At 72.8% G+C, this 112,830-nt stretch carries 98 protein-coding genes, 5 pseudogenes and 1 riboswitch (2 of these 104 only partly in view); of the genes and pseudogenes, 51 read left to right on the forward strand and 52 right to left on the reverse strand.

The window, feature by feature from the left end; genetic code table 11:
* From DQ392_RS34585 to DQ392_RS24850, 3 genes are all read left to right on the forward strand, one after another.
* On the forward strand, positions 1 to 105 hold the final stretch of the coding sequence (locus tag DQ392_RS34585) for a hypothetical protein (RefSeq protein WP_181856584.1). Its footprint begins 420 nt before the window's first position; 105 of the gene's 525 nt are visible here — the last part of the coding sequence; the start codon falls outside the window, past its left edge; the stop codon is at positions 103 to 105.
* 303 nt (positions 106 to 408) lie between these two features.
* A complete protein-coding gene (locus DQ392_RS34590) occupies positions 409 to 1,575 on the forward strand; it encodes a hypothetical protein (protein WP_181856574.1) in 1,167 nt (388 codons plus the stop codon).
* 163 nt (positions 1,576 to 1,738) lie between these two features.
* Positions 1,739 to 2,656 (forward strand): alpha/beta hydrolase, encoded by a 918-nt coding sequence (locus DQ392_RS24850; protein ID WP_114017926.1) that lies wholly within the window; start codon positions 1,739 to 1,741, stop codon positions 2,654 to 2,656.
* A gap of 256 nt (positions 2,657 to 2,912) precedes the next feature.
* Here the strand turns inward: DQ392_RS24850 and DQ392_RS36275 are convergent, their stop codons facing one another.
* The 3 genes from DQ392_RS36275 to DQ392_RS24865 all read right to left on the reverse strand — a co-directional run bounded on the left by DQ392_RS36275 (position 2,913) and on the right by DQ392_RS24865 (position 4,585).
* Complete coding sequence (locus DQ392_RS36275) at positions 2,913 to 3,074, reverse strand: zinc finger domain-containing protein (RefSeq protein WP_425470600.1); 162 nt, start codon at positions 3,072 to 3,074, stop codon at positions 2,913 to 2,915.
* Positions 3,075 to 3,191: 117 nt separating this feature from the next.
* Positions 3,192 to 3,863, reverse strand: a complete 672-nt coding sequence (locus DQ392_RS24860) for a DedA family protein (protein ID WP_114017927.1) — start codon at positions 3,861 to 3,863, stop codon at positions 3,192 to 3,194.
* Complete coding sequence (locus DQ392_RS24865; RefSeq protein WP_114017928.1) at positions 3,860 to 4,585, reverse strand: class I SAM-dependent methyltransferase; 726 nt, start codon at positions 4,583 to 4,585, stop codon at positions 3,860 to 3,862. The genes DQ392_RS24860 and DQ392_RS24865 overlap by 4 nt, the downstream gene beginning before the upstream one ends.
* Positions 4,586 to 4,718: 133 nt before the next feature.
* On the opposite strand from DQ392_RS24865, the gene DQ392_RS24870 reads away from it, so the two are divergent.
* Together DQ392_RS24870 and DQ392_RS24875 are read left to right on the forward strand one after the other, a co-directional pair.
* Complete coding sequence (locus tag DQ392_RS24870; protein WP_245981911.1) at positions 4,719 to 5,864, forward strand: sensor histidine kinase; 1,146 nt, start codon at positions 4,719 to 4,721, stop codon at positions 5,862 to 5,864.
* On the forward strand, positions 5,861 to 6,508 hold the full coding sequence (locus tag DQ392_RS24875; protein WP_114017929.1) for a response regulator: 648 nt from the start codon (positions 5,861 to 5,863) through the stop codon (positions 6,506 to 6,508). Before DQ392_RS24870 ends, DQ392_RS24875 begins: the two co-directional genes overlap by 4 nt.
* Before the next feature lie 21 nt (positions 6,509 to 6,529).
* Here DQ392_RS24875 and DQ392_RS24880 read toward each other — a convergent pair.
* Positions 6,530 to 8,674, reverse strand: a pseudogene (locus tag DQ392_RS24880) (Tn3 family transposase).
* A gap of 196 nt (positions 8,675 to 8,870) precedes the next feature.
* Positions 8,871 to 9,017, reverse strand: a riboswitch (cobalamin riboswitch).
* Positions 9,018 to 9,122: 105 nt separating this feature from the next.
* Positions 9,123 to 9,917, reverse strand: coding sequence for a tyrosine-protein phosphatase (locus tag DQ392_RS24885; RefSeq protein ID WP_114017930.1), 795 nt, complete (start codon positions 9,915 to 9,917; stop codon positions 9,123 to 9,125).
* A gap of 165 nt (positions 9,918 to 10,082) precedes the next feature.
* Here DQ392_RS24885 and DQ392_RS24890 point away from each other — a divergent pair, with 165 nt between their 5' ends.
* The 6 genes and pseudogenes from DQ392_RS24890 (at position 10,083) to DQ392_RS24915 (ending at position 18,426) form a co-directional block, all read left to right on the forward strand.
* Positions 10,083 to 10,748, forward strand: coding sequence for an alpha-ketoglutarate-dependent dioxygenase AlkB family protein (locus DQ392_RS24890; protein WP_114017931.1), 666 nt, complete (start codon positions 10,083 to 10,085; stop codon positions 10,746 to 10,748).
* Positions 10,749 to 11,194: 446 nt separating this feature from the next.
* Positions 11,195 to 13,207: a sensor histidine kinase gene (locus DQ392_RS24895; protein ID WP_181856575.1), complete on the forward strand. Its 2,013-nt coding sequence runs from the start codon at positions 11,195 to 11,197 to the stop codon at positions 13,205 to 13,207.
* Positions 13,197 to 13,649 (forward strand): roadblock/LC7 domain-containing protein, encoded by a 453-nt coding sequence (locus tag DQ392_RS24900; protein WP_114017933.1) that lies wholly within the window; start codon positions 13,197 to 13,199, stop codon positions 13,647 to 13,649. The genes DQ392_RS24895 and DQ392_RS24900 overlap by 11 nt, the downstream gene beginning before the upstream one ends.
* Before the next feature lie 125 nt (positions 13,650 to 13,774).
* Positions 13,775 to 14,183: pseudogene (locus tag DQ392_RS24905) on the forward strand (DUF742 domain-containing protein).
* 69 nt (positions 14,184 to 14,252) lie between these two features.
* Positions 14,253 to 17,438, forward strand: coding sequence for a beta-galactosidase, LacZ type (lacZ, locus tag DQ392_RS24910; RefSeq protein ID WP_114017934.1), 3,186 nt, complete (start codon positions 14,253 to 14,255; stop codon positions 17,436 to 17,438).
* A 52-nt stretch (positions 17,439 to 17,490) separates the two neighbouring features.
* Positions 17,491 to 18,426 (forward strand): alpha/beta hydrolase, encoded by a 936-nt coding sequence (locus DQ392_RS24915; protein ID WP_114018034.1) that lies wholly within the window; start codon positions 17,491 to 17,493, stop codon positions 18,424 to 18,426.
* Positions 18,427 to 18,440: 14 nt separating this feature from the next.
* Here the strand turns inward: DQ392_RS24915 and DQ392_RS24920 are convergent, their stop codons facing one another.
* Together DQ392_RS24920 and DQ392_RS24925 are read right to left on the reverse strand one after the other, a co-directional pair.
* Complete coding sequence (locus tag DQ392_RS24920) at positions 18,441 to 20,618, reverse strand: putative bifunctional diguanylate cyclase/phosphodiesterase (RefSeq protein WP_114017935.1); 2,178 nt, start codon at positions 20,616 to 20,618, stop codon at positions 18,441 to 18,443.
* Positions 20,615 to 21,436 carry an SAM-dependent methyltransferase gene (locus DQ392_RS24925; RefSeq protein ID WP_114017936.1) on the reverse strand — a complete coding sequence of 274 codons (822 nt, stop codon included), beginning with the start codon at positions 21,434 to 21,436 and terminating at the stop codon, positions 20,615 to 20,617. Before DQ392_RS24925 ends, DQ392_RS24920 begins: the two co-directional genes overlap by 4 nt.
* Before the next feature lie 223 nt (positions 21,437 to 21,659).
* On the opposite strand from DQ392_RS24925, the gene DQ392_RS24930 reads away from it, so the two are divergent.
* From DQ392_RS24930 to DQ392_RS24950, 5 genes are all read left to right on the forward strand, one after another.
* Positions 21,660 to 23,255 carry an ABC transporter substrate-binding protein gene (locus DQ392_RS24930; protein ID WP_114017937.1) on the forward strand — a complete coding sequence of 532 codons (1,596 nt, stop codon included), beginning with the start codon at positions 21,660 to 21,662 and terminating at the stop codon, positions 23,253 to 23,255.
* A 23-nt stretch (positions 23,256 to 23,278) separates the two neighbouring features.
* On the forward strand, positions 23,279 to 24,286 hold the full coding sequence (locus tag DQ392_RS24935; protein ID WP_245981945.1) for an ABC transporter permease: 1,008 nt from the start codon (positions 23,279 to 23,281) through the stop codon (positions 24,284 to 24,286).
* Between the two features lie 2 nt (positions 24,287 to 24,288).
* The gene (locus tag DQ392_RS24940) at positions 24,289 to 25,158 is read left to right on the forward strand and encodes an ABC transporter permease (protein ID WP_114018037.1); all 870 of its coding nucleotides are present in this window, start codon (positions 24,289 to 24,291) and stop codon (positions 25,156 to 25,158) included.
* Positions 25,159 to 25,220: 62 nt separating this feature from the next.
* Positions 25,221 to 26,174 carry an ABC transporter ATP-binding protein gene (locus DQ392_RS24945; protein ID WP_114018036.1) on the forward strand — a complete coding sequence of 318 codons (954 nt, stop codon included), beginning with the start codon at positions 25,221 to 25,223 and terminating at the stop codon, positions 26,172 to 26,174.
* Positions 26,171 to 26,923, forward strand: a complete 753-nt coding sequence (locus DQ392_RS24950; protein WP_114017938.1) for an ABC transporter ATP-binding protein — start codon at positions 26,171 to 26,173, stop codon at positions 26,921 to 26,923. Before DQ392_RS24945 ends, DQ392_RS24950 begins: the two co-directional genes overlap by 4 nt.
* Before the next feature lie 110 nt (positions 26,924 to 27,033).
* Here the strand turns inward: DQ392_RS24950 and DQ392_RS24955 are convergent, their stop codons facing one another.
* Complete coding sequence (locus DQ392_RS24955; RefSeq protein WP_114017939.1) at positions 27,034 to 27,744, reverse strand: TetR/AcrR family transcriptional regulator; 711 nt, start codon at positions 27,742 to 27,744, stop codon at positions 27,034 to 27,036.
* A 104-nt stretch (positions 27,745 to 27,848) separates the two neighbouring features.
* Between DQ392_RS24955 and DQ392_RS24960 the strand changes: the two genes are divergently transcribed.
* Positions 27,849 to 29,405 (forward strand): carboxylesterase/lipase family protein, encoded by a 1,557-nt coding sequence (locus DQ392_RS24960; protein ID WP_114017940.1) that lies wholly within the window; start codon positions 27,849 to 27,851, stop codon positions 29,403 to 29,405.
* Positions 29,406 to 29,505: 100 nt separating this feature from the next.
* Here the strand turns inward: DQ392_RS24960 and DQ392_RS24965 are convergent, their stop codons facing one another.
* Both DQ392_RS24965 and DQ392_RS24970 read right to left on the reverse strand, forming a co-directional pair.
* On the reverse strand, positions 29,506 to 30,822 hold the full coding sequence (locus DQ392_RS24965; RefSeq protein ID WP_114017941.1) for a transglycosylase family protein: 1,317 nt from the start codon (positions 30,820 to 30,822) through the stop codon (positions 29,506 to 29,508).
* A 63-nt stretch (positions 30,823 to 30,885) separates the two neighbouring features.
* On the reverse strand, positions 30,886 to 31,656 hold the full coding sequence (locus tag DQ392_RS24970; RefSeq protein WP_114017942.1) for a DUF6227 family protein: 771 nt from the start codon (positions 31,654 to 31,656) through the stop codon (positions 30,886 to 30,888).
* Positions 31,657 to 31,897: 241 nt separating this feature from the next.
* Here DQ392_RS24970 and DQ392_RS24975 point away from each other — a divergent pair, with 241 nt between their 5' ends.
* On the forward strand, positions 31,898 to 33,448 hold the full coding sequence (locus DQ392_RS24975) for an FAD-dependent oxidoreductase (RefSeq protein WP_114017943.1): 1,551 nt from the start codon (positions 31,898 to 31,900) through the stop codon (positions 33,446 to 33,448).
* 85 nt (positions 33,449 to 33,533) lie between these two features.
* On the opposite strand, the gene DQ392_RS24980 is transcribed toward DQ392_RS24975, so the two are convergent.
* The 5 genes from DQ392_RS24980 to DQ392_RS25000 all read right to left on the reverse strand — a co-directional run bounded on the left by DQ392_RS24980 (position 33,534) and on the right by DQ392_RS25000 (position 38,374).
* Positions 33,534 to 35,351 carry an acyl-CoA dehydrogenase gene (locus tag DQ392_RS24980; RefSeq protein ID WP_114017944.1) on the reverse strand — a complete coding sequence of 606 codons (1,818 nt, stop codon included), beginning with the start codon at positions 35,349 to 35,351 and terminating at the stop codon, positions 33,534 to 33,536.
* A 125-nt stretch (positions 35,352 to 35,476) separates the two neighbouring features.
* The gene (locus DQ392_RS24985; RefSeq protein ID WP_281273035.1) at positions 35,477 to 36,301 is read right to left on the reverse strand and encodes an SAM-dependent methyltransferase; all 825 of its coding nucleotides are present in this window, start codon (positions 36,299 to 36,301) and stop codon (positions 35,477 to 35,479) included.
* 49 nt (positions 36,302 to 36,350) lie between these two features.
* Positions 36,351 to 37,175, reverse strand: a complete 825-nt coding sequence (locus DQ392_RS24990) for an SAM-dependent methyltransferase (protein ID WP_114017945.1) — start codon at positions 37,173 to 37,175, stop codon at positions 36,351 to 36,353.
* A gap of 73 nt (positions 37,176 to 37,248) precedes the next feature.
* Complete coding sequence (locus DQ392_RS24995; RefSeq protein WP_114017946.1) at positions 37,249 to 37,512, reverse strand: DUF397 domain-containing protein; 264 nt, start codon at positions 37,510 to 37,512, stop codon at positions 37,249 to 37,251.
* A 4-nt stretch (positions 37,513 to 37,516) separates the two neighbouring features.
* Positions 37,517 to 38,374: a helix-turn-helix domain-containing protein gene (locus DQ392_RS25000; RefSeq protein WP_114017947.1), complete on the reverse strand. Its 858-nt coding sequence runs from the start codon at positions 38,372 to 38,374 to the stop codon at positions 37,517 to 37,519.
* A 327-nt stretch (positions 38,375 to 38,701) separates the two neighbouring features.
* Between DQ392_RS25000 and DQ392_RS25005 the strand changes: the two genes are divergently transcribed.
* Both DQ392_RS25005 and DQ392_RS25010 read left to right on the forward strand, forming a co-directional pair.
* On the forward strand, positions 38,702 to 39,157 hold the full coding sequence (locus DQ392_RS25005; protein WP_114017948.1) for an ATP-binding protein: 456 nt from the start codon (positions 38,702 to 38,704) through the stop codon (positions 39,155 to 39,157).
* Between the two features lie 226 nt (positions 39,158 to 39,383).
* Positions 39,384 to 40,211, forward strand: coding sequence for an SAM-dependent methyltransferase (locus tag DQ392_RS25010; protein WP_114017949.1), 828 nt, complete (start codon positions 39,384 to 39,386; stop codon positions 40,209 to 40,211).
* Positions 40,212 to 40,244: 33 nt separating this feature from the next.
* Here DQ392_RS25010 and DQ392_RS25015 read toward each other — a convergent pair whose 3' ends face one another.
* From DQ392_RS25015 to DQ392_RS25030, 4 genes are all read right to left on the reverse strand, one after another.
* Entirely contained in the window at positions 40,245 to 41,147 is a 903-nt protein-coding gene (locus DQ392_RS25015; RefSeq protein WP_114017950.1) for a helix-turn-helix domain-containing protein, read from the reverse strand.
* 262 nt (positions 41,148 to 41,409) lie between these two features.
* Positions 41,410 to 41,646: a DUF397 domain-containing protein gene (locus tag DQ392_RS25020; protein WP_114017951.1), complete on the reverse strand. Its 237-nt coding sequence runs from the start codon at positions 41,644 to 41,646 to the stop codon at positions 41,410 to 41,412.
* Between the two features lie 374 nt (positions 41,647 to 42,020).
* Positions 42,021 to 44,231, reverse strand: a complete 2,211-nt coding sequence (locus tag DQ392_RS25025; RefSeq protein WP_114017952.1) for a HelD family protein — start codon at positions 44,229 to 44,231, stop codon at positions 42,021 to 42,023.
* A 60-nt stretch (positions 44,232 to 44,291) separates the two neighbouring features.
* Positions 44,292 to 45,026 (reverse strand): TetR/AcrR family transcriptional regulator, encoded by a 735-nt coding sequence (locus tag DQ392_RS25030; protein ID WP_114017953.1) that lies wholly within the window; start codon positions 45,024 to 45,026, stop codon positions 44,292 to 44,294.
* A gap of 434 nt (positions 45,027 to 45,460) precedes the next feature.
* Here DQ392_RS25030 and DQ392_RS25035 point away from each other — a divergent pair, with 434 nt between their 5' ends.
* From DQ392_RS25035 to DQ392_RS25055, 5 genes are all read left to right on the forward strand, one after another.
* Entirely contained in the window at positions 45,461 to 46,495 is a 1,035-nt protein-coding gene (locus DQ392_RS25035; protein ID WP_114017954.1) for an NAD(P)-dependent alcohol dehydrogenase, read from the forward strand.
* 164 nt (positions 46,496 to 46,659) lie between these two features.
* The gene (locus DQ392_RS25040) at positions 46,660 to 47,568 is read left to right on the forward strand and encodes a universal stress protein (RefSeq protein ID WP_114017955.1); all 909 of its coding nucleotides are present in this window, start codon (positions 46,660 to 46,662) and stop codon (positions 47,566 to 47,568) included.
* Between the two features lie 269 nt (positions 47,569 to 47,837).
* On the forward strand, positions 47,838 to 49,352 hold the full coding sequence (locus DQ392_RS25045) for a purine-cytosine permease family protein (RefSeq protein ID WP_114017956.1): 1,515 nt from the start codon (positions 47,838 to 47,840) through the stop codon (positions 49,350 to 49,352).
* Positions 49,353 to 49,842: 490 nt separating this feature from the next.
* Positions 49,843 to 50,628 carry an aldo/keto reductase gene (locus DQ392_RS25050; protein ID WP_114018039.1) on the forward strand — a complete coding sequence of 262 codons (786 nt, stop codon included), beginning with the start codon at positions 49,843 to 49,845 and terminating at the stop codon, positions 50,626 to 50,628.
* Between the two features lie 14 nt (positions 50,629 to 50,642).
* Complete coding sequence (locus tag DQ392_RS25055; RefSeq protein WP_114017957.1) at positions 50,643 to 51,062, forward strand: HIT family protein; 420 nt, start codon at positions 50,643 to 50,645, stop codon at positions 51,060 to 51,062.
* Between the two features lie 66 nt (positions 51,063 to 51,128).
* Here the strand turns inward: DQ392_RS25055 and DQ392_RS25060 are convergent, their stop codons facing one another.
* Positions 51,129 to 52,664: an ATP-dependent DNA ligase gene (locus DQ392_RS25060; protein WP_114017958.1), complete on the reverse strand. Its 1,536-nt coding sequence runs from the start codon at positions 52,662 to 52,664 to the stop codon at positions 51,129 to 51,131.
* A 53-nt stretch (positions 52,665 to 52,717) separates the two neighbouring features.
* On the opposite strand from DQ392_RS25060, the gene DQ392_RS35895 reads away from it, so the two are divergent.
* The 3 genes from DQ392_RS35895 to DQ392_RS25075 all read left to right on the forward strand — a co-directional run bounded on the left by DQ392_RS35895 (position 52,718) and on the right by DQ392_RS25075 (position 54,572).
* Positions 52,718 to 53,119 carry a Scr1 family TA system antitoxin-like transcriptional regulator gene (locus DQ392_RS35895; RefSeq protein ID WP_220182660.1) on the forward strand — a complete coding sequence of 134 codons (402 nt, stop codon included), beginning with the start codon at positions 52,718 to 52,720 and terminating at the stop codon, positions 53,117 to 53,119.
* Positions 53,120 to 53,237: 118 nt separating this feature from the next.
* Positions 53,238 to 53,444 (forward strand): DUF397 domain-containing protein, encoded by a 207-nt coding sequence (locus DQ392_RS25070; protein ID WP_114017960.1) that lies wholly within the window; start codon positions 53,238 to 53,240, stop codon positions 53,442 to 53,444.
* Between the two features lie 51 nt (positions 53,445 to 53,495).
* Positions 53,496 to 54,572, forward strand: a complete 1,077-nt coding sequence (locus tag DQ392_RS25075; protein WP_114017961.1) for an ATP-dependent DNA ligase — start codon at positions 53,496 to 53,498, stop codon at positions 54,570 to 54,572.
* Positions 54,573 to 54,576: 4 nt separating this feature from the next.
* Here the strand turns inward: DQ392_RS25075 and DQ392_RS25080 are convergent, their stop codons facing one another.
* Positions 54,577 to 55,215 (reverse strand): TetR/AcrR family transcriptional regulator, encoded by a 639-nt coding sequence (locus DQ392_RS25080; protein ID WP_114017962.1) that lies wholly within the window; start codon positions 55,213 to 55,215, stop codon positions 54,577 to 54,579.
* A gap of 168 nt (positions 55,216 to 55,383) precedes the next feature.
* Here DQ392_RS25080 and DQ392_RS25085 point away from each other — a divergent pair, with 168 nt between their 5' ends.
* The gene (locus DQ392_RS25085) at positions 55,384 to 56,805 is read left to right on the forward strand and encodes an ABC transporter permease (RefSeq protein ID WP_114017963.1); all 1,422 of its coding nucleotides are present in this window, start codon (positions 55,384 to 55,386) and stop codon (positions 56,803 to 56,805) included.
* A 123-nt stretch (positions 56,806 to 56,928) separates the two neighbouring features.
* Here the strand turns inward: DQ392_RS25085 and trxA are convergent, their stop codons facing one another.
* Positions 56,929 to 57,318 (reverse strand): thioredoxin, encoded by a 390-nt coding sequence (gene trxA, locus DQ392_RS25090; RefSeq protein WP_114017964.1) that lies wholly within the window; start codon positions 57,316 to 57,318, stop codon positions 56,929 to 56,931.
* 207 nt (positions 57,319 to 57,525) lie between these two features.
* Complete coding sequence (locus tag DQ392_RS25095; RefSeq protein WP_114017965.1) at positions 57,526 to 58,707, reverse strand: PP2C family protein-serine/threonine phosphatase; 1,182 nt, start codon at positions 58,705 to 58,707, stop codon at positions 57,526 to 57,528.
* Positions 58,708 to 58,998: 291 nt separating this feature from the next.
* On the opposite strand from DQ392_RS25095, the gene DQ392_RS25100 reads away from it, so the two are divergent.
* Positions 58,999 to 59,484 carry a MarR family winged helix-turn-helix transcriptional regulator gene (locus DQ392_RS25100; RefSeq protein ID WP_245981914.1) on the forward strand — a complete coding sequence of 162 codons (486 nt, stop codon included), beginning with the start codon at positions 58,999 to 59,001 and terminating at the stop codon, positions 59,482 to 59,484.
* Between the two features lie 60 nt (positions 59,485 to 59,544).
* Here the strand turns inward: DQ392_RS25100 and DQ392_RS25105 are convergent, their stop codons facing one another.
* The 6 genes from DQ392_RS25105 to pcaH form a co-directional block, all read right to left on the reverse strand.
* Positions 59,545 to 59,937, reverse strand: coding sequence for a DUF2267 domain-containing protein (locus DQ392_RS25105; protein WP_114018040.1), 393 nt, complete (start codon positions 59,935 to 59,937; stop codon positions 59,545 to 59,547).
* Between the two features lie 130 nt (positions 59,938 to 60,067).
* Positions 60,068 to 61,264: a 4-hydroxybenzoate 3-monooxygenase gene (locus DQ392_RS25110; protein ID WP_114017967.1), complete on the reverse strand. Its 1,197-nt coding sequence runs from the start codon at positions 61,262 to 61,264 to the stop codon at positions 60,068 to 60,070.
* Positions 61,261 to 62,082, reverse strand: coding sequence for an alpha/beta fold hydrolase (locus tag DQ392_RS25115; protein WP_245981916.1), 822 nt, complete (start codon positions 62,080 to 62,082; stop codon positions 61,261 to 61,263). Before DQ392_RS25115 ends, DQ392_RS25110 begins: the two co-directional genes overlap by 4 nt.
* On the reverse strand, positions 62,079 to 63,440 hold the full coding sequence (gene pcaB / locus DQ392_RS25120) for a 3-carboxy-cis,cis-muconate cycloisomerase (RefSeq protein WP_245981948.1): 1,362 nt from the start codon (positions 63,438 to 63,440) through the stop codon (positions 62,079 to 62,081). The genes DQ392_RS25115 and pcaB overlap by 4 nt, the downstream gene beginning before the upstream one ends.
* Before the next feature lie 28 nt (positions 63,441 to 63,468).
* The gene (pcaG, locus tag DQ392_RS25125; protein WP_114017969.1) at positions 63,469 to 64,134 is read right to left on the reverse strand and encodes a protocatechuate 3,4-dioxygenase subunit alpha; all 666 of its coding nucleotides are present in this window, start codon (positions 64,132 to 64,134) and stop codon (positions 63,469 to 63,471) included.
* Entirely contained in the window at positions 64,134 to 65,009 is an 876-nt protein-coding gene (gene pcaH, locus DQ392_RS25130) for a protocatechuate 3,4-dioxygenase subunit beta (protein ID WP_181856576.1), read from the reverse strand. The genes pcaG and pcaH overlap by 1 nt, the downstream gene beginning before the upstream one ends.
* Before the next feature lie 311 nt (positions 65,010 to 65,320).
* On the opposite strand from pcaH, the gene DQ392_RS25135 reads away from it, so the two are divergent.
* On the forward strand, positions 65,321 to 67,102 hold the full coding sequence (locus DQ392_RS25135; RefSeq protein ID WP_114017970.1) for an IclR family transcriptional regulator domain-containing protein: 1,782 nt from the start codon (positions 65,321 to 65,323) through the stop codon (positions 67,100 to 67,102).
* Between the two features lie 59 nt (positions 67,103 to 67,161).
* On the opposite strand, the gene DQ392_RS25140 is transcribed toward DQ392_RS25135, so the two are convergent.
* On the reverse strand, positions 67,162 to 67,623 hold the full coding sequence (locus DQ392_RS25140; protein ID WP_114017971.1) for a nucleotidyltransferase domain-containing protein: 462 nt from the start codon (positions 67,621 to 67,623) through the stop codon (positions 67,162 to 67,164).
* A gap of 320 nt (positions 67,624 to 67,943) precedes the next feature.
* Positions 67,944 to 68,162 carry a hypothetical protein gene (locus DQ392_RS25145; protein WP_114017972.1) on the reverse strand — a complete coding sequence of 73 codons (219 nt, stop codon included), beginning with the start codon at positions 68,160 to 68,162 and terminating at the stop codon, positions 67,944 to 67,946.
* 307 nt (positions 68,163 to 68,469) lie between these two features.
* Here DQ392_RS25145 and DQ392_RS25155 point away from each other — a divergent pair, with 307 nt between their 5' ends.
* Entirely contained in the window at positions 68,470 to 68,706 is a 237-nt protein-coding gene (locus DQ392_RS25155; protein WP_114017973.1) for a chaplin, read from the forward strand.
* Positions 68,707 to 68,978: 272 nt separating this feature from the next.
* Here DQ392_RS25155 and DQ392_RS25160 read toward each other — a convergent pair whose 3' ends face one another.
* The 12 genes and pseudogenes from DQ392_RS25160 to DQ392_RS25215 form a co-directional block, all read right to left on the reverse strand.
* Positions 68,979 to 70,661 carry a hydrogenase maturation protein gene (locus DQ392_RS25160; RefSeq protein WP_114017974.1) on the reverse strand — a complete coding sequence of 561 codons (1,683 nt, stop codon included), beginning with the start codon at positions 70,659 to 70,661 and terminating at the stop codon, positions 68,979 to 68,981.
* A 75-nt stretch (positions 70,662 to 70,736) separates the two neighbouring features.
* Positions 70,737 to 71,834, reverse strand: coding sequence for a hydrogenase expression/formation protein HypE (gene hypE, locus DQ392_RS25165; protein WP_114017975.1), 1,098 nt, complete (start codon positions 71,832 to 71,834; stop codon positions 70,737 to 70,739).
* Positions 71,827 to 72,954 (reverse strand): hydrogenase formation protein HypD, encoded by a 1,128-nt coding sequence (hypD, locus tag DQ392_RS25170; protein ID WP_114017976.1) that lies wholly within the window; start codon positions 72,952 to 72,954, stop codon positions 71,827 to 71,829. Before hypD ends, hypE begins: the two co-directional genes overlap by 8 nt.
* Positions 72,951 to 73,274, reverse strand: a complete 324-nt coding sequence (locus DQ392_RS25175) for a HypC/HybG/HupF family hydrogenase formation chaperone (RefSeq protein WP_114017977.1) — start codon at positions 73,272 to 73,274, stop codon at positions 72,951 to 72,953. Before DQ392_RS25175 ends, hypD begins: the two co-directional genes overlap by 4 nt.
* A gap of 29 nt (positions 73,275 to 73,303) precedes the next feature.
* The gene (gene hypF, locus DQ392_RS25180; protein WP_114017978.1) at positions 73,304 to 75,694 is read right to left on the reverse strand and encodes a carbamoyltransferase HypF; all 2,391 of its coding nucleotides are present in this window, start codon (positions 75,692 to 75,694) and stop codon (positions 73,304 to 73,306) included.
* Complete coding sequence (gene hypB, locus DQ392_RS25185; RefSeq protein WP_114017979.1) at positions 75,681 to 76,541, reverse strand: hydrogenase nickel incorporation protein HypB; 861 nt, start codon at positions 76,539 to 76,541, stop codon at positions 75,681 to 75,683. Before hypB ends, hypF begins: the two co-directional genes overlap by 14 nt.
* Positions 76,542 to 76,545: 4 nt before the next feature.
* A complete protein-coding gene (locus tag DQ392_RS25190) occupies positions 76,546 to 76,926 on the reverse strand; it encodes a hydrogenase maturation nickel metallochaperone HypA/HybF (protein WP_114017980.1) in 381 nt (126 codons plus the stop codon).
* A gap of 144 nt (positions 76,927 to 77,070) precedes the next feature.
* Positions 77,071 to 77,556: a hydrogenase maturation protease gene (locus DQ392_RS25195; protein ID WP_114018044.1), complete on the reverse strand. Its 486-nt coding sequence runs from the start codon at positions 77,554 to 77,556 to the stop codon at positions 77,071 to 77,073.
* 184 nt (positions 77,557 to 77,740) lie between these two features.
* Positions 77,741 to 78,394, reverse strand: a complete 654-nt coding sequence (locus DQ392_RS25200; protein ID WP_181856577.1) for a hypothetical protein — start codon at positions 78,392 to 78,394, stop codon at positions 77,741 to 77,743.
* A gap of 116 nt (positions 78,395 to 78,510) precedes the next feature.
* Positions 78,511 to 79,521, reverse strand: a pseudogene (locus tag DQ392_RS25205) (LacI family DNA-binding transcriptional regulator); the annotation flags it as partial.
* 182 nt (positions 79,522 to 79,703) lie between these two features.
* On the reverse strand, positions 79,704 to 80,639 hold the full coding sequence (locus DQ392_RS25210; RefSeq protein WP_245981918.1) for a helix-turn-helix transcriptional regulator: 936 nt from the start codon (positions 80,637 to 80,639) through the stop codon (positions 79,704 to 79,706).
* 28 nt (positions 80,640 to 80,667) lie between these two features.
* Entirely contained in the window at positions 80,668 to 82,491 is a 1,824-nt protein-coding gene (locus DQ392_RS25215) for an AMP-binding protein (RefSeq protein ID WP_114017982.1), read from the reverse strand.
* 181 nt (positions 82,492 to 82,672) lie between these two features.
* On the opposite strand from DQ392_RS25215, the gene DQ392_RS25220 reads away from it, so the two are divergent.
* The 3 genes from DQ392_RS25220 (at position 82,673) to DQ392_RS25230 (ending at position 85,446) form a co-directional block, all read left to right on the forward strand.
* Positions 82,673 to 83,545 carry an NAD(P)H-binding protein gene (locus DQ392_RS25220; RefSeq protein ID WP_114017983.1) on the forward strand — a complete coding sequence of 291 codons (873 nt, stop codon included), beginning with the start codon at positions 82,673 to 82,675 and terminating at the stop codon, positions 83,543 to 83,545.
* Positions 83,546 to 83,757: 212 nt separating this feature from the next.
* Positions 83,758 to 84,798, forward strand: a complete 1,041-nt coding sequence (locus DQ392_RS25225; RefSeq protein WP_245981920.1) for a PP2C family protein-serine/threonine phosphatase — start codon at positions 83,758 to 83,760, stop codon at positions 84,796 to 84,798.
* A 132-nt stretch (positions 84,799 to 84,930) separates the two neighbouring features.
* Positions 84,931 to 85,446 (forward strand): lytic polysaccharide monooxygenase auxiliary activity family 9 protein, encoded by a 516-nt coding sequence (locus DQ392_RS25230; RefSeq protein WP_114017985.1) that lies wholly within the window; start codon positions 84,931 to 84,933, stop codon positions 85,444 to 85,446.
* A gap of 164 nt (positions 85,447 to 85,610) precedes the next feature.
* On the opposite strand, the gene DQ392_RS25235 is transcribed toward DQ392_RS25230, so the two are convergent.
* Positions 85,611 to 86,771, reverse strand: a complete 1,161-nt coding sequence (locus tag DQ392_RS25235; protein ID WP_114018046.1) for an amidohydrolase family protein — start codon at positions 86,769 to 86,771, stop codon at positions 85,611 to 85,613.
* 54 nt (positions 86,772 to 86,825) lie between these two features.
* Positions 86,826 to 88,316, reverse strand: coding sequence for a type I glutamate--ammonia ligase (locus DQ392_RS25240; RefSeq protein ID WP_114017986.1), 1,491 nt, complete (start codon positions 88,314 to 88,316; stop codon positions 86,826 to 86,828).
* A gap of 246 nt (positions 88,317 to 88,562) precedes the next feature.
* Between DQ392_RS25240 and DQ392_RS25245 the strand changes: the two genes are divergently transcribed.
* The gene (locus tag DQ392_RS25245; protein ID WP_114017987.1) at positions 88,563 to 89,534 is read left to right on the forward strand and encodes a helix-turn-helix domain-containing protein; all 972 of its coding nucleotides are present in this window, start codon (positions 88,563 to 88,565) and stop codon (positions 89,532 to 89,534) included.
* Between the two features lie 161 nt (positions 89,535 to 89,695).
* Positions 89,696 to 90,079 (forward strand): annotated as a pseudogene (locus tag DQ392_RS25250) (transposase); the annotation flags it as partial.
* Between the two features lie 396 nt (positions 90,080 to 90,475).
* Here DQ392_RS25250 and DQ392_RS25255 read toward each other — a convergent pair.
* From DQ392_RS25255 to map, 3 genes and pseudogenes are all read right to left on the reverse strand, one after another.
* Positions 90,476 to 91,015, reverse strand: a complete 540-nt coding sequence (locus DQ392_RS25255) for a hypothetical protein (protein ID WP_114018047.1) — start codon at positions 91,013 to 91,015, stop codon at positions 90,476 to 90,478.
* A 98-nt stretch (positions 91,016 to 91,113) separates the two neighbouring features.
* Positions 91,114 to 91,483, reverse strand: a pseudogene (locus DQ392_RS35430) (transposase family protein); the annotation flags it as partial.
* A 69-nt stretch (positions 91,484 to 91,552) separates the two neighbouring features.
* Complete coding sequence (gene map / locus DQ392_RS25265) at positions 91,553 to 92,335, reverse strand: type I methionyl aminopeptidase (protein WP_114017988.1); 783 nt, start codon at positions 92,333 to 92,335, stop codon at positions 91,553 to 91,555.
* A gap of 66 nt (positions 92,336 to 92,401) precedes the next feature.
* Between map and DQ392_RS25270 the strand changes: the two genes are divergently transcribed.
* On the forward strand, positions 92,402 to 92,707 hold the full coding sequence (locus DQ392_RS25270) for a helix-turn-helix domain-containing protein (protein WP_114017989.1): 306 nt from the start codon (positions 92,402 to 92,404) through the stop codon (positions 92,705 to 92,707).
* Between the two features lie 126 nt (positions 92,708 to 92,833).
* On the opposite strand, the gene DQ392_RS25275 is transcribed toward DQ392_RS25270, so the two are convergent.
* Together DQ392_RS25275 and DQ392_RS25280 are read right to left on the reverse strand one after the other, a co-directional pair.
* A complete protein-coding gene (locus tag DQ392_RS25275) occupies positions 92,834 to 94,051 on the reverse strand; it encodes an acetyl-CoA C-acetyltransferase (protein ID WP_114017990.1) in 1,218 nt (405 codons plus the stop codon).
* A 157-nt stretch (positions 94,052 to 94,208) separates the two neighbouring features.
* Positions 94,209 to 95,162, reverse strand: coding sequence for a LysR family transcriptional regulator (locus DQ392_RS25280; RefSeq protein WP_114017991.1), 954 nt, complete (start codon positions 95,160 to 95,162; stop codon positions 94,209 to 94,211).
* Positions 95,163 to 95,300: 138 nt separating this feature from the next.
* Between DQ392_RS25280 and DQ392_RS25285 the strand changes: the two genes are divergently transcribed.
* Together DQ392_RS25285 and DQ392_RS25290 are read left to right on the forward strand one after the other, a co-directional pair.
* The gene (locus tag DQ392_RS25285) at positions 95,301 to 96,788 is read left to right on the forward strand and encodes a 3-hydroxyacyl-CoA dehydrogenase (RefSeq protein ID WP_114018048.1); all 1,488 of its coding nucleotides are present in this window, start codon (positions 95,301 to 95,303) and stop codon (positions 96,786 to 96,788) included.
* Positions 96,789 to 96,855: 67 nt separating this feature from the next.
* Positions 96,856 to 98,013 carry an acyl-CoA dehydrogenase family protein gene (locus DQ392_RS25290; RefSeq protein WP_114017992.1) on the forward strand — a complete coding sequence of 386 codons (1,158 nt, stop codon included), beginning with the start codon at positions 96,856 to 96,858 and terminating at the stop codon, positions 98,011 to 98,013.
* Positions 98,014 to 98,031: 18 nt separating this feature from the next.
* Here DQ392_RS25290 and DQ392_RS25295 read toward each other — a convergent pair whose 3' ends face one another.
* The gene (locus tag DQ392_RS25295) at positions 98,032 to 99,144 is read right to left on the reverse strand and encodes an isoaspartyl peptidase/L-asparaginase family protein (protein ID WP_114017993.1); all 1,113 of its coding nucleotides are present in this window, start codon (positions 99,142 to 99,144) and stop codon (positions 98,032 to 98,034) included.
* A gap of 440 nt (positions 99,145 to 99,584) precedes the next feature.
* On the opposite strand from DQ392_RS25295, the gene DQ392_RS25300 reads away from it, so the two are divergent.
* Positions 99,585 to 100,295 carry a hypothetical protein gene (locus DQ392_RS25300; protein ID WP_181856578.1) on the forward strand — a complete coding sequence of 237 codons (711 nt, stop codon included), beginning with the start codon at positions 99,585 to 99,587 and terminating at the stop codon, positions 100,293 to 100,295.
* Between the two features lie 11 nt (positions 100,296 to 100,306).
* Here DQ392_RS25300 and DQ392_RS25305 read toward each other — a convergent pair whose 3' ends face one another.
* Positions 100,307 to 101,674, reverse strand: coding sequence for a PucR family transcriptional regulator (locus DQ392_RS25305; RefSeq protein ID WP_114017994.1), 1,368 nt, complete (start codon positions 101,672 to 101,674; stop codon positions 100,307 to 100,309).
* Between the two features lie 587 nt (positions 101,675 to 102,261).
* Between DQ392_RS25305 and DQ392_RS25310 the strand changes: the two genes are divergently transcribed.
* From DQ392_RS25310 to DQ392_RS25355, 10 genes are all read left to right on the forward strand, one after another.
* Positions 102,262 to 102,879 carry a hypothetical protein gene (locus DQ392_RS25310; protein ID WP_114017995.1) on the forward strand — a complete coding sequence of 206 codons (618 nt, stop codon included), beginning with the start codon at positions 102,262 to 102,264 and terminating at the stop codon, positions 102,877 to 102,879.
* A gap of 159 nt (positions 102,880 to 103,038) precedes the next feature.
* Positions 103,039 to 104,547: a DUF6801 domain-containing protein gene (locus DQ392_RS25315; RefSeq protein WP_114017996.1), complete on the forward strand. Its 1,509-nt coding sequence runs from the start codon at positions 103,039 to 103,041 to the stop codon at positions 104,545 to 104,547.
* 37 nt (positions 104,548 to 104,584) lie between these two features.
* Positions 104,585 to 105,694, forward strand: a complete 1,110-nt coding sequence (locus DQ392_RS25320; RefSeq protein ID WP_245981922.1) for an ABC transporter ATP-binding protein — start codon at positions 104,585 to 104,587, stop codon at positions 105,692 to 105,694.
* Positions 105,691 to 106,542: an MlaE family ABC transporter permease gene (locus DQ392_RS25325; protein ID WP_114017997.1), complete on the forward strand. Its 852-nt coding sequence runs from the start codon at positions 105,691 to 105,693 to the stop codon at positions 106,540 to 106,542. Before DQ392_RS25320 ends, DQ392_RS25325 begins: the two co-directional genes overlap by 4 nt.
* A 3-nt stretch (positions 106,543 to 106,545) precedes the next feature.
* The gene (locus tag DQ392_RS25330) at positions 106,546 to 107,370 is read left to right on the forward strand and encodes an MlaE family ABC transporter permease (RefSeq protein ID WP_114017998.1); all 825 of its coding nucleotides are present in this window, start codon (positions 106,546 to 106,548) and stop codon (positions 107,368 to 107,370) included.
* The gene (locus DQ392_RS25335) at positions 107,367 to 108,749 is read left to right on the forward strand and encodes an MCE family protein (protein WP_114017999.1); all 1,383 of its coding nucleotides are present in this window, start codon (positions 107,367 to 107,369) and stop codon (positions 108,747 to 108,749) included. The genes DQ392_RS25330 and DQ392_RS25335 overlap by 4 nt, the downstream gene beginning before the upstream one ends.
* On the forward strand, positions 108,746 to 109,777 hold the full coding sequence (locus tag DQ392_RS25340; protein ID WP_114018000.1) for an MCE family protein: 1,032 nt from the start codon (positions 108,746 to 108,748) through the stop codon (positions 109,775 to 109,777). Before DQ392_RS25335 ends, DQ392_RS25340 begins: the two co-directional genes overlap by 4 nt.
* On the forward strand, positions 109,774 to 110,823 hold the full coding sequence (locus DQ392_RS25345) for an MCE family protein (protein WP_114018001.1): 1,050 nt from the start codon (positions 109,774 to 109,776) through the stop codon (positions 110,821 to 110,823). The genes DQ392_RS25340 and DQ392_RS25345 overlap by 4 nt, the downstream gene beginning before the upstream one ends.
* Positions 110,820 to 111,965, forward strand: coding sequence for an MCE family protein (locus DQ392_RS25350; protein ID WP_114018002.1), 1,146 nt, complete (start codon positions 110,820 to 110,822; stop codon positions 111,963 to 111,965). The genes DQ392_RS25345 and DQ392_RS25350 overlap by 4 nt, the downstream gene beginning before the upstream one ends.
* On the forward strand, positions 111,962 to 112,830 hold the 5' portion of the coding sequence (locus tag DQ392_RS25355) for an MlaD family protein (RefSeq protein WP_114018003.1). 343 nt of this gene lie beyond the right edge of the window; only the first 869 of its 1,212 coding nucleotides appear in the window; its start codon is at positions 111,962 to 111,964; its stop codon lies off the right edge, out of view. The genes DQ392_RS25350 and DQ392_RS25355 overlap by 4 nt, the downstream gene beginning before the upstream one ends.

Genomic DNA, 112,830 nt, shown 5'->3' on the forward strand with positions numbered 1-112,830 from the left:
CTGCACATGTCGTGGCATCCGCTCGTCGTTCAGGCAGCGGGGGCCATGGGGCACCGCAGGGACCTGGAGACTCTCCGTCCCGAACTGGGAACGGTGGGTGAGTGAGTGCGGCCTTCAGCACACCCCTGGTGCCGCGATGCGGCACCGGTGCCCCGCCCCGGTGACGGCACTTTGGTGCCTTGGACTCTGCCGTTGGCCCGGCACCAACTGGACGCCACGGCCTATGTCGTCACCTCAGCTGCCTACTTCCTCACCTCAGCTTTGCGGGATGCGTTCCTCGAAGTTGGCGGAACTGACGAGCGGCTGCCGTCGGCAGGAAGAACGGCCCGGTGGCGGAACTCGCTACCGTTTGGTCTCCCGCCGCATCAAGGGCGAGGCGTTCGGGGGGGGGGGATCGAGGACGCGTGGGTGGTCACCGAAGACGTGCATTGGGCCATCGCCATCGCCGAAGCCCTCACCGGCACCGCCCCGGGTGAGCGGCTGTTCGCCAAGGCATCCAACAACAGCGGTCGCCGATATACGGCCTTGAGTTCGTGGGCGAACGGCGAGTACGGACAGCGGCTCGGGCTGGAGCCCATTCCCGACGGCCCGGTCAATCCCCGCGCCCTGCGGCGCACGCTCGCGATGGCCATCGCCCAGCGTCCGCACGGACTGATGGCCGTGAAACTGCACCTCAAACATGTCAGCGTGGCCACAGCCGAGGGCTATGCCGCCCGCCCCGGTGGACACCAGGCCGCCTTCGCCGCCGAAGTCGCCGCCGAGGAAGAAGCCGAACATCTGCGGCTGACCGTCGCCGCCTACGAGGACTACCAGCGCGGCGTCCTGCCCAGCGGGCAAGGTGCCCGCGACCTCATCGGCGCCTTCAAGACCGTCGACCAGGCCCTGGAGCGGCACGACGCCGGGCCGGTCACCGTCATCGACGACCGGCGCGTCGAGCGTGTCCTTAAAGCGAAGGCGAAGACCCTGCGCCTCGGTGTCGGCAACTCCTGCTGGTTCTTTGATCCTGGCAAGGCTTTGTGCCTGAAACTCGCCGGCACCCCGGACGCCGACGAACCCCTCATGGGGATGTGTGACTCGGCCCGCTGCCCCCACAAGCCACCCACCACCCTCAGCACCGGCAGATCTGGGCCGACCACGCCGACAACACCCAGGCCGTCTTCCTCGGCAACCCCCGACTCTCCAAACCTGAACGGGCCCGAGCCCAGGCCGCGTTCGACCGTGCCACTCGCATCGTCGCCAATATCGACGCTGCTGGCCACCCTGACGAGGAGCCGCGCTCATGATGCACAGCCCCCAAGCGGAACCCGAGGCCAGGATTCGGAACGCGATGCGGCAACTCCTCACTGGCCCCGTTCCCGACGGGCTGAAGTGCGACGTCAAGAGCTTGTGCACCCTCGCAGGAGTACCGCGGGCGACGCTCTACCGCACCTATCCACACCTCAAGGCCGAGTTCGACCGTCAGCGCCAAGCCGCCCAGGAAGCCGGACAGCAGCCCGACCCACGCCTGGCCCAGATCGAACGTCTCAAAGCCGAGGTTGCCACTCTGCGCGAGCGCCTGAGCAGGAAGAACACTGAACTAGACGCTCTGAAGAAGTTGCAGGCCACGGCCCTGTCCCGCCTCGCAGCCCAGCACGATGACATCACCACCCTTCGACGACAGCTTGACGCCACCCCAGCGGCTTCAGTCCGCGCACTTCCTCGATAGCGTGGAGTTGAGACCGAGTGATGAGGAGGGCACGTGCGATTCGCGCTGGACGCACTGTTCGCTGACGTGCCTGCGGAGCAGGTCGATGAAGCTCGTGACTTCTACAAGTCGAGGCCGGCAGGCCGTGGCCCCAGCACACTGGAGGAGCTGAAGGAGGCCCGAGCGAAGAGGTCTGCTCCTCCTGCCGCCGATCCGCCCGCCATCGAAGAGACGATCGAAGCCGCGGAAGCGCGCGTCCCTGTCAGGATCTTCACTCCTATCGACGGTCCGCCGCAGGGCGTCTACCTGGACATACACGGCGGCGGCTTCTACATGGACTCCGCAGCGCGAGGAGACAAACGCAACCGCGAGCTCGCAGACGCCCTGCACCTCGCCGTTGTCAGCGTCGACTACCGGCTGGCCCCTGAGCACCCCTGGCCGGCGGCACCCGACGACTGTGAAGCAGCGGCGCTCTGGCTCGTCGAAGAAGCCGGTGCCCGCTTCGGAACGTCCCGACTTGCGATCGGCGGGAGCTCCGCGGGAGCCACACTCGCCTTGGCGACCCTGCTCCGGCTGAGAGACAAAGGTGCCGTTGGCCGATTCACCGGCGCTGCACTCCAATTCGGCACCTACGACTTGAGCGCACGAACCCCGGCTGGTCGCCGCATCGCGGAGGAATACTTCATCCAGGCGTACGTCGGCCACGTGGAAGACCGCGCTGTTCCCGACATCTCTCCCACCTACGGCGTTCTTAGCGGGCTTCCCCCAACGCTGCTGATCGTCGGAAGCGCAGACGTGTTGCTGGAAGACAACCTGGCGCTGGCAGGTCGGTTGTCAGCGGCCGACAATGACGTCGAGCTCCGGGTCTACCCCGAGTCACCCCACGGCTTCACGGGCCACCCCACGGCAATGGCCAGGACGGCACTCAGCGGCGTCGAGTCCTGGCTGCGCGACCGGATTACCCAATCGTAGGAACTCGCCGCGATCCTCGAAGGATCCCAGTCCTAGAGATCGATTACGTGAGACACGGCCACGCGCACTCCCGCCGACGTGGGCGGCAAACCGTCAGGCGCGCAGTCGACATGGATCGACCGGACACGTCTCATGCCCGGCTATCGGGCGTACCCGATCCTCACCGGCCGCTCGGTGCGGGGCACGGGCACGACGGCGAGCGCCGGGCCCTGCTTCCATGCGCGGCCGGGTTGCCGGTCGGCGGGGACGGGGATCTTCAGTTCCTCGCGGAGTGCGGGGACGAGGACGAAGCGGGGGTGTGGTACTTCGCGGCGGTCTTCCCGCCCCGGGTGCGGCAGGCGCTGCCGGCGGGCGCGTCACAGTTCGGGCAGTCGCGACCTTCTACCGCAATTGCTGCCTGATCGGTCGTGAGATCCATCCGGGCAGTCTCTCAGAAGTGCCTCGCACAACGCGTGGGTTTCGAGAGGACTTTTGCGAATGGCGACCTGCGGAAACGTGATCGCTTCCGGGCCTCTCGCAGAACTCTCACAGATGGTCATTTATGAGAGTGCGCGGGCGCACTGGTCGGGCCCGCAGAACCGGTGTCAGGTCCGAGGGCTCGGATGGCAGGTGCTCGATGGCGGATCTTGGTCCAGATCAGCGCGACTGCGCCGACAACGGCTGCGGTCGCGGCGAGGGCTGGGCCACCGAGGGTGAGGGCGTGCTGGAGGGATGCGGTGGCCGCGTATCCGGTGCCGGCTTCGAGTATGGCCCACAGTGGGGCGGCGGCGAGGCTGTAGGGGGCGATGCGCCGGTAGGGCAGGCGGGTGGCACCGGCGAGGTGGGGGGTGAGGGTGCGGATCACTGGCAGGAAGCGGGCCCAGAAGACGGCCTGTCCGCCGCGGCGGGCCATCAGCGTTTCGGCTCGCTGCCATGCGGCGGCGGGCAGGCGGCGGCTGAGGCGGCCGGTGCGCAGGCGGGTGCCGAGCACGTGCCCGGTGCGGTGGGCGAGGAAGTCGCCCACAACCACCGCGAGTGTGGCGGTCGCGACCAGCAGTGGAAGGCTGAGCTGTCCGGCGCGGGCCAGCGCGCCGGCGGTGAGCAGCAGGGTGAGGGTAGGGATGAAGGCGCCGACGAGAAGGACCGACTCGGCCAGGACTGCCAGCGCCACGATCGCGTACGCGCCGGCCGGAGGTACATGGCCGAGGGCGGTGGTCAGCGTGTTCACCGATGTGCTCCGGCTTCGGCGGGAGCCGGGCTGGAAAGGGTGGGTGCGGGGCGCGTGAGCTGCCAGACCCTGGCGGGAGGAAGGTTGGCCCAGACCGTCCAGCAGCCGGTGGCGTAGCGGCGCTGGTAGTCGGCCAGTACTTCTTCCACGGCCCTGTGGCGGTGGGCCTGGGGCCGGGAGGCGAGCAGGGTGCGGGCGCGGCGGGTGCCGAGGTAGGCGAAGTAGGTCAGGGTCCCACCGGGGTGCAGGAGGTTCAGGTACCGGTCCATGATCGTGTCGACCTGATCGGGGGTGAAGTTGGCGAAGGGCAGGCCGGAGACGATCACGTTGTAGCGTCGGGTGATGTCTAGACCTTCCACGCGTCGGGTGTGGATGTGGACCTGCTGGCCGTGGCCGGCCAGGTGCGGGTGGGTACGGGCGAGGTGGTGCAGCCGGTCGGCGAAGCGAGGGTTGGCCTCGGCGATATCCAGGCGGCTGCCGGGCGACAACCGGGGGATCAGGGTGCGGGTGATGGCTCCGCTGCCCGCGCCGGCCTCCAGGATGTTCAGCGGCCGCCCCGCCTGAGTGCGCACCGGGTCGGTCAGCGCACGGGCCAGGGCCCGGCCGCTGGGGGCGATGGCGCCGGTAGTGCGGATGTCGCGGGCGGCCTCCAGCAGGAACATCCAGCCCTCGGCATGGCGCTGTGCGAGGACACGGTCGTGCGAAGTGCTCCAGTTGTCCATGGATTCGACGCTAGAAACGACGCCTCACCGGTAGATCCGCCGTTGTGCGATGGTGTACCCCCTACGAAAGTCGGGGCCCGGGAGGGAAGATCGTCGGAAGGAGGCGTTCTGACCGCGCTCTAGGCTCTTCGGGGTGAGCGGGAATGAGAGCCCCTGGTGGGCCGTGTATGGGCGGTACGTTCTGGTGCTGCTGCTGACGGCCGCTGCCGTCCAGAATGGTGCCGCGACCGTCGGAGGCCAGTACCTGACGGTCCGCACCGTGGCGGCGGTGCTGTGCGGGGCGGCTCTGGTGGTGCGCCGGCTTCCCTGGTACGCCGCCCCCCTGCTAGCCACCGTGGCGACCGCGCTGTGGGGGTGGCTGATGCTGCCGCTGCTGCTCATCGCCCTGTTCGACCTGGCCGCCCGCCGCCGCACCGCGGTGGCCGCCGCATGCTGCGGCATCGTACTGGCCGCCAGCACCGTGCTGCCGGCCTCAGTCTCCCTGTGGCGGCCCCAGCAGTACGGCGCCAGTCTCTTCCTCCTCCTGGCCGTGGTCGGCGGGCTGTGGATGGGCAACCGCCGCCGCCTGGTCCGAGCACTGAACAGCCAGGTCGAGCACCTACGGATCGAACGGGAACTGCGTGAACAGGCGGCACGGGCCGCGGAGCGCTCCCGCATCGCCGCCGAGATGCACGACGTGCTCGCCCACCGCCTCAGCCTCATCGCCCTGCACACCGGAGTCCTGACCACTCGCGCCGACACCTTGCCCGATGCGGTCATTCAACGGCTCACGCTGCTGCGCACCGCCTCCACCGAGGCCCTGGCCGACCTTCGCGACGTCCTGGGGGCCCTGCACGAGCCCGGGCCCACGAGCGGTGATGCGGCGCCCGCTCCGGCCCTGCGGGACGTGCGCGAGCTTGCCGAGCAGGCACGCCAAGCGGGCCAGCAGGTCGATCTGAACATCGAGGGGCGGCCAGAGCAGGCGCCGGCCGCGCACCGACTGGCGCTCTACCGTCTCGTCCAGGAGGGGCTGACCAACGCCCGCAAGCACGCCGCCGGCGCACTAGTGCGCATCCGCTTGGACTACGGACCGCCCGCCACGGTCGTGGAGATCGTCAACACCTCCGGCCAGCCGGCCGAGCACACCACACCGTCCGGTTTCGGGCTGGTGGGCCTCGCCGAGCGCGTCCATGCCCTGGGCGGGGACCTGAACGCCGGACCGCACGGCGCCGGCTCCTGGCGGCTCGCCGCCCGCATCCCCCACCCCGCAGACCTTGAGCAGAACGGCTCCCGCACATGATCCGCGCCATGATCGTCGACGACGACGCCCTGGTCCGCCTCGGCCTGGCCGACCTCCTCGACGGCGACGACACCATCGACGTCGTCGCTCAGGCGTCCGACGGTCTGCACGCCATCGAGCTGGCCACCGCACGCCGTATCGACGTCGCCCTGGTCGACGTCCGCATGCCCCGCATGGACGGCATCACCGCCGCCGCCCGCCTGCGCGCCCTGCCCCATCCTCCGAAGGTCATCACCCTGACCACCTTCGACCTCGACGAATACGTCTACAACGCCCTGGCCGCCGGCGCCGACGGCTTCCTCCTCAAGGACACCGACCCCGCCGAGATTCTGCGCGCCGTCCACCTCGTCGCCACCGGCTCCGCCATGCTCCACCCCACCGCCGCCCGTCGCCTCATCGACCGCTACCACCACTCCGGCCGGCCCCAGGCCGCCGCCGCCCGCGAACGGATTGATCAGCTCACTCCCCGCGAGCAGGACGTGTTGGGCCTGCTCGCGCAAGGGGACACCAATGCCGAGATCGCCACCGCCCTGGGTATGCGTGAGAGCACCGTCAAAGCCCACGTCAGCCGCATCCTGACCGCCCTGGAGGTCACCAACCGCGTACAGGCCGCACTCCTCGCCCGCGACGCGGGCCTTACCTGACACCCCGATGCCGCAGGGCCGTCACGGCTCAGCTCCATCCTCTTCGTCGTCGTCCAGCTCAGGGGCCTCCGGGTCGCGCAGCGGGCGCAAGGTGCCGCCGGCCGGAACGGAGGCGTTGAAGCCGTAGCGGCCCAGCACATTGAGGTTTTTGTGTTTCAGCGGAGAGAGCCGGGCGACGTCCTCGTCGTGAATCTCGTGACCCTCGGCGCGGAGCTGCGCCACAGCGGCGTCGATGTACTTCGTGGTCCACAGCACGATGGCGTTGAGGACCAGGCCGAGCGCGCCGAGCTGGTCCTCCATCCCGTCCCGGTACGCCTGGTGGATGGTGCCGCGCTTGCCGTGGCACACGTCCCGGGCGAGCTTGTGGCGGGACTCCTGCACGGTGAGCTGCCGGTTCATCTGCCTGCGGTAGGTGTCGTCGACCGGGTCGACCACGGCCGGCAGGTGCAGGGTCTTGGCGATCCGCCCGTACTCGGCGAACGCCTGCCCCAGCGGAGTGGGGCGTCCGTCGCGGCCGAACATCCGCAGCAGGTCGTAGGCACGGACCTGGTTGGTGACCAGGGAGCCGGCCACCCGCAGCATATCCGGCCAGTGCGTGATCGCCTTGTTCAGGTTGACCCGGTTGCGGGCGATGTCCTCCAGCGGCCCGTACGTGCCCGTCTCCACGCCAGGCATGGTGGCCCGCCAGAACCGCTGGTCGTCCAGGTCGCGGAACCGCGGGCTGAAGTTGTAGCCGAGGATCTTGAACAGGCCGAACACCATGTCCGAGTAGGAGGCGTTGTCGGTCGCCACCATCTCCGGCTTCACCCCGCCGTCCAGGTTCAGCAGCGCGTCCAGGATGTGCAGCGAGTCGCGCGGCGTACCCGGCACCACCATCTGCCCGATGCCCGCGCGCCGCCCCCAGCGCGGACGTCTCGCCCAGCAGGGCCGGGAACGGCCGCACCGTCGCGTACCGGTTCGCCAGCGCGGCCCGCATGGCAACCTCGGCGGAGTCCTCGTCCTCCGGCACCAGCAAGACCACCAGCGCCGCCGCGCTCATCACCACCGCCCTGGGGGCGACCTCCTCCATCGCCGCCCACAGCGCCGCCGTGTCCACGTCTGCGCCGTGGGTCTCGACCAGCTCCAGCTCCTCGAACAGCACCTTCGCCGCCCGCGCCAGCGTGCGGGACGCCTTGTCCAGCTGCGGCAGCGTGGACAGCCGTTCCTTGTCCGTGGCCCGCTTCGCCGTGCTGATCAACCGCGTCGCCATCAGCACCTGGAACAGGTCCAGGGCCTCGTCGATCGCCTTGGCCTGCAGGTGCCGCATCACCGCAGTCAGCATCGCCGTGTGCTCCGGCTCCGCCGCCCGCTCCAGCCCGGCCGCCTTCGAGCCGAGCCCGTAGCGGGCCAGCGCCGCCAGCCGGTTCGGTGGGATCTTGTTCAGCCTCACCCGGCCCGGCCGAACGCGCCGATCTCTTCCACCCGCTCCAGCGCGCGGGCGAACGCCGTGCCCGTCGTGCGCGTCGGCGGCCGGCGCCGCTCCAGCTCCGAGTGCCGCTTCCCCTCCGGCGTCACCAGCGTGGCCATCAGATGCTCGGGCAGCTCCCGGTCCGCGCGGGCCGCGGCCCTGGCGACGGTGGCGTGCAGCCGCTTCTCCGCGACCGTGCGGACCTCGGACACCTGCCGGGCCAGCACGCTCACGCCCGGCAGCAGCACCCGGTTCCGGCGCAGCCAGCCCACCGCCTGGTTGAACAGCGTCACCGGCCCCTCAGCGTGCGTCCACGCCCGCCCGTGCAGGAACGTGCGGAACTTCCGGGACCACTCGGGATCGTCGTACGGGTGGTAGCCGTAGGTGTCCCGGATCTCCCACGCATGCTCGTACGCGGTCATCTGCCGCTCGGTGTACCGCTTGATGCACGAGACGTCCTCGGTGCCCCAGCTGCTCGCCCACATGCTCGATCACCGGCCACGGCACCGCGAGGGGGTCCTCCAGGAACAGCCCGATGTACCGGACCGTGCATATCTGCAAGGCGAAGCCGAGACGGCTGTGGTCACCACGGCGCTTCGCGATCAGCTTCCGGTCCTCGTCATCGAGGAAGAAGAAGCGCTCCAGCTCGGGTCTCGTCGGCTCCTCGGCGAACTTCCCGTATGCCTCAGCCTGCTCATCAGTTAAAATTCCACCGGCACCCGACGGACGGTACCGACGCCCCACACACTGCCGACGATCTTCCCCCGAACACCCGCACACCAGCGGATCCCCTGTGATAGCCGCCCAAGATCAAGTGCTTAGCGCTAACGGCTGTACCGATGTTCCCCAAGGCCGTCTCCGACCCGCCCTCGAGGTCTCGGGAGAACCGCACGCGGGTGCGTGCGGGCAGCGGGCAGGTCTCCGGACTCGCGGGCACGCCTGCCGGACTCCCGGCGGGCACCTACCGGCCGTCGCTTCCCGGACCGTTCCATCCAGTGCGTATGACGGCTCTGGTTCCCACTCACCGCTGCGGGGCAGTCCCGGATTCCCACCGGGTTCCCTCTCGCGACGCCTTCCGCCTGGCGGGCGGGGCGAACCAGCTGCGCCGGCCGGCCAAGCGGCTCGGCGCGCGGGTGTCTGCGGGGCCCTGGGGGCCGACGCCGGGGCTCAGGACTCCAGCATCCTGGACCTGAGGCGGGTGCGGGTCCGGTCGGTGAGACCGAGCCCCTTGGCCAGGTAGGTCTCCACGTCGCCCCAGGTCTCGTCGATGGTGGTGAAGGCCGCGTGCAGGTACGCGGCGCGGGCGTCGAACAGGGGCGCCAGCAGCGCCAGCACCTCCGCCGACATCCCGGCCTTCGACTTGGCGCTGCGGTGCACCTTGTACCGCCGGTGCGGGTCGTTGGACAGCAGGTAGTCGGCCTCGATCGCGCCGCGGTCGACGCCGAGTGCCAGCAGCGTGATCGCCACCGACAGCCCCGCGCGGTCCTTGCCCGCGGCGCAGTGCATCAGCGCGGGCACGCTGTCCTCGGCGAGCGCGTGCAGGATCCGGCTGTGCTCGGCCGTCCGGGAGGTGATCATGGTGCGGTACGAGGTCGTCATCCGCTCGGCGCCCAGCCCGTCGCCGAGGATGGTCTGGAGCTGGTCGAGTTCGCCGTCGCGCACCATCTTCCAGAACTCCGCGCCGTCGGCGGGGTCGGAGAGCGGAATGTTGACGTTGCGCACACCCGGCAGCGCCACGTCGGGGCCGTCGAGCTTGCGGTCGGCGTCGTTGCGGAAGTCGAAGACCGTGTGCAGGGCCAGACCGCCGAGGAAGGCGGCGTCCTCCGGCGTCGCGTGGGCCAGATGTCCGCTGCGGAAGAGCACCCCGCGCCGTACCCGCCGCCCGTCCACCGTGGGCAGCCCTCCGACGTCCCGGAAGTTCCGTACTCCGGCCAGCACCTTCTCGGCGGACTCCTGCGTCACGAGTGCGCTCCCTAGCGTGTAAGACGACCGTCCGTTCGACCATACGACATGGATGCCTGAGGCGATCAGTTCCGGCGGGCGTGACCCCCGCGACAGGCCGGCCGGCGGGCTCTCGCGCCGGCGCCCCGTACGCGCGCACCGCGGGTGTCCCCGTACGCTCGCACCGTGAGTGAGGAGCTGTTTCCGCGTCCACCTGCCCAGGTGGCGCCGGGCGCCGTGCACCTGCCGGGGTGGCTGGACGCAGGGGCACAGGAAGAGCTGCTGGCGGCCTGCCGGCGCTGGGCACTGCCGCCCGCCGGGCTGCGGACGGTGCGCATGCCCGGCGGCGGCGAGATGTCGGTGCGCCAGCTGAGCCTGGGGAGGCACTGGTACCCCTACGGTTACGCGGACACCGTCGTGGACGGCGGCGGTGAGCGGGTGAAGACCTTCCCCGCGTGGCTGGGGGAGTGGGCGCAGCGCGCGGTGGACGACGCGGCCGCGGCGGCCGGCGACGGCCCTTTCGGAGCGGGAGCACGCGCCGCCGCGTACGACATCGCGCTCGTCAACTTCTACGGTGCTGACGCGAGGATGGGCATGCACCGGGACAGCGACGAGCGCTCCGACGCGCCCGTCGTCTCCTTCAGCCTCGGCGACGCCTGCGTCTTCCGCTTCGGGAACGCTGAGGGGCGGGGCCGGCCGTGGCGGGACGTACGGCTGCACAGCGGAGACGCCTTCGTCTTCGGCGGGCCCGCGCGCCTGGCCTACCACGGGGTGCCCCGCACCGAACCCGGCTCGGCGCCGCCCGCGTTGGGGCTGCGCGGACGAGTCAACGTCACCGTGCGGGCCTACTGAGGCCACGGTCGTGCGGGCCTGCCGAGGCCGCCGTCGTGCGGGCCTGCCGAGTCACGGTGCGGGTCCCGCCGCCGGTCGTGCCCGGCCCTGAGGGTGAGGCACTGCGCGGCCCTGTCAAGCGAAAGCCGGGTGGGTTCACTCTTTGGGAGGTGGCGGACCCTGGCGAATACCCCGTTCGTGTCAGCCGGGGCCGTGGGTGCGGGCTAGCGTGACCATGGCGTCGTCACCTCCCTCACACCGTCTTGACACCTCAACTTCCCGAGGACCCCATGGTCGAACCTCCGAGCAACGCGGTGCAGGCATCCGCAGGAATAGGAACCTCCACTTCCGCTTCTCTGGTCGCCTCACCCTCCGCGTCCGCGTCCGCCTCCGGAAACAGCGGCAGGCACGGCGCCGCGCGCCGCCGCCACGGCAAGCCCCGTGCCCGAGAGAACACACGAGAGAACGTGGGAGACGCCGCCGTACGCCGGCGGCTGGTACGACTCGCCGTCCTGCCCGCCGGACTCGTCGCCCTCACCGGCGCCGCCGTCGTCGTCTGCGTCCTGCGCGGCCGCGGCTCCGCGCCCCTCGGCGCCCCGGTCTGGGGAGTGCTGGCCGCCGGGGCACTCATCTGCTGCGTCGTGCCGGGCGCCGCCGCCTACCTCGCCGCGGCCGAGGCGCGGGGAACCGCCGAGCGCTGCGCCGCGCTGCGCCGAGCCACCGCCCGCGGCCAGGCCGAACTCAAGTCCATGCTCTGGGCGTTGCGGCACGGCGAACGCCCCGTGCCCCGCACCCGCGCCCCGCAGGGCGAGCCGGTCGGCGACGGACTCGACCTGCTCGTCCACCAGGCCGCGCTCGCCCAGTGCGGCGCCGAGGCCGCCGTCGCGGAGGCGGTCGCCCTCATGGGCAGGGCGCGCGGGGAAGGCGAGGAGAAGATGGAGGTGTTCGTCAACCTCGCCCGCAGGCTCCAGTCCCTCGTCCACCGCGAGATCCGGTTCATCGACGACCTCGAACACGAGGTGGAGGACCCCGACCTGCTGAAGGGCGTCTTCCACGTCGACCACCTCGCCACCCGCATCCGGCGCCACTCCGAGAACCTGGCCGTCCTCGGCGGCGCCGTCGCCCACCGCCAGTGGACCCGTCCCGTCTCCCTCTCCGAGGTGCTGCGCTCCTCCGTCGCGGAGGTGGAGCATTACACAAGGGTGCAGTTGGTCCCACCGATCGAGGGCGCCGTGCGCGGGCACGCCGTCGCGGACGTCGTCCACCTGCTGGCCGAACTCATCGAGAACGCCACCGTGTTCTCCGCACCGGAGACCCGTGTCCTCGTCCGCACGGAACCGGTGACCGCGGGGCTCGCCGTCGAGGTCGAGGACCGGGGGCTCGGCATGAACCCCGAGGAGCAGGACCAGCTCAACGCCGTGCTCGCCGACCCGGAAGGTATCGACGTACCGGCACTGGTGCGCGACGGCCGCATCGGGCTGTACGTCGTGGCGGCCCTCGCCCACCGCCACGGCGTCGTCGTCCAGCTCCAGAACAACATCTACGGCGGGGTGCAGGGCGTGGCCGTTCTGCCCCGGAGCCTGCTGGGCGAGCCGGCAGGACACGGCAAGGCGGCGCTGCCGAACGGCGGACGGTCCGGCGGCGCCGGCGCCGGACCGGCCGCCCCGCCGGGCGGCGCGGCCGCGGCCACCGGTTTTGCGGAAGTCGGCTCCGAGCCGAGGAGCGGCGCTCACCACCCTGCGCTCCCCCCTGAGCAGACCCGCACCGTGGGGGAGGAGCGGGCGGCGGGCGACGCCGACGCGAGCGCGGTCTCTCCGGCGGATCCCCGGCCACGCGCACGGGCGCGGGGCGGGCAGCGCGGTCCCGCCACCCCGGCTCCGCTGGGCGCGTCGGGGCAGACGGAGTCCACGGGCAGCCCCGAGGGCGGGGCACGCGATCGCGACCGGCGTGCGCCCGGCCCTCCGGGACCTGCCGCGAGGGCGCGGAGGGCCGAGGGCCGCGGCCGCCACGTACCGGGCACCTCCTCCGGGCCAGGACAGGCCGCGGCCTCGACGCGGGGACAGGGGCAGGAGCAGCAGCGGCAGGGACAGGCGGCACCCACGGCATGGGGGCAGGACGTCGCTCCGGCGCAGGGGCGGGACGCGGGTGCGGCACAAGGACGGGAAGCCGCTCCGGCGCAGGGACCGAAAGCCGCTCCGGCGGGGGGACGGGGCGCAGCCTCGCCGCAGGGGCGGGGCGCGGTGGGGGGCGAACCGCTGGTCGACCGGCCTCCGTTGCCCCGGCGGCGCCGGCAGACGCATCTGGCACCGGAGCTGCGCGAACCTCTGCCGCCGGTCGGGAGCGCGCGCGACGAGGGCGGGCACGATCCGGGTCTCATGGCTGCTTTCCGCCGGGGCAGCACCCTCGCGCACGGCATCGACCATCCGGTCGGCGGCCCCCCGCCGCCCCACCCAGGAGAAGAGCGCGACCATGGCGAGTGAAACCCGGGCTTCCCATGCCTCCCAGGGCTCCGGCACCACCCCCGGGGCCCAGAACACCGACCTGTCCTGGCTGTTGGCCGGGCTGGTGCAGCGGGTGCCGCACGCGAGCAGCGCGCTGCTGCTGTCGGCCGACGGGCTGGTGAAGGCGGCGCACGGTCTGGAGCCCGACACGGCCGATCACATGGCGGCGCTCTCCTCGGGGCTGTACTCGCTCTCCCGCAGTCTGGGGGTGCGCATGGCGGGCGGGGACGGGGTGCGGCAGGTGGTGGCCGAACTCGACCGGTCGTTGCTCTGTGTGACGCGGGCAGGGCAGGGGGCCTGCCTGGCGGTGCTGGCACGGCGGGAGGCGGACGCGGCGGTGCTGGGGTACGAGATGGCGATGCTCGTGAAACGGGTGCGCTCCTTGCTCTCGACCCCGGCGCGGCAGCCAGGGCCCGCGTGAGCGGACCTCGTGCGCACCCTGTCCCCACCCCCGCCGCCGCGTCCTCCCGCGCGGCCGCTCAACCCGTTGCCGACACCGCCACCTCCCGGGGCGCCGCTGTCGGACGGGGAAACGCCGACGTCCGGGTGTCGCCGCTGGGCAGCGAGGCACCGTCGTCGGGGGGTAGCGCTCCGCAGTTCGACGAGGCGGCGGGGCGGCCGTACACGGCGAGCAGCGGACTTACCAGGCCGGTCTCCGGGTTCGAGCTGACCACGCTCGTGCGGGCGACGGGGGTCAGGCCGCTGCGGTACTGCGGTCCGGAGCACCGGCGGCTGCTCCGGCTGTGCGCGGGCGGCCCGCTCGGTGGCCGAGCTCGCCGCGCAGCTGCGGTTGGCCGTGGTGGTGACGAAGGCCGTGCTCGGCGATCTGCTGGACAGCGGTGCCGTCGCCGTGCGTGCTCCGGCGCGGATGAGCGCCGGTCACGAGCCGCTGGAACGTGAGGTGTTGGAGGCGGTATCGGAGGGGCTTCGCCGGCGACTCCGAACGGGAACGTGACAGGGGCATGGTGAGAGAAGTTGTGCGGAACCGTTGTTATTGCTTTGTCTCTGTGGTGTCTTGTGGGTTATGGAAGCGAAGCCCTGGGCACGACGGAGTTTTCTGGCGGCAAGTGGCGGCGTTCTCGCGGGTTATGCCGCCTTCTCGGAACAGAAGGCGGCCTTCGCGGCCGGACGGAGACCGGCGGCGGCCCGCGCCAAGAGGGAGTGGGACGCCGACCCCACCACTTTCGAGATCAACCGGGAACCGGCGCGCGCGGTCCTGGTCCCCTACGAGGACACCAAGTCCGCGCTGCGCGGCGCGCTGGAGCATTCGCCGTTCCTGAGCTCCCTGAACGGTGACTGGCGCTTTCGCTGGTCCGAGAACCCCGACAAGCGGCCCGAGGGGTTCCACCGCGCCGACTACGACGACGGCGACTGGGACACCCTGCCCGTCCCCTCCAACTGGGAGCTGCACGGCTACCGCGAACCCATCTACCTCAACGTCCGCTACCCCTGGAGCGGTTACGAGGAGCCCGAGCCGCCCGCCGTCCCCAAGGACTTCAACCCGGTCGGCTCCTACCGGCGCACCTTCACCGTGCCGCGCGGCTGGGACGGCAGGCGCACCCTCCTCTCCTTCCAAGGGGTCAAGTCCGCCTTCTTCGTGTGGGTGAACGGCCGGCAGGTGGGCTACAGCGAGGACAGCTACACCCCGGCCGAGTTCGACGTCAGCGAGTATCTGCGGCGCGGCGAGAACACCCTGGCCGTCGAGGTCTACCGCTGGTCGGACGGCAGTTGGCTGGAGGACCAGGACATGATCGACCTGTCCGGGATCTTCCGCGACGTCTACCTGTACTCGGTACCGCGCGTGCACCTGCACGACGTGGAGGTCCGCACCGCGCTCGACGACGCGCTCACCAGCGCGGAGCTGACCGTGCGCACCCGCGTGCGGGACACCACCGGCGGCACGGTCGGCACCCGCACCGTCACCGGCGTCCTCTACGACGCGGACGGGCGCCGGGTGGAGACAGGGCGGCTCAGCGGCACCGTACGCCCGCCAGCCGGCGGTATCGCGGACGTCGACCTGATAGGAACGGTGCGCCGCCCGAAGCTGTGGTCCGCCGAGAGTCCTGCCCTCTACACCCTCGTGCTGACGGTCGAGGGGCCCGGTGGCGCCAGGAGCGAGATCCAGCGGGTGCGGTTCGGGTTCCGCAAGCTGGCCTTCGGCCCCGGCAAGCTGGAGATCAACGGCAAGCCGCTCGTCTTCGCGGGCACCAACCGGCACGAGTCCGACCCGGACCACGGGCAGGCCGTGCCGGAGAAGACGATGGTGCGCGACATCGAACTGATGAAGCGGAACAACATCAACGCCGTCCGCACCTCGCACTACCCCAACGCGACCCGCTGGCTGGAGCTGTGCGACGAACACGGCCTCTACGTCATCGACGAGGCGAACCTGGAGACCCACGGCGTCCGCGACACCGTCCCAGGGTCCCTCCCGGAGTGGACCGAGGCCTGTGTGGGCCGGGCGCGCAGCATGGTCGAGCGCGACAAGAACCACGCCTGCGTGGTGATGTGGTCGCTGGGCAACGAGGCGGGCGACGGCGACAACTTCGCGAAGATGGCCGACTGGATCCACCAGCGCGACGCGAGCCGCCCGGTGCACTACGAGGGCATGAGCTCCGTGGCGGACGTCGAGAGCCGGATGTACGCGCCGCCCTCCGAGGTCGAGAAGTACGGCGAGTCGGGCAACTCCAAGCCGTTCCTGCTGTGCGAGTACGCGCACTCGATGGGCAACAGCACCGGCAACCTCAAGGAGTACTGGGACCTCTTCGAGAAGTACCCCAACCTGCACGGCGGCTTCATCTGGGACTGGGTCGACCAGGCGATCCGCAAGCCCGTTCCCGGCGACGCGTCCCGCACCTACCTCTCCTACGGCGGTGACTGGGTGAAGGACTATCCCACCGACGGCAACTTCTGCTGCAACGGGGTCATCGGCTCCGACCGCCAGGCGGAGCCGGAGCTGGCCGAGGTCAAACACGTCTACCAGCGCATCGCGTTCCGCGGCGAGAAGGCCGCAGAGGGCGAGGTCGAGGTCGTCAACAAGCAGCTGTTCCTCGGGCTCGACGCCTACGAGCTGCGCTGGGAGGTCACCCGCGACGGCGAGCGGCAGCAGCACGGCACGGCGAAGCCGCCCGCCGCAGGTCCCGGCGAGACGGGCACCGTGCGCCTCCCGCTCAGCCGCCCGGGCAAGCCCGCGCCGGGCGCCGAGTACTGGCTCAACCTCTCGCTCGTGCTGCGTCACGGCACCTCCTGGGCCAAGGCCGGGCACGAGGTGGCCACCGGGCAGCTCCAGCTGGAGGACTGGCAGACCCCGGCGCCGCGGGAACCCGGCGACGAGAAGCTGCCTCCCGTCGAGTACGAGGAGAGCGGCGAGCAGGTCACCGTCACCGGGCGGGACTTCACCCTCACGCTGGACAAAACCCACGGCACCCTCTCCGACTTCCGGCACAAGGGCGCAGCCGTGCTCGCGGCGGGCCCCGTGCCCAACTTCTGGCGCGGCCCCACCGACAACGACATCGGCCGCGGCTTCCACGAGACCGCGGCGACCTGGAAGGAGGCGGGCGCCAAGCGGACCACCGACGAGGTGAAGGTGGCCAGGAAGAACCGCGGCGTCGTCACGATCGAGGTCCGCAGCACCCTGCCGACCTCGCCGACGGCCTCGGCGTTCACCACCGTCTTCACCGTGCGCGGGGACGGCGAGGTCCGCGTCGTCCACACGCTGGAGCCCGGCAAGGGCCTGCCCGACCTGCCGATGGTCGGCGCGCTGCTCACCCTGCCAGCGCCCCTGTCCGCCTTCACCTGGTACGGGCGCGGGCCCCAGGAGAACTACTGGGACCGCCGCGCGGGCGCCGCCGTGGGCCGCTACCGCTCGAGTGTCGAAGAGCAGTTCACGCCGTACGTGCGGCCGCAGCAGTGCGGCAACGTCACCGACGTGCGGTGGGGCGAGCTGACCGGCAAGGACGGCACCGGGCTGCGGGTGAGCACGGAGCCCGGCGACCACCTGGAGCTGAGCGCGCTGCGGTACACCCCCGCCGATCTCGACGGGCCGAAGCACCCGTACGAGCTGACGCCGCGCGACGAGACGGTGCTCGGCGTCAACCACCGCCAGATGGGGCTCGGCGGCAACGACTCCTGGGGCGCGGCGCCACTGGAGCAGTACCTCCTTCACGCGGACCGCACCTACCGCTACGGTTACCGCCTGCGCGCGGTGTGACGGCCGGCGCCCAGGTGGCAGGTGAGCACAGGTGAGCGGGAAGGGGCTGGATGTGACGGACCGGCGGGACGACTTCACGACCGTGGCGGACGGGACGCGGGTGGCGACCTACACCTGGCTCCCCGAGGGGGACGTACGCGCCCTCGTGCAGCTCGCACACGGCGCCGCCGAACACGCCCGGCGCTACGACCGCTTCGCCAGCTTCCTGACCCGGAACGGGTACGCCGTCGTCGCCTCCGACAACCGCGGGCACGGAGCGACGGCGCAGTTCACCGGCGGCTTGGGCGCCGTCGGCGCGGAAGGCTGGCGCGCCACGGTCACCGACCTCAAGGAGGTCGGTGACCGGGTGCGTGCCCACCTGCCCTCCGACGCGCCCCGCTTCCTCCTCGGGCACAGCCTGGGCTCCCAGCTCGCCCGCGACTACGCCCAGGAGTACGGCGAGGAGCTGTCGGGGCTCGTGCTCTCCGGCACCTTCCGCTCCCTGCCGGGGACCGAGACCGAGAGCGCCATCCAGCGGCTGGAACGGGAGATCGCCGAGCGCGGCAGGAACGCGCCCTCGGACTTCACCGGCGAGCTGTTCGCCTCGTTCAACGACGCGTTCACCCACCGCACGGGGTACGAATGGCTCTCCCGCGACGAGGCGGAGGTGGACACCTACGCCGAGGACGAGCGCTGCGGGTTCTCCTTCAGCGCGGGCCTGTCCCTGGACTGGGTGTGTGCCAACCGCAAGATCAACGATCCGGAGCAGTTCGCCCGCATCCCCCGCTCACTCCCCGTCCACATCGCCGTGGGCGAGCTGGACCCCTGCAACCAGCGCATGACGCTCGTCTACGAACTGCTGGACGACTTCCGCTACCTGGGCTCGCACGACCTGAGCTGGCGCGCGTACGAGGGCGCCCGGCACGAGATCCTCAACGAGACCAACAGGGACGAGGTCCAGGCGGACCTGCTGGAGTGGTTCGAGAGCCACTTGGACGTCGGTCCGTAACCCCGCGCGGGGCGCTATCCCGCTCGCGCCCAGTCCCTGGCGAACTCGCCGGGCGGAGCCGGACGCGCGTAGTACCAGCCCTGCGCCGTGTCGCAGCCCAGCTGCCGCAGCTGGTCGGCCTGGCTCTCGGTCTCCACACCCTCCACCGTCACGGCCAGGCCGAGCGCGTGCGCGAGCGAGACGATGCCCTCGACGAAGGTCAGATCCACCGGGTCGGCCGGGTGGCGCTGAAGCCCCTGGGTGAAGGAACGATCCAGCTTGAGCGTCGTCGCCGGGAGCCTGCGCAGGTTGGCCAGGTTGGAGTAGCCGGTACCGAAGTCGTCCAGCGCGATGTCCACCCCCAACTCGGCCAGCTGCCACAGCGGCTTGAGCTCGTCCTCGTCGGCGCTGATCAGCGCCGACTCCGTGACCTCCAGACACAGCGACGAGGGCGCCACCCCCGCGGACTCCAGCACCGCGATGGTGTCCGGCACCAGGTCGGGGTGGTGCAGCTGCCTGGGGGAGAGGTTGACGTTGACGCGCAGTGGCTGCCCGCCGGCCCACGTGCAGGCGTGGGAGACGGCCTGTTCCAGCACCCAGCGGCCCAACGGGACGATCAGCCCGGTGTGTTCGGCCAGCGGGATGAAGCGGTCCGGGCCGAGGCGGCCGTGCACGGGGTGTTTCCAGCGGACCAGCGCCTCGGCGCCGTCCACCTGCCCGTCGCTCATCCGGATCAGCGGCTGGTACTCCAGGAAGAACTCGTCGCGCTCCAGCGCCCCCGGCAGGTGGTTGGTGAGGCTGTGCCGGTCGATGGCGCGGGCGTCGGAGTCCGGGTCGGCCAGCGCGTAGCGGTTGCCCCCGGCGTCCTTGGCCCGGTACATCGTGATGTCGGCGCTGCGCAGCACCTCCGCGGGCTCCAGCCGGCCCGAGGCGCCCTCCACGATGCCGATGCTGGCGCGTACGGACAGCTCACGTCCCTCGACGCTGATCGGTGTGGCCAGCGCCGCCAGCAGGGAGCGCGCCAGGCAGGTGACCTCCTCGGTGTCGCGCGGGTCGGACATCAGCACCGCGAACTCGTCCCCGCCGATCCGGGCCACCAGGTGGGCAGGCGCGGTGGTGCAGGATTGCAGGCGCTCGGCCACCGCGATCAGCAGCTGGTCGCCCACCGCGTGTCCGAGGCTGTCGTTGACGGCCTTGAAGCCGTCGATGTCCAGATAGCAGAGCCCGAACCCGCGCACCCCGCCGCCGGTGCTGAGGACCCGTTCGAGGCGCTCGGCGAACAGGGTGCGGTTGGGCAGCCCCGTCAGCTCGTCGTGGGTGGCCTCGTAGCGCAGGCGCAGGTGCAGCAGGCGCCGCTCGGTGACGTCCTCCATCAGGGCGAGCTGGTAGCGCGGTTCGCCCTCGGCGTCCCGCAGCAGGGAGACGGTCAGGTTGGTCCACAGCATGGTGCCGTCGGGGCGCTGGTAGGGCTTCTCCACCCGGAAGTGGTCACGTCGCCCGCGGGCCAGCTCGCGGTGGAGCCGCCACACCTCGGGGGCGTCGTCGGGGTGGACCCAGTCGTTGAGGTTGCGGCGGCGCATCTCCTCCTCGGAGCGCCCGAACATCCGGGCCAGCGCGCCGTTGGCGTCCCGCAGCCTGCCGCTCATGTCCGCGATGCCGATGCCGATGGTGGCGTCCTTGAAGACGGCGCGGAAGCGGGTCTCGGAGGCGTGCAGGGCCTCTTCGACGGCGGTCTGGGCGGCCAGCGCGGCCCGCGAGAGCGCCTCCTGCTCGCCCAGGGTGCGCTCGCGGACGGCGAAGGCGAACCCCGCGGCGAGCGCGTGCTGGAGGCGGGCGCAGCGGGAGCGGATCTCGTCGACGCCGAGCGCGCCCGGGGCGCCGGCGGCGGGCGCGAGCCCGGCCGCGTACAGCACGAGGTAGGACTCGACCACGCCCAGGACGTGCGGCAGCGCGTCGGGGCTGGTGCAGTGGGCCTCGTCCACCAGCGCCCGGCCGACCTCGCGGCCTGCCGAGGGCGTGAACGGGTGGGCGTGCAGCGCCTCGCCGAGACGGACGGCGAGCGGGTGGAGGAATTCCTCCAACTCGGCCCGGCTGAGGGAGGTCTGGGTCGCCGGGTAGATCGTCCGGCTCCAGATCCGCGCGAACCTGCGCAGCCCGTCTTCCCCGTCGTTGCGGTCCTCGCGGTCCTCCCCGCGCTCGTTCTGCGAAGTCACGCGGCGCCTACCGCCTTGACGCCGATTCCGGCGAAGCCGCCACAGGCGCCGCTCTCCTCGTACTCCGGCGGTCCGTCGGGCCGCCACTGCGGCACCGGGACCAGGCCGGGCTCGACCATCTCGAACCCTTCGAAGAACAGCTGGATCTCGTCCTTCGTGCGGATCACCAGTGGGGCGTTCGCCGTGCTGTAGACCTCTTTGAGACCGACCCCGCCGTCGCGTCTCGGGCCCGCCTCGGGGGAGCCGTGGGAGAGCACGAGCAGGCTGCCGGGCGCGAGGTGGCGGGCCAGTTCGGTGAGGTACTTGCCCGGCTCGTCGCGGTCCTCGACGAAGTGCAGCAGCGCGACGAGCATCAGCGCCACCGGCTGCCGCAGGTCGAGCAGGTCCTCCACCTCGGGGGACTCCATGATGTCCTGCGGGGAGCGGAAGTCCGCCGAGACGATGCCCACCCGCCCCTCGCCCTGGAGCACGGCGCGGCTGTGCGCGACCGCGACCGGGTCGTTGTCGACGTAGACGACCCGCGCCGCACGCTCCAGCGCGTGCGCCACCTCGTGCACGTTGCCGAAGGTGGGGATGCCGGAGCCGATGTCGAGGAACTGGGTGACGCCCTCCTGGAGTGCGAAGCGGATGGCGCGGCGCATGAAGGCCCGGTTGTTCTGCATGATCTTCGGCAGCCCGGGCCACGCCTGGATCGCCCGGCGTGCCGCCTCCCTGTCGACCTCGAAGTTGTGCGAGCCGCCGAGGTAGTAGTCGTACATCCGCGACACGCTCGGCACTGTGAGGTCGATGCCGTGGGGGGCCCAGGCGGGACGTTCCATCGAGGGGTCTCCAGCTCGCTGCGTTCACCGGGGAGTTCCGGTCGGGCCCATGAGGCTAACGACCGGGGAGCGGCGCACGGAAGGAAACAGCGTTACTGGGGCTGGATCTTGCCCGGGTGTTGACAGTGCGGGCGGGAGGTATCGGGGCATAGCGCATTCCGGCATGATTTAATTGCGAGCTGTTTGCAAGAACCTCCGATTCCCAACAAGGAGTGTGCCACGGATGACTGCCCGGACGGTACGGACGGCCACCGCGATGGCGACCGCCGCCGTCGTACTCGCCTCAGCAGCGGCATGCTCAGCCCCTGAGGACGGGGGCGGTCCCGGCGGTGGCACGGACGGGCTCACGGTCGGCGTCGCCCAGGAACCCGAGACCCTCAGCCCGCTCCTCGGGTACGGCAAAGAGGGCAACTCGAAGATATTCGACGGCCTGCTGACCCACGACGCGCAGATGAACCTCAAGCCCGCTCTCGCCACCCACCTGCCCAAGGTGAGCGAGGACGGCAGGACCTACACCTACGACCTGCGCAAGGGCGTCACCTTCAGCGACGGGAAACCCTTCACCGCGAAGGACGTCGTCTACACCTACGAGACGATCCTCGACAAGAAGACCAACAACGCCTCCAAGAGCGAACTCGACGCCGTCGACAGCGTCCGCGCCGCGTCCGACCACACCGTCGTCTTCCGGCTGAAATACCCCTACGCCGCCTTCGCCGAGCGCACCGTGCTGCCCATCGCCTCGAAGGCCGTCGCCTCCAAGACAAACGTCAACACCGGCTCCTACAACACCGAGCCCGTCGGCACCGGACCCTACGTCCTCACCAGCTGGCGCAAGGGCGAGAAGCTCAGCTTCAAGGCCAACCCGCGCTACTGGGGCGGCAAGCCGAAGATCAAGCGTCTCACCGTCGCCGTCATCGAGGACGACGACGTGCGCGCCACCCGGCTGCGCTCCGGCGACCTGGACGGCGCCATCCTGCCGCCCAACCTCGCCAAGGCGTACGAGAAGGACGAGGCCAAGCGCACCTTCAGCGCCAAGACCGCCGACTACCGCGCCGTCACCCTGCCCAGCGACAACCCCGTCACCGGCGACAAGGCGATCCGCCGGGCACTCGACCTGGCCGTGGACCGCAAAGCCATGGTGAAGTCGGTCCTCAACGGTGCGGGCAAACCCGCCTACGGGCCCCTGCCCACCGACAGCCCCTGGTTCGCCGACGGCACCGAGCGGCCGCACGACCTGGACGAGGCGAAGAAGATCCTCGACGACGCGGGCTGGAAGCCCGGCAAGGACGGTGTCCGCCGCAAGGACGGTGAGCGCGCCGCCTTCACCCTCTGGTACTTCTCCGGCGACAAGCTGCGCCAGGACCACGCGCTGGCCTACGCCTCCGACGCCAAGAAGGCCGGCATCGACGTCCACGTCCAGGCCGGCAGCCGCGAGGTCATCCGGCCCAAGGTCGAGCACGACGCGATGCTGCTGGGCAACGGCTTCCCCGCCGACCCGGACTTCGACCTCTACCCGACGCTGCACTCCTCGCAGGCGGGCAATGGCTGGAACAACCTGGCCTACTACCACGACAAGACCGTCGACGAGCAGCTGGACGCCGCCCGCCGCAGCCGCGACCCCCAGGTGCGCAAGGCCGCCTACGCCAAGGCGCAGCGCGCCCTGGCCGGCAACCCCGGCTACACCTTCCTGACCACCATCGACCACGTCTACGTCATCGACGACAAGTGGCGCGGGCTGACCACGCAGGTCGAGCCGCACGACCACGGCATCGGCGCCGGACCCTGGTGGAACGTCCAGGACTGGCAGCCCAAGAAGTGACGGAAACGGACATACCCGCGGCCGTGCGGCCGCGCCCCGCCCGGCGCGCCCTGTGGGGCCCCGCGGCACGGCTGGTGGGACGGCGGCTGCTGGCCGCCGTCCCCGTACTGGCCGCCGTGACCTTCGGCGTCTTCGCCGTCGCCGCCGCCTCCCCCTTCGACCCCGTCCAGCAGTACGCGGGCTCCGCCGGGCTCAACGCCTCCCAGGAGACCCTGGAGCAGCTGCGCGCCAACCTGAACGTCGACGGCCCCTTCCCGCAGCGCTGGTGGGACTGGCTCACCAGCGCCGTGAGGGGCGACTTCGGCGACTCCACCTCCCTGCGCCAGCCCGTCGCACAGGTCATCACCGAACGGCTCGGCTGGTCGGTCCTGCTGTGCGCGGCCGGCTTCGCCTTCGCGGTGCTCGCCGGCACCGTGCTCGGACTCGCCGCGGCCCGCCGCAGGGGCGGCCTCCTCGACCGGACGGTCACCTCCCTGTCCTACACGCTGGAGGCGGCACCGCCGTTCTGGCTCGGGCTGCTGGGCATCTGGCTCTTCGCCCTCCAGCTCGACGTACTGCCCGCGGGCGGACTCACCGACAGCGGCAGCGACACCGTCACCGCCTCGGCGCTGCTGCGCCACCTCGCCCTGCCTGCGCTGGTGCTGGGCGTCTCGCAGGTGCCGTGGTTCCTGCTGTACGTCCGCCAGGGCGTCGGCGACGCGCTGGCGGAGGACGCCGTACGCGGCGCGCGCGCCCGCGGCCTGTCCGAGCGGACCGTGCTGCTGGGACACGCGCTGCGCTCCGGACTGCTGCCCGTACTCACCCTGATCGGGTCCCGCGTCCCCGAACTCATCACCGGCGCACTGCTGGTGGAGACCGTCTTCAGCTGGCCGGGCATCGCCTCGGCGACCGTCGAGGCCGCCACCGCGACCGACTTCCCGCTGCTCGCCGCCCTCACCACGCTGGCCACGGTCGCGGTACTGGCCGGAAATCTGCTCTCCGACCTGGGGTACGGACTCGCCGACCCCCGCGTGGCCATGGAGGAGATGTGAGCATCCCCGCGGCGCTCAGGCGCAGGACCCCGCGCGGTAAGCCCACGGCGGGGCGCGGCCTGCGGCTGCCCCTCTCGTCCTGTGCGGTGGCGGCCGTCCTGCTGGCCGTCGTGCTCGTGCCGCTGCTCGTCCCGCTGGACGAGCAGGCCGTCGACCTGACCGACAAGCTCCACGCGCCCTCCCTGGCCCACCCCTTCGGCACCGACGACGTGGGCCGCGACGTGCTGCTGCGCTGCGTCTACGGACTCCGCGTCTCCCTCCTCGTGGGAGTCGTCGCCGCGCTGACCGCCACCGTCATCGGCACCGCGGTCGGCGCCGCGGCCGGCGCGGTCGGCGGCCGCACCGACCGGATGGTGATGCGCGTCGTCGACGTCTTCTCCTCCGTCCCGCACCTGCTGCTGGGCATCTTCATCGTCGCCATGTTCCGCCCCGGAGTATGGCCGGTCGTCATCTCGGTCGGGCTCACGCACTGGCTGTCCACCGCGCGGATCGTGCGGGCCGAGGTGCTGTCCCTGCGCTCCCGCGACTTCGTCGACGCCGCCGTCTCGGGCGGCGCCTCCCGCTGGCGGGTCGGCGTACGGCACCTGCTGCCCGGCGTGCTGCCGCAGGCCGGGCTCGCCGCCGTGCTGATGGTGCCGCACGCCATCTGGCACGAATCGGCGCTCTCCTTCCTCGGGCTCGGCCTGCCCACCCACCGCGCCAGCCTCGGCAACATGATCCAGGACGCGCGGGGCACCCTGCTGGCCGGCGACTGGTGGCCCACCCTCTTCCCCGGCCTGTTCCTCATCGTCCCGACCCTCGCCATCGCCTCTCTTGCCGGGGTGTGGCGGGAGCGGATCAGCCCGCGGCGCCGATCGGAGCTGATGCTGTGAGCCAGGGCACCGGCGCACCCGAGCCCCTGCTGTCCGTCCGCGACCTGTCCGTACGCTTCCGGATGCGCGGCGGGCGCGAGATCGCCGCCGTCACCGACGTCAGCCTCGACGTGGCCCACGGGGAGTGCCTGGCGCTGGTGGGGGAGAGCGGCTGCGGCAAGTCGGTGCTCGCCTCCGCGCTGCTCGGGCTGCTCCCCGGCAACGCGCGGGTCGGCGGGTCGGCGCTGCTGTCCGGTCCAGGGCCGGGCGAGGCGACCGACCTCCTGGCCGCCGACGAGGCCACCTTGGCCCGCACCGTGCGCGGCCGGCGCGTCGGCCTCGTCCCGCAGAGCCCGGCGGCCCACCTGACGCCCGTACGCACGGTCCGCTCCCACCTGGCCGAGACGGTAAGGGAGCTGACCGGAGCGAAGGGCCAGGCGCTGGCCACCGCCACCGTGGCCGCCGCGCGGCGCGCCGCCTTCCCCGCCGACCACCTCGACCGCTACCCCCACCAGCTCTCCGGCGGACTCGCCCAGCGGGCCGCCACCGCGCTCGCGCTGGTGGGCGACGCGCCGCTGCTGCTCGCGGACGAGCCCACCACCGGGCTCGACCGCGACCTGGTCGAGCGCACCGTGGACGAGCTGCGCGGCCACGCCGACGCGGGGCGCGGACTGCTGATCATCACCCACGATCTGGCGGCGGCCGAGCGCATCGCCGACCGGGTGGCGGTCATGTACGCGGGCCGCGTGGTGGAACTCACCGAGGCGCGCGGCTTCTTCGGCGCGCCCGGACCCCGCCACCCCTACGCCCGCGGCCTGCTGGACGCGCTGCCAGAACGCGCGTTCCGCCCCATCCCCGGCATGCCGCCCGAACTGGGCGACCTGCCCGCGGGCTGCGCCTTCGCACCGCGCTGCGCCCGTGCGGACGCCGCGTGCTCGACCGTGCCCGCCCTGAGCGGCACGGCGGCCTGCCACCACCCGGTGACGGCGCCCGAGCCCGCCGGGTGCGGGATACGTTCCGAAGGGAGCCGGACATGACGCGGACCCCTCCCGCGCTGGAGCTGCGCGCGGTCACCGCCGGGTACGACCGCAGCGCACCCGTGGTCCGCGACACGTCCCTGACGGTGGATGAGGGCGAGGCCGTCGGGCTGCTGGGGCCCAGCGGCTGCGGCAAGTCCACCCTGGCCAAGGTCGCGGCGCTGCTGCACCGCCCCTACGGGGGCACCGTCCACCTCGGTGGCGTCCAGGCGCGCGGCTGGCGGCACCGGGCGCCCCGCGCCCAACGGACCGCCGTCGGCGTCGTCTTCCAGCAGCCCCGGCTGGCCGCCGACCCCCGGCTCACCCTCGCCGCGCTGATCGCCGAGCCGCTGCGCGCCACCGGGCGGAAGGCCGAGGCGCTCGCGCGCACCGGGGAGCTGGCCGGCTCCGTCGGCCTGGGCACCGACCTGCTGGGCCGCCGCCCGCACGAGGTCAGCGACGGTCAGCTGCAACGCGCCTGCCTCGCCAGGGCACTGGCTCTGCGCCCCCGGGTGCTCGTCTGCGACGAGATGACCGCGATGCTCGACGCCTCCACCACGGCAGCGCTGGTGACGGTCGTGGAGGAGTACCGCACCTCGACGGGCGCCGCGCTGCTGGCGGTGGGCCACGATCGCACGCTGCTGGAGCGGTGGTGCGACCGCACGGAGGAGATGCCCTGCACGGCCGCCGGGGGGCCGCCGCTCCGGTCCCGGGCCCCGGACCCGGTTTCCGTGCCCGGGTTCGGGCCCGAGGCCCCGTCCGATCATTGATCTTGTCGGTGGCCGAGTGGACGAGGTGCCCCGCCCGCACGGAGCGATCACCCATCGGCCCCGCCGCACCAGCGGGGCGCGGCCTACGGGCTCTCGCGGTGCGCGGTCGGTCACCGCTGTCGCCGCGCGATCTGTGCGGCGAGACCGTCGAGGATGCAGGCGAGTCCGAACTGGAGCGAGTCGGCGCCGACCGTGTGGTGTTCACCGCTGCTCAGGGCGGCCGTCAGGGTGGGGAAGCGGTCGCCGTGCCTGTCGAGGATGCCGCTCATGGTGGCGTTCCATTCGGCGTCGCCCCCTGAGTGGGCGAGTTCCTGGGCGACGTTGCGGACGTGGCCGTTGATGACCAGGAACGCGTCGTGTTTCTCCGGAACCGTCAGTGGTGTACCGGAGAGCGCGTCGAGTGCGGCCTCCAGCCAGGACAGCTCGTGCGGCCCCATGACGCGGTGTTCGGCGGTGGCGGCGCCCAGCAGCCAGGGGTGACGGCGGTAGCGTTCCAGGCCGGCTTGTGCCCAGGTCTCCAGCCGGGCGCGCCAGTCGGCGGACGCGTCGGGTGCCGGCGGTGATTCGAGGGCGATGTCGACCATCAGCTCGACGAGTGCGGCTTTGCCGCCGACGTAGCGGTACAGCGACATCGTGGTGTATTCGAAGCTCGCGGCGACGCGTTGCATGGAGACCGCGGCCAGCCCTTCGGTGTCGGCGATGTCGATGGCGGTGCGGGCGATGCGTGCGGCACTGAGGGTGGGCTTGGGGCCGCGGGTGGGCGTGATGGCCTCGCCCCACAGCAGGGCGACGGTGCGCTGGTTGTCTCCGGCTGCGGTCATGGGCTCGACTCTTCCAGGTGCGCGAGGGCGGGTTGACGCCGGGGAAGAACTGTGTAGTAGATATACTCTACTGTATGCGAGGTACACAGTTAGGGGGAGAGGGCATGAGACGGCTAAGGAGACTTCTGTGGGGCGGCGCCGCCGCGGCGGTGGCCGGCATCACCGTGCTGACGGTCGGGGGCTCGGCGGCCACCGGCACCCAGGCCCCGGAGACCGTCGAGACCGCCGAAGGCCCGGTGCGCGGAACCGTCACCGACGGCCACCGCAGCTTCCAGGGCATCCCGTACGCCGCGCCGCCCGTCGGCGAGAGGCGCTGGAGGCCGCCCCAGCCGGTGAAGACCTGGGAGGAGCCCCGCGACGCCACAAGGCCGCGCGCCTCCTGCCCGCAGCTCGAAGGTGACCAGGCCGGAGTCCCCAGCAAGGACGAGGACTGCCTGTACCTGAACGTCACCGCGCCGGCCGGCGCCGACAAGGAGAACCTGCCGGTGATCGTGTTCGTCCACGGCGGGGGCATCTACGGCGCCGGAAGCCAGTACGACCCTGCCCGGATGGCCGCACGCGGCGACGCCGTCGTCGTGACCGTCAACTACCGGCTGGGCGCCTTCGGCTTCCTCTCACACCCCGGCCTCGACGACGGGGGGACCGCCAACCTCGGCCTGGCCGACCAACAGGCGGCGCTGGCCTGGGCCAAGGACAACGCAGCGGCCTTCGGTGGCGACGCCGGCAACATCACGCTCATGGGCGAGTCCTCCGGAGGATTCAGCGCCTGCGCCAACCTCACCTCACCCGCGGCCAAGGGGCTCTTCGACAAGGCGATCCTGGAAAGCGCTCCCTGCGGCAACATGAAGGGCATCCCGCGCGCCCAGGCCGACAAGCAGGGGCAGAAGCTGGCCGCGAAGCTGGGTTGCGAAGGTCAGCACGTCGCGGCATGCCTCCGTGAGGTGCCGGTCTCCGACGTGCTGGAGGCATACGGGAGACAGCCCACCGCCGAACTGATCACCGATGACCCGCTGCTGCCGACCGCGCCGTCACAGGCCCTGGCCGACGGCGCCTTCCACCGCGTCCCGGTGCTGCACGGCGTCAACCGGGACGAACAGCGCCTGCTCATCGGCGGCGCCGAAGCCCTGGGGGGCGAGCCGATCACCAGGAAGCAGTACCCGGGACTGCTGAAGAAGAGCTTCAAGGAGAACGCCGCCGAGGTGGAGAAGGAGTACCCGCTCAGCGACTACGGCTCGCCGAGCGAGGCGCTGGCCGCGGCCCAGACCGACCACGAGTACGCCACGGGGCTGCTCGACACCTCCGCGGCGTTCAGCCGGCACGTGCCGACCTACACCTTCGAATTCGCCGACCCGAAGGCTCCGTGGTTCGCCGGCTACGACAAGCCCAGCTTCCCCACCGGTGCGTTCCACATGGCCGAACTCAACTACCTGTTCGCGGCGGAGGTGTTCGACGGCAAGGACGCCGCACAGCGCGGACTCGGCGACCAGATGATCGACTACTGGACCACCTTCGCCCGCGACGGTGAACCCACCGGAGGCGGCCTGCCGGGATGGCAGCCGTACAACGGCTCGTACGTCCAGGCGCTGGCACCGGGACACACCGGCCGCACCGACTTCGGTACCGCGCACAAGTACGCGTTCTGGAAGCACCTGGAGGGCTGACGCCCTCCGCGAGAACCGGGTGAGGGCCCCAGATCCCTCACCCGGTTCCCATGCCCGCAATGGGCGTGTCACCTGTCACCGACGGGCCGGGACAGCACACCTACAGCCGCACCCCGTGCTGCCGCAGGTACGCCAGCGGGTCGATGTCGCTGCCGTAGCCGGGGCCTGTGCGGACCTCGAAGTGCAGGTGCGGCCCCGTGGCGTTGCCCGTCGCGCCGGAGCGGCCGATGCGCGTCCCCGCGCCGACCGACTGACCCGCTCGTACGGAGATCGCCGACAGGTGCCCGTACTGGCTGTACCTGCCGTCGCTGTGGCGCAGCACCACCTGGTACCCGTAGGCGTCCTGCCACCCCGCCGAGACCACCGTGCCGCCCAGCACCGCCTTGACGGAGGTGCCGGTGGAGACGGGGAAGTCCACGCCGGTGTGGTGTCCGGACGACCAGCTGCCGCCCGGTGCGCGGTAGGCCGTGCTCGGGCCGACACCGGCCACCGGAGCGGTCGCCGAACCCCCGGAGGCGCGGGGCGCCTTCTTCTCCGGCGCCCTCCCTCGCGGGGCTTGCTGCTGCGGGACATCCTGCCGAGGGGCGCTCTTCTGCGGGGCCTTTTTCTGCGCTGCCTCCTTCTCGGGCGACTGCTTCTGGCGCGCCTTGTGCCCGGAGGCCGGCGGGTGCTCGGCGCGGTCGGGGCCGCTCTGCTTCCGCCCGGTCTTCTGCGGCGGACCCGTCGTCTCCAGGCGCTGTCCCGGCAGGATCAGGTCCGGGTCGCCTCCGATGGCGGAGCGGTTCCAGTCGTAGAGGCGGTGCCAGCCGCCCTCCACGCTGCGCGCTTCGGCGATACCGGAGAGCGTGTCGCCGCTGACCACCTCGTAGGTCGTCTGCTTCTTCAGCCGCTCGGCCCTGGCCCGGTCCGCCTTGTCCTTCGACGCCCGGGCCCGCCCGGCCTCCTGGCCCTGAGACGTCCGCGCCTTCACGCTCTTCGCCTCGTCGGAGCCGGGCTGCTCGGCCTGCGGGCGGGCACCGCCGCCCTGCGCCTCCGCGCCGCCCCGGGCGAGCCCGGCGCGCGGACCGCAGTGCGGCCACGCCCCCGGGCCCTGCCCCGCCAGCACCCTCTCGGCGATTGCGACCTGCTCGCTCGGCGAGGCCAGATCGGCTCGCGGTGCGTACGCGCGGCCGCCGTACGCCGCCCACGTGTCCGCGGTGAACTGGAGTCCGCCGTAGTGGCCGTTGCCGGTGTTGATGTCCCACTTGCCGCTGCTCTCGCAGGCGGCGACCTTCTCCCACACGTCCTGCGGCGCTGCGTACGCGAGCTGGGCGGCGACGAGGGGCAAGGCGATACCCGCGCCACCCGCCGTCACCGTTGCGGAGACGCGCGCGGCGGAGCGGGGCTGGGGTCGGCGGTGGCGCCCACGTGCGGACATCCGGTTCCTCCGGTGCTCGGCGGTCCGCGCGCCCGCGCGGCCGGTGGTGGGGTGACGCGGTGGCTACAGGTCCAGGCCCCGCCCGCGCCCGAGGCGGTGCGCGGCCTGGTCGGCGACGGACTCCTCCAGGTACACCTCGCACACCAGGCGCCCGCCGCCCGTCATGTTGTGCTCCAGCTCGTAGAGGCTGACCTCGTACCCGTCGGCCAGCAGGAAGGCGTGTTCGTAGACCGCGCACCACACCTGGCCCTCGCCGGGGTGCGCGTGCGGTTTGGGGACGTGGGTGATGTGGTGTCCGAGCGCGGTGGCCAGCAGCCGCAGCGTCTCCTCACCAGGACGGTCGGGGTTCTCGGCTCTGCGCAGCAGCCGCCGGGCGTGCTCGGCCGATCCGCGGCGGACGTAGTCCCGGGCGGGGAACCCCTCGGCGCCCGCCCCTGGGGGCGCCGGGTCCCAGGAGGCACGCGTGGCGCCGAACGAGGCGTCCGGTGTATGGGCCTCGCCCATCCTGCGGTGTACCCGGCGCTCGGAGCGCGCCAGGGCCTCCGCGTCGTCGTAGACCTCGTGCAGTTCGCCGACGCCCTGGGGGCCGTCGTAACACAGCTCCCACAGCAGCACGCTGTCCCCGTCGGCCAGCAGGAAGACGTGGCGGAAACTGCTGCACCGCAGCGCGGGAGCCGGGGAGTTGCGATGCCGCCAGCCGTGGAGCTCGACCTGGAACATCACCGCGTCGCGCAGCCGGTGGAGGACCGCGTCGGCGACGTCGAAGGGGTTCTGGGCGCGGGCCAGCAGCTCTTGAAGGTGGTGAGCAGGCGTCAGGTGAGCTTCTTCGCTCATCGCGGACCCTCCCGGCGTGCAACAGACTACCGACCGTCCCCGCGCGGACACACCGTAGCGCTCCGGATGCGGTGAGCGGGAGGAGTTGGCGGAATTCCGCTCGCCTCTGCGCGGTGAGGCAGCGGTTTTTCGGCCGGTTCCGGACGGTGACCCGGCCCGGAACCGGGGGTGAGCGACGCCCGAGGGGGAACGACACTGATGGACACACGGGGGACGGGCCCCGGCTGAAGGGAGCGCGGCGGTGACCACACTGCCCGTCGGATACGAGTCCTACTGGATGCTTTCAGCGGCGGCGACGCCCCACGAGCCGCTGCCGCCCGACAGCAGGGTCGAGGTGGACGTCGCCGTGGTGGGCGGCGGCATAGCGGGGCTGTCGACGGCGTGGGAGCTGGCCCGCGCGGGGCGGAGCGTCGCCGTACTGGAGTCCGACCGGCTGGCCGCCGGCGTCACCGGGCACACCACGGCCAAGCTCTCCGCGCTCCAGGGGCTGTCCTACAGCTGGCTGCGCGCCAACCGCTCGGCCGAGGACGCGCGCCTCTACGCGCTCTCGCAGCAGGGCGCCGTCGAGCACGCGGCCGCCGTCGCCCAGCGGCTGGGCGTCGACTGCGAGTTCGAACGGGTCCCCGCGCACACCTACGTCGAGTCGGCCGGACACGTGGCGGACATACACGACGAGGCCCGCGCGGCGGCCGAGGCCGGGCTGGCCGCCTCGTACGTGACCGCCACCGGGCTGCCCTTCCGGGTGCGCGCCGCCGTACGCGTCGAGGACCAGGCGCAGTTCCACCCGCGCAAGTACCTGCTGGCGCTGGCCGAGGACATCCGACGCAGCGGCGGACTGCTCTACGAGCGCACCCGCGTCGTCGCCCTGGACGAGGGCGAACCGTGCGTGGTGACGGCGGAGAACGGGGGCGAGGTCGCCGCCCGCGACGTGGTGGTGGCCACCCACTACCCCGTCTTCGACCGGGCCTTGATGTTCTCCCGGTTGCAGCCGCGCCGCGAACTGGTCATCTCCGCGCTGCTGCCGCAGGAGGACGATCCGCGCGGCACCTACCTCTCGCCGGAGCGCGGGACGCGCTCGGTGCGCACGGCTCCCTACCCGTTCGGGGACGGCAGGCGGCTGCTGATCGTCACGGGGGAGACCTTCAGCCCCGGCACACCGGGCATCGGTTCGGTCTCCGCCCGCTACGAACGCCTCGCCGCCTGGACCTACGAGCGGTTCCCCCGGGCACGTCTGGCACACCGCTGGGCCACCCAGGACAACGAGACCACCGACCGCGTGCCCTACATCGGCCGCTTCCACGCCGCCACCCAGCACACCTACGTCGCCACCGGGTTCGGCGGCTGGGGCATGAGCTCGGGCGTGCTCGCGGGCCAGCTGCTGGCCGCGCACATCACCGGTGGCGAGCTGCCCGCGTGGGCGGGACTCTACGACCCCGTCAGGCTCCGCCCGAGCGAGGGAGCCGCGCTGCTGCGGCTCCAGTCGACGGTCGCCCGCCGCTTCGTCGGCGACCGGCTGCGCCCCGGCTACGTGGACTCGGTGGAGGAGATCACCCCGGGGACGGGCGCCATCGTGCGCGTGCGGGGCAGGCGCTGCGCGGTCCACCGCACCCCCGAGGGCGAGCTGCGCGCCCTCTCGCCGCGCTGCACCCACCTGGGCTGTCTGGTGCGGTTCAACGACGCGGAGGCGGCCTGGGAGTGCCCCTGCCACGGGTCCCGGTTCGGCACGGACGGTTCGGTGATCCAGGGCCCGGCGACCCGGCCGCTGGAGCCGCGCGACCTGGGCGAGGAGTGACGCCCCCGCGCTCCGCCCCGGTGACCGGTCCCGAGCCGGTCTCCCGTGCCTGGCCAGGTCGCGCGGGCGAGCGGCCCCCGGCCCGCTACAGCCACGCGGGGTCGGTCTCCAGCACGACCGTCTCCCGCGCCGCCAGCAGGTCGAACTGCGGCCTCGTGCGCGGCAGCTCCGCGCGGAAGAAGTACCGCGCCGCCTGCCGCTTGCCCCGCAGGAACGCGTCGTCGGGCCCTGCCTTTAGTGTGGCCAGGAACTGGTCCAGCCAGATCCACGCCACCACGACATGCCCCACAGCCTCCAGGTAGAGGGACGCGTTCGCCAGCGCCACCTGAGGGTCACCGGGCTCCCACACGCGGGCCGTGGTGGACACCGCCCGCTCCCAGTAGGCCCGCAGCGTCGCGGCCAGGCCGGCCGCCTCCTCCCCGGCCGCCGCGGCGCGCTCCAGCGTCTGGCCGATGACGGCGCCCAGCGCCCGCAGCCCCTCGCCGCCGCCCCGCACCACCTTGCGGCCGAGCAGATCGAGCCCCTGGATGCCGTGTGTACCCTCGTGGATGGGGTTGAGGCGGTTGTCGCGGTAGTGCTGTTCCACGTCGTACTCGCGGGTGTAGCCGTAGCCGCCGTGCACCTGGATGGCGAGGTTGTTGGCCTCCAGGCACCACTGCGAGGGCCAGCTCTTGGCGATCGGGGTCAGCACGTCCAGCAGCAGCGCGGCCCGCGCCCGCTCCTCGTGGGAGGCGGCCGAGCGCTCTTCGTCGACGAGCTTCGCGCAGTAGAGCAGGAGTCCGAGGGCGCCCTCCACGTACGACTTCTGTGCCAGCAGCATCCGCCGTACGTCGGTGTGTTCGACGATCGGTACCTGCCCGGCGTCCGCGTCCTTGCCCGCGGCGGTCGGCAACCGTCCCTGCGGGCGCTCACGGGCGTAGGCCAGCGACTTGAGGTAGCCGGTGTAGCCGAGCGCCATCGCCCCCGCGCCGACGCCGATGCGCGCGCCGTTCATCATGTGGAACATGTAGGCCAGCCCGCGGTGCTCCTCGCCGACCAGGTGGCCGACGGCGCCCGCCTCGCCGCCGGGCCGGTGGCGGGCTCCCTCGCCGAAGTTGAGCAGTGCGTTGGTCGTGCCCCGGTAGCCCATCTTGTGGTTGAGTCCCGCGGGCACCACGTCGTTGCGCTCGCCGCGGGTGCCGTCGGCCTCGACCAGGTACTTGGGGACGACGAAGAGGGAGAGCCCCTTGACCCCCGCGGGCCCTCCGGGCGTGCGGGCGAGCACGAGGTGGACGATGTTCTCGGACAGTTCGTGGTCGCCGCCCGAGATCCACATCTTGGTGCCGAACAGCCGGTAGGTGCCGTCCTCGCGCCGTTCGGCCCGGGTCGCCACGTCGGCGAGCGACGAGCCTGCCTGCGGCTCGGACAGGCACATGGTGCCGAAGTAGCGGCCCTCCAGCATCGGCCGCACAAACGTGTCGACCTGCTCGGGCGAGCCGTGGGCACACAACAGCCGGGCGTTGCCGAGCGTGAGGAAGGGATAGGCGGACGTGCCGACGTTGGCGGCCTGGAAGTAGGCGAAGCAGGCGGTGCTGACGGCGTGCGGCAGCCCCATGCCGCCGAACTCCTCGTCCATGGCGGCCGCCAGCAGCCCCGACGCGGCGAACACCGCCAGCGCGTCGCCGACGTCCTCGTGCGTGTGCACCCGCTCGCCGTCGAACCAGGGCTCCTCCCGGTCGTTGCGCTTGTTGTGCGGGGCGAAGTGGTCCGCGGCGATGCGCGCGCTCAGTTCCAGCGCGTCGTCGAAGGTCTCCCGCGAGTGTTCCCGGTAGCGGGGGCGCTCGGTCAGCGCGGTGATCCTCAGCCAGTCGTGGAGCTGGAAGTCGAGGTCGCGGCGTGAGAGCAGGGTGGCGGGTGTGGCCATGACGGTTTTCCGATCCCCGGGAGCGGCGGGCGTGAGCGAGCGCCACGCCGTCGGCGGCGACGGCGCATGTCTAAGCGCTTGCTTATGTTCGCTTCCGCGTCAGGCCCTGTCAACGGCCGACCGGGTCACGGCTTGCGGGCCACCCCCGCGTGCAGCGTCAGCGCCTCCCTCGGCAGGCGCTGGGCCGGATCGCCGTCGGGCCGCCACAGGTGCGCCATCGTGACCCCGGGATCGAGGAGGTCGAGACCGTCGAAGAACCGGGCGACCTGCTCCCGGCTGCGCGGCACGAACGCCGTACCGCCCCGCTGGTAGATCCCGATCACGTCGTCGGCCCGGTCCGAGGTCCCGTCGTCCGGCAGGTCCGCGATGCCGTGGCTCAGGCACAGGAAGCTGCCGGGGGCCAACGGCTGGAGGAGCGCGGCCACGATGCCGTGGGGATCGCGGTCGTCGGGGACGAAGTGGAGGAGCGCGTTGACCGACAGGGCCACGGGCCGGCGCAGATCCAGGGTGTCGCCGAGCTCCGCGGCGCCCAGGATGCTCACGGGATCCGTGACGTCGGCGTGGAGGTAGGCGGTGCGCCCCTCGGGAGTGCTGCGCAGCAGCGCGTGGGCGTACTGGAGGACGATCGGGTCGTTGTCGGTGTAGACGACCCGCGCCCCGGGGAGCACCGACTGGGCGATCTGGTGCAGGTTGGGTTCGGTGGGGATGCCGCTGCCGATGTCGAGGAACTGGTCGACACCGTGGTCGGCCGCCAGCGTGCGGGTCACCCGCGCCATGAAGTCGCGGTTGGCACGGGCCGCCGCCACGATCTCGGGGAGCACGGAGACCACCGCCTCGGCCGCCCGTACGTCCGCCTCGTAGTGGGTCTTGCCTCCGAGGTAGTAGTCGTACATCCGCGCCGCGTGCGGTCTGGTCGTGTCGATCGGTGGCGCGTTGCTGTGCTCGGGCACGTGCTTCCCCCTCCGTCGTCCGTGCGTGCGTCCCCCCGGCCGTGCTCCCTCAGGGCTTGCGGGCCACCGCCGCCAGCATGCTGGGCTGCCCCTCCTTGAGCTCTGTGGTCTGCCCCGGTTCCGGGCGCCAGTAGTGGGCCATCACGAGGCCCGGCTCCACCAACTCCAGGCCGTCGAAGAAGCGAGCGACCTCGGCGCGGTCGCGCAGCCGCAGCGTCGTCCCGACCTTGGCGTACATCTCCTCGACTGTCCGGCCCAACTCGTCCAGCGCCGGATCGCCGACGTCGGCCGCAGCGTGCGTCAGACACAAGAAGCTGCCGGGGGCGAGTGGTTCGAGGAGTGCGGCGACGATCTCGTGGGGGCCTGCCGCGTCGGGGAGGAAGTGGAGGATCGCGTTGATCGACAGGGCCACCGGGCGGTTGAGGTCGAGGGTGTCGCGGACCTCCGGGGAGTTCATGACGGCGGCGGGGTCGGTGATGTCGGCGTGCAGATAGGCGGTGCGGCCCTCGGGGGTGCTGCTCAGCAGCGCGTGGGCGTACTGGAGGACGATGGGGTCGTTGTCGGTGTAGACGACGCGGGCGTCGGGGGCGGCCGACTGGGCGACCTGGTGCAGGTTGGGCTTGGTGGGGATGCCGCTGCCGAGATCGAGGAACTGCCGGATGCCGTACTCGGTGGCCAGGGTGCGGGTGACACGGGCGATGAAGTCGCGGTTGGCTCGCGCTGCCGCGACGATCTCCGGCACCGTTTCGATGACCGCCTCGGCTGCCTGGACGTCCACTTCGTAGTGGGTCTTGCCACCCAGGTAGTAGTCGTACATCCGTGCCGAGTGCGGCTTGGTGGTGTCTATGCCGGGGAGGTTTCCCTCTGCCGTCATGCGGCCTCTCCGTTCTCCGGTCCAGTGCTGGCGGGCGGCTCACCGCTCGGTGGCGCCACCCGGGGTCGTCGCGTCAGTCGGAGGCCAGCAGGAAGTCGGCCACGCCCTGCTTGGCGCCCTGGAGGAAGGTTTCGAACTCGTGGGTGGTGTAGATCAGCGCCGGACCCTCCGGGTCGGTGGACTGGCGCAGGGCGACCCGGCCGTCGCCGAGCTTCATCGCCTCCACGCAGCTGCCCCCGTTGGTGCCGCTCCACGGCTTCTGCCAGCCCTCGGTGCCGAGGTTCTTGGCCGGCATGCCGTTGTATATGTGGGGGCGGGTGTGGCCTGTGTGACCCATGGTTCTAAAACTCCTTGCGGATCTCACCGAGGACGGTCTCGGTGTGTGGTACTGGCGCGGCCTGCGCGCCCATGCGGTCCAGCACCTCCAGGTAGGCGGCGGTGTCCGGACGCTGGTCCAGGTACGTGGCCCCCGTCAGGCTCTCCGTGTAGACGATGTCCGGGAGCTCCGGAATGTCGAAACGGAACAGCTGGAAGGGCCCGAACATGCCGGGATGCGCACCTGAGGTGAACGGGATGATCTGGAGCGTGACGTTCTGCTGCCTGGTCATCTCGGCGAGGTGGTCGATCTGGCCCCGCATGACCTCGGGAGAGCCCACGTGGCGCCGCAGCACCTGCTCGTCGAGCACGGCCCACAGCACCGGAGCCTGCGGGCCCTCCAGGAGCCGCTGGCGCCCCATGCGCAGCTGGACCCGCCGGTCCAGCTCCTCCTCGTCCGCGGCGGGGAACCCGGTGCGCAGCAGCGCACGCGCGTAGTCCTCCGTCTGGAGCAGCCCGGGAACGCAGTGCGGCTCGTACGCCCTGATCAGGCTGGCCTCGCCCTCCAGGCTCACGTAGAGGCTGAACCAGGCGGGGAGCACGTCGCGGAAGCTGTGCCACCAGCCGGGCTGGTTCGCCTCCTCCACCAGGGCGAGGAAGGAGGCGGCCTCGTCGGCGGAGAGGCCGTACATGCGCAGCAGCTTCTCCACGTACGGGGGCTTGAGCCCGACCTCAGCCTTCTCCATGCGGCGCACCGTGGTCGTGTTCACGCTCAGTGCGTGCGCGGCTTCCGCGAAGGAGCAGCCCGCGCGCTCCCGCAGATCACGCAGGCGCAGGCCGAGCACTATCTGCCCCACAGTCGGCGCGGAACGGGCCTCGGCCACTACTGCCTCCTCGACTTGCCTCCCCGGGCGGACCTCGATGCGTGAGCAGTCTGCCATGGCTCTCGTGCAGCAGCCATACTGCCCATTCGATTCTGCGAATTGCAGAACTCCTCTTGCCATCTGTGAATGAGGCTGCGCATAGTGAAGAGCGTGACCCAGCTCATGCAGCTGCGGCACCGGAGCCGCACACCATCGTCCGCATCGCCGGAGGGCCTGCCAGCAACAGCCCCCCGGCTCACTCACGCGTGCGCCAGCGCCTCTGAAGCCCGTGCGGAACACCTGCCGGCAGCCGTCCCCACACCCCACAGGTAGACGGAAGGCGATCCCGTGGCCCCCTCGTATCCCCCTGCACAGCTCTCCTCACCCGCACCGGCCGCCGTGGCCGACGAAGGGTGGCAGGAGGGGTTCGAGCTTCCGGCACACACCTCGTCCGTGGCCCGCGCCCGCGCCCATCTGCGCAGCCATCTGCACCGCTGGGGCTTCCCCGAGGACCTCGGGCACACGGCGCAGCTGGTCATCTCCGAGTTCGTCACCAACGCCGTCCTGCACACCGACACGGGGCGCATAGGGTGCAGCATCCATCTCGACGGCAGAAGGCTGCGTATAGAGGTCACGGACGAGGGCACCCAGACCCGGGCCCCGCAGCCGCGCAGCGCGGGGCCCGACGAGGTCAACGGCCGCGGCCTCCAGCTCGTGGGCGCGCTCGCCCAGCGATGGGGGGTATCGGCCCGGGAAGCCCGGTGCGGCCGCGTCGTCTGGGCGGAGCTGGGCACGACCGGCTGAGCGGTACGGCGACGGCTGAGCCGCGCCACGCGCCAGGGGAGGGGCACGCCTGGGGCGCGTCGCAACCGCCCGGGTACCTCCCGGTATGTTCCGCGCGCCTGCTCGATTTCCCCACGTGACAGGCCGATTGACGTGGTCCAGACCGCTCCGGCGTGTCATGCTTCCCGCAAGGGCAGGCGCACGCGCTGGCAGAGTGCGCGATGCACGGGGAAGACGTGGGGCACCGATGCGGGAAGAGCTGGCCGGGGCGGACGATCTCGGAGTGGACGCGGTCGACGTCACCGTTCCGAGCGTGTCCCGGATGTACGACCACTACCTGGGCGGCAAGGACAACTACGCCGTCGACCGCGAGGCCGTCGCGGCACTGGACCGCAAGGTCCCGGGCACCCGCGCGCTCGCGCTCGACAACCGCAGCTTCCTGCGGCGCGTCGTCCACGTGCTCACCCGGGAGTACGGGGTGCGCCAGTTCATCGACCACGGCTCGGGCCTGCCCACCCAGGACAACGTCCACCAGGTCGCCCAGCGGGTGGACAGCGGCGCCCGCGTCGTCTACGTCGACAACGACCCCATCGTCCTCGCCCACGGCCGCGCCCTGCTGGAGGAGAACGCCCGCACCGCGGTGATGCGCGCTGACATGCGGGACACCGACGCGATATTCGACAGCCCCGAGGTGGGCCGGCTCATCGACCGGGGCGAACCCGTCGCGCTGCTCTTCGTCTCGGTGATGCACTGTCTGCCCGACTCCTGCGACCCGGCGGCCCTCGTACGACGGGTCATGGCACGGGTGCCGTCCGGCAGCTTCATCGCGCTCAACCAACTGGTCAGCCTCGACGCGGAAACCCGGGACTTCGTCACCGACTTCATGGGCCGCAGCACCCAGGGGCAGTGGGGCCGCGTCCGCGAACCCCACGAGGTGGCCGGCTACTTCGCCGGGCTCGACGTGCTCGACCCGGGGCTGGTCGAGATCACGGGCTGGCGCCCGGACTCGGACCTGTGCTGCCGCCACACCGACGACGTCTGGTTCGAGTACGGAGGAGTGGCCCGCAAACGCTGATCCGCCGGGGCCGTGGCGCCCGACGCCGGGCGCTCAGTACTCGCTGAGCAGCTTCTCCAGGAACGTCAGCGTTCTGGCCGGGGGATCGGCCATGGCGCACAGGCGGTCCATCACCACCAGGTAGCCCTCCACCTCGTCCCGCTTCTCCAGGTAGAGGGAGCTGGTGAGTTGCTCCAGGTAGACGATGTCGGGCAGGTCGGGTTCCAGGAAGCGGAGGATGGTGACCGGACCGCCGGCCGCGGCGAGGCCGCCCAGGCTGAACGGAGCGATCTGCAAGGTGACGTTGGGCCGCTGCGCCGCCTCGATCAGATGCTCGATCTGGTCCCGCATCACCTGGCGGGAGCCGAGCGGGCGGCGCAGCGCCGCCTCGTCCATCACGGCCCACAGCCGGGGGGCGTGCGGCTGGTCGAGTATGGCCTGCCGCTCCATGCGCAACTCGATGCGCCGCTCGCTGCGCCGCGCGTCGTCCCTGGGGTGGCCGAGACGGATGACCTCGTGCGCGTACTGACGGGTCTGGAGCAGGCCGGGGACGAACTGCACCTCGTACATGCGGATGATGGAGGCGGCCTCCTCCAGCCCGATGAGCCGGTCGAACCACGGCGACATCACGTCGCTGTACTTCTGCCACCAGCCGGGGGAGCCCGCCTGGCGGGCGAGCGCGAGATACTCCTCCCGCTCCTGGGGGTCCCACACCTCGTACAGCGTCAGCAGGTCGGCGACGTCGCGTTCCTTGCAGCCGACCCGGCCGAGCTCCAAGCGGCTGATCTTGGCGTGCGAGCCGCGGATCGCCTCGCCCGCGTCCTCGCGTGAGATGCCCCGCTCCTCGCGAAGCCGCCGCAACTGGGTGCCCAGGACGATGCGCAGGATCGTCGGACCGCCTCTGGGGTGGTCGAGGATGCGTCCCGGCGACGCCTCGCGCCGCGGCTGTCCTGCCATCGCGCCCGCCTTGCTTCCCTGAGTGACTGTCCGGACGCTCAGTGTCCCATTCTGCTCACCGGGCGTACAGCCATACCGGTGACGTGACCGGATTCAGCGGCTCGTGTGGCAGTACGGCGTTCCTGTGAGGCGAGTGCGGCGGTGTGGCCCCCGGCGCGGGGTGGTGCGCCGGTGCACACGTGAGCCGCCGCCGCACGTCCGTGTCGTGCGGCGGCGGCGCCGTGGGGTCCTGCTGTTCAGCCGGGGGTGTGACGGGTCAGCTCTAGCTCTCCAGCAGGTCGTCGAAGTCGCCGTCCTTGGCGCCCTGGACGAACGCCGCGATCTCGGCGGGGGTGTAGACCAGGGCAGGGCCCGAAGGAAAGCGGGAGTTGCGCACCGCGACCCCCCGGTCGGGAAGGGCGGCCACCTCCACGCAGTTGCCGTTCGGGTTGCTGCGGCGGCTCTTGCGCCACACCGCGCCTTCGATCCGGGTGGCCTCGATGCCGTTTTCGATCTGCATGTACGTCTCTCCCTACGTCACTTGCGTTTCCCCCGTGGGCGGTTGCGACATCGAAAAGCGTCTCACAGCCGGGCGTGGTTGCATCTGTACTTGCATCTGTACTTGCAGAAGTAAGTGCGGACCCGCCACAATGCCCGTCGTACTGCACCCCTGTACCTCTGGGGTCCCAACTCCGCCGCTCGACAACGGAGTTCACGATCATCCGTCCGCCTACAGGAGCTCCAGTGACCACACCAGGCGCCCGACCCCCCGCCGCAGCGGACCCGGTGGAAGACGGTTCCGACGTGGACAACCCCCTCACGCGGCTGCTTCTGCTGCTGGAGATCGCCGATCGGCCCGACTGGCTCCGCGATCTCGCAGCCACAGGAGGGGCCTCACGCGCGCACGGCTGCCGGTAGCTCCCGCGCGCCGACGATCTCCAACCGCGAGACCGCGCGGGTGAGCGCGACATAGAGCCGCTGAAGGCCGCGGGGCCCGCTCCGCGCGATCTCGGCCGGCTCCACCAGTACGACGTGGTCGTACTCCAGGCCCTTGGAGAGCTCGGCGCCCACGACGGTGACCCGGGCCGCCGACGCCTCCTCGCCCGCTGCGCGGGGAGCCGACGCCTCCTCGCCGGGCTCCGCGGACGGGACGCCCGCGGCGGACAGAGCGTCCCGCAGCGCGGCCACCCGCGCCCCGGCGGCGATCACCCCGACCGAGCCCTCCCGCTCCAGCGCGCCCCGTACCCGCTCGGCCACGACCGCCGGCACCTCGGCGGGCGCGGACACCGGCACCCTCGTCAACTCCCCGCCCGGGCGCAGCGACCGCGCGGCAGGCACCCGCACCCCGAGTGAGCCGAGCAGCCGGTTGGCGACCTCGACCAGCGCAGCGGGCACCCGGAACCCCGTGGTCAGCGGCGTGAGGACCGCGTCGGGCGCGCCCAGGTGCGTCAGCTGCGATCTCCAGTCGCGGGCCGCCCATGCGGTGGTGCCCTGAGCCAGGTCGCCCAGCACGGTCAGCGAGCCGAAGCGGCTGCGGCGCGCCAGGATGCGGCACTCCATGGGGGAGAGGTCCTGCGCCTCGTCCACCACCACGTGCCCGAAGCTCTCCTCGGGGTGCTCGATCAGCCCCGCCACCTCGTCGAGCAGCAGCAGATCGGCCCGCGACCAACGTGCCGTGCGGGGCGTGCGCGGGCGGCGGCCCGCCCACAGCAGGGCCCGCTGCTCGTGTGCCTCCAGCAGCCCCTCGCCCGCCGCCGCCAGCACCCGGGGGTCGCCGAGCAGACCGGCGACGACCTCTTCGGGCCGCGTCCTGGGCCACACCGCGTCCAGGAAGGCGGTGAGCTCCCTCTTCCTGCCCATGCGGCGCAGCCACTCGCCGCCCGGCGGTCCCGCGCGGCGCTCGGCGCGGTCGCGCAGCAGCGCGACGGTACGCGCCCGCACCCGTTCCCTGCCGACCTCGTAGGGCGGCTGTTGGGCCAGCGTCTCCTCGACGATCGCGTGCAACTCCTCCTCGTCGAGCCGCCACCGGTAGGAGCCGTCCGGCACCGCGAGCGGCCCGTCCGGCAGCCGCACCCGTGCGTACAGGGCGCGGTGCAGCACGCTCGCCATGCGCGCGTCGTGCTTCACCTCCACGGCGTCCGGGGCGTCCTCGGCCGTCACCTCGTGCGCGGGCAGCAGATCCGCCACCGTGCACTGGCGCACGCCGCCCTCGCCGAGAGAGGGCAGCACGGCGGAGATGTAGTGCAGGAACGCCGCGTTGGGTCCGACGACGAGGAGCCCGCCGCGCTCGATCCGGCGCGGGTAGGTGTAGAGGAGGTAGGCGGCGCGGTGGAGTCCCACGGCGGTCTTGCCCGTGCCGGGCGCGCCCTGGACGCACAGGGACGTTCCGGGGCCCGAGCGGACCAGGTCGTCCTGCTCGGGCTGGAGGGTGGCGACGATGTCGCGCATCGGTCCGACGCGGGGGCGCTCGATCTCCTCGGCGACGATGCCGCTGCTCAGCGCCGAGGCGGTGCCGTCCCCGCCGGCTCCCGCGTCGGCCAGCGGCTCGTCCTCCAGGCCCGTCAAGTCCGCGGCCGTGCCCGGGCCGCCGGGCGCCCAGCCGAACCGGCGGCGCGAGCCGACGCCCTGCGGGGCGCGGGCCGTCGCCTGGTAGAAGGCGCGCGAGACGGGCGCCCGCCAGTCCAGCACCAGCGGCGGGGCCGAGGGGTGTGCGCTGACCCGGCGGCGGCCGATGTAGTACCGCTGGCCGCGGTGTTCCCCGGCCTCGTCGCCCGCCGGACCCTCGCTGCGGAAGTCGAGCCGGCCGAAGAACGGCGGCCCGTCAGGCTCTTCCCGCACCTCCTTGGCGCGGCTGCGCAGGTACCGGCCCAGCGCCTCGGCGCTCGCCCCGTCTCCCGCGACGCCTTCCTCGGCGGCGTCGCCCGAATGGCGGCCGGTCACCACGCCCGCGCCCTCCCGCACCCGCTGACGGGTGGCGGCGTCCGTACGGTCGAGCGCGGCCCGGCAGGTGTCGGTGTAGGCGCGCTCAGTGGCCAGTTCCGTGGCCAACTCGGCGGCCGGCTCGGCGCCGGGAGCGGCGTCGTGGGTGGGGTCTTCCCCCGGCATGGAACGCTCCTCTTCGTGGTGGGTGCCGCGCCGCCCTGTGGCGGGGCGCGGCGGTGGTGGTCAGGCGTACGGGGCCAGGCCGGTGCGCAGGAGGGCGAAGGCGTGGACGGCGTCCTCGCGCGCCGTCACCAGGCAGCGCTCCGCGCTCGCGCCGCGCGCGACGCGGCGCCAGTTCTCCAGCGCGAGGACGCGCTGGGCGGTGATGATCTGCCCGGCGGCCAGCCGTGCCGTCAGGGCCGCGCGTCCGGCGCCCGAGCCGTGCGCCGAGCCCTGTGCCGGCTCGTCGCTTGGCCCGGCGCCTGAGCTGTCCGCCGAGCCGCTGCTCGGGCCGTCGTCCGAGCCGTCGGCCACCCCGGCCAGCTCGGCGGCCAGCGCCGCCTCGGAGCGCGCGGTATAGGAGTGCAGGCGGGCCACCAGGCTGGGGGTGCCGTACAGCAGCCGGTGGAAGGCGAGTACCTCCGGGTCGTCGCACAGCCCGGTGACCGGGTCCCGGGCGTCGAGCCCGGCGAGGAAGTGCGCCTCCAGCGCGCCGAGCGGTGCGGCGCCCGGTGTGCGGGCGGCGACCACCCGCGCCGCCTCGTCCTCGTGGTCGGCGAAGCGGTGGAGGGCCATGTCCTCCTTGGCGGGGAAGTAGCGGAAGAGGGTCGGTTTGGAGACCTCGGCGGTGTCCGCGATCTCGGACACGGAGACGGCGTCGAACCCCTTGGCCAGGAAGAGGGACACGGCCGCGTCGGAGATCGCCTGGTAGGTGCGCTGCCGCTTGCGCTCGCGCAGCCCGGAGGGGGATTCGCTCATGGGGACGACCGTAGCAGGGAAATGTAACCGAGTTACATTCATAACCGGGTATCTGCATGGCGGGCAACGTGTCCGCGTTCCCTTTGCGGCGGCCGTGACGTGCTGCTGTAGTGGAGTTGAGCCCGCTCGCGGCGCGGCGCGGACCAGGCGGGGGCGGCCGGCAGTCAGGACAGGTCGCGACCTGGACTGCCACTCCGCGGCGGCCGGCCACGGCATCCGTGCCGGCCGGCCGCCGCGGAGCACGCCGACGGTGCTCGGGGACCGACCGACCACACCGAGCGGCGGCCGGAAGCCGGCAGCCAGACACCGAAGCCGCCGGCCAGAAGCCGCCGGCCAGAAGCCGCCGGCCAGAAGCCGCCGGCCAGAAGCCGCCGGACAAAGTCGCCAGCCAGGAGCCACCTGCCAGGAGCCACCGCCTCGAGCCAGGAGCCCGTATGAAGGCCCTCCAGTACCAGCGCATCTCAGAACCGCCCGTCCTCACCACGGTGGAGGATCCCGAACCCGGCCCAGGGCAGGTTCTGCTGGAGGTCACCGCGGCCGGTGCCTGCCACTCGGACTTCGCCGTGATGGGCATGACCGCGCAACAGCTCCGCTTCCCCCTTCCGCTCACCCTCGGCCACGAGGGTGTCGGCACGGTCGCGGCGCTGGGCGAGGGCGCGGGCGGTGTCCAGGTGGGGGAGTCCGTCGCGGTGTACGGGCCCTGGGGCTGCGGTGTCTGCCACAACTGCGCCCAGGGCAAGGAGAACTACTGCCTGCGCGCCGACCGGGAGGGCATCTTCCCGCCGGGGCTGGGCGCGCCGGGCGCCATGGCCGAGTACCTGCTCGTCGACGACGCGCGCCACCTGGTGCCGCTGGGCGACCTCGATCCGGTCACCACGGCTCCGCTGACCGACGCCGGGCTCACCCCTTACCACGCGGTCAAGCTGTCGGTGCCCAAGCTGGTCGCCGGGACCACCGCCGTCGTCATCGGCACCGGCGGCCTCGGCCACATCGGCATCCAGCTGCTGCGGGCCATGACCCCGGCCCGCGTCGTCGCGCTGGACGTCGCGGAGGAGAAGCTGGAGCTCGCCAGGAACGTCGGCGCCCACGAGGCGCTGCTCTCGGACACCAAGGCCGCCGACCGGATCCGCGAGCTGACCGAAGGGCAGGGCGCCACCGCCGTACTGGACTTCGTCGGCGTCCCGCCCACCACGGCGCTGGCGGGCCAGAGCGTGGGCATCGAAGGTGACGTCACGCTCGTGGGCATCGGCGGCGGCTCGCTGCCCGTCGGATTCGGCATCCTGCCGTACGAGACGACGGTGCGCTCCCCGTACTGGGGCAGCAGGTCCGAGCTGGAGGAGGTGCTGGCCCTGGCGCGCCGAGGTGTGCTCGACATCCACGTCGAGCGGTTCCCCTTGGACGAGGCGCCGCGCGCCTACGAACTCCTGCACGAGGGCAAGGTCAACGGCCGCGCCGTGATGGTGCCTTGAGGTGCGCAGGGCGGCTCGCCGTCTGCGCCGAGTGCCCAGCGGCCCGCTGTCCCGGCCGTTTCCGCCGTGCCGCGCCTTCTCCCGTGACCGCGCCGTGTGACCGACACTGGCGGGGTACCCGGCCCTGACGCGAGGACGTCTCAGGACGCGAGGAGAAGAAGGACATGTCGCAGACCAATGAGCGCTCCGCCGAGGCGCCCGCCCCCTCGACCGGCCGCGTGGTGGTCGGTGTCGATGGTTCCCCGCACTCCCTCCGCGCGCTGGACCGGGCCGCCGACGAGGCCGTCCGCCGCGGCGCCGAACTGGAGGTGCTGTGCGGCGGTGCGCCGCCCCGGCGCAGCGTCGTACCCGAGACGGACTCCGACACCGAACGGATCCGCCGGGCCGGACAGGAGGTGGCCGACGCCGCCGCCGAGCGGGCCCGCAAGCGCGTGCCCGGGCTGACCGTCACCCCCGCGGGGGTGCGCGAGCCCGCGGTCGACGCGCTGGTGCGGGCGAGCCGCACGGCCGACCTCACCGTGGTGGGCACCAGGGGGCGCGGTGGCTTCCGCGGCCTGCTGCTCGGCTCGGTGGGCCTGCGGCTCGCGGCGCACGCCGCCGGGCCGCTGATGGTGGTGCGCGGGGAGGTGCCCGAGCCCGGCACGGCGCGGGTCGGTGACACGGTGGTCGGGCTGAAGTGGGCCGGAGCCACCGAGCCGGTCGAGTTCGCCTTCCAGTCGGCGCGGCGCGACGGGTCGACGGTGTGGGTCGTGCACTCCTGGAACTATCCGACGCTGCCCGGGGTGTCGCTGAAACTGTCGCCCAAGGAGCCGTCGGAGGAGACGAAGCGCGCGGAGAAGTTCCTGGCGGAGGCCGTAGAGCCGTTCCGGCAGCGCTACGGCGACGTGGAGGTGCACACCGCGCAGCACCAGGGCGCGGCGGCCGAGAACCTGCTCAGGCTGAGCGACGGCGCGGAGCGGATCGTGCTGGGCGTGCGGCGTGAGCACCGGCGCCTCGGCCTCCAGGTGGGCCCCGTGGTCAACGCGGTCCTCCAGCACGCGGCGTGTTCGGTGGTGCTGGTGCCGGTGCCCTGAGGGGCCGCCGCCCCTCGGCGGACCGGCTCCTCACCCCCTCGATGCTGCGGGTCGCCTCCCGGCGTGGTTGTCGTTCCGCTTCCGTCGTCCGGCCCGCTCTCCGGGCACCTCCCTCCGTTTCGTAGGATCGCCCGAAGCGGCGGGGGTCGATCGTGTGGTTCTGTACGATAGAGGGCGCAATGCAACGCGCGTAGAGTCCCCTCACGTCCTGGTCAGGACCCTGCAATGACGCACGTCGCACCAGAGAACCACGCACGGAGCCCCATCCCATGGCAGTTCGTCCCGGCGTAGCCGGCGCCGACGGCGCCGCTACGGCGCCCCCTTCGGCCTCCTCGGCCGACCCTTCCGCTTCCGCCCCGGCGACCGCCGCAGCCGTCGACGAAACCGTCGAGACCCGAGGCATCGAGCCCGTACCCGACCACGAGCGGCGCGGCCGGGTCCGCGAACTGTTCCCCACCTGGGTTGCCGCCAACATCAGCGTCCTGCTGCTCACCATGGGCGCCGGGCTGGTCGTCTTCAACGGCCTCAACTTCTTCCAGGTGCTCCTCGCGGCCGCCATCGCGGGAGCCGTCTCCTTCGGCCTGGTCGGGCTGCTGTCCGTCTCCGGCAAGTGGGGCGGCGCGCCCGGCGCCATGCTCTCCAGGGCGACCTTCGGCGTACGGGGCAACTACTTCCCCGGCATGATCCTGTGGGTCGCGCGCTTCGGCTGGGAGACGATCAACGCGGTCACGGGCGCGTACGCCGTGCTCACCGTGTTGCGGCTGCTGTTCGGCATCGAGAGCAACACCCCGCTCATCGTCGTCACGCTGCTCGTGTTCGTCGGTGTGACGTTCCTCGTCAGCGGCATGGGCCGCAAGGTCCTCAACATCTGCAACACCTGGTCGACCTACCTGTTCGGGGTCTTCACCGTCCTCGTGCTGGCCTACCTGGTGACCACCATCGAGTGGAGCGAGGTCTTCTCGCGCCCCGCGGGCGGCACGGCCATGTTCATCGCGGGCATCGGCACCATCGCGGCCGGCGGCATCAGCTGGATCCCCACAGGCCCCGACTTCGCGCGCTACCTGCCGCACAGCGCGGAGGGCCGCAAGATATTCGGCACCACCATCTCCGGGGCGCTGCTCGTACTGGTGCCGATGGTGCTGATGGGCGGCGTGATGTCGTTCAAGGACCCCGCGCTGGCCAAGACGAACGACCCCGTCTCCTTCCTCGGCGAGGCCCTGCCCGGCTGGCTGGCCGTGCCGTACCTGATCATCGCCCTGATCGGCATGGTGCTCATCAACAGCCTCTCCATGTACTCCGCCGGATTCACCGCGCAGACCATGGGCGTCAAGCTGCCCCGCGCCTGGGCCGTCTCCATCAACGCCGTGATCAGCCTGGTCGGCGGACTGCTGCTGATGCTCGTGGCCAAGAGCTTCTACGGCTCGTTCATCTCCTTCCTCTCGCTGCTGGCCGTCTCCTTCTCCGCCTGGGTCGGCGTCTACGCCGTGGACATGCTGCGCCGCCGGCACAAGACCGTCCGCTACGACGCGGCCGGGCTGCTCGACACCTCGCGCACCAGCCGCTACTGGTACGTCGGAGGCTTCTGCTGGCAGGCCATGACGGCCTGGGGCGTCGCCCTGCTGCTCGGGCTCGGCTTCACCAAGTGCGAGTGGTTCGCCGGCCCGCTGGTCGACACCTGGATCGGCAAGAACGGCCTGGGCTGGGCCGCGACGGTGCTGCTGGCCGCGGTGCTGTTCGCGGTGCTGCCCGCGCCCCGCGAGAAGGAGCTGCGGACCGCCGCCTGAGCCGACCGGCCCCCGGCCGAACGGGACCAAGCCTGCTGGCCTCAGCCGGCCGCGCGGGCTTCGGATGGCCTCCGGGCCTTCTGGCCTCGGGGGCCTTCCGGCCTCGGGGCCTCCGGGCCTCCGGGCCTTCCGGCCGTGTGGCCTACTGGCCCCCGGCCTCTTGGTGCCCGGGCGCTCGTGCTCCGGCCTCCCGGCCCGCCTCCACCCCCCGGCCCCCGGTACCCGACCCCTGGCCCCCGGCCCTCCGCCGGGGGCCAGGGCGTGCTCTCGGGCCAGTCGGCGGCAGGCGACCGCCCTGGTCGGGGCGGGGGCTCTCGGGGGCGTGTCCGGGGGAGGGCTGCGGCGCGGAAGGGGGCGGTGTGTGCGTGAATGGACCGCGGCGGGCCGGGCAACCCGGCCCGCCCACGCCGCCGGAACCCAGAGCGAGAGCCGAGGTCGCACCGTGAACACCGCACACGTCCCCACCGTCCTGCTGAACAGCGGCACGGAGATGCCGCAGCTGGGGTTCGGCGTCTACCAGGTGCCGGACGACGAGGCCGCGGAGACCGTCGCCGCGGCCCTGGCGGCGGGATACCGCAGTGTCGACACCGCCGCCCTCTACGGCAACGAGGGCGGCACGGGCAAGGCGCTGCGCGAGTCCGGCGTCCCGCGCGAGGAGCTGTTCGTCACGACCAAGCTGTGGAACACCGACCACGGCCACGACGTCGCGCTCCGCGCTTTCGACGACTCGCTGGAGAGGCTCGGGCTCGATTACGTCGACCTGTATCTGATCCACTGGCCGGTGCCCTCCAAGGACCTGTACGTGCAGACGTGGCGTGCGCTGGCCGAGATCCACGAGAGCGGGCGGGCCAGGGCCGTCGGCGTCTCCAACTTCGAGCCCGAGCACCTCACACGGCTGTTCGAGGAGACCGGTGTGGTGCCTGCCGTCAACCAGATCGAGCTGCACCCCCGCCTCCAGCAGCCGGAGTTGCGCGCCTTCGACGCCGAGCACGGCGTGCGCACCGAAGCCTGGTCGCCACTGGGCCGCGGCAACGGCGTCCTGGACGATCCCGCCGTACGCAGGGCCGCGGCCAAGCACGGCAAGACCCCGGCCCAGGTGGTGCTGCGCTGGCACATCCAGCTGGGCAACATCGTCATCCCGAAGTCCGTGACGCCCTCCCGCATCAGGGAGAACCTCGACCTCTTCGACTTCGAACTCGACGGCGACGACCTGCGGGAGATCCAGCGCCTGGAGACCGGCACCCGCGTCGGCCCCGACCCCCGCACCCTGAGCTGACGGGCGGCATCGCCATGGCCACCGCAGCGGAGTGCGTCTTCTGTCAGATCGTCGCCGGTGAGCTGCCCGCCCACCGCATCCACGAGGACGGTGCCGCCGTCGCCTTCCTCGACCAGCGTCCCCTCTTCCCCGGCCACACCCTGGTCGTCCCGCGCGCCCACGTGGAGACGCTGACCGACCTGGCGGAGGAGTCGGTCGGCCCGTACTTCACCGCGGTGCGCCGCGTCGCCGCCGCCGTCGAGCGGGGCATGGAGGCGGACGGGTCCTTCGTGGCGGAGAACAACAGGATCAGCCAGTCGGTGCCCCACCTGCACACGCATGTGGTGCCGCGCCGCCGCAAGGACGGTCTGCGCGGCTTCTTCTGGCCGCGCCACCACTACGCCGACGAGACGGAGGCCCGCCGGGTCGCAGCCCGCGTCCGGGCGGAAGTGTGAACCGCCTCGGCGGCGTCGCGCGCGGGCCCGGCGGCGCGGGCGGGCCCAGTGGCGCAGGCCGCAGGATCAGCGGAGCATCGCGGTGACCGTCTCCACGGTGTCGGCCTCCTCGGGGCGCTTGTCCTCGCGGTAGCGCACCACGCGTGCGAACCGCAGCGTGACGCCTTCCGGATAGCGGGTGGAGCGCTGCACCCCGTCGAAGGCGATCTCCACGACCTGCTCCGGACTGACCCGTACCCCCCAGGCGGTGTCCTCCAAGGACAGCTCCCCGAGGCGTGCGGTCTGCCAGGTCAGCAGCGCGTCGGTCAGGCCCTTGAACGTCTTGCCGAGCATGGCGAACGTGCCGTCCTCGCGGCGCGCTCCCAGGTGGAGGTTGGACAGCTTGCCCGCGCGCCGCCCGTGCCCCCACTCGGCGCCGAGCACCACCAGATCGAGGGTGTGCACCGGTTTGACCTTCAGCCACGAGGCCCCGCGCCGTCCGGCGGAGTAGCCGGCGTCCAGCGCTTTGACGACCACGCCTTCGTGGCCGCGGGCCAGTACCTGTTCGGCGAACCCCCGTACGGCTTCCCGTGCCCGCTCGTCCTGCGGGTCGGGTACCGGCACCCTGCGCACCCGCCGCTCCTCGGGCAGCACCCGGGCGAGCGCGGCGTGCCGCTGCACCGACGGCTTCTCCAGCAGGTCCTCGCCGTCCAGCGAGAGGACGTCGAAGAAGACCGGGTACAGCGGCAGTTCGCTGCTGGCACCCGCCACGTCGAGCCGGGAGGCCACACGTCCCGAGACCTCCTGGAAGGGGCGCGGCCAGCCGTCCTCCCCCAGGGCGATCACCTCCCCGTCGAGCACCGCCCGGCCGGCGTCGGCCTGCCGGGCGGCCTCGGCGGCCTCCGGCAGCCGGTCGGTGATCTCCTCCAGGGTGCGGGTGTAGACGCGCACCAGGTCGCCGTCCTTGTGCACCTGCACCCGGATACCGTCCAGCTTCTCCTCGACCGCGCAGGGCCCCAGCTTGTCGAGGGCCTCGTCCACGCTCCGCGCGGTGTGCGCCAGCATGGGCAGCACCGGCCTTCCCACCTCGAGCCCGAACCGCGACAGCGCCGCGGGCCCCTCGGCCAGCAGCGCCTGCGCGACCGTGCCGAGCGAGCCGCCGAGCATCACCGCGCGCCGCACCTCGCCCGGCTCGGCGCCGATGGCGGCGGCCAGCCCCTCGACGGCGAAGGCGTCCAGTGCGCCCTGCCGCAGCTCGCCACCGATCAGCCGTACGAGGAAGTGCTGCTCGTCCTCGGTGGCCCGCTCCAGCAGCGCGTCCAGCTGCCGTTTGCGCGCCGCCTGCGCCCCCTTGCCGCTCACCCGGGCCAGCGCTGCGAACGCCGCGTCGGTCTCGGCGATGGTCAGCGTGGGCCGCGCGGCGGGCGGCGGCAGCTCGCCCAGGGTGCTCCAGCCGACGCCGGTGCGGCGCTGGGGGAGACGCCCGGCGAGGTAGGTGACCACGACGGGGACCTCGTCGGGTCCGGTACGCCCGAACAGCTCGGCGAGCAGCGCCACCTTCTCGTTGCGGCCGGACGCCTCGGTGATCCGGGCGGACGTCTGTGCGATGTCTGCCAGCAGCATGACCCCATCGTCACCCATGCGGCCCGCGCCCGCCCCTCGGCCGGCGCGGGGCCGTGGCACCCGGCGGACTTCCGCTACGTCCGTGGGGACGCGCCGGGCGCCCCAGGGCCCCCGCGGCGGCTCACCGGGAGCAACTGGTCGCCGTACCTGTAGACGACGACCCCCGGAGGGTCGTCCAGTCTGAGCCGGTGCTGCACGAGCAGGATCAACCGCCGCTTCTTCGGCCGGCCTTGGACGAAGCGTGCCTGCGGCGGCAGGTCGGAGGTCCGGAGGTGATGCGCGCTCAACTCCGGTACCCGACCGTCGTGGCGGAGCGTCCAGCCGTCACGATGCAAGTGTTGCCGTTCGCGTCCGGCGCGCCCCGGCGGAGTCGCCGTTCACGCTGTTGCGGTTTGCCATGGCCACAGGTCAGCCGCCGGTGCTGTACTCGGAGGGACAGGGGCTCGGGCGCGTGATTGACTCTCCGGAGCGGGTAGATGACGCCCGTAACTGGTTTGACCGGTGACGCGCGGGCGCGCTGTCACCGGCTCAGTCACTCGGCTTGCTTCACAGTGCGAGGGGAGACCACACCCGATGAGCAGCACCTCCACCAGCCGCCCCACCGATTGGGTCAAGAGCACGTACAGCGGTGGGGAGGGCGGCAACTGCGTCGAGTGGGCCCCTGGCCGCGTGGCCGACGCCGGAGCCGTTCCCGTCCGTGATTCCAAGGACACCGCCCGCGAGCCGCTCGCGTTCTCGCCGGCCGCGTGGACGGCCTTCGTGGCCGGGCTCAAGGGTTGACCCGGCCCGGCCGGCGCGCGCCGATCGCTTCCGGCCGGGACAATCGCAGCCATGCGGCTCCCTGTCCTGCCACCGGTCAAACCGATGCTCGCCAAGCCCGTCGCCTCGATCCCCGAGGCGACGGAGGGCATGCAGTACGAGGCCAAGTGGGACGGATTCCGCTGTCTGGTCTTCCGGGACGGCGACGAGATCGAGCTGATCAGCCGTACCGGCAAGTCGCTGGTGCGCTACTTCCCCGAGCTGGTCGAAGGGGTGCGGGAGCGGGCGCCGCGCCGCTGCGTGCTGGACGGCGAGATCGTGCTCCCGCTCGGCGCCCGGCTGGACTTCGAGGCGCTCCAGCAGCGTATCCATCCTGCCGCTTCCCGGGTGCGGCTGCTGGCGGAGCAGACGCCCGTCTCCTTCGTCGCCTTCGACCTGCTGGCCCTCGGTGACACCGACGCGATGCCCAGGCCGCTGAGCGAACGGCGCGCCATGCTGGAGAAGGCACTCAAGGGGGTACGTCCGCCGCTGTACCTGGCACCGGTGACCTACGACAGCGCGGTGGCGCGTGACTGGTTCGCGCACTACGAGGGCGCCGGTCTGGACGGGGTGGTGGCCAAGCGGCCCGAGCTCCCGTACAGGCCGGGGGAGCGGGTGATGCTCAAGGTCAAGCACGAGCGCACCGCCGACTGCGTGCTGGCCGGGCTGCGCCCCCACAAGAGCGGCGCCGACGCGCTGGGCTCGCTGCTGCTGGGCCTCTACGACGCCTCCGGCACCCTTCAGTACGTGGGTGCCTCCTCGTCGTTCACCGCGGCGCGCAGGCGTGAGCTGATGCGGGAGCTGGCGCCGCTGCGGATGGACCGCCCGGGTGAGCACCCGTGGGCCCGCTGGGAGGACGAGTCGGCGCACGAGGAGGGCCGGATGCCGGGCGCGCCCAGCCGGTGGAGCGGCGCCAAGGACCTGTCGTGGGTGCCGCTGCGGCCCGAGCGGGTGTGCGAGGTCGGCTACGACCACATGGAGGGCGAGCGCTTCCGTCACACGGTGCTCTTCCGGCGCTGGCGCCCCGACCGGGAACCGGACTCGTGCACGTACGAGCAGCTGGAGCAGCCCGTACGGTACGACCTCCAAGAGGCGCTCGGCGGGCGGTGAGCGATCAGCGCGCCGACCGCGCCGGGTCGCCCTCCGTGGGCTCGGGCAGCCCCGCGGCCAGCGAGTCGAAGCAGGAGTCGAGCATGGCCAGCAGGTCCTCGGCGGAGGACTCGGGGTCCCAGGCGCGGATGGCGGAGCGCAGTACCGTCATCCCCGCGCCGGCCAGGAGGCGCGGGTAGAGGGCGTCGGAGGGCAGTCCGGTGCGGGCGGCGACGGCGTCGGAGAGTGCCTCGGCCATGTGGCTGTTGCTGTGCACCAGCTTCGGTACCAGTTCCGGGTGGGCGCCCAGCAGCTTGCGGCGCTCCCGCCAGCCCGAGTCGGCGACCAGCGCGGGAATCGCCGTGCGCAGGGTCTGGCGCAGGGCCGTCAGGGGCGGCTCGTCGGCCGGCCGTGCGGCCAGTAGTTCGACGAGGTGGCCGGTGAGTCTGTTGTCCCAGTCGAAGACCGCGTCGTCCTTGGTCTCGAAGTAGTTGAAGAAGGTACGGGGGGAGACCCCGGCGGCCTCGCAGATGTCGTGCACGGTGACGGCGGCGGGGCCGCGCTCCAGATACATCGCCACCGCGGCGGCGCGCAGCGCCGAGCGGGTCTCCAGCTTCTTCCGCTCCCGGAGACCGTGGGCGGTCTCGGCGGTCTCGGCGGCCATCTGTGCTCCCGTGCTCTCCCGGTTGCGGTTCTCCTCCGCGGCCCTCGTCCGCGGTCTCACCTGTGGCGCTTCCTACACTAGTGCATTTTTGCAGCGCTGCATCTTTCTGTTAGCGTAGCTAATCGTTGGCTATGCCACATATTTTTGCGAGGAGGCGGACCCCAGCCCATGGCGGAACACAAGGCGGAACCGGAGAGCGGAGGCGGCCCGTCCGCGCTCCGCACGACCGTGCGCACCCTGGCGGAGACGCTCTGGTTCCCGGCGTTCTTCTTCACCGGCTTCCTCGTCTGCTACCTGCTGCCCTTCCACAACCCCGTCCCCCATCACGTGGACGTGGCCGTGGCAGGGCCCACGGCGCCGCAGCTGGAGCAGGCGCTCGAACACAAGAGCCCGGGCGCCTTCGACCTCCACCAGGTCGCCGACGCCGACGCGGCGCACGACGCCGTCACAGGGCGCGAGGCGACCGCGGGCTACGTGCCCGACGCCAAGCAGCCCCAGCTCTACGTCGCCAAGGCCGACGGCTACTCGCTGGAGTCGGTCCTCCAGAAGACCTTCACCTCCGTCGCCCAGCACAACGGCGGGCAACTCCAGGTCCACGAGGCGGCGCCCACCGCGCCGGGCGACGGCATGGGAACCGGACTGTTCTACGTCGTCCTCGCCTGCACCATCCCCTCGTACATCAGCGTGATGATGCTGCTGCGGGCCACCACCTTCGGGCGGCGCAAGAAGGTGCTCACGCTCGCGGCCGTCGGAGCGGTCGAGAGCGTCGTGGCCTTCTTCGTGGCGCGCGGCATGGACGTCATACCGAACGAGCCGCTGGCCATCCCACTGATCTTCCTGATGACCCAGGCGGTCGCGCAGACCTCCTTCGGTCTGGTGCCGTTCTTCAAGCAGTTCTTCCCCGGCGTGGCCATGGGCCTGTTCGTGCTGCTGAGCATGCCCTCCAGCGGTGGCGCGATACCCGTCCAGATGGTCCCCGGCTTCTTCCGGGCGCTCCACCCGGTCATGCCGATGGGCAATCTCATCGAGGCGCTGCGCGGGCTGTTCTACTTCGACGGCAAGGACGTGTGGCGGCACGTGCTGGTGCTGTGCGCGTGGGTCGTCGCCGGTGCCGCGCTGCTCGCGCTCGGCGTCTGGAAGGAGAGGCGCGCGGCCCGCAAGGAGGCCGCGAACGGCGCCGAGGCCGAGGTGGCGGGCGACGAGTCGCAGGCGGCCGTCACACCCGCCGAGCCCCCGGTCGAGGACCCCTCCTTCGAGCTGCCCCGGCCCAGTGCCGTGCCGCCGCACCTGCACCGCATGGGGCAGCAGCAGCCCACCTTGACGGGACGGGTCACCGAGGAGGGCGGCCAGGCGGTGCAGGGCGTCGCCATCACGGTCACCGGCACCCACGGCAGGGAGCTGGTGCGCGCGATCACCGACGAGAACGGCGAGTACGCCGCGGCGGGACTCCCCGACGAGTTCGTCAACGTCATCGCCAGCAGCCCCGACCGGCTCGCCGCCGTCGCCCGCGTACGGGCCCGGGACGGCCACCCCGTCCGGCAGGACTTCCGCCTGGACCGCCGCCCCGTCCCCGCGGGCACGGGCCGGTAGCAGCCGGGTGCGGCGACCACGACGACGGCCGCCCGGGTACGGACCCGGGCGGCCGTCGTCGTGTGGGTGCGGGGCGGTGAGGCGCCCGGCCGCGGCCGCCTGCCCCCTCCTGATACCGACCCCTCAGGCGTTGCCGCCCTCGGAGCCGCCGTCCTGCTGGGCCTCGGCGGCGGTCTTGTGGACCTCCTCCATGTCCAGCGCGCGGGCCTGGCCGATCACGTCCTCCAAAGCGGCCTCGGGGAGCGCACCGGGCTGGGAGAAGATCAGGGTGCGGTCGCGGATGATCGCCAGAGTCGGGATCGACTGCACCTCGAAGGCCGCTGCCAGCTCCTGCTGGGCCTCCGTGTCCACCTTGGTGAAGGCCAGGTCGGAGTGGCGCTCGGCGGCGGCCTCGTACACCGGGGCGAAGCTGCGGCAGGGGCCGCACCAGGACGCCCAGAAATCGATCAGGATGAAGTCGTTCCCCGCGATGATCTCCTCGAAGTTGTCCGTGGTCAGCTCGATGGTGCTCATGCTGTCTCCTGCGATGGGGGCATCAGGACGGGCCGCGCCCTGGTGTGGCGGGAAACAAGCCCCGCCGGGCCCCACATTCCCCGCCCACCCCCCTCTCCGGCAAGCGCCCCCTCCGGCAAGGGCCGGTCCCTCGGGCAAGCGCCACCTCTCGGGCAAGCGGCCCGCCCCTGGACAGCGGGCGCGGGCCGGGGCAGGGCGCTGAGGGCGTCAGGCGTGCTCCGTCCCGCAGCGCCCGTACCAGTCGACGCACACGGCGAGGGCGTCGTCCTCGACGGGGCCCTCGCCGCGGTGGCAGGTGAGCTCCTGGAAGACCGCGCGGGGCACCTGCGCGGCGGGCAGCAGTCCGTTGGCGGTCAGCGAGCGGGCCAGCGCGTGGTCCCCGAAGACCTCACCGGCGGGGGAGCGGGCCTCGTAGACGCCGTCCGTCGCCAGCAGCAGCCGGTCACCCGGCTGCATCCGGAAGCGCTCCGTCACGTAGTGGGTGTCCTCGAACATGCCCAGCGGCAACTGCGCGTCGAAGACCAGGGGTTCCACTTTGCCCTCCCGGCGCAGCCAGGCGCGCGGTGAGCCGGCCTCGACGACCTCGGCCCGGCCCGTGGCGAGCTCGAAGCGGATCAGGACCATCGCGACATGCGCGGCGCCCCGGTGCTGTGCGTACACCGCCTGGTCGGTGAGCGCGGCCTGGTCGGCCAGTCCGAGGCCGGCGCGGCGGGCGTTGCGCATCGCGCTGACGGCGAGGTTGGTCAGCAGGGCCGCCTCCACGCCGTCGCCCATGCCGTTGGCGACGGCGACGGTCAGGTGGTCGGCCGAGACGGACCAGTCGAAGTTGTCCCCGCTCGTGGAGTACGCGGGCTCCAGGTGGGCGCCCAGCGCGAACTCCCTGCGCCGCAGGGACCGGCCGGGCAGCAGCTGCCACTGCATCTCCGCGGCGAGCGTCAGCCGAGTGGTCCGGCGGGCTCGTTGGTAGAGGTCCGTGTCGCGCTCGGCGACCGTGATCTCGTGGCCGAGGGCCCGGCACAGGTCCTCCAGCTCCGGCAGCAGGCCGTGCGCGTCGGTGCCGGAGGGGAAGGTGACCGACAGCACGCCCAGCCGGTCCCCCCGTACGCTCACCGGCAGATGCACCGTCACCGTGCGTGCCGCCCTGTCGGTCAGGACGAGCGGCTCAGGGGCGCGCAGCGCCCGCCCCTGCGGACTGTTGTGGATGCGCAGCGGCTCGGCGGTCAGGGGCACGGGCTCGACCCTTTGCAGGGTGCGCATGCCGAGGTCGGCCATGCGCAGCTCGGCCCCCGACGCTCCGTACTGTTCCCGCAGTGCCTGCTCGACGACATCCATCAATGCGTGGGGTGCGGCGGCGCGCAAGGCCCGCTCGACCACGGCGAATCTGTCCACGTCTCCTGCTTCTCGTTCTGCCGAATCGTGCGACGGCCTGGCAGGGGGCACTGCGTACCCTGGGGCCGGACCAGTACATTATCGTCGCACTGCAACATTCGCTGAATGACAACAGATGGCTGCTCGGCGGCCCGGGCAAAGGCCCTGACCTGCGGGTGGGGGCCTGCCGCGGCGACCTGTCCGAAGGGGGCCGGAGGGCGATAGGCTCTTGTGAGCCCCTTGCACGGAGACGGACAGGCGACGAGTGTGCCCCGTGACGACGGGCAGGAGCGCCGGAAATGGGGAGTGAACGTGACCTCGACCTCGCACGAGGCAGCCGGGGCGGCCGGCGAGGTCATCGAACTGCTGGAGGTCCTGTGGGAGCACGGCAGGGACGCGGTCTCCACCTCGCCCGTCTCCGCCTCCCAGCTGCGGGTCCTCTACTGCCTCGACCGTGACGAGGGCATGAATCTCCGCACGCTGGGGGAGCTGCTGGGCTCTGCCCCCTCCTCGGTCAGCAGGCTGTGCGACCGGCTCCAGGCGCTCGGCTTCCTGGAGCGCCTCCCCAGCCCCGTCAGCCGCCGGGAGCTGGAGCTGCACCTGACCCGTCAGGGCAAGAAGTACCTGAGCGACCTGCGGCTGCGCCGTGAGGAGGCCCTCACGGCGACCCTGGCGGCGATGCCGCCCAAGGCTCGCGCGGTCCTGGGGGAGGGCTTGCGGGCCTTCCGTGAAGCCGCGGAGGGCGCCACCGCCGCGCGGCGGCTGAACGCCCTCGAAGAGGTGGACCGCTCCGCCTGACACCGGCCGCCGCGGCTCGGCCCGGCGGCACCGGACCCGCCGCACCCCGCGGCGCGCGCCTCACCTGCTCAGTTCCGCCTTGCCGAAGAGCGCCGCGTAGCCGCTCGGCAGCTGGCTGATCAGCTGGTTGAGCTCTCCGCCCGAGACCGCGTCGGCGAGGGTCGACAGGACGGCGCTGGCGTCCCACTCCGCGGTGCGGGGGCGGGCGCCCGTCTGCGCGGCGACGCGCTCGCAGAACCGGCCCACGCCGAACGTCTCGGGTTCGTCCTCGCCCGCCTCGGCGACGACTGGCCCGAGCGGTCCCGGCAGCTGGGCCGCCAGCTCCCCGGCCTTGACGGGGCTGATGCGGTTGGCGAGCACGCTCAGTACCACCCACGTGACCTGCTCGGCCTCCTGCCGGTCGCGGTACTCGCCGCGTTCGCGGACCTGGGCCAGGAACTCGTCGTACCTCATGATCGGCTCCTTCGTGCCGCCGGATCTCGTGCCCTTGTGCGCGGTGGTCTCGCGCTTCGCGGTACCCAGTGACCGCCCGTCCATGGGTGGCGAGGTCCGACCGCCCGCGTCAGGCGTCACCCGGCGCGGGTCACCCCTCGCCGGGCAGCGGCGCCCCCGTGTAGTTCTCGGCCAGTTCCGCCGCGGCGTGCGGGGAGGCGGCGACGCGCTCCAGCTGGGAGAGCTGGAGCCGGGTGTCGAAGGAGGACTGGCCTGGCGCGGTGTGCAAGGTGGTGGTCATGAAGTACGAGAAGTGCTCGGCGCGCCACACCCGCCCCAGGCAGTCGTCGGAGTAGGTGTCGAGCAGGGTGGCCGAGCCGGTCTCGTGCAGGTGGGCGAAGGCGCGGGCCAGCACCGTCACGTCGGACACCGCCAGGTTGAGGCCCTTGGCGCCGGTGGGCGGGACGATGTGCGCCGCGTCTCCGGCCAGCAGCACCCGCCCGTAGCGCATCGGCTCGGTCACCGAACTGCGCATCGGCAGCACGGCCTTCTGGGTGACCGGGCCACGCGTCAGCCGCCAGTCGGCGTGCGCCCCGAAGCGGACGTCCAGCTCGTCCCAGATCCGCTCGTCGGGCCAGGTGCCGGGCTCCGTGCCGACCGGCACCTGGAGGTAGAGCCGGCTGACCGCCGGGGAGCGCATGCTGGCCAGTGCGAAGCCACGCGGCGAGTGGGCGTAGATCAGCTCGTCGTGGACGGGGGGCGCGTCCGCCAGGATGCCCAGCCACGCGTAGGGGTAGACACGCTCGTGCACCTGGCGCGCCGGGGCGGGGACGGCGTCGCGTACGACGCCGTGGAAGCCGTCGCAGCCGACGACCCAGTCGCAGGTCAGCGCCCTCTCCCGGCCCCCGTGGGTGTAGCGGACGGTGCAGCCGCCGTCCTGGGCGCCCTCCACCGCGTGCACCGGCGCCTCGAACACGAGGGGCGGCCCGTCGGCGAGTTGGAGGGCTATGAGGTCCTTGACGACCTCCGTTTGGGCGTAGACCCACACGCGGCGGCCGCCGGTGAGCGCGGGGAAGTCGAGACGGTGGCGGCGCCCGGCGAAGCGCAGTTCGATGCCGTCGTGCGGCAGCCCCTCGCGCTCCAGCCGGTCCGCGGCGCCCGCCCGGCGCAGCACGTCGACGGTGCTCTGCTCCAGGATCCCGGCGCGCTGCCGCTGCTCCACGTAACCGCGCCCCCGGCTCTCCAGGACGACGCAGTCGATGGAGTGCAGGTGCAGCAGCCGGGCGAGCAGCAGACCGGCGGGGCCCGCGCCGACGACGGCCACCCGCGTGCGCGGACCGTGACTCATGCGCGGCCCCGTTCCCCGGTGGCGTACGGCGGGGTGGCACCGTCCCAGAGGGCGAGCAGCGCTTCGGTGACGGCTTCGGGCCGCTCCACACCGGCCAGGTGCGCCGCACCCTCCACCCGCACGAGCGTGGACGCGCGGATGCCGTGCGCGAGTTCACTGGCGTGGGCGGGCGGGATGGCGGGGTCCGCGGCGCCTGCGACGATCAGCGTCGGCGCGGTGATCCGCGACAGCGCGGGCCGCGCGTCGAAGCCGGCGACGGCTTCGCAGCAGGCGGCGTACCCGGCCGGGTCGGCCTCGGCGAGGTCCGCGAGCAGCCGCGCACCGAGCTTCGTGCCGGCCATGCGCTCAGGCTCTGCGAACCAGCGTCCCGGCGCCGCCTCCAGGAGAGAGCGGGTGCCGTCGTCGCGCACGAGCGCGGCCCGCTCGTACCACCCCGCCGGCTCCCCGAACCAGGCCGAGGAGCACACCAGCGCCAGTGACGAGATCCGCCCGGGGTGGTGGACGGCCAGGTGGGTGCCGACACCGCCGCCCAGTGAGATGCCCGCGTACCTGAAGGTCTCCCAGCCGTGGTGGTCGGCGAGCGCCAGCACCCGCGAAGCCAGCTCGGCGACGGTGGCGGACCCCGCGCCCGACGCGGCGGCGCCCCCGCCGACGGCGTCGCCCCCATGGCCCGGCAGGTCGTACCGCAGCACCCTGTGGCGCCGGGTCAGGGCGGGAACCTGAGGCTCCCACACGGCGAGGGAGGTGCCCAGGGACGGGCCCAGGATCAGCGGGGTGCCGTCTGCGGGGCCGTCGAGGCGGTGGTGCGGCAGGGTCACGGAGTCTCCTCGGATCGCGGTGCTGTAGGGGACGGTGCGGGCGGGCCGTGCGCCAGTGCCCGGTCCACGAGCGCGGGCGCACAGCCCGTGTGGCGCGCGGGCTCGGCCAGGTCGGCCCAGACCTCCTGCGGGACGTCGGCCAGTTCGCCGCACTCGCGCAGGACGTCGACGAAAGGGGCCTGTTCGGACGCCGAGCGTGCGGCGGCCTCGGTGACCAGCGCGCCGGCCCGCGCCCGCCCCACGTACCGGGAGAGGACGAGCGCCGCGCGCTCGGAGACGAGGCGCCCGCCCGTCAGCGCGAGGTTCTCGCGCATACGGGCGGGCCGCACGCGCAGCCCCTCCGCGAGCTCGGCGGCGCACCGTGCCGCGCCCCCGGTCAGCCGCAGCGCCTCGCGCAGGGTCTGCCATTCGGCGTGCCAGGCCCCCGCGGGGCGCTCGTCCTCGGCGGCGAGCGCGCCGAACAGCACGCCGGCCAGCGCGGGGAGCTGCCGTGCGGCGGAGGCGACGAGGGTGGCCCTTACCGGGTTGGCCTTGTGCGGCATGGCCGACGAACCGCCGCCCGCGCCCTCGGCCACCTCCGCCGTCTCGGTGCGGGTGAGCGCCAGCACGTCGGCGGCGAGTTTGCCGAGGCTGCCCGCGGTGTGGGCGAGGGCCGCGGCCAGGTCGGCGACGGGCGTGCGCAGCGTGTGCCAGGGCAGGGGCGGTTCGGCGAGACCCGTCTCCTCGGCGAGGAGGGAGGGCAGCCGCAGCGCCGCTTCCCCGCCTCCGTCTGCGGCGAACGCCGCCAGCGTCCCCGCCGCGCCGCCCAGTTGCACGGGCAGCGCCTCCCGTACGGAGGCCAGCCGCCGCCGCGCGTCCAGCGCCAGGGCCCGCCAGCCGGCCGCCTTGAGGCCGAAGGTGGTGGGCACGGCGTGCTGGGTGAGAGTGCGGCCCGGCATGGCGGTGTCCCGGTGGGTGGCGGCGAGCGCGGCCAGCGCGACGGCGGTGCGCTCCAGGTCGGCCAGCAGGTGGCCGAGTGTGCGGTGGGCGACCAGCATGGCGGCGGTGTCCATGATGTCCTGGCTGGTGGCGCCCCGGTGCACCCAGGGCCCGGCCGCGTCTCCCACCGCCGCCGTGAGATCGGCGACCAGCGGAATGACGGGGTTGCCCCCCGCACTGGCGCGCAGCGCCAGGTCCCGCACGTCGAAGTGTGCCGCGTCCGCCGCCGCGGTGACGGCGCGTGCGGCCTCGCCGGGGGCGAGTCCGAGCCCGGCCTGCGCGCGGGTGAGGGCGGCCTCGGCGTCGAGCAGCGCCTGGAGGAACGCGCGGTCGCCCGTCGCGGACTCGGCGGGGGAGCCCGCCCGCACGGGGGAGAGCAGCCCGAGATCGGCCCCGTCGCCGGGTGCGTCACCGGGCCCCTGGAACGGGGGCGGCGACGGGCTGGTGGGGTTCGAGGGGGAAGTCAAGGAAGACCGTCTCCTTCTCGCCCTGGAGGCGGAGGTCGAAGCGGTAGCGCCGCTCGGCTTCACGGACGGCGAGCAGCGTGCCGAGGCGCTCGGGCGGCAGCGCGGCGAACGCCGGATCAGCGGCCAGCGCTTCGGCGTGCTCGGGCAGGTGGACGCGGGTGTACAGGTGGTGCAGCAGACCTCGCGCGAACACCAGGAGCGCCAGGTAAGGAACGGCGGCGGGCCGGTGCGGGCCCGGCGCGAGGGTACGGATCATCCAGTGCCCGTCGGCGTCCGTCGGTATCCGGGCGAAGCCGGTGAAGCGCACGCCATCGCGGCCCGCGGCCTCGCCGGTCACGGGGTCGCGGCGCAGCGAGCCGGGCGCGCCGGTGGCCGACCCCGCGGGGTCCGCCTGCCAGAACTCCAGCAGCGCGTCGGGCACCGGCTCTCCGGCGCCGTCGAAGACGTACCCGTGCAGGGTGAGGGCTTCGGGGTGTCCGGCGGGGACGAGGTCGCCGCCACCGGCGAACGGGAGCGCGTAGCCGTAGAAGGGGCCGACGGTCTGCGACGGGGTGGGCCCGAGCGGCATGGCGGCGGGCGCGGGCGCGGCCCTGGTCGGTTCGGTCATCAGGCGCGGCCCTCCTCGCACCAGGTGGCGGCCGGGTCGTCCAGGACGATGTCCCAGCGGTAGCCCAGCGACCACTCGGGAACGGACAACTCGTGGTCGTAGTCGGCGACCAGCCTCTCGCGTGCCGCCCGGTCGGTGACGGACCCGAGGATCGGGTCGTACGGGAAGAGCGGGTCCCCGGGAAAGTACATCTGCGTCACCAGCCGCTGGGCGAACGCGTCGCCGAAGAGGGAGAAGTGGATGTGCGCCGGGCGCCAGGCGTTGGTGTGGTTGCGCCACGGGTAGGCGCCCGGCTTGATCGTGGTGAAGGCGTACCGGCCCTCGTCGTCGGTCAGGCAGCGGCCTGACCCGGTGAAGTGCGGGTCGAGCGGCGCCGGGTGCTGGTCGAGCTGGTGTGCGTACCGGCCGGAGGCGTTGGCCTGCCACACCTCCACCAGCTGCCCGCGCACGGGGTGCCCGCGCCGGTCGAGGACCCGCCCCGTGACGGTGATCCGCTCTCCCAGCGGCTCCGCGTGGTGCCGGCGCGTCAGATCGCTGTCCAGCGCGGTGACGTCCGTGACGCCGAAGACCGGGCCGGTCAGCTCGACGGCCTCCGGGTCGCGCAGCGGCAGCGGCGAGGCCAGCGGGTGGCGCAGCGCACTGCTGCGGTACGGCGGGAAGTCGCGCGGCGGATGGTCCAGGGGCGCCGCGTGCGCGGCCTGCGCGTGCGCCGCGCCGATGGCTTCGTCGATGTCCGCCTGCGAGGGCGCGGGGAAGTGGGGCGGCGCACCACCGTTCCTGGCGGTGCCGCCGCGCGCGTCCGGGGGTGGGACGCGCTGCTCGTATGGGGCGGCCGAGCCGGGCTCGGCCGGCGGGGAAGGGCGCTGTGCGGTCATCGGGCCTCCTCGGGGACAGCGGAGCGGGGCGGCGGTGCGTGCGGCCGCCTCGGCGGCCTCGGCACCGGGCGCGCACGCGCGCAGTCCGGTGCCGAGCGACGCCGTGCGTCGGCGGCGGGTGCGTGACCTTTGTTGTCCGGTGTTCGCAGAGTGAACTATTGTTCGTCCCCGAATGCCGGTGAGTCTCATCCGGGTGCGAGGTCTTGTCAATGGGCGCCGCACCCGAAAGATCCGCGCCCGTGGCCTCGTCGGACACGGGCCGGCGGCCGGCGCCCGACGGCGCCCGCCCCGTGAGGACTTCGGAGGACCGCATGCCCCGCAGCGCAGCGAACCCGCCGGCGCCCGCCCCGCCCCGTGCCGCACCCGGTGGGGACGCCGTGGCCACCGTGGAGCGCGGCCTGAGAGTTCTCAGCGCCCTCGCGGCGGCCCCCGGTGGCCGGCTCAGCCGCGCCGAGCTCGTGCGCGTCTGCCCGCTGGCCCGTGCCACCCTCGACCGCGTCGCCGCCACCCTCGTCCGCCTCGGACACCTGCGCGCCGAGGGCAGCGACCTCCAGCTGGCTCCCCGCGTCCTGGAGTTCGGCAACGCCTACCTGGCCGCGAGCACCCTGCCCGAGGCGCTGGGCCCGCACGCGCACCGGCTCGCCGACGAGCTGGACGAGTCGGTCTCCGTCGCCGTCCCCGACCGCGACGGAGTGCGCTTCGTCATCCAGTGCCCGCGGCGGCGCGCCATGGCCGTCACCTTCCACATCGGTGACCTGCTGCCCGCCGAACGGTGCGCGCCCGGCGCCCTGTTCGCCGCCCGGTGGGACGAAGCCACATGGCGGTGCTGGCGGCGGCGCCTGGCCGAGGACCCGCACGCCGCCGGGTTCCTCGCCCTGCCGCCGCGGAGCGGCCCGCGGCAGGCTCCGGGGGCCGGGGAGTTCACGGCCCGCGTCGCCGAGGCCCGCGCGGCGGACGCTGCCGTCGACGACCAGCTCGTGGAGCCCGGGCTCGTCGCCGTCGCGCTGCCCGTGTACGGACCCGACTCGACGCTCGTCTGCGCGGTCAGCGTCGTCAGCCACACCAGCAGACACACCGCGGAGAGCCTCACGGCCCACGCGCTGCCCCGGCTGCGCGCCTGCGCCGCGACGATGCGCGAGACGCTCGCCACATCAGGGCGCGGAACCCGGGAGCGTGCCTCCACCCTCGCCCACCCCGCGCCACCGGCACCGGTGTCGGCGTCGGCGCCCGGGCCGCCGGCGGCAGCCGCCGCCCCCACTCGGGCGACGGCCCTGCGGGCGGTCAAGGACGAACTCGGGCCCGGCTTCCTCCAGTCGCTCGCCCGCGGCCTCACCGTCCTGAGCGCGCTGCGCGCCCCCGAAGGGCTGACCCTCAGCCAGGTCGCCGCCGTCACCGGTCTCTCCCGGGCGACCGCCCGGCGCTTCCTGCACGCGCTGCGCCGGCTCGGCTACGTGGGCGCGGGCACCGACGAGACCCGTTTCGTGCCGCTGCCCAGAACGCTCGGGCTCGGCTTCGCCGCCCACGCGGGCCTCACGTTCGAGCGGATCGCCGCCCCGCACCTGGCCGAACTGGTCGGCCGCGTCCACGACTCGGCCTCGATCGCCGTCCTGGACGGCACCGACGTCCGCTACGTGGCACGCGCCACCGCCACCCGCGTCATGGGCGTCGACCTCGGCGTGGGCACCCGGCTGCCCGCGTACGCCACCGCCGCGGGCCGCGTCCTGCTCGCCGGGCTGGACCGCCAGGAGGCCGCGGACCGGCTGGCCCGCTCCGCGCCGCGACCGCTCACCGGCCGCACCCTCACCCGGCGGCCCGAGCTGGCCGCCGCCCTGGAGTCCGCACGGCGGGACGGCCACACCCTCGTCGACCAGGAACTGGAGGAAGGGCTGCGCTCCCTCGCCGTCCCTCTCCTCGACCGCCACGGCCGGGTGGCCGCAGCCCTCGACGTCGCCGCCCACGCCGCCCAGCGCACCCCGGACGAACTGCGCACCGCCGTCCTGCCCGAACTGCGCGCGACGGCCCGCCGGATCGAGGCGGACCTCGCGGCCGCGACCGAGTACCTGGTGGCGGAGGCGGTCACCGGCGCGCCGTAGCGAGGCTCCCCGCCCCGGCGGGGCTCACGCCTCGCGGCAGCTCCCCGTCCCGGCGGCATTCATCCCTCGCGGCAGGCGGCCGTCAGCTCGGCGAGCAGGCCCACCGGGTCGTGCAGGACGAGCGCACCGTCCCCGACGACGCGGCGGGTCCCGGGGTCCACCGGCTTCGTGGCCGCCCACGACGGCGTACCGATCCCGAACTCGACCTCGAGCCCCGCGCGCGTCTTGAAGCGGCGCTCCCGAATGGCACCCCACTGCCGGGTGCGTACCGGCAGCGGCAGCCCGAGCCCGTGGGCCCAGGCGTCGCCGTCGAAGGCGGACACGTCGGCCACCAGCAGCACGAGGTCGACGTCCGAACTCGTCCGTGCCGCGCCCCGGGCGCAGGAGCCGACCAGCAGCAACCCGGCCACGTCCGGGCGGCGGGCCGCCCAGCCGGTCACCTCGGCGACCACCGCGTTGATCTCGGTGACGCGCGCGGCGGGCAGGTCGGGACCGGGGGAGGGGAGAGGCGGGTGGCTCATGCGGAGAGCCTACGGGTGGCCGCCGGTGTCGCGGCGGCCCGCGATCGGTGCGCTCACAGGCTTCGGCAGGCAGGTGAAACCCGTGTCCACCCGCTTTCCGCTTCAGCGAGCGGACGCGCGCCGGATAGCTGCCAGGTCGCCAACTCCTCGTGGAGAGCCGGTGCTGTGGCGCCTTCCGTGCATGCCGCCAGGGGCCGCTCCTGAGGGAGCGGCCCCTGGGGGTCGGCCGGCCTCGCGGTCCGGCCGTGACGCGGAGGGATCATCCTTGGAGGTTCGGAGGGCCTCTCCGCGCCGGCTAAGGGGAACCGCCGGCGAACCGGTCAGTCGTTCTGCATCGGGCCGAACTTGAAGATCACCGAGTCGTTGATGATGTGGTCGTCGTCCGACACGTTGACGGACGTCCACTTCTTGTGGACGTCCTTGTGGACCCAGTTGTACTCGTCCCCGCCGCAGGCCGAGGCCGCGGTGGTGCCGGCGGCGGCCAGACCGAGGGCGGCGAGGCCGACCGCGAGGGAGCGCGTCAGGGTGCGCATGCGCATGGAAACCTCCGTGGAGATCACGAAAGAACAAGGACCGGTCCATCGTCACCGCTTCGCCGGGCATTACAGAGCAATATATGAAAGACACGGCATAAGGGACCCGAATGGCCGCCTCGGCCCCGGACTCCGGGCATCCCCGCGCAGGGCCGCCGCCGGTGACGCGGTGGTCCACTCACGGGTGAGGCGCCGAAGGGAAACACCGCCGATCGGGTGAGTCCCCGCCCGTTGGGCGTGGCGACGGAATCCCCGGCTCGGGTCGCGGTGCACCCTTGTGCGCGTCTTGGTACACAGAACAAGGAGGATCGCCATGCGCATCCGTACCGCGGTTGTCGCCTCGGGGCTGGCCGCCACCACCGTTCTCGGCGGCGCGAGCGCGGCGTTCGCCGACGCGGGCGCCAGTGGCGCGGCGACGAACTCGCCCGGAGTGCTCTCCGGCAACGTCGTCCAGGTCCCGGTCCACATCCCGATCAACGTGTGCGGCAACACCGTCGACGTCATCGGGGTCCTGAACCCCGCCTTCGGCAACTTCTGCTACAACGACTGACACCACCCCGCGGTACCTGAGGCGGGTATTCCCCTCTCCCGCGGGCTCTCCGTTGTCAGTCGAGCGCCCCGCCGGCACACCGGCGGGGCGCTCGCGCGTTCGCGGTTGTGGGGCCGCCGCCACCCCGCTGGGAGCGGACCAGGCGGCCTCAGGACAGAGGGGGACGCCCCCGCAGGGGCGCGGGGGAACGGCGCGACCAGCCACAACCCACCCGCGGACCGCACGCCGCGGACAGTGGCACCCCCCCGGGGAGCAAGCGCCGCAGGAAGGCTCTAACCCCGGCGGCTCGCCACGTCCCGGGGCACCGGTTCCTTGCGGAGGAACGCGGCCCGCAGCGCGTGGTGCGGGGCGCCCGGGTCGAACAGGACGCGGTGCATGGCGGCCAGTTCCTGGTCGCGGTACGAGGCCAGCGGTTCGGCCGCCTCGTCCCGGGCCCTGTTGGCCTTCTTGACGGCCAGCCGCTGGTGGGTGGCCGGATCCACGGCCAGCGCGGCCGCCAGCTCGGCCACGCGCGGCGCGAACTCGCTCGGCCCGGCCGGCAGCACCCGGTCCACCAGGCCGATGCGGCGCGCGGTGGCCGCGCTCATCGGCTCGGCGTCCCGCATCAGCGCTTCGGTGATCTCCGGGCCGACCCGGCGGGGCAGTGTGTAGGTCCACAGTTCGGAGCCCGGCAGGCCCATCAGCCGGTAGTGCGGGTTGAGGACGGTGCCCGCTTTGCACCACACCTCGTCGGCGGCGGCGGCCAGCATGGCGCCGCCCGCCGCGGCGTTGCCGCCGAGCGCGGCGACCACCAGCCGGTCCGTGGTGGTCAAGACCGCCTCGACCACGTCGTCGATCGCCTGGATGTTGGCCCAGCCCTCGGCCGCGGAGTCGCGGGCCGCCTCGATGACGCCGAGGTGGATGCCGTTGGAGAAGAAGTCGCGCGCACCGCCGAGCACCACCACCCGGGTCGGCCGCGTGCAGGCGTACCGGTAGGCGGCCAGCAGCCGTCGGCACTGGACGGTGCTCATCGCGCCGCCGGGGAAGGAGAAGTGCACATACCCGACGCCGTCCCGCTCCCGGTAGCGGATCTCGGAGTAGGTGAGGCGTTCCGGAGCGAGTTCGAGCGGTGCCGGGCGTTCGGGCACGTCCGGCAGCCGGTCGCCCAGCGCCAGCGTGGCCGGCAGCTTGAACGTCGCACGGCCGCCGGGGGCGCGCACGGGGCGCAGTTGGGGGATCCAGACCGCGCCGTCCACCGTGGCCCGGCAGATGGCGCCCGCCCGGGTGGCGACGATCTCCCCCGGGGTGCCGTGCAGTTGGTCCTCGAGGTGGCCGCCGTGCAGGTACCACTCGGCGCCCAGCATCGCATCGCGCACTCCGGGCTGCGAGTCGGCGGCCCGCAGGGTGCGCAGCACGGCGACCGTCCCGTCCGACTGCCAGTCGATGCGGCGCTCGGACTGCCGCATGACCGGCCGCACCGTCGGCGTGAGGTCCCGTTGCGAGCGCGGGCGGTGGCTGCCGGTGGCGAACTTGGCCAGGGCGCTGCGGACCGCTTCGAGGGCCGCGTCGGAGATCTCACCGCGGTACAGGTCGCTCTTGGCGACGCCGCCGGGCACCTCGCACTCGGCGGAGGCCCAGATGTCGCCCGCGTCCATCTCCGCCTCGGCCTGGAGCACGGTCACGCCCCAGCGGCCGCGCCCCTCGGCGACGGCCCGGTCGAGGGAGGAGGGGCCGCGGTCGCCTGGCGGACCCGGGTGGACGATCAGGCAGGTGTACCGCGACCACACGTCCTCGGGGACGGCTGTCCGCAGCATCGGCGCGACCACCAGCTCCGGCTCGTACCCGGCGACCGCGTGCCGCACGTCGTCGGCGTCGCGCACCACCTCGGTGGCGACGGTGTGCCGGGCGTCGCGCAGTTCGGCCTGTACCCGCTGGGTCAGGCTGTTGAAGGCGCTCGCGATGAGCAGGATCCGCACCACGACCTCCTGGTGGTTGATGGGTGAGCTGTCGGCAGATGTCCTGGCGGACTGGTGGGCACGTTCCTCGGTGGTTCAGCAGATCCGGGGGAGTTGTTCGCCCAGCGGCAGGTCCACGACTCTCCGGCCGCCGAGACCGGTGCGGGCGACGACCATGCCGGGGTGCTCCTCGACGCACTCGCCGACCACCGCGGCCTCGGCCCCGAGGGGGTGGGCGCGCATCGCGGCGAGCACGGCGTCCGCCTCGGCACGCGGCACGAAGGCGAGGAGCTTGCCCTCGTTCGCGACGTACAGCGGATCGAGGCCCAGCATCGCGCAGGCGTTCGCCACGGCGTCGGGGACCGGCAGCGCGCGCTCGTGCAGCTCCACGCCCACCGAGGCGGCCGACGCGATCTCGTTGAGGGCGGCGGCGACACCGCCGCGCGTGGGGTCGCGGAGCACGTGCACGTCCCGGGTGACGGCGAGCACGCTGTCCACAAGACCGCCCAGCGCCGCGCAGTCGCTCTCGATGCCGACCTCGAACTCCAGCCCCTCGCGCTTGCTGAGCACCGCCACGCCGTGCGCGCCGATCGCGCCGCTGACGAGCACCACGTCGCCGGGGCGTGCGCGCTGCGGCCTGATGTCGACCCCTTCGGGGATCAGCCCGATCCCGGCCGTGTTCAGGTAGACGCCGTCACCGCGCCCCGCCTCCACGACCTTGGTGTCCCCGGTGGCGACCTCCACGCCCGCGGTGCGCGCCGCGGCGCCCAGCGCCTCGGCGATCCGCGCCACCAGGGCGATCTCCACGCCCTCCTCCAGGATGAACCCGCAGGACAGGTAGGCGGGCCGGGCCCCGCTCATCGCCAGGTCGTTGACCGTGCCGTTGACGGCCAGGCCGCCGATGCTGCCGCCGGGGAAGAACAGCGGCCGCACCACGAAGGAGTCGGTGGAGAAGGCCAGCCGGGCGCCGCCGAGTTCCAGCGCGGCGGAGTCGGCGAGCGTGGACAGTGCCCGGCCCCCGAACGCCGGGGCGAAGACGTGCTCCACCAGTTCGGCCGAGAGCGCTCCGCCCCCGCCGTGGCCCATCACGACCCGCCGCTGCCCGCGCAGCGGCGCAGGGCACGTCCAGCCGGAGAAGTCGGGCGCGGGGGAGGGCGCGCCCGTCGCGGGCTCGGCGGTTTCGGTGTCAGTCAACGCTGCTCGCCTCCAGTGGTGCGGTCGTCGTCCCGCCGAGCCGGCGGTAGAGGTAGTAGGCGGCGCAGGCACCCTCGCTGGAGACCATCGTGGCGCCCAGCGGGGTGCGCGGGGTGCAGGTGGTGCCGAACGCCTCGCACTCGTGCGGTTTCAGCAGCCCTTGGAGCACCTCGCCGCTGCGGCAGGCCGCCGGCTCCCTGGCCGTGATCGAGTCCACGGAGAACCGGTACTCCGCGTCCCAGGCGCGGTAGCGGGGCGCCAGCCGCCAGCCGCTGTCCGGGATGACGCCGATGCCGCGCCAGCCCCGGTCGCACGGCGCGAAGATCTGATCCAGCATGGCCCTGGCCGCCGTGTTGCCCTGCGCGACCACCGCGCGCTGGTAGGCGTTCTCGACGGTGTGCCGCCCGCTCTCCAGCTGGTGTACGGCGCGCCGCACGCCCTCCAGGATGTCCAGCGGCTCGAACCCCGTGACGACGATGGGCACCCCGAACCTGTCGGCCAGCGCGGGGTACTCGTCCGTCCCCATGACGCTGCACACGTGCCCCGCGGCGAGGAACGCCTGCACCCGGCACTCCTCGGAGGCCATGATCGCCTCGATGGCGGGCGGCACCCGCACGTGGGAGACGAGCAGGCTGAAGTTGCGCACGTCCTGCTCGGCCGCCTGGTGGACGGCCATGGCGTTGGGCGGGGCCGTGGTCTCGAAACCGATGCCGAAGAAGACCACCTCGCGCTCCGGGTTCTCCCGGGCGATCCGCAGCGCGTCCAGCGGCGAGTAGACGACGCGGACGTCGCCGCCCTCCGACCTGACCTGGAAGAGGTCGCGCCCGGTGCCCGGCACGCGCAGCATGTCACCGAACGAGCAGAAGATGACATCGGGACGCGAGGCGATCTCCAGCGCCTTGTCGATCAGTTCGAGAGGGGTGACGCAGACCGGACAGCCGGGCCCGTGGATCAGTTCGAGCCCCTCGGGCAGCAGCTGGTCGATGCCGTGCCGGATGATCGAGTGGGTCTGCCCGCCGCACACCTCCATCAGCGCCCACGGGCGGGTGACGGTGGCGTGGATGTCGTCCAGCAGCCGCCGGGCCAGCTGCGGGTCCTGGAACTCGTCGATGTACTTCACAGCCGCACCTCCTGCTGCCCGCTGCGCACGGGCTGCTCTTCCTCGCCCCGCCGCGCCTCCTCGGCCGCCCGCCACGGGTCGCCGAACTCCTCCTCCAGCAGCCCCAGACCCTCGAAGAGCGCCAGCGTCTGCCGGGCCGACTCCTCGTCCAGTCGCTGCAACGCGAATCCGACGTGCACGATGGTGTATTCGCCGACCCGCAGGTCGGGCACGTAGGCGAGGCACACCTCCTTGACCACGCCACCGAAGTCGACGGACGCCATGCGCGTGCCGTCACGCTCCTCGATGTCCAAGACCTTGCCGGGTACCGCCAGGCACATGGGCTCGTTCTCCTCGTTCGACGGTCGGGTCAGTGGGCCGCGACCAGGAGCTGGCCCAGGGCCAGCCCGCCGTCGCCGGGCGGGACGATCCTGTGGCGCAGGACCGTGAAGCCGTCGGCGCGCAAGTCGCGCGCACAGGTCTTGGACAGCAGCGCATTGGCGAACACGCCACCGGTCAGCGCCACGGTCTCCACCCCGTGCCGCTCGCGGGCCGCCGCACACACGCGCAGCACCAGCGCGGTGACCGCCGCGTGGAAGCGCGCCGCCATCAGTCCCCGTCCCGCACCCGCACGCAGGTCCGCGACGACGGCGGCCAGCAGCGGCCCCGGGTCGGCCACCAGCGGTTCCGGGGCGGCCGGTGGGCCCGGGGCGCCCGGCAGCGGGCCGCCGCCGGTGGGGGAGCGCAGCTCGAACGCGTAGCCGCCGGGGTCGGGGGCGGAGCAGGCCGCTGCCGCGGCCTCCAGCTCGACGGCGGCCTGCGCCTCGTATCCGGCGTGTCGGCACACGCCGGTCAGCGCGGCCACCGCGTCGAACAGCCGTCCCATGCTGGAGGTCGGCACGGAGTACAGGCCGCGGTCCAGCTGCCGCGCCAGCACCCGCAGCTCCGCCTCGGAGCAGCCCGCCACGCACGGCAGGTCCGCGTCCCAGGCCAGCCCCGCGGCCCACAGGTGGGCGAGGGCCATGCGCCAGGGGTGGCGTACGGCGGCGTCACCGCCGGGCAGCGGCGCGTAGCGCAGCTGGGCGACGCGGGTGGAGCGGTCGTAGTCGGCGAGCAGGAACTCTCCGCCCCAGATCGCGCCGTCGTCGCCGTACCCCGTGCCGTCGAAGGCGACGCCCAGTACGGGGAACGAGCCGTCCAGCCCGTTCTCGGCCATCACCGAGGCGACGTGCGCGTGGTGGTGCTGGACCCGGCGCAGCGGCCGGCCGGCCGCTGCGCCCTCGGCCCACCGGGTGGAGCGGTAGCCGGGGTGCAGGTCGGCGGCCAGCAGTTGTGGGACGACTCCGGTGAGACCCGCCAGATGCTCGCCGGCACGCTCGAACGTGCCCAGCGTGGCCAGGTCGTCCATGTCCCCGATGTGGGCCGACAGCCACGCGCGCCGCCCCTCGCCCAGACCCAGGACGTTCTTCAGGTCCCCGCCCACGGCCAGTGCGGCCCGCACCGGAAGGGGAAGCGGCACCGGCACCGGCGCGTACCCGCGCGAGCGGCGCACCGGGAGCACCTCACCGTCCACGACACGCACCACCGAGTCGTCGCAGGGGACGTGGATCGGGCGGTCGTGGGTGAGGAAGGCGTCCGCGAGGGGCGCCAGCCGCTCCAGCGCCTCGTCCTCGTCCCAGGCGATGGGCTCGCCACCCAGGTTGCCGCTGGTCATCACCAGCAGCCGGGGCCCCGGCGGGTCGCCGGGCAGCCCCAGCAGCAGGTGGTGCAGCGGGGTGTAGGGGAGCATGACGCCCAGGTCGGGGCTGCCCGGCGCCACAGCGGCGGCGAGGCGGGGCCCCGCCGCGGCGAGGCCGTCTCCCGCCTCGGACAGGTGTCTGCGCAGCAGCACGATGGGGCGGCGGCTTCCGGCCAGCACGGACCGCTCGTGCGGGCCGACGGTGGCGAACTCCTCGACATCCGCGAGGTCGCGTGCCATCACCGCGAACGGCTTGTCCCCGCGCGCCTTGCGGGAGCGCAGCAGCCGCACACTCTCCTCGTCGGACGCGTCGCACGCCAGGTGGTAGCCGCCCAGGCCCTTCACGGCGACGACCGCGCCCCGTGCGAGCAGCCGCCGCGCCTCGGCCACCGGATCGCCGCCGTGCTCCGTCCAGCCCGCGCCCGCCGCCCCGGGTACCAGCAGCCGCACGCGGGGACCGCAGTCGTGGCAGGAGACGGGCTGGGCGTGGAAGCGCCGGTCGGCCGGGTCCTCGTATTCGCGGGCACAGCGCTCGCACATCGCGAAGCGCGCCATGGTGGTGTTGGCGCGGTCGTAGGGCAGGCCGGTCACGAGGGTGAAGCGCGGCCCGCAGTCGGTACAGGTGACGAACGGGTGGCGGTGGCGGCGGTCCGCGGGGTCGGCCAGTTCCCGCAAGCAGGCGTCGCAGGTGGCGGTGTCAGGGGCGACGAGCGTGGAGAGGGCGGAGGGCGTACCGCCCGGCCGTGAGGCGACGATACGGAAACCGGAGCCCCCCTGCGGCGGCAGCGTCTCGTGCGTGACCGACTCGACCAGCGCCAGCGGCGGCGCCTCGCTCCCCACCCGCTGCCGGAAGGCGGCCACCGCCTCGCGGGCACCCTCCACCTCGGCCACCACGCCCTCGCCCGTGTTGGTGACGTGTCCGGCCAGGCCCAGCCGTCCGGCCAGGCCGTACACGTACGGGCGGAACCCCACGCCCTGCACCACGCCCCTGACCAGGACGCGGCTGCGCTCAGCCCCTGACATGCGCGGGGGCGTGCGGATGGCTCAGCCCCTGGTCCGGGCCGTGCTCGTGTGCGTGACCGTGGCTGTGCTCGTGCTCGGGCCCGTCGCGGTGCCCGTGTTCGTGCCCGTGGGCGTGTTCGTGACGGTGGCCGTCGTCGTGTGCGTGCCCGTGCGCCGCCGTACGCCGGTCCATCACCGGGCGGTGGGCGGCGGCACCGTCTGCCACCGCCAGCGCCCGCTCCAGCAGCACACCGACGCCGAGTTGGGCCCGCGCCGAGGTGAAGGCGACCTCGACACCCGGGTTGACCTGACGCACGTGGGTGAGGAAGGCGTCACGGTCGAAGCCGACGGCCTCGGCGATGTCCTCCTTCGTGACGAGGACCAACTGCGCCGTTCCGAACGCCGTGGGGTACTTCAGCGGCTTGTCCTCGCCCTCGGTGACCGAGGCCAGCACCACGCGCAGCGACTCGCCCAGGTCGTAGGAGGCCGGGCAGACCAGATTCCCCACGTTCTCCACGAACAGCAGCCGCGTGTCCCCAGGCAGCCAGCCGGCCAGGTGCCCGGCGAGCATGTCGGCCTCCAGGTGGCACAGCCCGTCGGTCAGTACCTGCTTGCAGGGCACGCCCGAACGGGCCAGGCGCCGCGCGTCGTTCTCGGTGGCCAGGTCGGCGGTCAGCGCGGCCACGGCGACCCCGCGCTCGCGGGCCAGGGCCAACTCCGCCTCCAGCAGCGCCGTCTTGCCGCTCCCCGGACTGGAGAGCAGGTTGACGGTGGCCGTCCCGCCGGCGGCCAGCTCGGCGCGCAGGTGCTCGGCACGGTCGTCGTTCCGGGCCATCACGGCCTGCTGGAGATCGGTGACGCGGCACATGGGATCACAGCTCCTCGAGGGCTCGGGCGCGCTGCGGGCCCTCGGCCCAGCGCACGGTGGCGATGCCCAGCTCGCGGCCGGACAGCAACCGGGTACGGGAGTCGCCGCACCGCGTGCAGCACAGCCGCGGCGGCACGCCCGTGGCCCACTCACCGCCGCAGGACTCGCACCGGGCGCGCCCCGCGACGTGTTCGGTGACCAGTTCGGCGCCCGCCAGGACGGTGCCCTCGCAGGCGAGGGAGAAGGAGAAGCGCAACGCGTCGGGGACCACGCCCGCGAGCTCGCCCACCGACAGCGTCACGGTCTCGACGCCCTCGGCGCCGTGCGCGCGCGCCGCCTCCTCGACCTGGCAGACCACTGCCATCGCGATGGACATCTCGTGCATCGGGCACTTCCCTGTGGTACGGACCGGGCTGCGGCCCGCACCATTACAGGGTCGCCCGTGGCCGCTCCCGCGCCGCCACGCCGCTGCCCGGGCGGGCCGTCCGCCGTTCGGCGGTTCCCCGCGAGCCGCCCGTGTGATGCGCCGTCAGCAAGTCGCCTCCAGCTCGTCCAGCAACCGCAGCACCAGTTCGCAGGCGTCGTCCACGGCGGCCGCCACCGGTGCGCTCAGCCCGATGCCCTCGTCCAGCGCGGCCGGTTCGCAGCCGACGACGAACACGCGCCGGGGCCTGCTGCCGCCGGTCCCTTCGCTCAGGGTGTCCAGCAGCGCGAGCACCGTGTCGGGTGACATGTGGTGCCCGTCGATCACCGGCACGCCCTCCGGTGCGACCCGGTCGTCCGCGCCGACCTCGATCAGGTGCACCGTGCCCGGCTCGCCGCCGCGGTGGACCGCGTCGACCAGGACGAGAACGCCGCAGCCGTCGAGAACCTGATAGGCCAGGTGCACCCCCCGCACCCCGACGTCCACCGCCTCGACGCCCGGCGGCAACGACCGCTTGGCCAGCCGCTGGACGACCTCCACCCCGAAACCGTCGTCACGCAGAAAGATGTTGCCGATCCCCGCGACGAGGATCGGGGCGGCGCGTTCGGCGGCGGACTCGTGCGCAGGGGCGTTCACGGAATCGTTGACGGGGGCGTTCACGGCGGCTCCAGAGGTGGGGTGCTCGTACGCGGTGGGGAGGGGCGGGCCCGGCGGGGCCCGGCACGGGCGGACGCCGCGCCGGGCCCCGTCGGGCGGTCAGGGCCGCGCCCCGGCCTCAGGCGTGCTGCGGAACGCGGTCCACGGTCCCCGCCTCCGCTGCCGCGACCGGCGGGCCGTCACCCGAGTCCGCGTCCTGGGAGACCGCGCGCCAGCGGTCGGGCGCGTGCTGCTCGACCACGCCGTGCTCGGCCAGGCCCAGCAAGTGCTTGGCGATGGTGCGGCTCTGGTAGCCGACCCGGGCGGACAGCTCCTCGACCGTCAGCCCGTCGGTGCCCGCCTCCGTCACCTCCTGCCACGTACGGGCCGCGCTCTGCCCCAACCCGCCGTCGCGCGCGGGCGTACGGAAGAGCACGCCGAGCGATGCGGGTGCGTGCGCGGGCGCCGGCACGGTCGTGGGCGCGGACGGGGCGACGCCCACGGGGTCCGGGCCCGGTTCGGCCGCGGGCTCGGGGGCCGGCGGGGTGACGGGTCCGGCCACGTGGTCCTGTGGACGGGCGGTCTCCGGGGCCGGTGCGGTGTCGCCCGCGCGTGCGGGCTCCGGTACCGCGGCCGGGGGCAGTCCTGTGGTGGTGGGGTCCGCGGCCGGTGTCCGGGGGCGGGCCGCCGGGACGGCGGCCGCCCGGGTGGCCGTCACCCGGACGGCGGGGCCGACCGGGCGGGGCGTGCGGTTGACCTGGCGGTGCCTGCGTCCCCTCTGGCGCTTGCTCATCGCGCGCTCACCTGCCCGAGGGGCCGCCGTGCGGAAAGCTGATCAGGGTGTCGTCGTGCAGTGATCATGTGGGGCTTAACGAATGAAACGGCCGCAGGTCGATCCGCCGATCGGGGTCAGCCGGGTCCCGCCGTGCTCTTTCTCGGTTCCAGCGAGGTGCGCAGCACCACGGTCTGGAGCGGTTTGGCCGATCCCGCGATGCGCTCCTGCAACAGGGTCGCGGCGGCCTCGCCCAGGTCGTAGGCCGGCAGGTGGACGGTGCTCAGCGACGGGTGGACCAGCGAGGCCCACGGCACGTCGCCGAAGGAGAGGATGCCGAAGCCGGGCGGCGCGATGCCCGCTTCCCGCAGCGCCCGCAGGGCGCCGACCGTCATCAGGTTGTTGGCGACGAAAACGGCGTCCGGGGGCACGTCGAGAGCCAGCAGCTCCTTCATCGCCGTGTAGCCGCCCTCCACGCGGAAGTCGGCGTGCCGGGTGTGGGCGCGGATCCAGTCGTCGGGTACGTCCGCGTCGCGCAGCGCAGCGCGGTAGCCGGCGAGGCGGTCCTCCGAGGTGGAGGCGCCTGCCGGTCCGGTCACGCAGGCGATGCGCCGGTAGCCGCGCTCGATCAGGTGTGCGGTCGCGTCCTCGGCGCCGTGCTGGTTGTCGACCATCACCGCGTCCACCTCGGCCGCGCGCGGGCGGCGGTCCACCGCGACGACGGGCATGCCCCGCTGGGCCGCCGCCGACAGGTCGGTGCGCCTGCGGGAGGCGGCCGCCACCACGAGTCCCGCCATGTGCTCGGCGAGTGCCACGTCGAGGTAGCGGCGTTCCTTGTCCACGTCCTCGTCGGTGTTGCACAGGACGACCGAGAGGTTGGTGCGCTGGGCGGCGTCCTCCACCCCCCGGGCGAGCGCGGTGAAGAAGGGGTTGGCGATGTCGGGGATGAGCAGCCCGATGACGCTGGCGCGCTGGGTGCGCAGGGAGCGGGCGACCCGGTTGGGGGAGAAGCCGAGCGTGTCGGCCGCCTCGCGTACGCGCTGGGCGCGTTCGGCCGTGACCCGGCCTCCGTTGAAGACGCGCGAGACGGTGGCGGGCGACACCCCGGCGGCACGCGCCACATCACTGATGGTTGCCACCCGTCTCCCTCGCTTCCGGCGTCGGCCCCCGTCACCCTATGGGTGAACCCTACTCGGGCTGAAATCGATTTCTCACCCGGCCCGACGCGTCGGCGCCCGGGAGGCGTCGTCGGTGCCCGAGCCGAGCCCAGCCCAGCCCAGCCCAGCCGAGTCGGGCTCAGCCGTGGGGAGCCGGGGCGAGTCGAGCCGGGTCAGGGCAGCAGGCCGTGGCGGCGCGCCGCCGCCACCGCGTGGTGGCGGCTGTGGACGCCCAGCTTGCGGGTGGCGCTGCGCAGGTAGGCCTTGACGGTCTCCGGCTCCAGGCAGAGGTACTGGGCGGCCTCGGCGTTGGTGCAGCCCAGGGCGACGTAGGAGAGGACGTCGAGTTCGCGGGCCGACAGGCGCGGACGGCCCGCGGGGCCCGCCTCCGGCCGCTCGCCGTCCGGGGCGGTCTCGGCGCGCAGGAAGCGGTCACAGGCGTGGCGGAGCCGGTCGCGCAGCGCGGTGTCCTCGATCTCGTGCGCGATGCCGCGCAGTTCGGCGTGCAGGTCGCGCAGCGCGTCCAGACCGGGGGACGGCGGGGCCTGGGGCGGGGCCTCGGCGGCGGCCTCCAGCAGGCGGACCCGCCGGTCGACCTCGTCCCGTACCGCCAGCTCACCCGCCAGCCGTCGTGCGGCCTCCATCAGTGCGGCGGTGGCGCGTTCGCCCAGCGGCGCGGCGTCGCGGACGGCCGCGTAGAGCACGCCGCGTACGCCGCTGCGCACCGTGACGGGCGCGGCGACGATGGCCCGGATGCCTTCCTGGCGCACCGGGTTGTCGTAGTCGTGGGTGATGCTGGTGGCCGGGACGTAGTCGTTGACGGCGAGAGGGCGCTGGTGGGTCAGTACGTAGCCGCCCAGCCCCCGCCCTGGTCCGACGCGCAGTCCGCTCATGGAGTCGGTCAGCGTGCCGGTGAACTCCGTCAGCCGCAGCGTGCCGTCCCCCACCTCGCCGCCGAAGACGCAGCGCACGCCGGTGCGTTGTCTGGCCAGGCGCAGCGCGTGCCGGAAGGCGTCCGCGTCGTGGGGGCGCAGCAGCGGCCGCACGCCCGGTGTTCCGCCGGGCGTGCGCGAGCGGGAGGGGGAGGGGGAACGGTCGGGGGAAGGCAACCTCGACTCCTGGGCTACGGAACGGTGATCACTTCGGTTTCCGCTGGTCTGCCTCGCGTGCCGCGCCCGGCGCCGCCGCACCGGATGCCACCGTGCCCGGCTCGGGTGCCAGCAGCTCGATCGACTTCTCGCGCATCTCCACCTTGCGTATCTTGCCGGTGACGGTCATCGGGAACGCGTCGACGACGTGCACGTGGCGCGGGATCTTGTAGTGGGCCAGCTTCCCCGAACAGAACTCCCGTACGTCGTCGGCCGTCAGGGCCGCCGCGCCCTCCCGCATCCGTATCCACGCCATCAGCTCCTCACCGTAGCGCTCGTCCGGCACGCCGACGACCTGTGCGTCGAGAACGTCCGGGTGGGTGTGGAGGAACTCCTCTATCTCGCGCGGATAGATGTTCTCCCCGCCGCGGATGACCATGTCCTTGATGCGTCCGGTCACGCTGACGTACCCGTCCTCGTCCATCACCGCGAGGTCGCCGGTGTGCATCCAGCGGGCCGCGTCGATGACCTCGGCGCTCGCCTCGGGCTGCTCCCAGTATCCGAGCATCACCGAGTAGCCGCGTGTGCACAGTTCGCCGGGCTCGCCGCGGGGCAGGCACCGGCCCGTCGCCGGGTCGACGACCTTCACCTCCAGGTGCGGGCCGACGCGCCCGACCGTGGAGACCCGCCGCTGGAGCGAGTCGTCCGCGCGGGTCTGGGTGGAGACGGGGGAGGTCTCCGTCATGCCGTAGCAGATGGACACCTCGGCCATGCCCATCCGGTCGATGACCTGCTTCATCACCTCGACCGGGCACGGCGATCCGGCCATGATGCCGGTCCGCAGGCTGCTGAGGTCCCAGGAGGCGAAGTCGGGTTCTGCCAGTTGCGCGATGAACATGGTCGGCACTCCGTACAGGGAGGTGCACCGCTCCTCCTGGACCGCGCGCAGGGTCGTCTTCGCCTCGAAGGCGGGGGACGGGATCACCATGCAGGCGCCGTGGCTGGTGGCGGCCAGATTGCCCATCACCATGCCGAAGCAGTGGTAGAAGGGCACCGGCAGGCAGATGCGGTCGGCCTCGGTGTAGCCGCACAGTTCGCCGACGAAGTAGCCGTTGTTGAGGATGTTGTGGTGGGAGAGGGTGGCGCCCTTGGGGAAGCCGGTGGTGCCCGAGGTGTACTGGATGTTGATGGGGTCGTCGGCGGAGAGGGTGGCGGCGATGCCGTCGAGGATCCGGCGGGCGTGCTCGGGCCCCTGCTCCCGGCCCCGGGCGACCAGATCCGCCCACTCGCCCGCCGGCCGCGGCGCCGAGACGCCCCTGCCGCCGCCCGCCGCCCGCGCCGTCGGGGTGCCCGTGCCGCCGATCAGTACGACGTCGGTCAGTTCGGGGCACTCGGGGCGCACCTGTTCGATCATCGCCGCGTAGTCGGAGCCCTTGTGGCCGGCGGCGGCGACCAGGGTGCGGATGCCCGCCCGCTGGAGCACGTACGCCAGTTCGTGCACGCGGTAGGCGGGGTTCACGTTGACGAGGATCGCGCCCAGCTTCGCCGTGGCGTACTGGGTCAGCGTCCACTCCGGGCAGTTGGGCGCCCAGATGCCCACCCGCTCGCCCTTGCGCACGCCGAGACCGCGCAGCCCCAGGGCGAGCGCGTCCACTTCGGCGGCGAAGTCGCGGTAGGTCCAGCGGCGGCCCCCCGCCACGTCGACCAGCGCCTCCCGGTCCCCGTGCGCGGCGACGGCCAGAGCCAGGTTCTCCCCGATGGTGTCGCCCAGCAGCGGGCTCTTCGACGGCCCCGAGGCGTAGCTGCGCGCGGGGCCGTCAGGCCGGGGCGGAGACTGCGTCGCGGGGGCACTCTGCGGAACGGATGCGGGCACGGATGGCCTCCACGGTGGTCCGTCGGGTGTCGTGGGTCACACGTACCGGTAGCGGCGAGGTGCGCGCTACCCCTCACCGGGGGTAGCGCGCGCCCGGCAGCCCCTGGCCGCGGGTGTCCGCTCGCGCGCCGGGGCGGGTATCCGCTCGCGCACCGCGCCTCGATGGTCTTGGCTGGCGTCCATGAGAATCGTCGTGACCACACCCACCGGACGTGTCGGCTCCCGTGTCGTCGGCCTGCTCCTCCAATCCGGGGTGCGGCCCACCCTGCTGGCGCGGGACCCCGCACGGCTGCCCGACCGGGTACGCGAGCGCGCCGAGGTGGTCCGCTGCGACCAGGGCGACGGCGAGGCCGTGGTGCGGGCGACCGAGGGTGCGGACGCGCTGTTCTGGGTGGACCCGCCCACCGGCGACGAGGACCCGGTCGAGGGGTACGCCCGGATGGGCGCCAACGCGGCGCGCGCGGTGCGCGAGAACGGCATCGCCCGCACCGTCTTCCTCAGCAGCGGCGGCGCCGAGAAGCGCTCGGGGGCCGGGGAGATCGACGGTCTCGGCCGCACGGAGGAGATGCTGAACGCGACCGGCGCGCACGTGCTCCACCTGCGGTGCGGCTTCTTCTACACGAACCTGCTCTTCGAGGTGGAGACGCTGCGTACCGAGGGCGTACTGCGCACCACTTCGCCGCTGGACCATCCGATGCCCTGGGTGGACCCACGCGACATCGGGGACGTCGCGGCGGCCCGCCTGCTGTCACCCGGCTGGACGGGGCAGCACACCCAGGGGGTGCACGGCCCAGCGGACCTGACGTGGGCCGAGGCCGCCGCGATCCTCACCGAGTCCGTGGGCCGCCCCGTGCGGGCCGAGCACATCACGGACGACGAGCTGCGCGCCGGGCTGCGGGCCGCCGGGCTCGGGGCCCGGCAGGTCGAGGGGGTCGTGGGGATGTCGGCCTGGATGCGCGACGGCTTCCGGCCCGAGGACTCCCGCACCCTGCTGACCACGACGCCGACCACCCTGGGGTCCTGGGCCTGGGAGCACCTGCGTCCGCTGCTGTGATCCCCGGGCGGCTCCTTCCTGCCGGGCGCCTTCCCCCGGGGGCGCGCGCCCGTCCCCGAACGGCGGCTCGCGGGTCGTCATGAGCGTGCAGAAATGTACGCAAATGGGAGAATCGGCATGACGGGGCGCGCGCCCTGGCGACGCGACAGACGGACAGGGACGAGGAGGGCTGGGTGGTCGGCCCCGCGGTTGCACAGGTCAGGGTGCCGTACGTGGCACCGCCGCTGCTTCTGCTCGGAGGCGTGGCCGCGGACCTCTTCGCGCCCCAGCCGTACTACGGACTGCCGCTGCTGGCCTGCACCTCCATGGTGGCGGGCATGGTGTACTCCTTCCGGATCAGCGCCCTGTTCGGGTTCGCCGCCTGCGCGGCGGCCGCCGGGTCCGCCGGATACACGGGCCGGGAGTCCTCGGCGCTCTTCACGGACGTGGCGGCCGTGCTGGTCGTCAGCCTGGTCGGCCTGTGGATCAAGTGGCTGGTGGACCGTCAGGGCCACAACCTCGCCGTGGCGCTGACCGTCGCGGAGGCGGCGCAGCGCGCCGTCCTGCCCGCTCCCCCCACCGACGTGGGGCCGCTGACCGTGGCGGACCGCTATGTGGCGGCACAGGCCGGGGCCGCGATCGGGGGCGACCTGTACGCGATCCAGGAGACGCCGTTCGGCATCCGGGCGCTGATCGGCGATGTGCGGGGCAAGGGGCTGCGTGCCGTCTCCGCCGTCTCGGTCGCGGTCGGTGCCTTCCGCGAGGCGGCCGAGCACGCGCCGACCCTGCACGATCTGGCCGACCGGCTCGACCGCGCCCTGGACCGCGAGGGCGGGCGGCGCAGGAACTCCGAGGACGACATCGAGGGCTTCGTCACCGCGCTGCTGGTCCAGATCCCGCCCAGCGGTGACACGGTCACCGTGCTCAACAGGGGGCATCCGCCGCCCTACCTGCTGCACGACGGGACGGTCGTGTGTCTCGAGCCGACGCATCCGGAGTTGCCGCTCTCCACTGGTCTGGGCCCTTCCCGTGGTTCGCCTGTGGAGGAGACGTTTCCTCTCGCGTCGGGGGACTCCCTCGTGCTCGTCACCGACGGCGTGACGGAGGCCCGGAACCCGGACGGTACCTTTTTCGACGTGCCGCGGGGGCTGGGCGGCACGGGGCTGCGGAGGGCCGACGAACTGGCGGAGGCGCTGGTCAAGGCCGTGACCGAGTGGACCGGGGGTCAGCGCCAGGACGACATGGCGGTGCTGGTGCTCACCCGTGGCGAGTGACTCTCTCGATTTCCGGATGTGCGCGACGTCTTGACGGTGCATGGTCAGTGACTAAAGTCTAGACCAATCGGATGCCCCCCACCGAGGCCGGCGCGGTCGTGCCGTACCGGCCTCGCCGCCGGAGGAGTTGACATGCACAAGAAAAGGAAGCTGGCCGCGTTCATCGGCGCCGGACTCTCCCCGCTGTTCGCCCTCGGGCTCACCGCTACACCGGCGAGCGCCCACGGCTACATCAGCGACCCCGCCAGCCGTCAGGCGCAGTGCGCCGAAGGCGTCGTCGAGTGCGGATCCATCAAGTACGAGCCGCAGAGCGTCGAGGGCCCCAAGGGGCTCCAGGACTGCGCGGGCGGCAACGAGTCGTACGCCGAACTGCGCGACGACAACAAGGGCTGGAACGTCGCCGACGTCGGCAAGTCCGCGACCTTCAACTGGAAGCTGACCGCCGCCCACCGCACCACCACCTGGCAGTACTTCATCGACGGTCAGCAGATCGCCGAGTTCGATCAGGGCGGGGAGCAGCCCCCGTCCCAGCTCTCGCACGACGTGGACTTCGGGAGCTTCTCCGGCCGGCAGACCGTCCTGGCGGTCTGGAACGTCGCCGACACCGACAACGCGTTCTACGCCTGCGTCGACGTCAACATCGGCTGAGGCCGGCTGAGCCCCCCGCAGGAGAGCGCCCTCTGCCCCGCCGCGTCAGCGAGGCAGGGGGCGCTTCACGTGCACGTGGGGATCACAGCGCCACGGCCCGTGGTGCGGTGGGCAGGACCCCGTGCCGCCTTGCCGGACCCGGGCAGCCGTCGCGCGCTGTGTCCTCAGAGCCCGTACAGCCGGCGCGCGGTACCGCCCGCGATCATCGCCGTCACCGACTCGGCGTCGCTCCGTGACCACTCGCCGCGCGCCACCCACTCGGACGTCAGCCGCGTCATGGCCTCGCGGAAGAGCTGGGCGCCCACCAGGTACAGCTCGGGGAGGCCGTAGGCGTCGGTGGAGAAGAGGAGCTTCCCGAACGGCGTCAACTCCAGCAGTTCGCCGAGAACGGCGTGGGCCCGGGCACCCGTGTGGGAGAGAGTGAGGCCGAAGTCGGCGTAGACGTGAGGGAAGACGGCCGCCAGATAGCCGGCGCCGCGGTGGTAGGGGTAGCAGTGCAGCAGGACGAGTGGGGTGCCGTAGGGCGCGGTCGCGCGGACGAAGTCGGTCAGCAGCAGCGGGTCGCAGTGGTCGAGCCGCAGGTCGGGGTCGCCGAAGCCGGTGTGCAACTGGAGCGGCAGCCCCGTGCGCACCGCCGACCACAGCAGATGGCGCTCCAGTACCGGATCGCTCAGCCGGCCGCCCGGCGGGCGCTCGCTCAGCCAGCGGTCGGCGGACGCGTGGACCCGGGAGGCCCCCGGGGGCGCGGGCTCCACGTCGAGGCCGCAGCGGTAGGCGACGACCGACTTGAAGCCGCGCGCGGTCCGTGCGGCCTCCCGGATCCCCTCGGAGACCTCGGCCAGGAAACCGTGGGCGTCGCGCGCCGTGTCCGCCGCACGTTCGGCCAGCCGTTCGAGCCGGACGATCTCGTGCGCCTCCCCGGCCGACGCCTCGGCCAGCTCCCCGGGGGTGAGCAGGGGACCGGGCAGCCCCGTGTCGACGAGGAACGCGGAGATACCGCCGGCCCGCAGCAGCCGCCTCGTCACCTCCCCCGTTCCCAGCTCGGCACGGCGCTCCAGGTAGCTCTCGGGGCGGCAGTGCGGTTCCAGTCCGAGAGCGGGTGCGCACCACCGGCGTACGGCGAAACCCAGCTGCGTGTCGAAGTAGCTGAAGGGGGCACGGGCTCCCTGGCCGCCGTCGCAACCGCGGGCCACGTGGGCCTCCGTCAGATACCCCTCGAACGAGGTACGGCCGGGCCCGACCCGCAGTACCCCGTGACAGTGCTGGTCGAGCAGCGGTGGGAAGGAAGGGAAAGAGGGGAGGGACGGCGCGGTGGGAGCGGACACCGGCGGCTCGTCCGACGGGGACGAAGGGTGCGGGTGCTGCTCCGATGCGGCCACTCAGTACCTCCCCCGGGTGGCGGCGGCGAGTCCCTGGTCGCTCGCCCCCTCGAAGAGGGCGATCTCGCCCTCGCGTACCGCGCGCACGGCCCCGAACAGCGGCTCGCCCAGCGCCGTGCGCAGAACCTTGGACGCGGCGAAGTGCCGCAGCGCCTCGTCGAGCGAACCGGGCAGGCGGGGCGGTGCCTGCCGCGGCGCGGCGTGCGCCGGGTCGCCGCGCACCGGCTCCGGCAGCCGGGGGCCCTCGTCCCCGGTGAGCTCGGCCAGGCCCGCCAGGCCCGCCGCCAGGACGCCGCCCGCCAGCAGGTACGGGTTCGCCGCCGCGTCCACGCACTTGACCTCCGCGTTGGCGCAGTGCGGAGCGTTCCGCGTCCCGGCGACGAAGCGGAGGGCGGCCTCCCGGTTCTCCAGCCCCCAGCACTGGTAGGCCCCCGCCCAGCGCGAGGGCCGCAGCCGCAGGTAGCTGGCCGGTGTCGGCGCGCCCAGCGCCAGCAGCGCGGGCAGCTCGCGCAACACCCCGGCCAGGAAGGTCTCGCAGGAACGCGTCATGCCGAACGGCCCCTCGCCGCCCGCGCACAGGTTCCGCCCCTTCCGCCACAGGCTCAGGTGCAGGTGGCCGCCGCTGCCCACTCCGGCCGGGTCCACCACGGGCCCGAACATGGCGGTCAGTCCGTGCCGCAGGGAGACGGCGCGCACCGTCTCGCGCACCAGTACGACCAGATCCGCCGCGCCCACCGGATCGGACGGCGCCACCGACACCTCGAACTGGCCCGGCGCGTACTCCGGATGGATCTGGAGCACCTCGACGCCCTGCGCGGTGAGAGCCGAGAGCACCTCCCGCAGATAGTCGGAGGTCTCCACCAGCCGGGCCATGCCGTAGGCGGGGCCGCTGGTCGGATACGCCGGCTCACCGGCCGCGTCCGGCAGTGGTCCGCGGGTGACCACCCACTCCGTCTCGAAGCCCATCCGCAGCTCGATCCCGTGCTCGTCCCGCGCCTGTCCGGCCATCCGCCGGGCGAACCCCCGCTGACAGCCGGCGTACGGGGTGCCGTCCTGCTCGTACCGGGTGGCAGGGGCCCAGGCCCAGCCAGGCTGCGCCGCCAGTACCGTCAGCCGCTCGGGATCCGGCACCAGCCGCAGGTCGCCGTCGGGACCGCCGATGTGCGGGCTGTCCGTCATGGAGTCGTCGACGAGGTAGACGTCGAAGCAGGGCGACATGCCCACCCCGGCGGTGAGCGCCTGCCCCAGCCGGCTCGCCGGTACGGCCTTGACGCGGGTGAGCCCCGCGTTGTCCACCCAGGTGAGCGCCACCCCGTGCGCCCCGGCGCGGACCAGCCGAGCCGCGGCGGCCTGCGCCTGCTCGTGCGCACGCCCGGTCTCCTGCGGGGCTTCTCCGGGCTCCGCCCCCTCCCTCGTCCTCGCAGCCGGGTCTGCCGTCGTTCCCGCTGCCGTGCCCGCGTGCTGCGGCGATGTCCGCCGTGTGGTTCCCATGCAGCAGGCTCTTACTCCCCGTTCGCGATCTGGGCAAGTCGGCGCACATCGCCCGGCTGAGCGTCCCACGATGGTCCCGGCGGAGTTCCGACCGGGCCCTGGGATGTGCCAAAGGCAAGAAGCCTTGGCACGACGTGCCTGACTTCAGGGCGAGTTGGGCAGTACCCCCTGTGAGGCCACATCGGAGCGGGGAGGGAAACTTGGAAGGTGGCGAGACCTATGCGGCTACGGTATGGGAGCAGTGGTATGCGCATCAGTGACGTCTCCGGCGGTGAGCCGACCGCCAGAGACGCCGAGCAGGACAGCGGAGAGGAAGGGACCGCCGCGTCGCCTGCGGTTCCCCGGAAGGTGCTGGGCATCCGGCTGCGGAGGCTGCGCGAGTCGCAGTACATATCGCGCCGCGAGGCGGCCGAGGCCATCCGGGTCACGAACAGGAAGATCGAGGACCTGGAGCACGGGCGCACGGGCTGCGCGCTGCGCGACATCGCGGACCTGCTCACCATCTACGGCGTGACCGACGAGAGCGAGCGCGCCGTGCTGACCGCGCTCGCCCAGCAGGCCAACGCGTCCGGCTGGTGGCAGGCGTTCCAGGGCGTCGTCCCCTCGTGGCTGCACACCTACATCGGTCTGGAGCAGGCGGCCGGCGTCATCCGCACCTACGAGGTGCAGTTCGTGCCCGGCCTCCTCCAGACCCGGGAGTACGCGCGCGCCGTCATCGAACTGGCACACGACGAGGAGCCGGAGTCCGCGGTCCAGCGGCGCGTGGACCTGCGCATGCGGCGCCAGCGGATCCTCTTCGGACCGCGTTCCCCCCGCGTGTGGGCCGTCATCGACGAGGCCGCGCTCCGCCGTCCCGTCGGGGGAGCGGCCGTGATGCGCGCCCAGTTGCGGTACCTGTCGCAGATCAGCGAGCAGCCGCACGTCACCGTCCAGATCATGCCGTTCAGCGCGGGCGGACACGCGGCGGCGGGTGGACCCGTCACGCTGCTGCGACTGCCCGAGAGCGAACTGCCCGACGTCGTCTACCTGGAGCAGCTCGACTCGGCCAGCTACCTGGAGGACGAGGCCGACATCGAGGCCTACCGCCGGGTCACCGACCGCCTGGTGACCCGCTCGCTCCCCCCGGGCGAGACGCGCGGTCTGCTGCGCCGGATCGCCGACGAACTCCCCGACAGCGAGCCCGCCGCCACCCTTGCCGGACACTTCCCGGCCCGCTAGTACTCCGGTCTGGTTTCACGATCTTGGGGCCGTACCCGGCCGGGAACGGGTACGGCCACCGCGTGATCATCGGCTGGTGTGCGGACAAACGAAGATCGTGCGGTGGCCCGCGGGCCCATAGCGTAGATCCCGCTCGCCGGCGAGCGACGTCCGATCAGGCGATGGCCCGGATCGCGGGACGTTTCGGCCGGGTTGAGCCGAGGGCGAGCGCCCGCGCTCATCTGCTGGGGCTGCTGTCGTCTGGCGGGCGGAAGAACTACCGGCAGCCGGCCGAACAGGCCGGCCACGCCCGGCCGGGGCCGACGCAGCGCCCGCTGCGCTACGCCCGCTGGGACGCCGATGCCGTCCGCGACGACCTCCGCGCCTACGCCGTCGAACACCTCGGCACCGACGGTGGAGTCCCCATCGTGGACGAGCCCGGTTTCCTGAAGAAGGGCCACGCCTCGGCTGGAGGGCAGCGCCACTACACCGGTACCGCGGGACGCATCGAGAACTCCCCGGTCGGGGTCTTCCTCGGCTATGCCACCAGCCGCGGGCGGGCGTTGCCAATAGGGGTGCCCCGCTCGGGACCAGGGGCGCCCCCCAGCGCGGTCCGGCCACTGCATCGGTGACAAGGGGCTACAGCAGAGCGTGCGCGACTCACCTCCGACTCGGTGAGAGGCCGTGCGGGGGCTTGTAGGGAATCGGCCCGCCTTGAACATCAGCTTTCGCTTGATCCGGTCGATACGTACCGCACTCGGGTGTGCCGCCGCGACCTCTTCGATCCGGGCCCGACCGTCGGCGGGCGCCCCGTCGAAGAGCTCCACGGACGAGTTCGCGGTGAATGGCGGTGAGCTCGGCCTTGCTGCGGGTCACTGAGAAGTCGTCTCATTCGGCCAATCTGCGGTAGCAGATACGGATGTGCAGGCGTGGCAAGCGAAGGCCAGGAAGGGGGGAGACCGTTAGGCTCCATCGCGATCCGGGCGGGTCTGCCACCGGCCCGAGTGCCCCGCCGGGAGTCCGACATCGCGACGCGCCGTAGCGTAGAACCCCTCACGTCCGGTGCGTTGCTTCTCGACCAGCGCCTTCCATCCCTCCGAGTCGTGCCGCTCAGCCCGCACCGCCTGCTCCATTTCGGCGACAGCCACGGCCCACTCCCTGGCCGCGTCCACCACCTCCGGTGAGCCGAACAGCAACACCGACTCCCAGGCGAGATCACGAGCTTCGGATGTCTCTCCCAGCCGCACGGCCGCCTCATCCAGGGGTAGCGGATGAGGGTGCGGATCATTGCCCAGTTGGGCGGCGACTCTGAACATCGTGCTGACGGACGTCCGTTGGGCCTTGGCGAACTCCGAGTATGCCGCCAGTCGACGATCCTCGCCCCGTGCCGCTTGCTCACGGCGGAACCGAGCAGCGTCGCCCCGCATGACCACCATGTAAGACCCGAGAGCGCCGATCACTACACCGACCAGTGCAGGCAGTTGTTGTAGGAAAGCGGACATCAAAGCACCGTATGGCACTCGGCGAACTCGCTCCGTCACAATTCCGTACGGTCTCATCCGGCGAGCCTGCGATAGCAGGCGAGAGCGCAGGCGATGCCGGCCTGGCTGTCGTGGACGTTGGCGCCTGAGATCCCCGACGGACAAGGGCAGACCGGTCCGCTCGGTGATCACGTGGATCTTCGACCCATGCTTGCCCAGGGCCACAGGATTCGGGCCCGTCAACTCCCCCTTTTCAGGGCCCTCATGTTCACCGAGTCGATCGCGCGGCGGGTCCGGTCCAGCTCGCCCTGGGACCCGAGGTCATCCAGTACCAGCCGGTGGAGCTTCGCCCACACCCTCGCCTTCGACCACTCCGTGAATCGTCGGTGGGCCGTCGATCCCGACGAGCCGAACGATCGGCACCCCCGGAACCACTCGCCGGAACGACTCCCACAGCTCGTCCGGCACAAGCCGCTCAACGCTCTCCACCCCCGCCGGGCTACCGAACACGCCCAGTGGGACGACCCCCAAGGCGGCTGCGGTGCGCGAGCGGGGGGCTCACGGTCGCGCTCCCGTGGGCAGGGTGAGGATCTCGGCTCCGTTGTCGGTGATGGCGATGGTGTGCTCGCTGTGCGCGGTACGGCAGCCCGTCGCGCTGCGCAGCGTCCAACCGTCGGCGTCGGTGACGAGTGCGGCGGTGTCGGCCATGATCCAGGGCTCCAGGGCGAGCAGCAGCCCCGGGCGCAGCGGGTATCCCCGGCCGGGCCTCCCGGTGTTCGCGACGTGGGGGTCCTGGTGCATGGTCGAGCCGATGCCGTGGCCTCCGAACTCGGTGTTGACCGGGTAGCCCGCCTCGCTGAGGACCGTGCCGATGGCGTGGGAGAGGTCGCCGATGCGCGCGCCGGGCTCGGCGGCGGCGATGCCGGCGGCGAGTGCGCGTTCGGTCGTCTCGATCAGCGCGACGCTCTCCGCCGGCCTGGCCTCACCCACCAGGAAGCTGATCGCGGCGTCCGCGGCCACCCCGCCCTTGGCGACGGCGAGGTCGAGGGTGAGCAGGTCTCCGTCCGCCAACGTGTAGTGGTGGGGCCGCCCGTGGAGCACTCCGTCGTTGACGGCCGTGCAGATGTGGTGTCCGAACGGGCCGCGCCCGAAGGACGGCGCGTAGTCGACGTAGCAGGACTGCGCCCCCGCCTCGGTGATCATTTCCTTGGTCCACTGGTCGATGTCCAGCAGGTTCGTCCCGACCGTGCTGCGCCGCCTGAGTGTGTGCAGGATGTCTCCGACCAGGGCGCCGGTGTCCGCCGCCTGCTCAAGCTGCGCGGAGTTCAGAATTTCGATCACGGGGGGACCTCTCCCGGGTGGCCAATAACTATCACGGTCTAACTATACCGGCATTAGAATGGGGTCATGGTCAGGTTGCCGCTCACCCCCGACGAGGTCGCACGCGGAGAGCGCCTCGGCGCCCTGCTCCGCCGTGCCCGGGGCGTCCGCTCGATGCTGGATGTGGCGCTGGCCTCCGGTATCTCACCGGAGACGCTGCGGAAGATCGAATCCGGCCGCGTGGCCACCCCCGCCTTCCCGACCATCGCCGCGATCACCGACACCCTCGGCCTGTCTCTCGACGCCGTCTGGGCCGAGATCAGCCAGGCGGAGCGCGCCACCGAGGAGCAGCCGGCGCCGCCCCTCACGCACCATCCGTCGCTGGCCTCGTAACACCGCGTTCCGCAGGTCGGCGCCTCGCCGGTCTCGCCTGGCCGCGCTCCTCCTCCGGCTCCGCGCACCCCGGACGTGCGCTGGCACGACCTCCGCACCTCACCGAGAACGTGCGTCGGATACGACCTACTCCGGCACGCGTTCGAAGACGGCGGCGAGGCCCTGGCCGCCGCCGATGCACATGGTCTCCAGGCCGTAGCGGGCGCCGGAGCGGTGCATCATGTGGGCCAGGGTCGCCAGGATGCGCGCGCCGGTGGCGCCGACCGGGTGGCCCAGGGAGATGCCGGAACCGCACACGTTGACGCGCTGTTCGTGGTCCTCGCCGGTCAGCCCCAGGGCGCGCGTGCAGGCCAGCACCTGCGCGGCGAACGCCTCGTTGAGCTCGATGAGGTCCAGGTCGGCGAGGTCGAGTCCGGCCTTGGCGAGCGCCTGCCTGGTGGCGCCGACAGGTCCGAGCCCCATCGTCGCGGCGGGCACCCCGGCGCGTGCGAACGAGACCAGCCGCACCAGTGGCCGCAGCCCCAGCCGGTCGGCGGCCTTCGCCGTGGTGACCAGGCAGGCGGCCGCGGCGTCGTTCTGGCCGCTGGCGTTGCCCGCCGTCACGGTCGCCTCCGGGTCCTGACCCAGCCGCACGGGGCGCAGTGCGGCGAGCTGTTCGGCGGTGGTGTCGGGGCGTGGGTGCTCGTCGGCTGCGACCACGCTGTCGCCCTTGCGGGTGCGGAAGGGCACCGGCACCGTCTCCGCCTCGAACAGGCCCTGTTCGACGGCGTGCGCGGCGCGCTGCTGGGAGCGCAGCGCCAGCGCGTCCTGGTCGGCGCGGCTGATGCCGTACTCGCGGCGCAGGTTCTCGGCCGTCTCGACCATCCCGCCGGGAACCGGGTGGTTGACGCCGCCGGCGGTGACGCGGCCCCGGGCGAGGGAGTCGTGCAGGGTCAGGCCCGGGCCCTTGATGCCCCAGCGTCCTTCGTGCGTGTAGTAGGGCGCCGCGCTCATCACCTCGGCGCCGCCCGCGATGACGACCTGGCTGAAACCGGCCTGTATCTGCATCGCCGCGTCCAGCACCGCCTGGAGGCCCGAGCCGCACCGCCGGTCGATCTGGGTGCCCGTCACCGTCTCGGGCAGCCCCGCGTCGAGCGCGGCCACCCGGCCCAGCGCCGGCGCCTCGCAGGTGGGGTACGCCTGGCCGAGGATCACCTCGTCGACGCGTGCGGGATCGATGCCCGTACGGGCGACGATCTCGGCGATGACCAGAGCGGCCAGGGCTTCGGGCCGCTGCCCGGCGAGGGCGCCGCCGAACCGGCCGATGGGCGTGCGCAGGGGTTCGCAGACGACGATGTCGGTCATGTCGCGGCCTTCCTGTGTCCAGGGGGTGGGAGGGGATGCGGGCGTGACGGGCGCGCGAGAGGGCGGCACGCAGAGGGAAGGGCGGCGTGCCCGGGTGGGCGGCGGACGGGGGAGGGGCGGCACGCGGTGGGGCAGGGGCCGCACGCGTCAGGGCTGCTCATGGGGGCGGCCCGGCCTCCCCGCCGTCCTCGGCGGTTTCCGTGCGGCCCGGCGGTGCGGGCAGCGCTTCACGGGCGACCTCCAGCACGCTGCGCAGCGCCGCCGACGGGTTGTCCGCGCGCCACGCCAACGCCGAGCGGAGCACCACGGGATCGCCCGCCAGCGGGCGGTAGACGAGCCCGGTCTGCTGGATGTGGCAGCAGGAGGTGAGCGTGAGGGTGACGCCGACGCCCATGGCCACCAGCGCGAGGATCGTGTACGAGTCGGGGGCCTCCTGTACGACCCGCGGCAGGTAGCCCGCGCGCTCGCACGTGAGGAACGTGACGTCCCGGAGGCTGGACCCGGCGTTCGCGGGGAAGCTGACGAAGGGTTCGGCGGCCAGGTCCGCGACCTCGATCCGCTCCTGGCGGGCCAGCGGGTGGTCGGAGGCGAGCGCGCAGATCAGCTCCTCCTCGGCGATCACCCGGGTGCGGACGCCTGGCCGCTCGAGATGGAGCGACACCGGCAGCCGGACGAAGCCGAGGTCGAGGCAGCCCTCCGCCACCTCGTCGAGGGCCCGGTTGGCGTAGGTCTGGCCCCGCATCACCAGCTCGATACCGGGGTGCCGGGTGCGGACGGCGCGGGTGAGGCGGGGGAGTGTGGTGTGGCTGGAGGCGCCCGCGAAGCCGACGCTGACCCGCCCGGACTCGCCGTGCCCCGCGGCTCTGGCCAGCCTTGTCGCGGCCTCCAGATCGGCCAGCACCGTACGTACGGGCCCGAGGAAGGCCTCGCCCGCGCCGGTCAGCCGCACAGAGCGCGTGCTGCGCTCGAACAGTTGGACGTCCAACTCCCGCTCCAGCTGGCGGATCTGGCGGCTGAGCGGTGGCTGCGCCATCCGCAGCCGCTTGGCCGCCCGCCCGAAGTGCAGCTCCTCGGCCACGGCGACGAACGCGGCGAGGTAGCGCAGCTCCACGGCTCACCCTCCGCTCCCCGGGGCGTTCGGCCAACTGATCTGTTCTTCGTCTCAAAGAGACTCTAATTTGGTGGGGAACACAGATCAATGGTCGCCGACAGCGGAGAGACCGCGCCAGCCGCGGAGAGGGAGCCGTTCATGCGGATCAGGGTGGTGGGAGCCGGCACCATGGGGCGCGGCATCGCGCAGTGGGCCGTGGTGGCCGGGCACACGGTGGAACTCGCCGACGCGCGGGCCGCGTCGGTGCACGAGGCGGTCGCCTTCGTCCGCTCCATGCTGGAGCGCGCCGCGCAGAAGGGACGGATGAGCCGCGCGGAGGTCGACCGCGCGCTCGCCGGTCTCCTCGCCCTGGACTCGCCCCACGAGGCCCCGGACGGTGGCGCCGCGCCCGACCTGGTCGTCGAGGCCGTGGTGGAGGACCTGGAGGTCAAGGCCGAGCTGTTCACCGGCCTGGAGCGGGTGCTGCCCGCCACCACCGCCTTCGCGACCAACACCTCCTCCCTGTCGGTCACCCGGATCGGCGCACGGCTGGCGGACCCGGGGCGCCTGGCGGGGCTGCACTTCTTCAACCCGGTACCGCTGATGAAGCTCGTCGAGGTGGTGCCGGGCGCCGCCACCCGCACGGCCGTCACCGAGCGGCTGACGGAGCTGGTCGAGACGTCGGGGCACCGCGCCGTCACCGTCGCCGACACCCCGGGGTTCCTCGTCAACCACGCCGGACGTGGGCTGGTGACCGAGGCGTTCGCCCTGCTGGAGGAGTCCGTCGCCGCGCCCGCTTCGCTGGACCGCGTCGCCCGCGACGTCCTCGGGCTGCGCATGGGCCCCTTCGAACTGATGGACCTGACCGGACTCGATGTGACGGCCTCCGTCATGGAGACCGTCTGGACCGGCTTCCGCCACGCCGACCGGCTGCGGCCCTCGTACCTGACGGCCAACCGGGTCGCGGCGGGCCTGCACGGGCGCAAGACGGGCCGGGGCTTCTACGCCTATGGCCAGGGTGAGGTGGGGCCTGATGTGGCCGAGCCCCGGACGGAGGGCGGCGACCCCGCGCGGGACGTCGCCGTGACGGGTGACGCGGCGGCCGCCCTCGCCACCGTCGCCGCACCCTCCGACACGTCGCTGGTCCTGGTGCCCACCTGGGGGACCTCCGTCGCGGCGGCCGTCGCCGACGGCGGACTGCCCCCCGAGCGCACCCTGGGGCTCGACCCGCTCTGCCTGGACGCCCCGCGCCGGGTGCTGGCGGTGACGCCCGCGACCGAGGAGAGCGCCGTACGGGACGCGGTGGCCGTCCTGGCGCGGGACGGGGCGGCGGTGACCGTGGTCAGGGACACCGCCGGGTCGCCCGCGCAGCGGATGCTGGCCTCGCTCGTCAACGTCGCCACCCAGATCGCCGAGCGCGGCATCGCCGCACCCGACGACATCGACGTCGCCGTCACCCTCGGGCTCGGCTATCCGCGCGGCCCCCTCGCCTGGGCCGACACCGTCGGCGCCGCCCGGATGCTCGCCCTCCTGCGCGCTCTCCACGCCGAGACGGGCGACCCCCGCTACCGGCCCACCCCGTGGCTGGCGCAGCGGGCCCGCCTGGGCCTGCCCCTGACCACCCCCATGGCGCCGCTGCCGGAATGACGACAGCGCCCCTGCCGGCCCATTGCCTGGGGCCGGCAGGCAACCGTTCGCAGACGGAGAGGTAGCAATGGACCACCGGGATTTCGGGCTCAGCGAGACCCAGCGGGACATGCGCGCCATGGCGCGCGACTTCGTGGAGCGCGAGGTCGTCCCGTACGCGCGCGAATGGGACAGGCGGGAGGCCGTGGACCCCGGGATACCCGGGCGGCTGGGCGAGCTCGGTTTCCTCGGGCTGACCCTCCCCGAGGAGTACGGCGGGGTGCCGGCCGACATGCTCTCCTACGTGCTGGCCACCGAGGAGCTGGGCCGGGGCGACTCCTCGGTGCGGGGCATCGTCTCCGTCTCGCTCGGGCTGGTCGCCAAGACGATCGCCGCGCACGGGAGCACGGAGCAGAAGGAGCGGTGGCTGCCGCGGCTGGCGGCCGGGGAAGCGCTCGGCTGCTTCGGACTCACCGAACCGGGGACCGGGTCCGACGCGGGGTCGCTGCGCACCCGTGCCCGCCGTGAGGGCGGGGACTGGATCATCGACGGCGCCAAGATGTTCATCACGAACGGCACCGTCGCGCAGGTGGCCCTGACGTTCGCCCGTACCGGCGAGAAGGCCGTCACCGCTTTCCTGGTGCCCACCGACGCGCCCGGTTTCACGGCCACCCCGGTCCACGGCAAGCTGGGGCTGCGTGGCCAGGCCACCGCCGAACTCGCCTTCGACAGCGTGCGGGTGCCGGACTCGGCGCGCCTCGGCGAGGTCGGCAGGGGGCTCGGCATCGCCCTGGGCACGCTGAGCCGCGGCCGGATCTCCGTGGCGGCCGGTGCGGTGGGCCTGGCGCAGGGCGCGTTGGACGCCGCGGTGCGCTACACGACGGAGCGCGAGCAGTTCGGCAAGCCGGTCGCCTCCTTCCAGCTCGTCCAGGAGCTGCTCGCCGAGTCGGAGGTCGAGATCCGCGCCGCGCGGCTGCTCACCCACCAGGTCGCGCGGATGGCGGACGCGGGCGCCTCGCCCAAGGAGTACGCCACCGAGGCGTCCGTCGCGAAGTACCACGCCGGTGAGACGGCCGTGAAGGTCAGCAACAACTGCCTTCAGACCTTCGGTGGTTACGGCTACATCGACGAATACCCCGCGGGCAAGTACCTGAGGGACGCCCGCGTCCTGACCCTGTACGAGGGCACCAGCCAGATCCAGAAGCTGCTCATCGGCCGGGCCCTGACCGGCATCGACGCCATGTGAGGGCGGCCTGCCACCGCGTCACGTGTTGGGCGGCGACTCGTCGGAGAAGATGCGGGTGACGAACTCGCCGTCCCGCGTGAGGTATCCCGTCAGCATGCCCTCGCTGCTGTGCGGCGCGTCGAAGGTGCCGTCGCGGTCCAGCGCGATGACCCCTCCGTCGCCGCCCAGCTTCGGCAGCCGCTTGATCAGTACCTCGTAGGCGGCGGAGGCCACGTCCTCGCCCTCGAACTCCATCAGGTCGGAGATCGTCGCGGTGGCGGCGCCGCGGATGAAGACCTCGCCCTGCCCCGTGGCGCTCGCCGCGACGGTGCTGTTCTTGGCGTAGGTGCCGGCGCCGATGAGTGGCGAGTCGCCCACGCGGCCCGCCATCTTGTCGGTGAGTCCGCCCGTGGAGGTGGCGGCGGCCAGGTCCTTCTCGCCGTCCACGGCGACGGCGCCGACCGTGCCCTTGGTGGCGTCCTTGACGGGCTTGCCCGGGTCGCTGCCCTTGGCCTTCATCAGCTCGTCCCAGCGCCGCTGGGTCCAGTAGTAGTCCTGCGTCACCGGCTTGAGGCCCTGCTGGAGCGCGAAGTCGTCGGCGCCCTGGCCGGCGAGCAGCACGTGCTTGGTTTCGTCCATGACCAGCCGGGCCGCCGTGATGGGGTTGCGTACGTGCTTGACGCCCGCGACGGCACCGGCCTTCAGGTCGGAGCCGCGCATGAGGGAGGCGTCGAGCTCGTGCCCGGCGTCCGCGGTGAAGACGGCGCCCTTGCCCGCGTTGAACAGTGGGTCGTCCTCCAGCACGTTGACCGCCTTCTCCACGGCCTTCGTGCTGCTGCCGCCCGCTTTGAGCACCTTCTGCCCGGCGCGCAGCGCCCGTTCGAGACCGTCGCGGTAGGCCTTCTCCTCCTTGGGGCCTGTCTCGTCCCGGTCGAGCGCGGTCCCGGCGCCGCCGTGCACGGCGAGTACCACGTTCCGCGCGTCCGGCTCGGCCTTCTTGGCGGGCGCTGCCGCGGCGGCGGCCGCCGCCGAGCCGCCCGGCGGGCTCTTGGCGTCCCCGGGAGCGGCGACGGCCACGACGGTGAGTGTCGTGGCCGCGGCCAGCGCCGGGAGCAGCCACGAGCGGGTCCGTATCCGCGCGGGTGTGCGCATGTGCGGTCCTTCCTTCCGGCCGGTGACCTGGGAACGCGCGCACCCTACTGCGCGGAGCCTGCCGGCTGTAGAGGGCGTCGCTCTCTTCCGCGGAAGCGGCGGCGCCCACGTAAGGCGCCACCGGCGGGCCGCCCCACGTCCCGCGGTGTGCTCAGCGGCCGATGAAGAACGCGCCCTGAAATCGCGCGCATTGCGCGGGCACAGACAAAGAAAAGCGCCCTCCGCCGCCTTCGTCAAGAAATCAAGAAACCGCTGTTGCGTGACCGGTTACTCGCTCGTAGCGTTCCTTTTCACCGGGGCGCCGCCTTTCCGTCGGCGCCATGGCTCGCGAGTCGTACCGCAGGCCGTCACGTGCGGCCGAGGACCCCGTGGCCGTACCCGAGGCGGCCGCGGGGTCCGCTCATGCGCGTCAGCGCGTTTTCCGACATCCAGGAGCTGATATGAGACGCACGCCGTCCGCGTTCCCGGCCGACGCCCCCACCGCCCGCCCCCGGCGGACGGCCCGGCGAGCGAGTGTGGCCGCCGCGCTCGCCCTCGGCTGCGTGGCACCGGCCCTCGTCACCGGCACCGCGCACGCCGACAGCCCGCAGGCCGACGCGGGCGCCGCCGCGGCCCCCGTCCGCCTCGACTACCCGCTGAACGGCACCACCCACCTCGCCGGCCCCGGCAGCGACCTCACCCTCGGGCCCGGCACGTTGAAGACGTCGGCGGACCTGACCACGGGCGAGCTGACCGCCGAGACCCGACTCCCCGACGCGCCGGGCTCGTTCAAGGCGCTCGGCATCCCGGTCACGGTGACCACCGAGTTCATCGAGGAGGAGCCCACGACCGGCACCCTCGACCTGAAGACCGGCGCGGTCGCCACCACCTCGCACCTCACCCTCCGGCTGAAGAACCTCAAAGTCGCCGGCATCCCCACCCCCGTCGGCCCGCGCTGCAAGACCAGGACGCCCGCCGTCATCGACCTGGAGTCCGAGGAGGGGTTCAACGTCTTCTCCGGCGGAAAACTGAGCGGGACCTACACCATCCCCACGTTCGAGCACTGCCTGCTGGCCACCCCGGTCATCAACAGCATGGTGCCGGGCGAGGGCAACACCCTCACCCTCACCCTGGGCAAGGCCGCACAGCCACCGGCCGCCGCGGCCCGGTAGCGCCCCGACACTCAGACGCCCTCGTGCCCGCGGGGCATCTCCGGCTCCCGGCCCTGTGCGTGCGCACCGGCCGGGGGCCGCGCGGTGCCGGGGCGCCGCAGGTGCAGCGCCCGCAGCGCCAGCTCCGTGGCGAACCGCTGCTCGGGGTCGCCGAGTTGGGCGCCCAGCGTCTTCTTCAGCGCCCGCATCCGGTAGCGCACCGTCTGCGGATGCAGGTGCAGCGCCTCCGCCATCTGCGCCGCCGTACCGCGCGTCGTCAGCCACGTGAGCAGGGTGCCGACCAGACGCTCCCGCTGCCCGGTGGTGAGCCCGTCCAGCGGGGCGAGTTGCCGTGTGGCCAGCCGCTCGGCCAGCGCCGGATCGCCGGTCAGCCACAGGGTGACCAGATGGTCCTCGCACCGCGCGATCCGCCGCTGGGGCAGCACCCCCGTCTCCATCAGCGACAGGGCCCGCCGCGCCCAGCGCAGCGAGTCGGCCGCGCCGCCCAGCGGCACGGTCACCCCGATCACCGCCTGGCGGCCCCCCAACGCGGGCGCCAGCGTGCCCATGCGGGCCTCGTCCACCTCGCCGGGCACCAGCAGGTGAGGTCGCGGGTCCTCCAGGTCGGCCAGTACGTCGTCGAGCCCGGGCAGGCGTAACCAATCACCGGCGGCACCGGGCCGCAGCGCCACCAGGGTCACCCGTTCGGGTACGGGCCACCCGACCCGCTGGGCGAGGTCCACGACGGCGGGGTGCGGTGCCGCGCGCCCCGGCCCCGAGACGGCGTCACCGCGGTGCGCCCCGCGGTCGCCGGGTGCCGCACCGGCGAGCCCCGGCTCGTCCGCGGCCGCCGAGCCCGCCAGGATCAGCCGCAGCAGCCGTGAGCGCTGCGACTCCCACGCGTCGTCCCTGCCGCCCCTGGCCTCCAGGTACCCCTCGCGGCACAGCGACTCGATGACGTCCGCGTAGGCGAAGACCGCGTCGGCGAAGGCGACGATCAGCGAGGCGGGCAGGTTGTAGCGGGTTCCCACGCCGGTGGCGCGGCGCAGTCCCACCCGCGCCCCGACGCGCAGCGCCGACTGGAGACAGTGCAGCCCCCGGCCCTCGTGCGCCTCCAGCCGGCCGAGGCTGCGGCACAGCGCGTCCCGCTGCGCCGTGGACGCCGCCGGGTCCGCGACGAGTTCGACGAAGGTGGTGAGGTTCTGCCGCACGCAGTGCAGCAGAACCGTCCGGCTCGGGCCCTCCAGCAAGGGGCCGTACTCGGGCACCGCCCGGCCGATCTCCTGCACCATCTCGTCGGCGACGGCGGGCAGTTCCGGCCACATCACGGACGCCAGTTCCTGGGGGAGCGGGCCCGGCGCCTGGGCGCGGGACTGGGACGCTGCTGCTGTCTGCACCATGGACGTACCCTCCACTGTCGGCCTGCGTCGGTCAGACGAGCCAACCGGCCAAGGTGGGGGACGAGTCCGGCCTCGTGCGGCCGGTGCGGCCGGCCGCCTGTCGATGGAATCGCGCACTCCGCTGCCGTGCCGCGTGGGGGCGGCGCCTCGCGTCGGTGGCGTACGGCATCGGCGCTCGTGCACGGGAGACCTTAGACCAGCGGGCGCGGCGGCGCAGCCCCTCGGAAACGCGGAAGATGGCCGGTACACGCGCGAGTCACCACGCTGCCACCGCCGCCGGGCGCCGTCACCAGTGCGCAGCCGGAATGCGCACCTGGTGATGAACCGCGCTGTGTGAAAAGGCCGTCGACGCGCAGGCGGTGACAAGAAATCCGGCCTGCGGGAAACGCCCCCTCACTTCTTGTGCGGAGGTATTGCACCGGCGCATTACCAGTGCGTAACGTCCCGTCGTGCCAGCCCTCGAAAAGGGCATACGGAAAATGGCGTGGCGCAGCGTTCTCTGCGATGAGCAGCGACTGTGCCGAGAATGTCGCCCCGGTGCGGAGCACAGCTCTTCAGGATCCCACATCCAGTGGAGGGAATGTCACGTGCGCAAATTCACCAGACGGGCCGCGGTCGCGGCCGTCGCCGCGGTCGCGGCCCTCGGCTTCTCCGCCGCCTCGGCAGCCGCCACCTCGGCCGGCACCTGGACGGTCACCCCGGGCGGCGCGTTCTCCGCGAACGCCTCCCAGCCGACCCTGTCGGTCCCCAACGCGCAGCTGGTCTGTTCGAGTTCGGACGCCGGCGGCGACCTCAAGACGGGCTCCGGCAACGCGGGCGCCGGCCTCGGCACCATCGACTCGCTGACCTTCACGGGCTGCTCCCTGGCCGGCATCAGCTTCGACGTCACCGTCTCCAGCCCGCTCAGCATCAACGCGGAGTCCGTCGATGCGGGCAACCCCGACCGGGTCACCGGCTCCATCAGCGGCATCACCGCCTCCATCTCCGACGCCGACGGCCTGTGCAGCGCCTCCTTCGCGGGCCCGGACGGCGGCGACGCCACGGTGACGGGCTACTTCGACAACGCCACCCACCAGCTCGTCATCAACGGCGGCAACCTCCAGGCCACCGACGCCGACTGCCTCGGCCTGATCAACGCCGGCGACTCGGCCACCTTCAACGCCGCCTACGACACCGACCCGGCCCAGACCATCACCGCCGACTGACGCCCGGGACACCCGCACCGCCGGCCGCACCAGGCCGGCACCCGAACGACCCGCCGCACCCGCACTCCCCGTGCGGGTGCGGCGCACCAGCCCGCCCCGGCCGCGGGGAAACAGCAGCCCCGCCCGCCCCGGGCGACGAGCCGACCGTTGGAGTCACGCGTGAGACCCAGTGCCCGAACCCGGCGACGCACCGCACGGGGCGCCGCCGTGGCGGCGGTCGCGCTGGTGGCCGGGGTACTGCCGGGTACGGGCTCACAGGCGCGGGACAGCGAGGCCACGGTGCGCCTCGCCTACACGTGCGCGTTCCCCACGGGGGTACAGCGCGTGGCGGCCGAGGTCTCCGCCAGGTTCCCCACATCCGGCACACCGGGCAGCCCGCTGCGGGTGAGCCGGCTCGAAGTCGACACCGTGCTCTCCGCGAAGACGCTGGCCGAGATCCTGCCCGCCGGCACCACCGACGTCGCCTCCGCCGCGACGCTGACGGTGCGGGTGGCCCAGGGAACCTCTGACGCCGAAGCCCGATGGGACGGCCTCAAGGCCCCCTCCGCCCCGGTGCGGGACGCCGCGGACCTCACCCTGGCGCACCGGGGAGAGCCCCCGCCCGTGACCGTCGAGCGCGCGGGCAAGGTGACCTTCACCGTCGGCGCGCTCGACCTGGACCTCGCCCCGCAGGGGGAGCCCTCAGCGGGACCGTCGACACTTCCGGCCAAGGCACCGCCCGCGGCCCGGTGCACACCGGCGGACGAGCGGGGCCCCGTGCTGGCCACCGTCCCGGTCGGCGGCCAGGAGGGGTCGCCGCGCCCGTCCGCTTCGCCCACCCCGACAGGGAGCGCGGCGCCGCCGGGGCGGGACGAGGGGGGCCAGGGGGACGAGGACGGGCGGAGCGCACGCCGCGAGGCGGACATCGACGTGGGAGACGACCCGCTGCCACCCGCGAAGCCGTGCGAGTCCGAGCGGCCCACGGCCGAGCTGGACCGCTCGAAGCTGCCCGAGCCGCCGCCGGGCGTGACCATGGTGAAACTGGCGGGCACGCACTGGTGCACGGTCCCGGTCGCCGTGGCCAACGTGCTCAAGCTGCGGGGCGGCATGGCGATCAACGACCCCGCCGACGGGGCCACCACCGCCAACCTGCTGATCAACGTCGAGTCGGGCAGCGACGGCACCTACAACCAGACCCGGAGCGTCGGCGAGGTCACGCTGCCCGACGCCTCCGCCACCTTCCTCGACTTCGACCTGATGCCCGTCACCGCGAAGATCGAGTTCACCGGCACCCCGATGACGATCGTGACCGAGCAGCGCGGCAACACGCTGCCCAACTACGCCACGGTCTTCATGAGCCAGACCCTGCGGATGCACCACGTGGCGGTGAACGGCACCCCGCTGCCGGTGGGGCCGCACTGCCGTACGGAGAAACCGGTCGACATCGAACTGCACGGCGTCGGCCCGGACGAGTACCACGTCTTCAAGGGCGGCGTCCTGCGCGCCGAACTCGACATCCCCGCCTTCACCGGGTGCGGAACCGGCGGCGAGGACCTGGACCGGTTGTTCACCGCGAGCATCTCGGGCAGCGGCAACTACATGAAGCTCATCCAGGGGCAACCGTGCCTGATGCGCCCCGGCGGGCTGGGATGCGCGGCGCCGCCCGAGGTTCCGGAGCTGCCGAGATGAGCGCGGTCGCACAAACGCACCGGGAGGGGGCGCCGTCATGGGCATCGAAGTGACCGTTGAGGGGCTGACGAAGTCCTTCGGGACGAAGAACATCTGGCAGGACCTCACGCTCACCCTGCCCGCAGGCGAGGTCAGCGTCATGCTCGGCCCCTCCGGCACGGGGAAGACGGTCTTCCTCAAGTCGCTGATCGGGCTGGTCAAACCGGAGCGCGGCAGCGTGCTCGTGGACGGCGTCGACATGGTGCGCAGCCGGGAGCGCGACGTGTACGAGGCCCGCAAGAAGTTCGGGCTGATGTTCCAGGACGGCGCGCTGTTCGGCTCCATGAACCTCTTCGACAACATCGCCTTCCCGCTGCGCGAGCACACCAAGAAGAAGGAGACCGAGATCGGCCGCATCGTGAGGGAGCGGCTGGAGATGGTGGGTCTCGCCGGCGACGAGGACAAACTGCCGGGCGAGATATCCGGCGGCATGCGCAAGCGCGCGGGCCTCGCCCGCGCCCTCGTCCTAGACCCCCAGATCATCCTGTGCGACGAGCCCGACTCCGGACTCGACCCGGTGCGCACCGCCTTCACCTCGCAGTTGCTCATCGATCTGAACGCGCAGATCGACGCGACGATGCTGATCGTCACCCACAACCTCGACATCGCCGCGACGGTGCCCGACAACATGGGCATGCTCTTCCGCCGCAACCTGGTCACCTTCGGGCCGCGGGAGGTGCTGCTCACCAGCGAGGAACCGGTCATCGCGCAGTTCCTGTCCGGCAGCCGCACCGGCCCCATCGGCATGTCGGAGGAGAAGGACGCGGCCACCCTCGCCCGCGAGGCCGACGGGCAGGCGGCAGGGCCGCTGCACGCCGTACCCCGCGAGGTCGTTCCGCAGCTGGAGCCCACCCCCGGGCTGCCGGAGCGGCAGGCGGTGCGGCGGCGCAGGGAGCGGGTGCTGGGCATGCTCGACCAACTGCCGCCCGCCGCCCGCCGCGCCGTCGAGGCGAGCCTGCCGCAGAACATGCCGCCTCTGCCGCAGCGCACCGGCGTCGCGCGGCGCGGAGGCGAGGCGGGCGCGGCCGGTGCGGACCCGAACGCGGCGACGGCTTCCGTGGACACCGGCCGCCCGGACCTGTCGTCAGGGCCCAGGGAGCGCCCGTGACCGCCACCGAGCAGACGCCGCCCGGCGCGGGCGGGAGACCCGAGCCGGGCCCCGCTCGGCGAAAGGCCGTCAAGGCACCGCTCAGGGGGCTCGGGTTCCTGCGCGAGCCCGGCAGGCTCTTCGCCCTCGCGCTCACGGTGGTGCGGGCGGTCTTCCGGCGGCCCTTCCAGCTGCGGGAGTTCGTCGAGCAGTTCTGGTTCATCGCCAGCGTCACGATCCTGCCCGCCGCCCTCGTCTCCATCCCGTTCGGCGCGGTCATCGCCCTCCAGGTCGGCTCGCTGACCAGCCAGATCAGCGCCCAGTCGTTCACAGGGGCCGCCAGCGTGCTGGTCAACATCCAGCAGGCCAGCCCCCTGATCGTCGCGCTGCTGATCTCCGGCGCCGCAGGGTCGGCGATCTGCGCGGACCTGGGCTCGCGCACCATCCGCGAGGAACTGGACGCCATGGAGGTCATGGGGGTCTCGCCGATCCAGCGTCTCGTGGTGCCGCGGGTGCTGGCCACCGTCGGCGTGGCGGTGCTGCTCAACGGCATGGTCTCCGTCGTCGGCACGCTGGGCGGCTACTTCTTCAACGTCGTCCTCCAGGACGGCACCCCGGGCGCCTACCTGGCCAGCTTCTCCGCGCTGGCGCAGCTGCCCGACCTGTACATCAGCGAGATCAAGGCCATGATCTTCGGGTTCATCGCCGGCATCGTCGCCGCCTACCGGGGGCTGAACCCGCGCGGCGGGCCCAAGGGCGTGGGCGACGCGGTCAACCAGTCCGTCGTCATCACCTTCCTCCTCCTCTTCTTCGTCAACATGATCCTCACCGGGATCTACCTCCAGCTCGTACCGCCGAAGGGGGGCTGACCCATGGCCCAGCCCGGCCCGCCGGCCCGCCTGTTCGGCTGGCTCGACAAACCCGGCGACCAGTTCCTCTTCCACCTGCGCGCGCTGCTGTGGGTGCCGAAGGCGCTGCTGCGCTACCTGCACGAGGTGCTGCGGCTGCTGGCGCAGGTGGCGTTCGGCAGCGGCGGCCTCGGCGTGATCGGCGGCACCGTCGGCGTGATGACCGCCATGACCCTCTTCACCGGGACGGTCGTCGGCATGCAGGGGTACGCCGCGCTCAACCAGATCGGCACCGACGCGTTCACGGGCTTCATCTCCGCCTACTTCAACACCCGCGAGATCGCCCCGCTGGTGGCGGGCCTCGCCCTGTCCGCGACCCTCGGCGCGGGCTTCACCGCGCAACTGGGCGCCATGCGCATCAACGAGGAGATCGACGCCCTCGACAGCATGGGCATCCGCTCCATGCCGTACCTGGTCACCACCCGCATCATCGCCGGTGTCATCGGCATCCTCCCGCTGTACGGCATCGGACTGCTCAGCTCCTACCTGTCGTCCCGCTTCATCACCGTCTTCTACAACGACCAGTCGGCCGGCACCTACGACCACTACTTCGCGCTGTTCCTCTCGCCCACCGACGTGCTGCTCTCCTTCCTGAAGGTCTTCGTCTTCAGCGTCATGGTGATCGTCACCCACTGCTACTACGGCTACCGCGCCGAGGGCGGCCCCGCGGGCGTCGGCATCGCGGTGGGACGGTCGGTGCGCAACGCGATCGTGCTCATCAGCGTCACCGACTTCTTCCTCAGCCTGGCCCTGTGGGGCGCCACCACGACCGTGAAGGTCGCCGGATGAGCGCCCCCGCGGAAGGACGGCGCGGCGCCACGGCCCGCCGCCGGATGGCCGGCGTCGTCTTCCTGCTGGTGCCCGCGCTGCTGATCTGGCTGGCGGTCGCCGTCTACGACAAGCAGTTCTCCGACGACGCCGAGATCACCGTGCGCACCTCGCAGGCGGGCAACGAGATGCACGTCAACGCGGACGTGAAGATGCGCGGCGTCGTCGTCGGCCAGGTGCGCGAGATCAGCTCCGACGGGCGGGGCGCGCGGCTGCGGGTGGCTCTCCACCGCGACAAGCTGGAGGGCATACCGGCGGACGTGCGCGCCCAGATGCTGCCCACCACCGTCTTCGGGCAGCGCTACGTGGCGCTCGTGGCGCCCGAGAACCCCTCGCCGAAGGCGATCAGTGCCGGTGCCACCATCCCGCGGGACCGCAGCCGCAACGCCATCGAGCTCGAAGAGGTGCTGGACAGCCTGCTGCCCACCCTCACCGCCGTCCAGCCGCAGAAGCTGTCGGCGACCCTGACCGCCGTCGCACAGGCGTTGGAGGGCAGGGGCGACGCGCTCGGCGACACCCTCGTCACGCTCGACGCCTACCTGGCCAAGCTCAACCCGCACCTGCCGGCGCTCAACCGCGACATCGAGGAACTCGTCGAGGTCAGCCACCTGTACGCCGACACGGCGCCCGACATCCTCACCGCGCTCTCCGACTTCGCCACCACCAGCAGCACGCTGGCCGAGAAGGCGGAGGACCTGTCCACCGCGTACGGCGCGGCCACCGGCACCGCCCGCGAGATGACGGCCTTCCTGCGGGAGAACCGGGGCAACATCATCCGGCTGGCCGGGGCGAGCCGCCCCACCCTGCGCACCCTCGCCGCACAGTCCCCGTCCTTCCCCTGCACCCTGCGCACGCTCGCCACCTTCGTGCCCGTGATGGACCAGGCGCTCGGCAAGGGCACCGACGAGCCGGGCCTGCACGTCGACGTGAAGGTCGTGCCCTCACGCGGCAAATACCGCCCCGGCAAGGACACCCCCGTATACGGCCACACCGGCGGCAGCCCGCGCTGCTACTCGGTTCCCTACCTCGGCCCGGCCGGCGGTACGCGGGCGAAGGGCGCCGACGAGGCGAAGGGGTCCGGCGGCGCGGAGGCCACCGAGAAAGGGCGGGGCGCAGCGGGGGCCGAGGACGCCGCCGGCCAGGCGCCCGAGCCGGCTCCCCCAGGCGCGACCGTCGCGGACGCCCAAGGCGGCACGGGGATGCCCAACTCGCCGCAGGAGAACCGGTTGATCAACGAACTGCTGGCGCCGGGAGCGGGCGCGTCGGCCACCGACCTGCCCGGCTGGAGCAGCGTCCTGGCCGGGCCCGCGCTGCGCGGCACGGAGGTGAGCCTGCGATGAACCGCGCGGGCCTGGCAGGCCCCCTGATCAAGTCGCTCGTCTTCGTGCTGACGACCTCCCTGGCCACCGCCGTCCTCGCGCTGAGCATCTCCCACACCGGCGTCGGGGAGAGCGACACCTACCGGGCGCGGTTCAGCGACGTCACCGGACTCGTGGAGGGCGACAGCGTCCGGATCGCGGGCGTGCGGGTCGGACAGGTCGACCACATCGCCGTCGTCGACCGCCGCGTCGCCGAGGTGCGGTTCTCCGTCGAGAAGGGCCGGAGGCTCCCGGCCTCGGTGCACGCCTCGGTGAAGTACCTCAACATGGTCGGCCAGCGCTACGTCGACCTCAGGCGCGGCAGCGGACCCGTCGGGCACGACCTCGCCGCGGACGGGACCATCCCGCTCAGCCGCACGACACCCGCGCTCGACCTCACCCAGCTCTTCAACGGCTTCAAGCCCCTGTTCGAAGGGCTGTCGCCCAAGGAGACCAACCAGCTGGCCGGAGAGATCATCCAGGTGCTCCAGGGCGAGGGCGGGACCGTGACCTCGCTGGTCGGCCACGTCAGCTCCCTGACCACCAGGCTCGCCCGCAAGGACAAGGTCATCGGCTCCCTCATCAAGAACCTCGACACCGTGCTGGAGACCGTCAACCGGCGCGAGGAGAACTTCAACGAACTCGTCACCAGCCTCAGCGACCTGGTGTCCGGCTTCGCCAAGGACCGGAAACCCCTCGGGGAGGCCATCAGCGCCATGGGCGGGCTGGCCACCACCACGGCCGGGCTGGTCGAGGACGGCAGGGCGCCCCTCAAGGCGGACATCCGCGAACTGGGCAGGCTCTCCGGCCAACTGAACGCGGGCACACCGCAGTTCGAGAAGTTCCTGCGCACCTCACCGCAGAAGATGCGCACCCTCGCCAGGGCGGCCTCCTACGGCTCCTGGTTCAACACCTACCTGTGCGAGGCCCGGATCAGCGGACTGCGCACCACGGACGGCAGCGAGCCGCCCACCGGCATCGGTACCAGCGAGCCGAGGTGCCGAAGATGAGCGCCCCCCGGCGGCTGCGGATGCCGCGCGTCAAGCCGATGTCCGAGCGCAACCCCATCGCCGTCTGCCTCGTCGGACTGGTCCTCCTCGCGCTGCTGGGCACGGCCGTCTACCGCGCCGACGACCTGCCGCTCATCGGCGGCGGCACCACCTACACCGCCGACTTCACCGAGGCGGCCGGGCTGCGCGCCGGCAACGAGGTGCGCGTCGCGGGCGTCAAGGTCGGTGAGGTGTCCGAGGTCGCCCTGGACGGCGCCAAGGTCGCGGTGTCCTTCCGGGTGAAGGACACCTGGGTGGGCAACGCCAGCAGGGCGGCCATCAGCATCCGCACCCTGCTGGGCGAGAAGTACCTCGCGCTCGATCCGCTCGGCGGCCGCCGGCAGGACCCGCACCAGCGCATCCCCGTCGGACGCACCACGTCCCCTTACGACGTGACGCAGGCCTTCACCGGGCTCGGGCGCACCTTCGAGGAGATCGACTCGGCCAAGCTCGCCGACAGCTTCCGGGCCGTCTCCGACACCTTCGCCGGCACACCGGCCCACGTGCGCGGCGCCGCCAAGGGGCTCTCCAAGCTGTCGCGGACCCTCTCCTCCCGCGACACGGAACTGGCCGACCTGCTGGCCGGAGCCAAGAAACTGACCCGCACCCTCAAGGGCCAACGCGACGAGTTCACCACTCTGCTGAGCGACGGCAACCTGCTGCTCGCCGAGGTCCGCGCCCGCCGCGGCGCCATCCACCAGCTGCTGACCGGCACCCGCGACCTGGGCCGCGAGCTGACCGGGGTGGTGGACGACAACAACAAACAGCTCGGCCCCACACTGCGCGCCCTCGACCGGGTCACCGGCGTACTGGCCGACAACCGCCGGCGCCTCGACGAAGCGCTCGCCGTCGCGGGGCCCTACTACCGCCTCATCGGCAACACCCTCGGCAACGGCCGCTGGTTCGACAGCTACCTGTGCGGCCTCGTGCCCAAGCGGTACCTGCCGCCCGGTACCCCGCCGGAGACCGGCTGCCGCCCGCCGAAACCCGGAGGTGAGGGCCGATGAGCACCGAACCCGCACGCCCGCGCGGGCGCGGCCTCGCCCTGGCCGCCGCCCTCGCCCTGGTGATCGGCGCCTCAGCCGGTGGCGCGACCGTGCTCGGCGGCCGGGACGGTACCCGCGTCACCGCCTGGTTCGAGCGGGCCGTCGGCGTCTACGAGGGCTCCGACCTGCGAGTGCTGGGCGTCCGCGTCGGCCGCGTCGAGGCCGTCGAACCGCACGGCAAGAAAGTGGAGGTCACCCTCCGCATCGACGAGGGCGTCGAGGTCCCCGCGAACGCCCGTGCCGTCGTCATCGCGCCCAGCCTCGTCTCCGACCGCTACGTGCAGCTCACCCCCGCCTACACCACGGGGCCCAAGCTGGCCGACTCCGCCGTCCTGCCCTCGGGGCGCAACTCCGTTCCGCTGGAGGTCGACCAGCTCTACGCCGGCATCACCGAGCTGAGCGACGCGCTCGGCCCCGAGGGCGCCAACTCCGACGGAGCGCTGTCCGCACTGCTGGACGTCGGCGCGCAGAACCTGGACGGCAACGGAGCGGCCCTCGGCGAGTCCGTCGAGGAGTTCGGCAAGGCGGCCAAGACCCTCGACGGCAACAGCGGCGACCTGTTCGCCACCGTCGGCTACCTGCGCTCCTTCACCAGCATGCTCAAGCGCAACGACACCCGCGTCCGCACGGCGGAGCGGCAGCTCTCGGACGTGACCACCTTCCTCGCCGAGGACAAGGAGAACCTCGCCCAGGCCCTCGCCCAACTCGGTACGGCGCTGGGCAAGGTGAAGAAGTTCATCGAGGACAACCGCGGCGGCCTCAAGAAGAACGTCAGGAAACTGGCGCCCCTTACCCAGACCCTCGTCGACCAGCGCGCCTCCCTCGCCGAGGCGTTGGACACCGCGCCGCTGGCCGCCGGCAACTTCCTCAAGATCTACAACCCGGACCAGGGCACCCTCGACAACCGGGCCGACATCAACGAGCTGAGCATGGGCGGCCCCCTGCTGCCCGCCCAGGGCTCCGCCGCCTCGGGCACGGCAGGGCTCGTGCCCGTCACCCCGAGCGAGCGCGAGGCGCTGCCCGCCGTCCCCCTGCCTCCGGCAGGACCGGTCTACGGCACCCCCGACAAGAGGACCGACGCACGTGAGGGGGCGGACGGATGAGCCGCGCACGGACGGGGAGACGGGCCGTGGCGGTGCGCGCCGGCACCGGCGTCGCCGCCGCCGCGGTGGCCGCCGCGCTGGGGCTCACCCTGCTGGGCGGCGGAGTGGACCTGCCGCGGTTCGGCGGCCTCGAGGACCTGCCGCTGCCCGGCGGCGCCGACCTCGGCGACCACCCGTACACGGTGACCGCCGAGTTCCGGGACGTACTCAGCCTCGTCCCGCAGTCCTCCGTGAAGATGAACGACGTCACCGTCGGCAAGATCACCAAGATCACGCTCGGCAGGAAGGGCTGGACGGCCGAGGTCACCATGCGCCTCAACGGGCGGGTGCGGCTCCCGGCGACGCCCTACGCGCGCATCGAACAGTCCAGCCTGCTGGGCGAGAAGTACGTGCAGATCCTCGACCCGCCGAAGGGCGAGGACGCCGGGGGAGGGGACGGCTCCCTGCCCGCGGCATCCGCCGCCCACCACCCGGGCAGCCGCCGGAGCACCCACATCCCCCTGGCCCGCACCCACCGCAACCCCGAGGTCGAAGAGGTGCTCGGCGCTCTCTCGCTGCTGCTCAACGGCGGCGGCGTCAGCCAGCTCAAGACCATCACCACCGAGCTGAACAAGGCCCTCGACGGCAACGAGGAGGAGGCCAGGTCGATGCTGCGCCGCGTCAACAAGCTGGTCAGCGACCTCGACCGGCACAAGGGCGACATCACCGGCGCGCTCGACGGCGTCAACCGGCTCTCCGCCACCCTCGCCGCACGCAAGAAGAGCATCGACACCGTCCTCACCGAGGTCAGCCCAGGGCTGACCACGCTGGAGGACCAGCGCGGGCAGCTGATGACGATGCTGCGCTCCCTCGACACCCTCTCCGG

Origin of the sequence: Streptomyces reniochalinae (assembly GCF_003323735.1) — a bacterium.
Taxonomy (GTDB): Bacteria; Actinomycetota; Actinomycetes; order Streptomycetales; family Streptomycetaceae; genus Streptomyces; species Streptomyces reniochalinae.

What these genes read in the sequence shown, in the direction of transcription:
- DQ392_RS25155 (WP_114017973.1), top strand. Translation starts at nt 68,470, where the DNA reads ATGCGCATCCGTACCGCGGTTGTCGCCTCGGGGCTGGCCGCCACCACC.
- DQ392_RS25305 (WP_114017994.1), bottom strand. Translation starts at nt 101,674, where the DNA reads ATGGTGCAGACAGCAGCAGCGTCCCAGTCCCGCGCCCAGGCGCCGGGC.
- DQ392_RS25105 (WP_114018040.1), bottom strand. Translation starts at nt 59,937, where the DNA reads ATGAGGTACGACGAGTTCCTGGCCCAGGTCCGCGAACGCGGCGAGTAC.
- DQ392_RS25255 (WP_114018047.1), bottom strand. Translation starts at nt 91,015, where the DNA reads ATGTCCGCTTTCCTACAACAACTGCCTGCACTGGTCGGTGTAGTGATC.
- DQ392_RS25200 (WP_181856577.1), bottom strand. Translation starts at nt 78,394, where the DNA reads ATGAGCAAGCGCCAGAGGGGACGCAGGCACCGCCAGGTCAACCGCACG.
- DQ392_RS24965 (WP_114017941.1), bottom strand. Translation starts at nt 30,822, where the DNA reads ATGTCCGCACGTGGGCGCCACCGCCGACCCCAGCCCCGCTCCGCCGCG.
- DQ392_RS25295 (WP_114017993.1), bottom strand. Translation starts at nt 99,144, where the DNA reads ATGCGCACACCCGCGCGGATACGGACCCGCTCGTGGCTGCTCCCGGCG.
- DQ392_RS25330 (WP_114017998.1), top strand. Translation starts at nt 106,546, where the DNA reads ATGGCCCAGCCCGGCCCGCCGGCCCGCCTGTTCGGCTGGCTCGACAAA.
- DQ392_RS24930 (WP_114017937.1), top strand. Translation starts at nt 21,660, where the DNA reads ATGACTGCCCGGACGGTACGGACGGCCACCGCGATGGCGACCGCCGCC.
- DQ392_RS24900 (WP_114017933.1), top strand. Translation starts at nt 13,197, where the DNA reads ATGGCGAGTGAAACCCGGGCTTCCCATGCCTCCCAGGGCTCCGGCACC.
- DQ392_RS25290 (WP_114017992.1), top strand. Translation starts at nt 96,856, where the DNA reads ATGGACCACCGGGATTTCGGGCTCAGCGAGACCCAGCGGGACATGCGC.
- DQ392_RS25345 (WP_114018001.1), top strand. Translation starts at nt 109,774, where the DNA reads ATGAGCGCCCCCCGGCGGCTGCGGATGCCGCGCGTCAAGCCGATGTCC.
- DQ392_RS24990 (WP_114017945.1), bottom strand. Translation starts at nt 37,175, where the DNA reads ATGACGGCAGAGGGAAACCTCCCCGGCATAGACACCACCAAGCCGCAC.
- DQ392_RS24945 (WP_114018036.1), top strand. Translation starts at nt 25,221, where the DNA reads ATGCGCGGCGGGCGCGAGATCGCCGCCGTCACCGACGTCAGCCTCGAC.
- DQ392_RS25055 (WP_114017957.1), top strand. Translation starts at nt 50,643, where the DNA reads ATGGCCACCGCAGCGGAGTGCGTCTTCTGTCAGATCGTCGCCGGTGAG.
- DQ392_RS25175 (WP_114017977.1), bottom strand. Translation starts at nt 73,274, where the DNA reads ATGTGCCTGGCGGTACCCGGCAAGGTCTTGGACATCGAGGAGCGTGAC.
- DQ392_RS24995 (WP_114017946.1), bottom strand. Translation starts at nt 37,512, where the DNA reads ATGGGTCACACAGGCCACACCCGCCCCCACATATACAACGGCATGCCG.
- DQ392_RS24925 (WP_114017936.1), bottom strand. Translation starts at nt 21,436, where the DNA reads ATGGAACGTCCCGCCTGGGCCCCCCACGGCATCGACCTCACAGTGCCG.
- DQ392_RS25350 (WP_114018002.1), top strand. Translation starts at nt 110,820, where the DNA reads ATGAGCACCGAACCCGCACGCCCGCGCGGGCGCGGCCTCGCCCTGGCC.
- DQ392_RS24950 (WP_114017938.1), top strand. Translation starts at nt 26,171, where the DNA reads ATGACGCGGACCCCTCCCGCGCTGGAGCTGCGCGCGGTCACCGCCGGG.
- DQ392_RS25025 (WP_114017952.1), bottom strand. Translation starts at nt 44,231, where the DNA reads ATGCCGGGGGAAGACCCCACCCACGACGCCGCTCCCGGCGCCGAGCCG.
- DQ392_RS25145 (WP_114017972.1), bottom strand. Translation starts at nt 68,162, where the DNA reads ATGCGCATGCGCACCCTGACGCGCTCCCTCGCGGTCGGCCTCGCCGCC.
- DQ392_RS25085 (WP_114017963.1), top strand. Translation starts at nt 55,384, where the DNA reads ATGGCGGAACACAAGGCGGAACCGGAGAGCGGAGGCGGCCCGTCCGCG.
- DQ392_RS25285 (WP_114018048.1), top strand. Translation starts at nt 95,301, where the DNA reads ATGCGGATCAGGGTGGTGGGAGCCGGCACCATGGGGCGCGGCATCGCG.
- DQ392_RS25020 (WP_114017951.1), bottom strand. Translation starts at nt 41,646, where the DNA reads ATGCAGATCGAAAACGGCATCGAGGCCACCCGGATCGAAGGCGCGGTG.
- DQ392_RS25050 (WP_114018039.1), top strand. Translation starts at nt 49,843, where the DNA reads ATGCCGCAGCTGGGGTTCGGCGTCTACCAGGTGCCGGACGACGAGGCC.
- DQ392_RS25320 (WP_245981922.1), top strand. Translation starts at nt 104,585, where the DNA reads ATGGGCATCGAAGTGACCGTTGAGGGGCTGACGAAGTCCTTCGGGACG.
- pcaG (WP_114017969.1), bottom strand. Translation starts at nt 64,134, where the DNA reads ATGACCGAACCGACCAGGGCCGCGCCCGCGCCCGCCGCCATGCCGCTC.
- DQ392_RS25110 (WP_114017967.1), bottom strand. Translation starts at nt 61,264, where the DNA reads ATGAGTCACGGTCCGCGCACGCGGGTGGCCGTCGTCGGCGCGGGCCCC.
- DQ392_RS25270 (WP_114017989.1), top strand. Translation starts at nt 92,402, where the DNA reads ATGGTCAGGTTGCCGCTCACCCCCGACGAGGTCGCACGCGGAGAGCGC.
- DQ392_RS24865 (WP_114017928.1), bottom strand. Translation starts at nt 4,585, where the DNA reads ATGGACAACTGGAGCACTTCGCACGACCGTGTCCTCGCACAGCGCCAT.
- DQ392_RS25080 (WP_114017962.1), bottom strand. Translation starts at nt 55,215, where the DNA reads ATGGCCGCCGAGACCGCCGAGACCGCCCACGGTCTCCGGGAGCGGAAG.
- DQ392_RS25075 (WP_114017961.1), top strand. Translation starts at nt 53,496, where the DNA reads ATGCGGCTCCCTGTCCTGCCACCGGTCAAACCGATGCTCGCCAAGCCC.
- DQ392_RS25300 (WP_181856578.1), top strand. Translation starts at nt 99,585, where the DNA reads ATGAGACGCACGCCGTCCGCGTTCCCGGCCGACGCCCCCACCGCCCGC.
- hypF (WP_114017978.1), bottom strand. Translation starts at nt 75,694, where the DNA reads ATGTCAGGGGCTGAGCGCAGCCGCGTCCTGGTCAGGGGCGTGGTGCAG.
- DQ392_RS36275 (WP_425470600.1), bottom strand. Translation starts at nt 3,074, where the DNA reads ATGGATCTCACGACCGATCAGGCAGCAATTGCGGTAGAAGGTCGCGAC.
- DQ392_RS24875 (WP_114017929.1), top strand. Translation starts at nt 5,861, where the DNA reads ATGATCCGCGCCATGATCGTCGACGACGACGCCCTGGTCCGCCTCGGC.
- DQ392_RS25010 (WP_114017949.1), top strand. Translation starts at nt 39,384, where the DNA reads ATGCGGGAAGAGCTGGCCGGGGCGGACGATCTCGGAGTGGACGCGGTC.
- DQ392_RS25190 (WP_114017980.1), bottom strand. Translation starts at nt 76,926, where the DNA reads ATGCACGAGATGTCCATCGCGATGGCAGTGGTCTGCCAGGTCGAGGAG.
- DQ392_RS25030 (WP_114017953.1), bottom strand. Translation starts at nt 45,026, where the DNA reads ATGAGCGAATCCCCCTCCGGGCTGCGCGAGCGCAAGCGGCAGCGCACC.
- hypB (WP_114017979.1), bottom strand. Translation starts at nt 76,541, where the DNA reads ATGTGCCGCGTCACCGATCTCCAGCAGGCCGTGATGGCCCGGAACGAC.
- DQ392_RS25220 (WP_114017983.1), top strand. Translation starts at nt 82,673, where the DNA reads ATGAGAATCGTCGTGACCACACCCACCGGACGTGTCGGCTCCCGTGTC.
- DQ392_RS25045 (WP_114017956.1), top strand. Translation starts at nt 47,838, where the DNA reads ATGGCAGTTCGTCCCGGCGTAGCCGGCGCCGACGGCGCCGCTACGGCG.
- DQ392_RS24980 (WP_114017944.1), bottom strand. Translation starts at nt 35,351, where the DNA reads ATGGCCACACCCGCCACCCTGCTCTCACGCCGCGACCTCGACTTCCAG.
- DQ392_RS24955 (WP_114017939.1), bottom strand. Translation starts at nt 27,744, where the DNA reads ATGACCGCAGCCGGAGACAACCAGCGCACCGTCGCCCTGCTGTGGGGC.
- DQ392_RS25035 (WP_114017954.1), top strand. Translation starts at nt 45,461, where the DNA reads ATGAAGGCCCTCCAGTACCAGCGCATCTCAGAACCGCCCGTCCTCACC.
- DQ392_RS25240 (WP_114017986.1), bottom strand. Translation starts at nt 88,316, where the DNA reads ATGGGAACCACACGGCGGACATCGCCGCAGCACGCGGGCACGGCAGCG.
- DQ392_RS25275 (WP_114017990.1), bottom strand. Translation starts at nt 94,051, where the DNA reads ATGACCGACATCGTCGTCTGCGAACCCCTGCGCACGCCCATCGGCCGG.
- DQ392_RS25335 (WP_114017999.1), top strand. Translation starts at nt 107,367, where the DNA reads ATGAGCGCCCCCGCGGAAGGACGGCGCGGCGCCACGGCCCGCCGCCGG.
- DQ392_RS25060 (WP_114017958.1), bottom strand. Translation starts at nt 52,664, where the DNA reads ATGCTGCTGGCAGACATCGCACAGACGTCCGCCCGGATCACCGAGGCG.
- DQ392_RS25340 (WP_114018000.1), top strand. Translation starts at nt 108,746, where the DNA reads ATGAACCGCGCGGGCCTGGCAGGCCCCCTGATCAAGTCGCTCGTCTTC.
- pcaH (WP_181856576.1), bottom strand. Translation starts at nt 65,009, where the DNA reads ATGACCGCACAGCGCCCTTCCCCGCCGGCCGAGCCCGGCTCGGCCGCC.
- DQ392_RS25245 (WP_114017987.1), top strand. Translation starts at nt 88,563, where the DNA reads ATGCGCATCAGTGACGTCTCCGGCGGTGAGCCGACCGCCAGAGACGCC.
- DQ392_RS24960 (WP_114017940.1), top strand. Translation starts at nt 27,849, where the DNA reads ATGAGACGGCTAAGGAGACTTCTGTGGGGCGGCGCCGCCGCGGCGGTG.
- DQ392_RS25230 (WP_114017985.1), top strand. Translation starts at nt 84,931, where the DNA reads ATGCACAAGAAAAGGAAGCTGGCCGCGTTCATCGGCGCCGGACTCTCC.
- DQ392_RS25140 (WP_114017971.1), bottom strand. Translation starts at nt 67,623, where the DNA reads ATGAGCCACCCGCCTCTCCCCTCCCCCGGTCCCGACCTGCCCGCCGCG.
- trxA (WP_114017964.1), bottom strand. Translation starts at nt 57,318, where the DNA reads ATGAGCACCATCGAGCTGACCACGGACAACTTCGAGGAGATCATCGCG.
- DQ392_RS25015 (WP_114017950.1), bottom strand. Translation starts at nt 41,147, where the DNA reads ATGGCAGGACAGCCGCGGCGCGAGGCGTCGCCGGGACGCATCCTCGAC.
- DQ392_RS25135 (WP_114017970.1), top strand. Translation starts at nt 65,321, where the DNA reads ATGCCCCGCAGCGCAGCGAACCCGCCGGCGCCCGCCCCGCCCCGTGCC.
- lacZ (WP_114017934.1), top strand. Translation starts at nt 14,253, where the DNA reads ATGGAAGCGAAGCCCTGGGCACGACGGAGTTTTCTGGCGGCAAGTGGC.
- DQ392_RS25070 (WP_114017960.1), top strand. Translation starts at nt 53,238, where the DNA reads ATGAGCAGCACCTCCACCAGCCGCCCCACCGATTGGGTCAAGAGCACG.
- DQ392_RS25040 (WP_114017955.1), top strand. Translation starts at nt 46,660, where the DNA reads ATGTCGCAGACCAATGAGCGCTCCGCCGAGGCGCCCGCCCCCTCGACC.
- DQ392_RS24970 (WP_114017942.1), bottom strand. Translation starts at nt 31,656, where the DNA reads ATGAGCGAAGAAGCTCACCTGACGCCTGCTCACCACCTTCAAGAGCTG.